The following is a 113093-nucleotide window of genomic DNA, read 5'->3' on the forward strand; positions in this document are numbered from 1 at the left end:
AGGTGACCGATGACAGCCCCGACGACACCACAAAACCCGACGCGGCGCCGGAAGCGACCGGTGACACCACGGACAGCGGGGCGGAGCCCGAGGCCGAGGAAAAGAATCTGGAGGCCGAAGTCGCGCGCCTGACCGACAAGTGGAAGCGCGCGCTCGCAGACGCGGAAAACGCGCGCAAGGCTGCGAGAGCTTCTCATGCCGAAGGGCGCGAGAACGGCATCGCGGTAGCGGTGGCGGCCATCGCGCCTGCCCTTGACGCGCTGTCGCTCGGGATTGAAGCCGCGCGGAACAGCCCGGATGCAGAAGACCCAAGAATCGTTTCGCATCTGGAAGGTCTGTGCAGTATTCGGTCCGCCTTCGAGACCGGCCTCAAGGCCCTCGGCGTCAGAACAATCGCGCCCGAGAATACGCCCTTCGATCCGGCCCTGCACGAGGCGTTACAGATGCAGGAAACCGACCAGACCAAACCCGGTCAGGTCATGGTTCTGCATCGTCCCGGCTTTGCCATCGGTCAGCGCCTGATCCGGCCCGCCCAAGTGACCGTGAGTGCGGCGCCTAGCAAAGCGGAGGAGGAATAAGCAATGCTGCGCCTTGGCCTCTATCTTGCTGCGAACCTCGCCATCCTTGCCGTTCTGTCGGTTTCGTTCCGGCTGCTCGGCATCGACAGCCTGCTGCAAGCCAACGGCGTCGATCTCGATCTGACGGCGCTGCTGGTTTTCTCCGCGGCGATCGGTTTTGTCGGGTCGCTGACCTCGCTTTTCCTGTCAAAGACGATGGCGAAGGCCGCGATGGGCGTTCGGGTCATCACCGCGCCGCGCACGCCAAGCGAACGCTGGCTGGTCGATACGGTCCATGCCCAAGCCGACCGCGCGGGGATCGGACGGCCCGAGGTCGGCATCTTCGATCATCCCTCACCCAACGCTTTCGCAACCGGGTGGAACCGCGACGAAGCCCTGATCGCCGTCAGCACCGGCCTTCTGCAGCATATGGCGCGCGGCGAGGTTGAGGCCGTCCTGGCGCATGAGGTCAGCCATGCGGCCAATGGGGACATGGTCACGCTTGCGCTGATCCAGGGCGTCGTGAACACCTTCGTCATCTTCCTGTCCCGCCTCGTGGGGCTGCTCTTTGACCGTCTGGTACTGCGGATCGAACGCGGTTTCGGCCCCGGTTTCTGGTTCGTGTCCCTGATCGCTGAACTGGTCCTTGGCGTGCTGGCGATGGCCATTGTCATGTGGTTCTCGCGCTGGCGGGAATACCGGGCCGATGCGGGCGGAGCCAGGCTGGCCGGGCGAGGCAACATGATCGCCGCGCTGGAACGGTTGAAACAGGCCCGCAACGCGCCGCCCCTGCCCGAAGAAATGCGCGCCTTCGCGATCACCGCCGGGCGGGTGCAGGCCCTGTTTGCCAGCCATCCCCCGCTTGAGAGCAGGATTGCCAAGCTCAAGGCAGGCAACACCCAGCCACGCGTGTCGCAAAGGAAGGTCGGCTTCATTTCGTAAAGCAGCGCACTGACCGCCCTGCCGATCAGACGCGCGCCGCCGGGAGACGATACTGCCGTTTGTTTTCTGCCCCTCACCTTTCTAAAGTGAAGGCCGGAAGAGGAACAAAATGCGCAGGCCGCTGGCGATACTTATTTTTCTGGGCTTCACGGCGCTGCTCTCGGGCGGGGCGTGGTGGCTGGGCTATCGCACCAGTCTGGCGCAGGTCGCAGAGCGCGGCGCGGCGGATCTGCGGCTGGCGGCGGATCGGTTGGAGGGGCAACTGGCGCGTTACCGGCTGATCGCCGTGCGGCTGGCGGATCACCCCGATGTGGTCGCCCTGTCCCGCACTGGCGACGCGGCGGGCATCGAGGCGCTGTTTCTCAGCGTGGCCGATCAAAGCGGCGCGTTCGAGGTGGCCTATTTCGCCGCGGACGGCCAAGTCATCGCAACATCCAGCGACGGCCCGCCCATGGCCTATTCCGGCGACGAGACAGCCTTTGCCCGCGCCATGACCGGCGCGCTCGGCATGGATCACGGGCGCGCAGCGGATCAAAGAACACGCACCTTCACCTTCATGGCGCCGGTCTTTGCGGACAAGCACCCGCAGGGCGCGATCGCGGTGCGCGTGGACATGGAGGCGGTCGAGGAAAGCGATTGGCGCGGTGCGCCGCAGGTCGTCTTCTTTACCGATGCTCAGAACCAGATTTTCGTCACCAACCGCTCCGAGCTGCTGTTTCGCAGCGTCAACACCGGCAACCCGGCCGATTTCGCGCCGGAACGGATACGGCAGATCGGCGGAATCGCCATCTGGACCAGCGCCGCAGGCCCCTACGTGCCGCGTCGCGCGGTCTACCGCGAACAGCCCCTGCCGGTGATCGCGCTGACCGGGCGCGCGCTGATCAGCACCGCCCCGGCAGAGCGCATCGCGGGGCTTCAGGCCGCATTGGTCGCGGCACTCTGTCTGGCCTTCGGGGCGGTGCTGTTTCTGCTGCTGGAACGCCGCCGCGCGCTGGCGCTGGCCAATGCCGGGCTGGAACAGCGGGTGATGCGCCGCACGGCCGCACTGGCCACGGCCAACACCGCACTGCGCCACGAGGTGAGCGACCGCAAGGAGGCCGAGCACGCACTGCGCCGCGCGCAGGCCGATCTGGTGCAGGCGGCCAAGCTCAGCGCGCTGGGGCAGATGTCGGCGGGCATCAGCCACGAGTTGAACCAGCCGCTGATGGCGATCCGGTCATTTTCCGAGAACGCCACGCTGTTTCTCGACAAAGGGCGCACCGACGACGCGCGCGCCAATCTGGGCCGGATCGCGGACCTGTCGCGGCGCATGGCGCGGATCATCAAGAACCTGCGCGCCTTCGCCCGGCAAGAGAACGAACCGATGACAGAGGTGGATATCGTCGCGGTGATCGCCTCGGTGCTGGAGATGACCGAAAGCCGGTTGCGCGCCGAAGACGTCACGCTGGAATGGACGCCGCCAGCGGACATTCCCCTTGTTCACGGCGGCGAAGTGCGCCTGCAACAGGTGGTCCTGAACCTCGTGACCAATGCGCTCGACGCCATGGCAGGCCGCGCGGACAAGCGGCTGGAAATCACGGTCATCCCCGGCGCAGATCATGTCGAGGTCACGCTGCGCGATACCGGCCCCGGCCTTGATGACCCCGGCAAGATCTTTGATCCCTTCTACACCACCAAACAGGTCGGCGCGTCAGAAGAAGGAATGGGGCTGGGCCTGTCGATCTCCTACGGGCTGGTCCAGAGCTTTGGCGGCGCGATCCACGGGCGCAACCACCCGGACGGCGGCGCAATCTTTACCGTCCGACTGACCGCCACACCGGCCGCAGAGGTGGCAGCATGAACGGGCAGGTTCTGGTGGTCGATGACGATCTCGCAGTGCGCGAGGCGCTGGGCCAGACCCTGATGCTGGCCGATATGCAGGTGCAACTGGCCGGCAGCTACATCGAGGCCAAGGATCATATCAAACCGGGTTTTGCCGGTGTGGTGGTCAGCGATATCCGTATGCCGGGCAAGGATGGCTTTGCCCTTCTGGACCATGCCCAGGCGACCGACCCCGATCTGCCGGTGATCCTGCTGACCGGCGAGGGCGATATCCCGATGGCGGTGCGCGGCATGTCGGCGGGCGCCTTCAGCTTTCTCGAAAAACCATGCGACCCGCAGGACCTGATCACCGTGGTGCAAAAGGCGCTGCGCACGCGCGGTCTGGTGCTTGAGAACCGCGCACTGAAGCGGGCGCTCGACTCGGGCGATGCCGCCGCACGCATGTTGATAGGCCGCTCGAAGCTGGCCGAAGAGCTGCGCGCACGGGTCCGGGCGGTGGCGCGTACCAATTCCGAGGCGCTGATCACCGGCCCGCCCGGCGCGGGCAATGCCAAGGTGGCAGAGGTCATCCACCTGCTCTCCGCCGGCTCAAAACACCCGTTCGAGAAACGCGCCGCCGCCGCGCTGAACCCCGAAGGGCTGCAATCCGCGGTGGCGCGAGCCGTCGGCGGCACGCTTTTTATCGACGAAGTCACGGCGCTGTCTGCCGAAACCCAGTTTGCCCTGCTCGACGCGCTGGACTGCGGGCCGGGCCTGCGGGTGATCGCGGGCAGCTACCGCAATCTGGACGCCGAGGCGCATGACGGCCGGTTCAACCCGGACCTCTATTATCGCCTGGGCGTGATGCATGTGCGCATCCCGGCACTGCGCGAGCGCCCCGATGATATCCCCCTGCTCTTTCGCCATTTCCTGTCGCTGGCCTGCGAGCAGGCCAACCTGCCGGAACCCGAGGTCACGCCCGATGTCATTTCGCGGCTGATGGCGCAGGACTGGCCGGGCAATGCCCGCGCATTGATGAACGCGGCGATGCATTATGCGCTTGGCTTCGGCGGCACCGAGGCCGCTGTCGAGATGGGGCTGGCCGATCAGATGGCGGCAATCGAACGGTCGCTGCTCTGCGCCGCGCTGGAACGCCACATGGGCAACGCGACCGAAGCGGCGCGCGCGCTCAGACTTCCGCGCAAGACATTTTACGACAAACTGACGCGCCACGGGATCCGGGCAGAGCAATTTCGCTGAAGACTGTGCGGAATCCCGCACACTCGCGCGCCGAATCCGTGTGGATTCCCGCCCACCGGGTACAGCCGCGATAATTTCCCTGCCTCGAAATCCTGCCAACCGCCTGAAAAGCGGGCAATTCTCGCGCTTTCCGCTCCGGAACAGCTTTTTCTTGCGATCAACTTACCGGCAGTGTTTGCTATTTCGCGAGGGCGCCGATGGGGCGCCCCCACGACATTTTGCTATACTCAGCCTGGGAGGAACCACTATGAGATTCGTATCAGCAGTTGCCGCCGCCGCACTGGCGCTTGGCGCGACCGCGGGAACCGCATCAGCGGCCTGCGACGAAGGCGAGGTTGTCATCAAGTTCAGCCACGTCACCAACACCGACAAACACCCCAAGGGCATCGCCGCCTCGTTGCTGGAGCAACGCGTCAATGACGAGATGAACGGCAAGGCCTGCATGGAAGTGTTCCCCAACTCGACACTCTATGACGACAACAAGGTGCTTGAGGCATTGCTGCAAGGCGACGTGCAACTGGCCGCACCCTCGCTTTCGAAATTCGAGGCATTCACCAAGAAATACCGCCTCTTCGATCTGCCCTTCATGTTCAAGAACATCGACGCCGTCGATGCGTTCCAGGCCTCCGAAGCAGGCCAGAACATGAAGAACGCCATGCAGCGCCGCGGCCTTCAGGGTCTGGCCTTCTGGCATAACGGCATGAAGCAGATGTCGGCCAACAAACCCCTGATCGCGCCCAGCGATGCCAGTGGCCTGCGCTTCCGCGTCCAAAGCTCGGACGTGCTTGTGGCACAGATGGAGGCAATCGGCGGCATCCCGCAGAAGATGGCCTTTGCCGAAGTCTATGGCGCGTTGCAGCAGGGCGTCGTGGATGGTCAGGAAAACACCTGGTCGAACATCTACGGCAAGAAATTCTTCGAGGTGCAGGACGGCATCACCGAGACCAACCACGGCGTGATCGACTACATGGTCGTGACCTCGGTCGAATGGCTGGACAGCCTGGATGCGGATACCCGTGACCAGTTCCTGACCATCCTCGCGGAAGTGACCGAAACACGGAACTCCGAATCCTTCGCGGTCAACCAGGCGGCACGCCAGTCGGTCATCGACGCGGGCGGGGTCGTGCGCGAGCTTGACGCGGACCAGCGCCAGAAATGGGTCGACGTGATGAAGCCCGTCTGGGAACAGTTCGCCGATGACGTCGGTCAGGAAAACATCGACGCGGCGCAGGAAATTAACGCCGGCATGTAAGACGTGACAAACAGGGGCCCGGCGACAGCGCCGGGCTCCATCGCCCTTTGCAGGGCACGTGGGGAGGGAAAAATATGCATCCGAAACCGGGGCACAGCTTTGGCGACAAGATCGAGGAAAACCTGATCGCGTTTCTGCTGGGCGCAATGACCTTACTGACATTTGCCAACGTCGTGGCCCGCAAGGGTCTAAATTCCAGCATCCTGTGGGGGCTGGAACTGACGGTTTTCCTGTTCGGCTGGCTGGTTCTGCTGGGCGCGTCCTACGCGGTCAAGAAAAGCGCGCATCTGGGCGTCGATGTCATCATCAACATGGTGTCGCCCCCCGCGCGCCGGGTGCTGGGCCTGATCTCGGTCGCGGTCTGCATCGCCTTTTCGTTCCTGCTGCTCAAGGGCGCTTGGGATTACTGGGCCAATTTCGCCAACCTGCCCGCCACCGAGGGCCGCTGGTTCCCTCTGGGGTTCGAGGACAAGTTCCTGGCCAAAGGCTGGTACGAGGTGAATGACGTGCCGCTCCCCGGTATCCTGAAATGGATGGAAGACGCCTTCAACGAGGGCGAAGCCTATAACAAGATGCCCCGCATGATCCCCTATGTGGTGCTGCCCCTGTCGATGGCTTTGCTGATGTTCCGCTTCTGTCAGGCCGCCGTGCGGCTGTGGACCGGCAAGATCGACCGGTTGGTGGCCAGCCACGAGGCCGAGGATGACATTGACGAGATGCGCGCCCGGCAAGAGGAGACAGGCCAATGACCGTACTGCTCCTGTTTGTAATGGTCATCGGCCTGATGCTGATCGGTGTGCCGATCGCAGTCTCGCTCGGCATGTCGTCCATCCTTTTCCTGCTGTGGTTCTCGGACACGACGATGGCATCGGTGGCGCAGACCCTGTTTCAGGCGTTCGAGGGGCATTTCACCCTGCTCGCCATCCCGTTCTTCATCCTCGCCAGCAGCTTCATGTCCACGGGCGGCGTGGCCCAGCGGATCATCCGCTTTTCCATCGCCTGCGTCGGGCATCTGCGCGGCGGCCTCGCCATCGCGGGTGTTTTCGCCTGCATGATGTTCGCCGCGCTTTCAGGCTCGTCACCCGCCACCGTGGTCGCCATCGGGTCGATCGTCATCGCCGCGATGACACAGGCGGGCTATTCCAAGGAATTCGCCGCCGGCGTCATCTGTAACGCTGGCACGCTGGGCATCCTGATCCCGCCATCCATCGTGATGGTGGTCTACGCCGCCGCGGTCGAGGTGTCGGTGGGCCGGATGTTCCTTGCCGGCGTCATTCCGGGCCTCCTGGCCGGTCTCATGCTGATGATCGCGATCTACGTCATGGCCCGGGTCAAGAACATGCCCGCAGGCGAATGGCGCGGCTGGGGCGAAATCGGGGCATCGTTCCGCGATGCTGCCTGGGGGCTGTTGCTGATCGTGATCATCATGGTCGGCATCTACGGCATTCCGGGCGTCACCGGCGCGTTCTTCACCCCGACCGAGGCCGCCGCCGTGGCATCGGTCTACGCCTTCATCGTGGCGTGTTTCATCTACCGCGACATGGGGCCGCTGGCCGCGCGTGGCGGGCAGCCGCGCAAGAACATCCTGCAAGCCCCACATGCCATCGTCACGGCGTTTTTCCACCGCGATACGCGGCAAACGCTCTTTGACGCGGGCAAGCTGACGGTCACGCTGATGTTCGTGATCGCCAACGCGCTGATCCTCAAACACGTGCTGACCGAAGAGCAGATCCCGCAGATGGTGGCGGGCTCCATGCTCGCGGCGGGGTTCGGCCCGGTGATGTTCCTCATCGTGGTCAACGCGATCCTGCTGATCGGCGGTCAGTTCATGGAGCCTTCGGGCCTGCTGGTGATCGTCGCCCCACTGGTCTTCCCGATCGCGATCGAGCTGGGAATCGACCCAATCCATCTGGGCATCATCATGGTGGTGAACATGGAAATCGGGATGATCACCCCGCCCGTGGGCCTCAACCTCTTTGTCACGTCGGGCGTGGCAGGCATGCCGATGATGGCCGTGGTCCGGGCGGCGCTGCCGTTCCTGATGGTACTTTTCGTGTTCCTGATCATGGTCACCTATATCCCGTGGATATCGACCTTCCTGCCCAACATGTTGATGGGCCCCGAGATCATCACCAAGTAACCCCTGTTGCGGGCGCTCAGCGCGCCCGCACGTCCAGGTCTGCGGCGGTATCCACATCGCGCAGCGTGTCGACCAGCGCGATCCGCGCGCCGGGCAAGGTGGCGATACTGTCGCGCAGCGCATGTGCGCTCGACCAGCGGACATCCCCGTACAGGCCCGCAGGCACGGCGGCGCTGCGTTTCAGGCCGGTCAGCCAATAGCCGCCATCAGGTGCCGGGCCAAAGACCGCATCATGATCCCCCAGCGCAGCAAAGGCGCGACCGACATGCGCGCGGGTGACACCGGGAATATCGCCACCGATGATGCAGACCGGGCCGGGCGGCAGAGTGCGCATGATCCGCGCCATCCGGTCACCAAGATCGCCCTGACCCTGCGCCAGACGCGGCAAATGCGCGGGCCAGACACGGCTTTGCATCCCGGCGCGATCCGGCGACACGGCAAGGATGAGCTCCCAGCGCGGATCGGCCAACCGCCGCAGCAGGCGCGCGGTCTGGTGGCGAAACCACCACGCAGCGGACACCATGCCGATATCACGGCCCAGCCGGGTCTTGACCCGGCCCGGGCGTGGCTCTTTCAGCATGACAACGAGATACGCGCGTCTCACAAGCGGAGTGTCACGCAAAGTAGGCGCGCAGGATGCGGGTATAGATCGCCTTGAGCTGGCCAATCTGTTCCACGCTCACACGCTCGTCCACCTGGTGCATCGTCCGGCCTACCAAGCCGCATTCGACGACCGGGCAGTGATCCTTGACGAAACGCGCATCCGACGTGCCGCCCGAGGTCGACAGGACCGGACGCTGCCCGGTCTCGGCCTCAACCGCCTCCACGATCAGATCAGAAAACGCGCCCGGCGGAGTGACAAAGCTCTCGCCGGAGTTCCTGACCTGCATCTCGCCCGTCACGCCGAATTCGGCACAGACACCGTCCATCTCGGCTTGCAGCCATTGCGTGAGGGACGCGCCGCTATGGGCGTCGTTGTAGCGGATGTTCAGCGTCGCACGACAGCTCGCCGGGATCACGTTGGTGGCCGGGTTGCCGGTGTCGATGGTGACAACAGCCAGCGTCGAGGGATCGAAATGCGCGGTGCCCTCGTCCAACACATGCGACGACAGCCGATCCACCAGCCGCGCCATCGCCGGCAGCGGATTGCGTGCGCGGTGCGGATAGGCCGAATGGCCCTGCTCGCCGGTGATGCTGACATGCGCGTTCAGCGAGCCGCGCCGTCCGATCTTGATCATTTCGCCCATCGTATCCGGGCAGGTCGGCTCGCCCACCAGACAGACCGACATCGCCTCGCCCGCACCCTGCATCCAGTCCAGCAGCGCGATGGTGCCGTCCTGTGCATCGCCCTCCTCGTCGCCGGTGATCGCCAGGATCACGGCACCGTCGGGCGGCGTCTCGCGCACGAAATCAATTGCGGCGGCGGCAAAGGCGGCAACGCCCGATTTCATATCCGTCGCGCCACGCCCCCACAGATAGCCATCCCGGATCTCGGCCCCGAAGGGCGGCACGCTCCACGCCGCCTCGTCGCCCAGCGGCACCACGTCGGTATGCCCGTTAAAGCCAAATGTGCGCTCCGCCCCCTTGGCCCCCCAGCGGGCAAAAAGGTTGGGCACGCCGCCCCGGTCCACCCGCGTACAGGTGAACCCGGCAGGTTCCAGCAGCCCCTGCAAAAGGGTCAGCGCCCCGCCTTCTGCGGGGGTGACGGACGGGCAGCGCACCAGTGCTGCGGTCAGTTCGACGGGATCGGTGGGGGTGTTGTGCATCGGGTCTCTCGCAGGGCATTTCCGGCTGCCCTCCGGGTAGCGCAAATCGCGGCCCGTAGCAAACCCGCCGCACTCACGATCCCGCGTGCGGGCCTGCATGTGGATAAGTCTTAACAGCACGCAGAAAAATTGCTAAAAGCATTCTCAATAATAAAGTGACCCGAGGCAGGGCAACAGCAGCGGGGCCGCAAAAGGCCCCTGATCGAGCGGATCGCATCAGCGACCCACTAGGACAAGGCGGGAATTTTCCCGCCCGACTGCGTGTTTGCGCTGTCTCCGGCAACAGGGCTGGGGCAGGACATGGTTGCAGGCAAGGAATTACCAATCGACAGAAACGCCAGCGCGATAGAAATGGCGCAAGAGATGTTCGGGAGCGACACCCAGATCATCAGCGCGTCCTATACCGGGGACCGCGACAGTTCCGGCATCTATTCCGACGGCGATGCAATCTCCGGCGCAGTGACGCCCGGCGACACCGGCGTAATGTTCTCGACCGGCGACCTGCGCGGGTTTACCAACAACAACCGGTGGCAGTCGAACGAAAGCTCCAGCACAACGACCTCCTCCAGCGGCGAGAACGACAACGCGATGTTCAATGCTGCCGCCGGGGCGCGGACCTATGACGCGTCCTATATCGACGTGGATTTCGTCCCCGATGGCGACATGCTGTCGATGCAGTTCGTCTTTGCGTCAGAAGAATATCCCGAATACGCCATCGGCTCTTTCCAGGATTTCGTCGGCGTCTGGATCAACGGCACCCAGATCCATCTGAGCGTCGGCGACGGCGATGTTGACCCCAACAACCTGAACGCCGGGGTGAACCAGAACCTCTTTATCGACAACACCAGCGATCAGCACAACACCGAGATGGACGGCTTTACCGTCAACCTGACGCTGAAGATCCCGGTCATTGACGGCGTCGTCAACTCCATCCGGATCGGCATCGCCGATGTCACCGACAGCAATTACGATTCCACCCTGCTGATCGCGGGCGGCAGCATTCAGGGCAGCGTGGTCGTCAATGATGACGACTACCGCCTCGACCCGGACGGCTCGCGCACCGTTGACGTTCTGGACAATGACACGGCGCCCTCAGGCGGCAGCCTGACGATCACCCATATCAACGGTCAGGAAGTGTCACCGGGCGACACGGTTGTGCTCAACACCGGGCAATCGGTCACGCTGAACGCCGACGGCACGCTCACCATGAACGGTGACGGCGACACCGAAGAGTTCAACTTCACCTACACGGCCGAGTCGGACACCGGCATCAGCGATACCGGCTTCGTGCTGGTGGATTCAGTGCCCTGTTTCGTCGCCGGAACGATGATCGAAACCCCCGATGGCCCTGTCGCGGTTGAAACCCTGAAACCTGGCGATCTGGTGATGACCCGCGACGAAGGCGCCCAGCCTCTGCGCTGGATCGGCGAGCGCCGGGTGCCCGCAAAGGGCGAATTCGCGCCGATCTTCATCGCGCGCAACACTTTCGGCAAACATGGCGAACTCTTCCTGTCGCCACTGCACCGGGTGCTGATCCGCGATGCGCTGGCGGAACTCCTCTTTGGCGAGGCCGAGGTGCTGGTGGCGGCCCGGGATCTGGTCAATGACCGGTCGGTGCGCCAGATCGAGGGCGGTCTGGTGGATTACGTCCATATCCTCTTTGACCGGCATCAGGTGGTCTATTCCGAAGGGCTGGAAACCGAGAGCTTTCTGCCCGGCCCGCAAACCACCAGCAGTTTCGAAGCCGAGATCGTCGATGAAATCTGCACCCTTTTCCCCGAGATCGACCGCGAGACCGGCGCAGGCTACAGCCCGGCGGCGCGCCGCACGCTCAAACGCTACGAGGCTCAACTGCTGCTCGGCAGCGCGCAGCTGGTGGCCTGACCATGGGTTGGATCGGCATTTCCGACCATATGGGCGGGTGGTTCAACCGTGCCGGGCTCCCGGAGGCCGACAATCTGGACCCTTCGATCCCCCTTGATGCCATCGCGCCGCGTGGCACGTTGCTGATCGAAACCCACCTGTCACCCGAGGGACGCCCACAAACCCTGCTGCGCTTCGACCGCCCGCAACCCTGGTCGGGCGGGCTGTCGCTGCAGGTCATGCCCAGCGGCGGCATCGTTCTGGTCGAGGCGATGGGCAACGATGTCCGTCATGCCGCGCTGCCCCACGACCTCGACAGGCGCAGCGACGAAGTGCGCGTCCGCTACAGCTGGGACGCACCGCGCCGCTGGGGCCGCCTGTCGCTGGAGCATCTGGCCGCAGGGCGCATCCGCAGCCGCAGCCTGCAACCGCCTCATCCCATGCCGCTCGAAGATCTGCGGATGATCACCCGCTACCCCGCGCGGCGCGAAATGGATCCCGATGTCAGCTTTCTGGCGGTCTCCGATGAGGTCGAACCGATCGGCCCGATGCCGGGCCTGACCGCCGATGTCCCGATCGCAACGCCGCATGGCCCGGTCGCCGCCGCGCGGTTGCGGCGCGGCGACACGGTGCTGACCAGTACCGGCGACATCGTCCCCGTACTGCAAACCGTGTCCCAGACCGTGCCCGCCCGCGGCAGCCTGCGCCCGGTACGGCTGCGCGCGCCGTTCTTCGGGCTGGCGCATGACATCGTGCTGGCGCCGCATCAGCGGCTGGTGATCGATGGCAGCGAGGTCGAGTACATGTTCGGCGCCGAGGCCGTGCTGGTCCCCGCCCGACATCTGGTCAACGGCGTGTCGGCCTTCTATTCCGACGGCCCCGATCTGGTGACATATCACCACATCCTGCTGCCCGAACATGCGGCGGTCATCGCCGCCGGCTGCCCGGTCGAGAGCCTCTATATCGGCCGCTTGCGCCGCGATCCCGTCGCGCTGGCCGAAAGTGTCCTGCACGCGGCCCCGCGCCACCGCCTGCCCGAACATGCCAGCCCGGTCTGGCCGGTCCTGCGCCCGTTCGAGGCAGTCACCCTCGCCAAGCACCGCGCCGCCTGATGCGCGCCGCGTGCCCCCGGCCACGGCTCAATGCAATTGATGCCCGTCCCCGTCGCCCCGCGAGTCGTCGTCGAAAAACGGCGTCATCTGCGCCACGATGACCGCGTTCTCATCCAGCGCCCGCTGCATCAGCACGCGCTCTTCTTCGGGGATGTCATGGCCTTCGGCCTCGCGCTCGGCCAGGCTGCCATAGCCGCTCACGTCCAGCGGCGCGGTATCGGCCTGCTTGAGGATCGCAACGGTCTCGCGCACCGCCTCGGCCTCGTCCACGCCCGAGGCATAGACCACCAATGCCGCACCGGTGGCCTTCTCCGGCAGGCCGTCGCCCGCCTTGCGCCCGATCTCGACCAGCAGGGTATAGACCTGCTGGCGATTCAGCTTCTTCGGCTTTTTCGCGTCAGTCACGCAGCAACTCATTGATCGAGGTCTTCGAGCGCGTGCGCGCGTCCACCCGCTTCACGATCACCGCGCAGTAAAGGTGAACACCACCCTTGCTCGGCATCGAACCCGCCACGACGACCGAGCCACTGGGCACTTCGCCATACATGATCTCGCCGGTTTCGCGGTCCACGATCTTGGTCGACTGGCCGATGAAGACACCCATGCCCAGCACGCTGCCCTCACGCACGATACAACCCTCGACCACTTCCGAACGCGCCCCGATGAAACAATTGTCCTCGATGATCGTCGGCCCCGCCTGCATCGGCTCCAGCACTCCGCCGATCCCGACACCGCCCGACAGGTGCACGTTCTTGCCGATCTGCGCACAGCTGCCCACCGTCGCCCATGTGTCGACCATGGTGCCCTCGTCCACATAGGCGCCCAGGTTGACGAATGACGGCATCAGCACCACGCCGGGCGCGATATACGCACTCTTGCGCACCACGCAGCTGGGCACGGCGCGGAACCCCGCACCGGTCCATTCCGCCTCGCCCCAGCCCTTGAACTTGCTGTCGACCTTGTCCCACCAGCCGCCGCCCTGCGGGCCACCCGGCTGCGCCTCCATGTCCTTCAGCCGGAAGCCCAGCAGAACCGCCTTCTTGGCCCACTGGTTCACATGCCACTGGCCGTCCTCGCGCGGCTCCGCCACGCGCAACTGACCACTGTCAAGCGCCGCCAGCGTCGCCTCGATGGCTTCACGGGTCTCGCCACCGGTGGCGGGCGTGATCTGGTCGCGCGCCTCCCAGGCGGCATCAATGGCGGTTTCAAGCTGGGTATTGGACATGGGCGTTGGCTCCGATCTGAACTGTTTCGCGAATCCATAACGAATAGCGCGGCCAAGGTCATCCACCCTTTGCGACCCAGCGCCACCGGGCGGCAACCACCGGTAACCGGCGCGCACGCCCCGGTCCCTTCATTTTGCCAAAAATACTCATATCCCGCTGCCGCCGCGGGCGATCCCGCCTATGTCAGCGGGTCCGGTGCGATATTGCCACCGCAGATCAGCACCGCCACCCGCTCGCCGGGGGACGGCACATAGGCACCCGAGGTCAGCGCCGCCAGCGCCGTCGCACCCGCAGGCTCGACCAATTGCCGAATCTCGCGCCAGAGCAGCGCCTGTGCGCCCGTGATGGCGGCATCCGTCACCGTCACCGAGGTGATCCCCCGCGCCAGGCCGAAACAGATGTCGCCGATCCGCCGCGCGCCCAGCGCATTGGCCGCAACGCCAGCGACCTCCACATCAACCGGCTGCCCCGCCGCCAGCGCCGCATGAAGCGCGCAGGACCGCTCGGGCTCGACCGCAACGACCTTGCGCCGCTCTCCCAGCCAGGCCAGCGCGCCGGCGATCAAGCCGCCACCTCCCACGGCGATCAGCACTGTATCGACCTCCAGCCCCTGCGCCTCCCACTCGGCCATGCAGGTGCCCTGCCCGGCCACCGTCAAAGGGGCGTCATAGGCATGGATCTGCGCCGCACCGGTCTCGGCCTCATAGGCACGCGCCGCCTCCAGCGCATTGGCATAGGCTCCGGGCAGCACCACCAGGTCCGCGCCCTGCCGTTCGATCAGCGCGATCTTGGCGGGCCCGGCCATCTCGGGCACGTAGATCCGCGCCTCATGCCCCAGCGTGCGGGCCGCATAGGCCACTGCCGCCCCATGATTACCCCCCGACGCCGCCACCAGACCAGCCGCCGGGACCGGCGCGCCGAGCAACGTGTTGAACGCGCCGCGCGCCTTGAAACTGCCGGTATGCTGCAGATGTTCCAGCTTGAGCGCGACGGGCAACCCGTCCAGCACGACATCCATCACAGGCGTGCGCCGCAAATAAGGTGCAATGCGCGCCGCCGCCGCGCTGATCTCGCCGCTCCAGTCCATGCCATGCTCCTGCTGGTAATGGGATACGTTCCGCTCTACGCTCAAGATCACAGATGCCAGTCAAGGATCAAGTACCCCATGAAAGACGACCGCCAGAGCCAGTTTCGCGATGCCCATTCCGACCGCAGCACGGCAGAGCAGGTCCCCGACACCCCGCAGACCCGCGCCCCGGCCTACCGGCTTGCCTTCAACGACACCGATTTCATGTGTCGCGAGGAACTGCGCCCGGTACGTCTGCAACTGGAACTTCTGAAACCCGAGATGATCCTGAACGAGCGCGGCATCGAAAGCACCGTCGTGCTGTTCGGCGGCGCGCGCATCCCCGAGCCCGAGAAAAAGGGCGAGGCCCGGACCGAAACACTGGCCGACCTGTCGAAATACTATACCGAGGCGCGCGAGTTTGCCCGGCTGATGACAGAGAAATCACTGGCCAGCTACGGGCGCCACTTCGTCGTGGCCACCGGCGGCGGACCGGGGGTGATGGAGGCGGGAAACCGCGGTGCGGACGATGCGGGCGGTTCGTCCATCGGCCTCAACATCGTGTTGCCGCACGAACAGGCCCCGAATGAATACGTCACGCCGGGGCTTTGCTTCAATTTTCATTACTTCGCGATCCGCAAGATGCATTTTCTCATGCGGGCGCGGGCGATCTGCGTCTTTCCGGGCGGCTTTGGCACGCTCGACGAGACGTTCGAGGCATTGACCCTGATCCAGACGGACCGGATGAAACGTATGCCCTTCCTGCTCTTTGGCGAGGAATTCTGGCGCTCGATCATCAACTGGGAGGCTCTGGCAGATGCCGGCACGATCTCGGCCGAGGATCTCGAGCTGTTCCAGTTCGTCGAAACGGCAGAGCAGGCTGCGGCGATCATCGACGCGTGGCACGACGACTGCTAAGGGCGCGTCAGCGTAGTCCATTCGGAAAACGCAGCGGAAAATGCTTCATTTTCCGCGCCCGGTCGTGCTGTCGCGTTCAGCTGACCAGATGTGCGGGCAGGCTGCAGATGGATGCACCACGCAGCAGCGACGTCAGAACGCGCCCTTCTTTGGTGTCGCGGACGGCATAACCATACCCGCGCAGCCGGTGCTGCCATTCGCGGTCCGAAACCGCCAGGCGGCGCTCGCGCACCACCATTTCCAGAAGGTCAGTGCTGTCGTTTTTCATAAACTCGTTCATCGTTTCATTCCCTGTTACAATCGTACTATCCAACCTGAATAATGCCCCCAGATGGCAACAATCGTCGCGGAATGAGGCGGGCTAGAGGTTATTCACGGGCGGCGTGCCACATTGTAGGGACAACGCAGACAGCGGTACTGCACAGGGCAGCACCGTTCAGGGCGGGCTAAACTGGATGTTTTCCGGGCAATCCCCGGCCCACAAGCGGGCAAGTGCCGGGCCTTTGAAAGTCGGGCCCTGCGGCGCGGTGGCGCGCCCAATATGGGTTGCGGTTTCGCTGGTTCAGGACAAACGCAAAGCGCTTAGGTGGTGGTCGCGGCGGCGGGCCGTGCGCCCGGCCATCTCCACGGCGCGCCGCTCCCGGTCAGGGAACGGCATGCCGTGTCAGCAACTGCTACGGATCAGAGCACCGCGTCTTCGGGCAGGCGACACACTTCAACACCATGCGGAAGCGTGGTGACATATGTGCCCTTGTCAGTCTTCTGCACGGCGTAGCCGTGGTTCTTCAAGGCATCCTGCCAGGCGGTGAGGCTGGTGGCGCGGCGACGTTCGCCCATCACGAATGCCAGAACACCGGCCTGAACGTTTGGATCACTGTGTACATAAACCATGCCCGAACTCTCCTCTGCTGCATTGTTGCAAACCCGTTGGTCAATCTCGGGTTTCAACAACGCTCGCACGCAAAAGTGGCCGGACTGCGGTCAAATATCAGCGCTTTTCAGGTGATTTGAGCACGCAGCTCAGCCCAGCCCGGCCTGCGCGGCGATCTCGGCCCGCGACTTGCGGGCGCGTTCGGTGGCCGATTTCAGCTGGCCACAGGCGGCCATGATATCCTCGCCACGCGGGGTGCGGATCGGGCTGGCATAGCCAGCCTTGTAGATGATGTCGGCAAAGGCGCGGATACGGTTGTTCGAGCTGCGCTTGTAGGGCGCGCCGGGCCATTCGTTGAACGGGATGAGGTTGATCTTGGCCGGGATGCCCTCGATCAGCTTGACGAGGCGGCGCGCGTCGTCGTCGCTGTCATTGATGCCGTCCAGCATGACATATTCGAAGGTGATCCGCTCGGAATTGCTGACCTTGGGGTATTCGCGGAGCGCATCGAGCAACGCCTCAATGTTCCATTTCTTGTTGATCGGCACCAGACCATCGCGCACTTCGTCCGTGGTCGCGTGAAAGCTGACCGCCAGCATGCACCCGATCTCGGCGGCAGTGCGGTGAATCTCGGGCACGACGCCCGATGTGCTCAGCGTAATCCGGCGGCGCGACAGCTGGATGCCCTCGGGGTCCATCGCGATCTTCATCGCGTCGCGCACGTTCTCGAAATTATAAAGCGGCTCGCCCATGCCCATAAGCACGATATTGCTCAGCAGGCGGGTCTCATCCTTGGGGGCGCCGGGCACCGGCCACTCGTTCAGATCATCGCGCGCGACCATGACCTGACCGACGATTTCGCCCGCCGTCAGATTGCGCACCAGTTTCTGCGTGCCGGTATGGCAGAATGAACAGGTCAGGGTGCATCCCACCTGCGACGAGATGCACAGCGTGCCGCGATCCGTCTCGGGGATATAAACCACCTCGACCTCGTGACCGCCCGCGATCCGCACGAGATATTTGCGCGTGCCGTCGGTGCTGACCTGCTTGCTGACCACCTCGGGCACAGCGACCACGAAATGCTCTTCCAGTTCGGCCCGGTAGGCCTTGGCCAGGTTGGTCATCTCGGCAAAGTCGCGCACACCCCACTGGTAGATCCACTGCCAGATCTGTCCGGCCCGCATCTTGGCCTGCTTTTCGGGCGTGCCATGCGCGATCAACGTCTCGCGCAACGCATCGCGCGTAAGACCGACAAGGTTGATCTTGCCACCCTCGGGGATCTTGCGCGGGATGGTCAGGACATCCTGGGTAATCGGGGCTTTGTCGGTCATCTGGGTGGGGCCTTCCGGATCTCAAAGCGTTTCCTTACAGGATTCGCCCGGCAAAGTCGAAGGGGGTGCGTCACCTTGCAGCACAGGCCCCCGCCGCACAAACGACCAAGCCCCGACGCCATGTCAGGGCCTGCTGCGTTCGCCAGTCTGCGCTGCGATCACTTGCAGCGCTTTTCAGCCTCTTCCATTGCCGCGGTGTAACCCAGCAGCGAAAAGGTATCCTTGGTCTGCGTGCCACGCGAAGAGCGCGCGGTCAGCACCGCACTTGCGCCCCGCTTCATCGCGGCGATGATCTTGGCATCGTCGGCCGTGCTGGCCGGCCACGCCCATTCGCCCTCGGCATAGAGCTCGAACTCTTCGCCGCTGATATCAACCTCGACGGTCGATCCGGGCGCAAACGGGTAGCCACCGGTAAAGGCCACCTGCCCGGCAACCCCCGCCGCGGGGCGGAAAAATGTCATGAACAGGATTTCGCCGCGACGCACCGCCACAACACGCCCACCGCGCGTGTTGACCGTCTCTGTCGGAGCTGAAACCGCCCAGCATTCCTTAGGGTCAGAGTCGACAAAGACGCTCCACGCGGTTTTCGCGGCAACCTGATTGTTACTTTCTGCCTGTGCAAATGCACCGCTCGCCAGAATGGAAAATCCCAGGGCGAGCGCAGCACGCGTTACTTGTGATACCATATGTCCAGCCTCCAAGCTGTCCTTAAGCCTCAATTCGAACCGGTTGCGTCCCGTTGCATACGGGTTTCTACTGGCCCCGGTCGGTTGCTCTCGATAGTGCATCAATAGCCTGAAACAGACCAGAAACGAAAGAATGAATTGGCGGAAAATCGCACAGCCGCGATCGCCGGGGAGGATATGATGTCACAGCCTGTTGCAATGGTCGAAATCTGGCGTGGTCCGCTCGCCGAAAGTATTCACTGGGGTCAGGCGGTGATTTGCGGCGCCGATGGCGAGATCGTTCAGGCCTGGGGCGACCCGGATGCGCAGGTTCTGCCGCGCAGTTCGTGCAAGATGCTGCAGGCCCTGCCGCTGGTCGAAAGCGGGGCCGCGGCGGCGCTTGGTCTGGGGACAGAGCAACTGGCGCTGGCCTGTGCATCCCATAACGGCGCGGCGATCCATACCGAACGCGTGAACCGCTGGATCACCGGTCTGGGGTTCGACGACGATGATTTCCGCTGCGGCGCGCATCTGCCCTATGATCCGCAAACCCATGACGCGATGCTCTGCGCGGGGACGGCCCCCTGCCAGGTCCATAACAACTGCTCGGGCAAACATGCGGGGTTTCTGACGCTGGGCAAGCATCTCGGCGCAGGGCCGGAATATATCGACATCGACCACCCCGTTCAGCGCGCCTGCCTCGCCGCCTACGAGGAAGTCACCGGCGTGACCAGCCCCGGCTATGGCATCGACGGCTGCTCGGCCCCCAATCACATCACCACGCTGCACGGCATGGCCCGCGCGATGGCCTATTTCGCCACGGCCCGCGAAGGCAGCGATTCGCGCCAGAGTGCCGCGGTCCAGCTCTGGCAGGCGATGGTCAGCCACCCCGAACTGGTCGCGGGCGAAGGCCGCGCCTGTACCGAGTTGATGCGCGCCTGCACCGAGCCTGTTGCGCTGAAAACCGGGGCCGAGGCGTTCTTCGTCGCGATCCTGCCCCAGCGCGGCCTGGGCGTCGCGCTCAAGATCGCGGACGGCACGACCCGCGGCGCGGAATGCGCCATCGCCGCATTGCTGGTGCAACTGGGGGTGCTGGATCCAGAGCATCCCGCCGCGCGCAAATACATGAACGCACCGATCACCAACCGCCGCGGGATCGTCACCGGCGAGATCCGGCCCGCGGCAGCACTGCTTTAGACCCGCCCGAGCGTAAATCATGCTTGCCGGGAACTGCATTCTCGGCCATCTTTGCCGCGTTCTCAGGGCGGGGTGAAATTCCCCACCGGCGGTAAGGGGCCATTTCGTGCCTCAAGCCCGCGAGCGGCCTTGGCCCAAAGCCGGGGTGACAGCAGATCTGGTGTGATTCCAGAGCCGACGGTCATAGTCCGGATGAGAGAGAACGTCAGGTTCCAGCGGTGCGCGCGCACCGTCAGCCCTGTCGTCCTTCGCCTGCGGTGAACGTGTCGATATGCGAAAGGAGCCAAGATGACACACACCCGATACGCCTTTATCAAAGCCAACTGGCACACCGAAATCGTCAGCCGCGCGCTGGACGGATTTACCCAGGTGATCCCCCCGACCGGATCGATGTCTATGACGTGCCCGGCGCGTTCGAAATGCCGCTGCTGGCGCGCGATCTGGCGATGACCGGCCGCTACGGTGCCGTGGCCTGCGCCGCGCTGGTGGTAGATGGCGGGATCTACCGGCACGAGTTTGTCGCCCAAGCGGTGGTGGACGGGCTGATGCGGGCCGGTCTGGACAGCGGCGTGCCGGTGCTGTCGGTGTCGCTGACGCCGCACCAGTATCACGAAGGCCCGCATCACAGCGCGATCTTCGCCGCGCATTTCGTCGAAAAGGGCCGCGAGGCCGCCGAGGCCGCACTGATGATCGGCCGGGCCCGCGCGGCGCTGGCCGCCTAGCGGCGCTTTCGCCCTTACAGGCACCCCCGCAACCATGCGGGGGTGCCTTCAGTCGGTCACGAACTCGGTGCGCGCATAGCCCTGCAGATAGAGCAACGCCGTCAGGTCGCCGTGGTTAATCCGCACATCACATTCGGCGGCCACACTTGGCTTGGCATGCAGCGCCACGCCGGTTCCCGCGCGCCCCAACATGCCCAGATCATTGGCCCCGTCCCCCACCGCGATCACATCCGCCTCGGACAGGCCCAGCCGCGCGGCGATCTGCTCCAGCGCCTCGACCTTTGCCTGCCGTCCCAGAATGGGGCGCGCCACGTCTCCGGTCAGTTGGCCATTGTCAGCCAGCAATGTGTTGGCGCGATGCTCATCGAACCCCAACGCCCCCGCCACCCGAGCGGTAAAGGCCGTGAAGCCTCCCGACACCAGCGCCGCATGGCCGCCATTGGCCCGCATCGTCGCCACCAGCGCCCTGCCCCCCGGCATGAAGGTGATTCGCTCGGCCAGAACCTTGGCGATGATGCTCTCGGAAAGCCCTTTCAGCAGGCCGACACGCTCGATCAGCGCGCCCTCGAAATCAATCTCACCATTCATCGCGCGCGCGGTGATCGCCCGGACATGATCGCCGACGCCGGCCTCTTCGGCCAATTCGTCGATACATTCCTGCTCGATCATCGTGCTGTCCATATCGGCCAGCAGCATGGTCTTGCGCCGGCCCGCCTGCGGCTGCACCACCAGATCGACACGCAGCTTTTGCAGATCGTCCCACACCTGCCAGCGGTTTTCCGGCATCCGCGTCAGCGCGAATTCCGCCGCCTCGTCAGGACAAAGCCACTGTGCGTCACCCCCACCCCAGGCATTTCGCAGATTTTCGACAAGCGCGGGATCAAGCGTGCCCGGCGCGGCGATCAGTGTGGCGGTGAACATGGTGTTAATCCTTGGCTATCAAAGGGATAGATGGTTGGCGCTGCGCGCGGCGGCGCACCCTGCCCCTGCCGCTGGGGATGCCCCCGCAATGTCCGATCATGGTCTCCCGCGTCGCATTTATCGCCTCAAGCGGCGCTATAGCCGCATTTCTGCGCTTGCGAAAGGCCCGGACTGGCCGTATGTCCGGCGGTGGGACACCCTTCCCCAACGAAGGGCGCTTATCTGGAAGGATAGCATCAATGGCTATACAACAACCGGCATCGCGGCCGGCCAATCCGCGTTTTTCTTCTGGCCCCTGTGCCAAACCCCCCACATTCAATGTTGCCAAACTGGCCGACGCCCCCTTGGGTCGCAGCCACCGTGCCGCTGTCGGCAAGGCGCGCCTGAAATCGGCCATCGAAGGCACCCGCGAAGTGCTGGGCATCCCTGACGATTACCGTATCGGGATCGTGCCCGCCTCTGATACCGGCGCGGTCGAGATGGCGATGTGGAACCTACTGGGTGCGCGCAAGGTCGAGATGCTGGCTTGGGAAAGCTTTGGCGCGGGCTGGGTGACGGATGTCGTGAAACAGCTCAAGCTGGACGCAGAGATCAAGACCGCCGATTACGGCCAGATCGTTGATCTCAGCACCGTCGATACCGACAATGACGTCGTTTTCACATGGAACGGCACCACCTCGGGCGTGCGCGTCCCGAATGGCGACTGGATCAAATCCGACCGCGCGGGCCTGACCATCTGCGACGCCACTTCCGCCGCCTTCGCCCAGGACCTGCCCTGGGACAAGCTGGATGTGACCACCTTCAGCTGGCAGAAAGTGCTGGGCGGCGAGGCCGCGCATGGCATGATCGTGCTCAGCCCCCGCGCAGTGGAGCGGCTTGAAAGTTACACGCCCCCCTGGCCCCTGCCCAAGATCTTCCGCCTGACCAAAGGCGGCAAGCTGATCGAAGGAATCTTCGAGGGCGCGACGATCAACACACCGTCGATGCTGGCGGTCGAAGATTACCTGCTGGCGCTCGACTGGGCGCGCTCGGTGGGTGGCCTCTCGGGCCTGATCGCCCGCGCGGACGCCAACACGAAGGTGATCGCGGATTTCTGCGATGCGCGTGACTGGATCGGCAACCTTGCCGTCGATCCCGCCACACGCTCCAACACCTCGGTCTGTCTCAGCTTCACCGATCCGCGCATCGCGGACGGCGCCAGTTTTGCCAAGGCCGTCGCCAAACGGCTGGAGGCCGAAGGCGTGGCGCTCGATATCGGCGCCTACCGTGACGCACCTCCGGGCCTGCGCATCTGGTGCGGCGGCACGGTCGAGACCTCCGATCTGGCGGCACTGATGCCCTGGATCGACTGGGCATACCAATCCGAAATCGCGAACCTGCCGGGCTAGAGCCCTGCCTACGGCGCGCAGGCGTGCCGGGCTTCAGCCCGGCACGCCATGCACCGCCCCGTTACCGACGCGATACCGACGTAATACCGACATCAGAACTGGAGCCCCAAATGGCACCCAAAGTACTCGTCTCCGACAAGCTCTCCGAAACCGCCGTGCAGATCTTCCGCGACCGCGGCATCGACGTGGATTTCCAGCCCGACCTGGGCAAGGACAAGGAAAAACTGGCCGAAGTGATTGGCCAGTATGACGGCCTCGCCATCCGGTCCGCCACCAAGGTGACCGAGAAGATCCTCGCCGCCGCCGACAACCTCAAGGTCATCGCCCGCGCGGGTATCGGCACCGACAATATCGACAAGGTCGCCGCCTCGAAAAAGGGTGTGATCGTGATGAACACGCCCTTCGGCAACATGATCACCACCGCCGAACATGCCATCGCGATGATGTTCGCCGTGGCCCGCCAAATCCCCGAGGCCAGCGCATCAACCCATGCCGGCAAATGGGAAAAGTCCAAATTCATGGGGGTCGAGCTGACCAACAAGACATTGGGCGTTATCGGTGCCGGCAATATCGGCGGCATCGTTTGCGACCGAGCGCGCGGGCTCAAGATGAAGGTCATCGCCTATGATCCCTTCCTCGGTCAGGAAAAGGCCGACAAGATCGGCGTTGAAAAGGTCGAGCTGGAAGAGCTGCTGACCCGCGCCGATTTCATCACCCTTCACGTCCCCCTGACGGACCAGACCCGCAACATCCTCAGCCGTGAGGCATTGGAAAAAACCAAACCCGGCGTGCGCATCATCAACTGCGCCCGTGGCGGTCTGGTCGACGAAGAGGCGCTGGCCGATCTGCTGAAATCCGGCCATGTCGCTGGTGCGGGCTTTGACGTCTTCGCCGAGGAACCCGCAACCGAGAACCCGCTGTTCGGCCTGCCGAACGTAGTCTGCACCCCACATCTGGGCGCAGCCACCACCGAGGCACAGGAAAACGTGGCGCTGCAAGTGGCCGAACAGATGTCGGATTACCTGCTGACCGGTGCCGTGACCAACGCGCTGAACATGCCCTCGGTGACTGCCGAAGAGGCCAAGGTCATGGGCCCGTGGATCAAGCTTGCCGACCATCTGGGCGCCTTCATCGGCCAGATGACCACCGAGCCGATCAAGGCGATCAACATCCTCTATGATGGTGTCGCATCGGATATGAACCTGGCAGCCCTGACCAGCGCCGCCGTGGCGGGTATCATGAAATCGGTCAACCCCGAGGTAAACATGGTTTCCGCCCCCGTGGTGGCCAAGGAACGCGGCGTCAAGATCAGCACCACCAAGCAGGACAAGTCCGGCGCATTCGAGGGTTATATCAAGCTGACCGTGGTCACGGATCAACGTGAACGCTCCATCGGTGGCACGGTGTTCTCGGATGGCAAACCTCGCTTCATCCAGATCAAGGGTATCAATATCGACGCTGAAATCGGCGAATACATGCTCTACACTACCAACCGCGACGAGCCGGGCATTATCGGTGCCCTGGGCCAGACGCTGGGCGGCAACGGGGTGAACATCGCCAACTTTACCCTTGGTCGAATCGCTCCGGGTGGCGAGGCGATTGCCCTTCTCTATGTCGATGCGCCGGTACCACAGAATCTGATCGAAAAGCTGCACGAAACCGGCCTCTTCCAGCAGATCAAGCCGCTCCACTTCGACGTCGGCTGAACCTGACACGCGGCCCGGGGCACGTCCGGGGCCGCGTGCTTGTGCCTTGCCTGGCCTGTCCCCGCGTTCCATAGTCAGCCCCGGAAAGGGGCCTTTGATGAGTATGCAGGACCAGCTAAAGGCAGCGATTACGGCGCGGCGCGATGACCTTATCGCGCTGACGCAGGATCTGATCCGCATTCCCACGCTCAACCCGCCGGGCGCGCATTACCTGGAAATCTGCGAATATCTCGACCGCCGCCTTCTGGGCGCGGGCTTCGAGACAGAACTGATCCGCGCCACAGGTGCACCGGGCGACAGTGACCAATACCCGCGCTGGAACATCGTAGCACGGCGCGCAGGCACCGATGCGGGCGACTGCGTGCATTTCAACAGCCATATCGACGTGGTCGAGGTCGGCCATGGCTGGACGGTTGATCCCTTCGGCGGCGAAGTCATCGACGGCAAGATCTATGGGCGCGGCGCCTGCGACATGAAAGGCGGGCTGGCCGCCTCGATCATCGCCGCCGAGGCCTTTGTCGAAACCTGCCCCGACTACGCAGGCGCGATCGAGATCAGCGGAACAGCGGACGAGGAATCCGGCGGCTTTGGCGGCGTCGCCTACCTGGCCGAGCGCGGCTATTTCGATCCCGCCCGCGTACAGCATGTCATCATCCCCGAACCCCTGAACAAGGAGCGCATCTGCCTAGGCCATCGCGGCGTCTGGTGGGCCGAGCTGGAAACCAAGGGCGAGATCGCCCACGGCTCGATGCCCTTTCTCGGGGATTGCGCGGTGCGCCACATGGGGGCCGTGGTGGCCGAGATGGAGCGCAGCCTGTTTCCCGCGCTGGCCGCACGCCGCACCGATATGCCAGTGGTGCCCGACGGCGCGCGTCAGTCCACGCTCAACATCAACTCGATCCATGGCGGCGAGCCAGAACAGGCGTTGGACTATACCGGCCTGCCCAGCCCCTGCGTGCCCGACCGCTGCCGCATGGTGATCGACCGGCGATTCCTGATCGAAGAGGACATCACCGAGGTCGAGGCCGAATTCCGTGCCATGCTTGCCCGTGTCGGCGCCGCGCGCACCGGATTTGACTATGATCTGCGCGAACTGCACCGTGTCCTGCCCAGCATGACCGACAGGGATGCGCCCATCGTCACCACCGTCGCCCGCGCGATCGAGGCGACGCTGGGCCACCCGCCGGATTACGTGGTCAGCCCCGGCACCTATGACCAGAAACATATCGACCGGATCGGGCGGCTGAAGAACTGCATCGCCTATGGGCCGGGAATTCTCGACCTGGCGCATAAACCTGACGAATATGTCGGGATCGACGACATGGTGCAGGCTGCGCAGGTGATGGCTTTGAGCCTGGCAGAACTGCTGGTGCCCGTAGACCCTTGATTTGTGCCTATCCCCGGCCCGGCATTGCCGGGAAACGCCACGCGCGCAGGCGTGGCTGGAGTTTACGTGGCATAGGGTGAATTGAAGGCATGCCGGAAGTAGTCATAAATCAATTGCATCTGAGGTGAAAAACCGGCGTCCCTGCGCCAGGCCAGCCCGACATCCATCGTCGGCACCGGCGTTTCGGTCATGACCGTGGCGATGCGCTTACCCTCCAGCGACCATGGCCGATACACCATGTCCGACAGGATCGCGACCCCCTGCCCGTTGGCCACCATCGAGCGAACGGCCTCGACCGACGAGGTGCGCAGACTGACCTTCGGCTGGACCTTCTGCTGGCTCCAGTATTTCATCGCGGTGTTCGCCGCTTCGTCGACGGTCAGCATTATATAATGCTCTTCGGCGATGTCGTCGAAATCCACCTTGGTGCGATGTGCAAAGCGGTGACCGCTGGACACCCACAACCGCCGGGTGGAGCGCATCAGGGTTTCGCAATCCAGCTCGGGGTTACTGATGTTCGATGTAAGCAGAACCGCGATATCGAACCGGTCAGATAACAGCCCCTCTTCAATGCTGTCGCGGTTCTGCTCGAACAGGCGAATATCCAGATTGGGATGCAGGCGGCGTAGCCGATCCAGATGAAAGGGAAGGAAATACCCGATTACCGTATAGCTGGCAGCAATGCGAATCGTGCCCGAGCTGCCCGAGTTGCGATGCCGCAGGCTTTGGGCTTCTTCGACCTTCGACAGGATCGCATAGGCCGACGTCAGCAGATCGCGCCCGGCGTCGGTCAGTTCCATGCCGTGATGGGTGCGCAGGAACAACGTCGTGCCCAGCGAGGTTTCCAGCTCGCGAATCGCGGCGGTGACCGAGGATTGCGAGATCGACAGGGCCGTGGCAGCGCGGCTGACCTGCCCTGTCTCGGCGGTGGCGACAAAATATTTCAACTGTCGAAAATTCAACGCGCCCTCCCAAACCAACACAGAATTATCGGAATTTCCGATAATGTTGCATCAGAAATCTGAAATTTACAAACACTCTTCTTCATTGCAAGCTTCCTCGTGGCAACCTGAAGGGGGGATGTTTGATGCGTACGATTGTCGATCTCAATTGCGACATGGGCGAGGGTTTTGGCCATTGGACCTACGGCGACGCTCCCGATGAAGCACTCATGGCGATCATCAGTTCCGCCAATGTGGCCACCGGATTTCACGCGGGCGACCCCAATTCTATGAACCGGGTTGCCGCGCTGGCCAAGGCGCATGGCGTCGGGCTTGGTGCGCACCCTTCCTACAATGATTTGCAAGGGTTCGGGCGCCGCCGCATCGACGCCGCCACGGACGAGCTGGTCAACGATATCCTTTACCAGATCGGTGCCCTGCGGGAATTTGGCCGCCGTCACGACGTGACGTTGAGCCATGTCAAACCGCATGGCGCCCTCTATATGGAGGCGGCGCGCAACGAGGAACTGTCGCGCCATCTGGTCGAAACCTTGCAGCAGACGAGTCCCGACTTGATCCTGTTCTGCATGGGAGCGTCCAAGACCTATGAGGTGGCCAAGCGGCTTTCACAGCCGGTGGTGCGCGAATTCTATTCCGACCGAGAATATGGCGACGACGGGATTATCGTTTTCACCCGCAAGCCGACGGCGATGGATCCCGATACCATCGCGCAAAAATGCCTGCGCGCCTGCAAAGAAGGCAAGGTCGAAACCGCCAGCGGCAAGGTGATCGACGTCGCGTTTGAATCGATCTGCGTTCATTCCGATACGCCCGGTGCGGTCCAGATCCTCAGCGCCATTCGAAAGACACTGAACGAAAACGATATCTCCATTGCCCCCGCCAGGGACGTCTTGGCGCAGAGCAGTGATACCTGAGACCTTTTCAAGGAGACACGACTCATGGCTGACATCCAGTCCCCGGTTCCCGGCACATTCTATCACCGCCCCTCGCCCGAAGACGCCGCTTTCAAATCTGCAGGCGACAGTGTTGCCGTCGGCGACACCATCGGGTTGGTCGAGGTGATGAAATCCTTCATCGAAGTGCAAGCCGAAGAGGCAGGCACCTTCGCGGGTTACGAAATCGAGAACGAAGCACCCGTCTCGGCGGGTGACGTTCTGGCGAAGTTGAAGTGAAATGAGCATCCAGCGCCTTTTCATTGCCAACCGTGGCGAAATCGCCGTGCGCATCGTGCGGGCTGCGAAAACGCTGGGTATCCATACAATTCAGGCCCATTCCGAGGCCGATGCCGACATGCTGGCCGTGCGCATGGCCGATGAGGCCGTCTGCATAGGCCCGGCACAAGCCGCGAAATCCTACCTGGACATTGACGCGGTCGTTGGGGCGGCACGGGATGTGGGCGCCGACGCGGTGCATCCGGGCTACGGCTTTCTCGCCGAAAGCCCGGCCTTTGCCCGCGCCGTGACCGAGGCCGGGATGGTCTTTGTCGGCCCGTCCGCTGACACGATCCAGAGCATGGGCGACAAGGTATCGGCCCGCCAGGCCGCCGAGGCGGCGGGCGTTCCTGTCGTCCCCGGATCGGACGGGCGGGTGGATGACATGGACCTCGCCGCCAAGCTGGCGGATCAGATCGGCTATCCGGTGATGATCAAGGCCAGCGCCGGTGGCGGCGGGCGCGGCATCCGCATCGCCGAAACACCCGAAGAGCTGGCCAAGCTGGCGCCGCAGGCCCGCCAAGAGGCTCAGGCCGCTTTCGGCGACGGCGGTATCTATATCGAAAAGGTCATCCGCCAGCCGCGCCATATCGAAGTGCAGATCCTGGGCGACGGCACCCACGCCGTCCATTGCTTCGAGCGTGAATGCTCGCTTCAGCGCCGCCGCCAGAAAGTGTGGGAAGAAGCGCCCGCTTTCGATCTGCCCGAGGCCACGCGACAGGCCATGTGCCAAAGCGCCGTCGATCTGGCCGAAGCCGTGGGATACCGCGGTGCCGGGACGGTCGAATACCTCTATGACCGGCAGGCGGATGCGTATTACTTCATCGAGATGAACACGCGTATCCAGGTCGAACACCCGGTCACCGAGATGATCACCGGTCTTGATCTGGTTGCCCTGATGATCCGCATCGCGGGGGGAGAGCCCCTGCCGATCTCTCAGGACGACATCAAGCTGAATGGCCATGCCATAGAAGTGAGGCTCAACGCCGAAGACCCTCTGAATAAATTCATGCCGTTTCCCGGCAAGGTCGCCGCGCTGGATCTGCCGGAGTCGGACGGCATCCGCGTCGATCACTTTCTCTACGAAGGCTATCAGATACCACCTTTCTACGATTCACTCATCGGCAAGCTGATCGTCCACGCGGGCACCCGCGAACAGGCAATCGACAAGATGCAGGCCGCGCTTGATGACATCCGGATCGACGGCCTCAAGACCACCATCCCGCTGCACAAGGCACTGGCACGGTCCGATGACCTGCGCGCGGGCCGTATCCATACCCAATGGCTGGAGCCGTGGCTGGACGCGGGCAATCTCACCGACCAGACAGGAGGAGCATCGTGAAGACACGGTATTCATACGGCGGCGACGAGCATATCTTCGTCGAGATGGATGAGGAGATGTCGCTGGACGCGTTTTTCAAATCCCTCGCCATGAACAACGCGGCGCGCGAAGCGAACATCGAAGGCGTGCGCGAGATCTGCCCCGCCAACGCGTCCTTCCAGGTGCGTTACGACCCCGAGGTGATCGCGCCCGACGCGATGATGGCCAAGCTGAAAGAGCTGGAGAAGAAAGCCGAGAACGCCGAAAAACGGCTGGAAACGCGCATCATCGAAGTGCCCGTGTTTTATCAGGATCCGTGGACACATGACTGTGTCATGCGCTTTCGCGAGCGGCATCAGGATCCTTCGGGCACCGATCTGGACTATGCCGCACGCATCAACGGCTATGACAGTGTCGAGAGCTTCATCGAGGCACATCACTCGGCGCCGTGGTTCGTGTCGATGGTCGGCTTTGTCTCTGGTCTTCCCTTCCTGTACCAACTCGTCGAACGCGACAAGCAGATCGAGGTGCCGAAATACCTCAAGCCGCGCACCGACACCCCCAAGCAGACGGTCGGGTATGGCGGGTGCTTTTCCTGCATCTATTCCGTGCGCGGTGCGGGCGGTTACCAGATGTTCGGGATCACGCCGCTGACCATCTTCGATGCCGACCAGAAGGTGAGTTATCTCAAGGACTTCATGGTTTTCTTCAAGCCCGGCGACATCGTCAAATGGAAGCCCATAGACCGCGCCGAGTATGACCGCATCCTGAAGGCAGTCGAGGATGGCACATACCAGCCGCGCATCGCCAAGGTCACTTTTGATCTAGAGGAATTCAACGGCGACATGGAAGGCACCAACGCCAAGCTGATGGAGGCTCTCAATGACGTTTGAAGTTGTCAAACCCGGCCTTTTGACCACCATTCAGGATCTGGGGCGCCCGGGCTATTTTCACCTTGGCATTCCCGAAGGCGGCGCGATGGACCGCGCAGCGATGCGCATCGCCAACATGCTGGTCGGCAACCCCGAGGATGCCGCAGGGCTCGAGGCCGTGTTCATCGGCCCCGAACTGACGTTCAACGACGATACGCTGGTCGCCGTATGCGGCGCCGAAATGCCGATCCTTGTCGATGGAGAGGCGCGTGACGGTTGGTCGTCCTTCATGGTCAAGGCAGGCCAGACGTTGAAATTCGGTTTCCTCAAAACCGGCGCACGCATCTACATCGCTTTCGCGGGCGGCATCGACACGCCCCCGGCCCTGGGCAGCCGTGCAACCTACCCCATCGGCGCGTTGGGCGGCTTTGAAGGCCGCGCATTGGCGGCGGGGGATGTCGTGCCGGTCGGCGCGGCAACGTCCAATGCCAAGGAACGCACGCTGGACAAGAGCCTGCTGGCCGAGTTGCCCAAACCGGCCGAACTGCGCGTTCTTCCCGGCCTCTACTGGCACCGCCTGACCGAAGCCTCGCAAGATCAGTTTTTCGCGGACGAATGGAAGGTAGCGCCCGAGGCTGACCGCATGGGATACCGTTTCCGCGGCGGCAACCCGATGGAATTCGTCGAGCGCGAGCAGCCCTTCGGTGCCGGCTCGGACCCGTCGAACATCGTCGATGGTTGCTATTCCTACGGTTCGATCCAGGTACCCGGTGGAACCGAACCCATCGTGCTGCACCGCGACGCGGTCTCGGGCGGGGGCTATTTCACCATCGGCGCGATCATCTCGGCGGATATGGACCTGATCGGTCAGCTGCAACCCAACACACCCGTCCGTTTCGTACGGGTAGACATGGATAAGGCCCTCACGGCCCGCCAAGAGCGCAAGGATCGACTGCAGAAAATCCGCAAATCCCTGTCCTGACAGGGGTTTGCACTCAACCCAAAACGCGGGCTGGCCCGCAGGCCAGCTTGCGAGGGCAAACAAGGAACCGGAAATGCAGACCGCACCTACCAGCAAGCGACCTGCGACATCTTTGGGATCTCCGAAGGCCGTGGGGCTCGGGCCTGCCGGCATTGAGCGGACGAATGACCTGAACCAGTTAAAAGGGGCGAACCAACCTATGGTGGCAAAGCCCAAAGTCCACAGCGACGGCAGGCAGCATTTGTACGCTATTCCATTCCAAATTGGCCGCTCACGACCAATAACGCGGCCAAAACCGACAGGATAGTAGAGGAAACGCGTCGGCATGAGCTGAGTCGATATGAGGTGCGTTCCTTGGTGGCTGTCCCCAAAAATACGCAACAACGATAAAATGAACTAGGAGGTTCACAATGAAGAAACTGTTTTCCAGAGTGTCCGTTTCGGCGCTGGCCATTGCGTCAATGGCAACGATGGCATCCGCCGAAGGCCCCCTGTGGCCCTTCGACGTGGTCAATGCGGCCGATGGCAAAGCCGAGATCACCCCGTACACGGGATTGGAAAAGGCCGAAAAGCCTTGGCATATCTGCGTCCTGTTCCCGCATATGAAAGACAGCTACTGGGTCGGCGTCAACTACGGCATCGTTGATCAGGCGCGCAAGCTCGGGGTCAAGGCGACGATCCTCGAAGCTGGTGGATACACCGAAGCGGCCAAGCAGGTGTCGCAGTACAATGACTGCATGGCACTGGGCGTGGATGCGATCGTGATCGCCGCGATTTCCGAGGCTGGCCTTGCCAAGAGCATGTCCGAAGGCAAGGAAAAAGGCATCGTTCAGGTTGGCGTGATCAACCCGATGAGCGATGTGGCAGACGCGCGGATCTTTGCAAACTATGATGACGCAGCCGAAGCCGGGGCGAAATTCCTCGTCGATATGGCGGGCGACAAACCGATGCGCATGGTCCATTTCCCTGGCCCCCAAGGCTCCGGTTGGGCCGAAGCTTCGACCGAAGGCGTCAAGCGTGCGATTGAAGGCAGCAGCATCGAACTGCTCGAGGCCAAGTATGGCGACACCGGCAAGAGCATCCAGTTGCGTCTGGTCGAGGATGCGTTGCAGGCCTATGGCGATGTGAACATCGTTTACGGTACTGCCGTGACCGCCGAAGTCGCCGCGCAAGCGCTGGAAGAAGCCGGAAACGATGATGCCATCGTCGCGGCCTACTATTCCAACGAAGGCATGGTTGACCTGGTTCGTTCCGGCGTGGTGACAGCAACCGTGACCGAATCCCCGGTCATGGAAGCCCGCATCGCGATGGACATGGCCGTGCGTATCCTTGAGGGCAAAGAGCACCTGACCAACCTGCGCCCATCCATGACCGTGGTGACCAAGGACAACATCGGCGATATCGACCTGACACGCGCCTTCGCGCCTGCGGATTTCGATCCGGTGTATTCGGTCGAGTAAGAACTGATGAACGCAACATCAACTGGTCCGGGCGAAGTCATTTCGCCCGGCACCCCCTTGGTCGAGATCTCGCATCTGGACAAATCCTATGGCGCCTTCAAGGCGCTGGAGGACATGCAGTTCGAATTGCGGGCCGGCGAGGTCCATGTGCTGTTTGGCGAAAACGGCGCTGGCAAGTCGACGCTGATCCAGATCATCTGCGGTGTGCAAAACTATGACAGCGGCGAATATCGCCTCTTTGGCGAGACGCTGACCGGGCTCACCCCCGCGGTGGCCCATGAAAAAGGCGTGAGCATCGTCTTTCAGGAGTTCAGCCTGATCCCCGAGATGACCGTCGAGGAGAACCTGTTTCTCGGACACGAAATCACCGGCGGCTGGCGGCTGGCGAAATCCGCAATGCGGGCCAAAGTGCAATCGGTTCTGAACCGGCTTGGATTCAAGCTGGATCCCGCTGCACGTGTCAGCACCCTGCGCCGTGCGCATCAGCAAATGGTCGAAATCGCCAAGGCATTGCTTTGGGACTGCCGGGTTCTCATTCTTGATGAGCCGACCGCATCCCTGACAGATCAGGAAGCGGCACAGCTTTTCGATATCATTGAGCAGTTGCGCGACGAGGGGCTGGGCATCATCTATGTCTCGCACCGTATGCCCGAAATCACACGCCTCGCGGACCGGATCACCGTGCTGCGCGACGGCAAGTACATCACGACAGTGAACCAAGCCGACACTTCCGAAAAGGAGCTCGTCCAGCTGATGACGGGCCGGTCCTTTGACAGCTTTTTCCCGCAGATCGCACGCAATCCGGGCGAGACCGTTCTGACCTTCGAAGACGTGACTTTGCAAAGCGGCCATGCCAAGAACCTGAGTTTTTCGGTGCGCCGTGGAGAGGTGCTGGGCTTTGCCGGGCTGGCTGGCTGCGGCAAGTCGGAAGTGCTGCGCGCGGCCTTCGGCTTGGAAAAGATCGCGACGGGTCGGATCACCGCGAATGGCGTCGCGCTGGAAAAACACAACCCCCGCAAGGCTCTGAGCAGCCGGATATGCTATTTCCCGTCAGATCGCTCGACCGAAGGGCTGGCGATGCATCAGAGCCTGACTTTCAACAGCACCATCGCGGCGCTGGACGATCCGGTTTTTTCGCGCCGCAAGACTCTTTTGAACCGACGCGCAGAGCGCGGGTTCACCGAAAAGATGATCGACAAGCTGAAGATTCGCACACCCGGTTTGACGGCCAAGGCCGACCAGCTGTCGGGCGGCAACAAGCAAAAGCTGATGATTGCGCGCGGCCTGTCGCGTGAATTCGACGTGTTCTTGTTCGACGAACCAACCGTCGGCGTCGATATTCAGGCCAAGCTGGAAATCTATGACGTCATCAAGACCCTGACCGAAGAGGGCAAGGCCGTGGTGATTGCGTCGTCCGAACTGGCCGAAGTGATGCACATGTCGCACCGTGTCATCGTCATGCGCGAGGGGCGCATCGTCGGCGAACTGGATGGCGAGGCCGTCACCGAAAGCGCAGTGTTGTCGCATTTCTTTGATCACGACAACAAAAGCCAGGCAGAGGAACAACACGCATCATGACGGCAATAGCTGCAAGTCAACAAAGCCGCCTCGGCAGGGTCATGAAGGCCATCGGCATTCTGCCGGTCGTCCTGATCATCACATGCATTCTGCTGGCGCTGTACGAGCCACGCTTCCTGCGGACATCGAACCTGATCAACGTCCTGCGCAATGCGTCGTTTCTGGCGATCATTTCCGCCGGTCAGATGCTGGTCATCATCGTTGGTGGTTTTGACATTTCCGTGGGTGCCATCGTGGCACTGACCAGTGTCAGTACCGCGCTTTCCATGGTGGGGCTTTCCACAATCGGCATCGAAAGCGCGCCGCTGATCGTTTTGCTGGGCTGTCTGGCAGGATTGGTCCCCGCACTTGTCGTGGGAATCGTGAACGGTTTCTTCGTCAGCGTAATGAAAATCTCGCCCTTCATGGTAACTATCGGCACCATGACCATGGCGGCCGGGATCGCAGGTTATGTGACCGGAGGCACGCCGATCTATGACATGCCCGAGCTTTTCACCCGCGAAATCGGGCGCGGCCGGTTCCTTGAACTGCCCTATATCGTCTACGCCGCGGCAATCGTGCTGCTGGCCTTGTGGTACATGCAGACCCAGACCCGTCTGGGACGGTATTTCTATGCCGTGGGCGGCAACGAGAAAGCCTCAAGGCTTTCGGGTCTGAATACGCGCAAATACATCTGGCTGGCCTACATTCTCAGCGCCCTGCTGGCCGGAATCGTCGGCATCTTCCTGACCGCACGCGTGGGCTCGGGCGAAGCGACGCTTGGCAGCACTCTCATGCTCGAGAGCATTTCGGTCGCCGTCATCGGCGGCGTGGCCCTGAAGGGCGGTGTCGGTCGTATCCAGATGGTCGCGCTCAGCGCAATTTTCCTGTCGGTCCTCAGCAACGGGATGAGCCTCGCACGGATCGATAGCAAATATCACATCATCATCATCGGCCTGGTCATCATCATCGCCGTCGCCGCCGAAAGCTATCGCGAAAACCGCAGGAGCAGGCATGTCTGAGAAAACCCAAGCATACGGCATCGATCTTCGCGCAGTGGCGCCGCACCTGCTGTTGCCGCTGGCGATCCTCGGCGTGGTCGCGGTCTTTGCGATGCTGCAACCGGCGATGTTGTCGGCCGATAACGCCGTCAACATCATGAAACAGTCATCTCTGTTCTTTTTCGTGGCCTGTGCGCAGCTGGTCGTGATCATCACGCGCGGGTTCGACCTGTCGGTCGGCGCCACGGTTTCGCTGGTGTCTGTCGCGTCGTCCATGGCGATGACCGCGTTGCTCCCGTCGATCGGAGCAGGCGCCAGCATCTTCGTAGGGGTGGTGCTGGGGCTGTTGATCGGCGCGGCGATCGGTGCGGTGAACGGTGCGCTGGTGGCTTATGGGCGGATCAACCCGTTTGTCGTCACCCTGGCGACGATGAGTGTCTTTACCGGGGTCGCAACAACGATTTCAGGCGGATTTCCGATTTTCAATCTGCCGGACGCCTTCACCTTTGCATTCAACCAGATGACGATTCTGCTGCTACCCATTCCACTGGTCATCGCGGGACTGGTCGCCTTTGCGCTGCATTTTTCTCTGACGCGCACCGTGCATGGCCGGGTGCTATATGTCCTCGGGGACAGCAACGAAGTGGCCCATGTCGGCGGACGGCGCGTCAAGGAACATCTGTTTCTGGCCTATGTCACCAGCGGCGTCCTGGCGTCGGTTGCGGGGCTGTTGATGACCGCGCAAACCGGATCGGGAGAACCGAACCTCGGCACCTCGCTGGTCCTGAGCAGTATTGCCGCGGCAGTGATCGGGGGGGCGTCGCTGCGCGGCGGAACGGGCGGTATCTCTGCGCCGGTCTATGGCTCTTTGCTGATCGTGTGCCTGTCCATCGGCATGAATCTGCAACAGATCAACGGATCGCTACAACCGGTGGTCATTGGGGCCATCCTCGTGTTCGGGGCCGCGCTGGATGCCTACCGCACGAAATCACGATAGGGCCCATCCGACGCGTGGCGCATGACAGTCTGCGACAAACGCCTTGGATGTGGTATTCTTCGAGTCATGGGGGGTTGCCTGTTTCACAACGCGACGAGGCAAGATTGGCGGAAAAGAGCGTACATCAGAGCCAAATGATTGTGCGTATTTCACCAAGTAATCAAGGCGGCGCCAACGGAAAGTAAAGCTTATTGACAGGTGGAGATTCGTCCAGGGTTTTTACCTCGACAGGAGAGAACATGTTTTTTTCGACCAAGCAATGCGACGGAGCGAACAAGAACCAGCTATGGGCCCGGGCTCTGTCCGAGACCTACTTTCCGCTTTCGACAGAATTCGCCAATGAGGCCGAGTTTGACGGCACGTTGCAATCCTGGTCGCTCGGCATCCTCGGGCTGTCACAGATGGAGGTCGACGGCACGCTCTACCGCCGCAAGAAAAGCCACTTTGCAAACGAGAAAGACAGCAGCCTTCTGATCACCATACCGCGATCGGAAGATGTCCACTTCACGCAGTCATCGCGGGATGCGCAATGCAGTCCCGGAGGCTTCTTGGTGGAGCGTGGCGATATCCCGTATGACTTCTGGCACAGCAAGCGCAACAAGCTTTGGGTGCTCAAGGTGCCGACAGCCAGCGTGAGGTCAAGGTTGGGTGCGACCGATCGGTTTGGCGCGCTGACATTTGATGCGACTCAAGGCGTCGGCATGTTTTTTGTCGGCGCGGTGCGCAACGCGATCGAGAATATCGAGACGATCAACGATGCTGCGCGCGAAATGGCGGGGCATTGAAGATGACGAACGACACGACGACCGTGGCAAATATCGCCTACAAATGGGGGTTCTATGATCAGGCGCAATTCTGCAAGCACTACCGCGCGCGCTTTGGCTGCACTCCGACCGAAACCAGAAAAAAGAGCCGACTAGTAGCCGAAGAACAGAGCTAACTCCGGCCAGAGGCCCAAGAAAACCTGAACCAGTGAAAAGTCTCTTTCGAGAGGCACGGTAACGCTGTGCTTATGGCATGGCCACAGATGCAAGGAAGCAACATGACAAAATCCAGGGTAGCTGTCGATGTGGGTGGAACGTTCACCGATGTGTGCATCATGGACGAGGACACCGGCGAAATCCGTATCGAAAAGACACCGTCAACACCGGATGATCCGATGCGCGCGATCATGAACGGGGTCGCGGACGCAAAGGTGGACCTGGCGGATGTGACGATGTTCTCGCACGGGACCACCGTGGCGACCAACGCGCTGATCACCCGCAAATTGCCGCGCACGGCGATGGTCTGCACCGAAGGGTTCCGCGATGTCGTGGAAATTCGCCGCTCGAACAAGGAAGATCTCTGGGACACCTACAAGGATGTTGCCAAGCCCTATATCCCCCGGCGGGACCGGCTGACCGTCAAGGAACGCGTCGATGCGGCGGGCAAGATCCTTCAGGAACTGGACGAGGACGAGGCCCGCAAGGTGGCCGAAATCCTGAAGAAGCGCGACGTCAAAGCCATCGCCGTCTGCTTCATCAACTCTTACGTTAACGGCCAGAACGAACGGCGCATGAAAGAGATCCTCACCGAGGTGATGCCGGATGTGCATGTGTCGATCTCGTCCCAGATCATGCCCGAGATTTTCGAGCACGAGCGGTTCTCGACAACGATGGTAAACGCGGCGGTGTCGCCCGTGGTGGTCGATTATGTCTCGCGGCTGAGCGACAAGCTGAAAGATGGCGGTTACGCGCGCGATCTGCTGCTGCTGCATACCGGTGGCGGCGTGATGACCCCCGCCAGCGTCAAGGATTTCGCAGCCCGTCTGGCAGGATCCGGCATTGCCGCAGGCGCCATTGCCAGCCGTTTCATTGGCAACCTGTGCGGGTTCGAGAACTCCATCGGCTTCGACATGGGCGGAACCAGCACCGACGTGTCACTCGCCCACCATGGCGAGCCCATCATGACCAAGGACTGGTATATCGAATATGGCTACCCGATCCGCTTCCCCAGCATCGAGGTTCTGACCATTGGCGCTGGCGGTGGATCGCTCGCCTGGAAGGACGAGGGCGGTTCGCTTCGCAACGGTCCGCAATCGGCGGGCGCCTATCCGGGGCCTGCCTGCTATTCCAACGGGAACGAGGTTGCCACCAACAGCGACGCCAACCTGGTTCTGGGGCGTCTTGGCACCAGCCTTGCGGGCGGCGAGATCACGCTTGATCCCAAACTGGCGGAAAAGGCGGTACGCGAAACCGTGGCCGAACCCTTTGGCATGGAACTGCACGAGGCCGCAGAGGCGATCATCGACGTGGCCAACGCGAACATGGCCAATGCCGTGCGCCTTCTTTCCATCACCCGCGGCCATGATCCACGCGATTTCGCACTGGTCGCCTTTGGCGGCGCTGGTGCGTTGCACGGCGCGGAAGTGGCAAAAGAACTGTCGATCCCCGTCGTGATCGTACCGCCAAACCCCGGCGTCACCTCGGCGATGGGCTGCTTGCTGGTCGATATTCAGCATGATTTCTCTGACAGCTTCATGGCTGATGCCGCTACGACAAACCCCGAGGATCTGGAGGCCGCGTTCCATAAGATCGAGGCCGAAGCCGTCGATCGTCTGCGTCACGAGGGCGTCACCCCTGAAAACACGGTGCTGCAGCGCACGGTCGAGATGATGTACCAGGGTCAATGGCGCTCGCTTGCAGTTCCGGCCCCCTCCAAGGTCACCAGCACTCAGGATCTGATCGCCGGTTTCCACGAACAGCACGAGCGTGAATATAACTTCAGCCGCGAGGACGCGCCGGTGAGCATCTTCCGCGTCGGCGTCAAGGCCACCGGTGTGGTTCCCAAGGCGGAACTGCCCAAGCACGAAGTCGTGGAAAACACGCCGACACCTGCAGGCCAGCGCGATGTCTGGTTCGATGGCAAATGCTGCAAGACCGACGTTTACGAGCGGGTGGATTTCAAGGCAGGCGCGCAATTCAGCGGCCCCGCCATCGTCGAACAGGTCGATTCAACGGTTGTCGTTCCGCCAAACACGACAGCAAAGGTCGATCAATACATGAACATTCTTATCCGGTGGAGGACTGAGGCATGAACAGCGTGACACAAAAAGAACTAGACCCGGTGACATTCGAGGTTCTCAAGAACTCTTTCATCACGTCCGTCGATCAGATGGCCGAACAGATGCTGCGCACCTGCTACTCCTTCGTGATCTACAACCGTGACTTTTCCAACGGATTGCATGACGCTGAAGGCAACTGCGTGGCGCAGGGTAATGCGGATATCGCTGTCCACGTCGGCACGCTGCACTATACCTGCAAGGACGTGATCCGCGTCTTCAAGGACGACATGTATCCCGGCGATGTCTATGCGATCAACGATCCCTACGCGGGCGGCACACATTTCAGCGACGTGCGCCTGATCCGCCCGATCTTTGACGAGGAAACGCTTATCGGTTTCTCGCAGTCAAACGGGCACTGGTCCGATCTGGGCGGTTCGGTCCCCGGCTCGTTCAACGTGACGGCCCATGAAATGTTCGGCGAAGCGGTGCGCATCACGCCGATCCGGCTGTTCCACAAGGGCAAGTTCTGCTCCGATGTGGCCAACATGATTGCCGCCAACACGCGCGATCCGGCCTCCATCATCGGCGACATCCATTCTCAGGCTCAGGCCACACAGGTCGCCGAACGTGAATTGCAGCGCCTTGTCGAAAAATACGGCCGCGATCAGGTCACGCAGGGCATGGACGCGGTGCAGGACTATGTCGAACGCTCTGTTCGTCAGCGGATTGCGGACCTGCCCGACGGCACATGGGAGGCGGTGGACTATATCGACCGTGATCCCGGCGCTGGCGAGGGCATGATCCCGATCCACATCAAGATGACGATCAAGGGTGATCAAATCACCTATGATTTCGAGGGTAGCCACCCCACGATCTCGTCGATCTACAACTCTGCCCATGGCGCGACATTCTCGGCCGTGGTTGCGGGCATGAAGACGTTCTTCCCCGACCTGCCGATGAACAGCGGCTTTTACCGTATGGTTGAGATCAAGACCCCAAAGAACAGTGTCGTGAGCGCGGAATGGCCCATCGCCGTCACCGGCTTCCTGATGCCGTTCGAGAAGATCATGAACGCGATCTTCGAGATGTGGTCCAAGATCATGCCGGAACGCGCCATCGCCTGCGCCTTCAACCTGGAATACCTGCTGGCGGGCGGCAACGACCTGCGCAAACCCGAGAAGCCGATCTACATGTTCTACGAATGGCTTCCCGGCGGCTGGGGCGGACGCAACGGCAAGGACGGCAGCGACGTGACAACCGCGTGTTTCGGCACCGGCCTGATGTCGCAGCCCTCGGAAGGCAACGAACGGGTCAACCCGACCCGTGCCGATGTTTTCCAGATCAAACAGGACAGCCCTGGCCCGGGCAAATGGCGCGGCGGCGCGGGTGTGATCAAGGCTTCGACGCTGCTTGAGGCGGAAAATACCGTGATGTCCTATATCTGCGACCGCGAAAGGGCCGTGGTCTGGGGCGTCGAAGGCGGCTTGCCGTCCATGCCGCATGGCTTGATGGTTCAACACGCCGATACGGGCGAAGAAACTTGGCTCGGTTCGGTGTTTTCCAACTACAAGATCAAGAGCGGTGACAAGTTCACCCGCCCGACTGCCGGCGGCGGTGGCTATGGCGACCCGATGGAGCGAGACCCCGAGCGGGTGCTGGAAGACGTGATCGATGAATATGTGTCGGTCGAGCGTGCCGAAAAGGACTACGGTGTCGTGATCAAGGTGATCGACAAGGACATGCTGGACTACGAGATCGACCACGACGCTACCGAAAAGGCGCGCGCCTATATCCGTGCGAACCGGGTCGAATGGGCGCGGATGGACCCTGAAAAGGTCTCGGAAATGTACAAGGCCGGCGAGATCGACGAAATGGACGCCGTGCGCAAATACGCCGTGATCATGGACTGGGGCACCGGAGAGTTGATGCCCAAATCGACCGAACAGTTCCGCGAAAGCTTTGAGAAGCGCTCTGTCGCACATTGGAGCTGATCCCGCTTTGAAACGAAATCTTCCCCGCCAATCTGGCGGGGAAGCACGCGCTGCCCCCCAACCGGATTGGACTGCGACCGTGGATTCAGCAAATACCGACGCCCTTTTCCTGCGTCCGACCGACATCAAGGCGGCGCTAGTTGCAATGGACGGTGGCGCGGTTCCGGTTGCAGGTGGCACCTGGGTCATGCGCGCGTCGCTGCGCGGTGACAGCAATGATCAAGCTTTTGTATCCCTGTCGCAGATCGATGCATTGCATGAGGTCGCCGAGGGCGAAGATTTTCTGCGCATCGGTGCGCTTGTCACACACGACCACCTCGCCGATTTTGCGCGCAACCTGCCTGAATTGGGTGCGCTGACGCAGGCGGCGGGAATGTCCGCCAATCCGGCAATTCGCAGAACAGCCACCATCGGCGGCAACATTTGCGCGCGCGGGTTTACCGCCGCTGATCTGGTGCCTGCCCTTCTGGCACTGAATGCGACCGTCGAGGTTCATTCCAGCTCTCGCCAGGATACGACGCCCATTGCGGAGTACCTGCAGGCTCGCACGCAACGGCGGGCCGCCGGCCTCCTTACCACCATCTCTGTGCCCCGCAAGCGGGGCCATTCGGCCCATGCCCGGGCGCTATTGCGTAAGGCGGGTGAATACCCGATCGCGAATATCAGCGCTTTCATCGACATGGACGCGAACAATACCATCAAGACAGTGCGCATCGCTGTGGGCGCCGTCGAAGCCATGCCGAAACGCTGGCACAGCTTGGAAAAAGCGCTGCTGGGGCAACCATTCAGCGCAGACGCCGCAGACATGGCACGCGACCTGCTTGACGATTTCACGCCGCGTGACAGCGTCGATGCGCCGGACTGGTATCGCCTGCGTGTCCTGCCCGGTCTGGTCCGGCAGGCATTTGCGTCGATCACCGATCAATCGCGGGAAGATGCATAGATGGCTGTTACGTTCACACTCAACGGCCAGCAGCGCCGTTACTCAGGTGATCCCAGAACATCGCTCATGGATGCCTTGCGCTGTGATTTTCGCCTGACCGGCACCAAGGATGTCTGCGGCGAAGGTTTCTGCGGCGCTTGCCTCGTCCATATCGACGGCGTGCCCAAAGTGTCGTGCCTGTTGCCCATTGGCGCAGTGGAAGGGGCCGATGTAACGACCATCGAAGGGGTCGGCGATCTTGGTACGCTCAACCCCGTGCAGCAGGCATTCGAGGATTTCGATGTCGTGCAATGCGGCATGTGCTTTCCGGGAATGGTGATGACCCTGTCGCATTTCCTGCAAGACAACCCGAGACCCAGCCGGGACGAGGTGAAATCCGCGCTGGTGGGCAATATCTGCCGTTGCACTGGCTACGAGCGAATTATCGATGCCGTCATGTCGCTGCACAATAGCGCGGAGGGGCGGAAATGAACGACCTGAAAGAAACCGTCGTCATGAACCTGCCGCGGCGCGACGCGCGGGACAAGCTGCAGGGGCGGACGAAATACACGGTGGATGTGGGCGGGCTGGAGATGCTTCACGCCGCTTTGCGCCGCGCGGATGTAGCCAGCGCGAAGATCAGGCATATCGATGTCCGCGCCGCATTGGCCATGCCCGGCGTACATGCCATTGCCACCGCTGCCGATGCACCCGGTCTGCATGGGCTGGGCATCGCGGATCACCCGATCTTTGCGGGCGAAACCGTACGCTACCACGGCGAGCCGATTGCGGCAGTTGCCGCCGACACGCTGACACAGGCGCGCGCCGCTGCTGCGGCGATCGTAGTTGAATACGACGACCTGCCAGCCGTGCTGACGATGGCGGACGCGCTGGCACCAGACGCGGCCTTGGTCCATCCCGACTGGCGCAACTATGAAATCCTGTTCGAGGGAGGCGCGCGCGGCGGCAATGTGGCCTGGCAGGCCACCGTCGAGCGTGGCGACACCGATGCGGCGTTTGCGCGCGAGGATGTGACGATCGTGGAAAACGTCTATCAAGTGGGCCGCCAGAACCATGTCCCCTTCGAGCCGCGCGCCGTCACCGCCGCCTTTGAGGATGGCCGCTACCATATCCACACGTCGACACAGGCCCCCTGGACCGTCAAACACGTCACGGCGCGCGTGCTGGGAGTCCCGGATTCAGCGGTGCATGTGACAGTGCCCGCCGTCGGCGGCGGCTTTGGTCTCAAGTTCGACTGCTCGCTGGAACCTTACGCCGCGATCCTTGCGCGCAAGACCGGGCGCACCGTGTCGCAGGTCAACTCTCGCAAAGAAGAGATGATGACCTGCCTATGCCGCGAAAACGCAGACATCCGCATCCGATCTGCTGTCACGAAAGACGGCGACATCGTCGGGCGAGAGGCGACCGTGCTGATGGATTGCGGTGCTTACGGCGGCGAACAGGTGTTCCTGACCACGATGACCGCACACACGCTGGGCGGAAATTACAAGCTGGGGTCGGTGCGGCTCTGCACCAAAGCCGTTTATACCAACACGCCCCCCAACGGGGCCTTCCGCGCCTGTAATGGGGTCTACAATACCTTTGCGCTAGAGCGTCATACGGATGAAATCTGCGCGGCGATCGGCATGGACCCGGTGGCGTTTCGCCGCCGGAACGTGGTGGGTGACGGCGATATCGGCGCGACCGGGCAGGTGTTTCGGGGCAACGTCCTTGAGCCGATGCTGGACCAGTTGACGGCGAAATACCCGGTCGAGCGACGCTCGGGCACCTTGCCCGACGGGCGGCTCTATGGGCGTGCCACCACGGTCGGGACATGGTTCATCTTCGTCGGGCCGTCTGCGGCGACGGTCAACCTGAACGCCGATGGCAGCGCCACGCTCGTCACCGCTGGCGTCGAGATCGGGTCAGGCACCATGATGCAATCCCTGCCGCAGATCGTCGCGGCCAATCTGGGGATTCACCCTGACAAGGTCATAGTCAAGACGGCCGACACCGATGCTGCTGGGCGCGATCTGGGGGTTGGGGGCGGGCGCACCACCGTCTCGATCGGGGCCGCGAGCGAGGCGGCCTGTGCGCAGGTGCGTGACAAATTGCTCGGCGTGGTGGCGGAACTGCTTCAAACCAGCGCGGACAAGCTGGTTCTGTCGGGCGGGCGGGTCGAGATTCAGGGGCGGCCCGGTTCGGGTACGACGATTGAAAAGATCGTGCAGCAGGCGGAAACATCAATCGGCCCTCTGTCGGGTAGCGGCGCGTTCACCGCCCCCGGCGAGCGATCGATGCCGGGCTGCGCCGCAGGGCATTTCATCGACGCCATAGATATCCCGGTGTTTGCCGTGCATGATTGCGAGGTCGCGGTCGACCCGGTGACAGGGCATGTCGAGATCCTGTCCTACCGGCTCGTTCAGGATGTCGGGCTGGCCCTCAACCCGCGTGCAATCCACGGTCAGATACAAGGCGGCGTGGTGCAGGGCATCGGTTATGCGCTGACCGAGGAGATCACCATCAATTCCGATGGCGCCTTTGACCAGACCGGGTTCGAAACCTACAGGATGCCGCTCGCAGGTGATGTGCTGCCAATCGAATTCGATCTTTACGAAGGGGCGCCATCCATTGGCCCGCTGGGCACAAAGGGCGCCGGAGAGGTGCCGATCCTGAATGTTGCTGCCGCGATTGGCTGTGCCGTATCGAATGCCACGGGCAAGTCAGTAAATGCGCTGCCCATGACGCCGCCGCGCGTTGCGGCATTGATCGATGGCAAAGCCCCCGCCCCGGAGATGGGCCATATTGATACAGTATGGGTGAAGAATTTGGTTCGTTCGTAGACCGGCCGTTGTAAGGGCCGGTCTACCATTGGCGCAAAGCTTTCAGGCCAGAAGATGCGAAGCTCAGATCTCTACCGCGATATTGTCAATCAACCGCACCCCCGCCAGCCACGCCGCCGCAAAGAGCCGCGCGGGGCGGGTCGGCGCCTCGAGCAAGGACAGATCGTCGGCGGCGCGCATTTCGAGATAGTCGACCTTGGTGAAATCCGCGATTTCCAGCCGCCTTGTAGCCGCCGCCTGCAGCGCCGCGAAATCGCCGCCCGTTGTCACGCCTTCAGCGATCTTTTCCATCTCTTCAAAGAGGATCGGTGCCTTGACCCGTGCGCGATCCGACAGCAGAAGATTGCGCGATGACATTGCCAGCCCGTCGATCTCGCGGATCGTGGGACAGCCATGCACCGTGATCGGGATATCCAGATCGCGGGCCATGCGGCGCACCACCTGTAGCTGCTGAAAATCCTTTTCGCCAAAGAACGCATCGCTGGCGGCGCTTTGGATGAAAAGCTTGGCCACCACAGTGGCGACACCTTCGAAATGGCCAGGGCGATGCACGCCGTCCATCACATCGGTCAGTCCCGAGACAGACACCGTGGTGGAAAAACCGCCCGGGTACATCTGATCGCCATCCGGCACATAAACCGCATCGACAGCGAACCGTTCCAGCTTGCGTGCATCCTCGTGTTCGGTACGCGGGTAGTTGGCCAGATCCTCGGGATTGTTGAACTGTTTGGGATTCACGAAAATCGTCACGATGACACGGTCGCAAACCTTTTCCGCCGCAGCCACCAAAGACAGATGGCCGTCATGCAGCGCGCCCATCGTCGGCACCACGCCTATCCGCTCGCCTGCGCGCACCCAGTCTCGGGTCATCCCGCGCAGCTCCTCCAGGCTACGCACGATGGGGGCGGTCATGATGCGGGTCCTTTGACGGGTGCTGTATCGGCGAAAATGTGCTCTTCGGCCGGAAAGCTGCGTGCGCGCACATCGGCGGCATAGGCCGCGATGGCGGCCTCGCCGTCCTCGCCCAGCGTGGCATAGCGTTTGACGAATTTCGGTTTGAACGCGGTAAAAAGCCCCAGCATGTCATCAACCACGAGGATCTGACCGTCGCACCCTGCCGAGGCACCGATGCCGATGGTGGGGATGGCGATTTCGGCGGTAATCCGGTCTGCCAGATTGGCGGGCACCTTTTCCAGCACCACCGAGAACGCCCCGGCATCCGCCACAGCCCGCGCCCCTGCCAGCAGCGCCTCGGCCTCATCGGCGCGGCCCTGTACCTTGTACCCGCCCAGCGTGTTGATCGACTGCGGCGTGAGGCCGATATGCGCCATGACCGGCACGCCGCGCGCCACCAGGAACGCGATGGTATCCGCCATATGCGCCCCGCCTTCCAGCTTGACCGCCGCAGCACCGGTTTCGGCCATCAGCCGGGCGGCATTGCGAAACGCCTGCTCGGGGCTTTCCTCGTAGCTGCCGAACGGCATGTCGATCACCAGCATCGCCTTTTGCAGGCCGCGCGCGACCGCCTTGCCGTGCAGGACCATCATCTCCATCGTCACGCCCAGAGTCGAAGGCAGTCCGTGCAGCACCATGCCGACACTGTCGCCGACCAGCACGAAATCGCAATGTTCATCCATCATACGCGCCATCGGCGTCGTATACGCGGTCAGACTGACCAACGGCGTGCCACCCTTGGCGGCCAGGATATCGGTCGGCATCAGGGCGGTCTTGCGGGCGGTGGCGCTCATCAGTCTGCTCCGGTTTCGCTGCGTTGCGGCGTTGCGTAGCAAGAAACGCCGAAGATTTCCATACTTGTGTTTGCCGGGCGTCCCTGTCGCACGCGATCAAATGCGCGGCATGACGGCGGCACATCCCCAGCGCATGCCTTGTCATTGCCCGTCAAAGCAGGTCTGATGGGACCGTTCAAATCAACCCTCCGGCGGGAAATTTCCATCATGCGTCTGCTTTGCTGTCTTCTGACAGCCTGCCTGTTTCTGGCACATCCACTGGCGGCACAGGACGCGCCGCGTCCGGAGGTCAGCAAGGCCGATATCATACGACTGATGGAGCGCATCTTTACCGAAGATACAATGCGCGACGATCTGGTGCGGCTGGGGTTCAAGGGCCGCAACCTGGATCTGGCGACCGCACAGATGCGACGCATCATGACAGACCCGACGGTGGCGGGATACATTGCCGATCAGGTTCTGGCATTCAACAAGGACGGCACACTGCCCGTTGCGGATGGCGCGCGCGGCACGCTCTGGGGTGTGATCGACCGCGGTGTTGGCCATCTGCCGCTGCGCGACTTGCGCTACTACTATTTGGTGGAACAGACCGTGCTGAATGCCATGCCTGTTCGCGATTGCGGGCTGGTGGTCCGAGAGCGCCTGTCGCCCAACCGCCTGTCGGACGCGACCGCCCGCGTAGCGGCCCGGCTGAACACCCCGGCGCTGGAGCAATATTATCGCATCCAGCTCGAAGCCGCGCGACTTGGCGCAACACGCCCGCCCGTCACGATGAGTGCGGCGAAGATCGAGCAGGTCGAGACCAAGATATTCAACGCCCTTCTGGCGCGGCTCGAAGGCACAGACAACGGCGCCGGCATGATCCGGACCTTTGCCCGGCTCGACAAGGCCGACAATCGCAGCGCCTGCGCGGCGGGCCGGCTCTTTATCGACACGGTGATGAGCCTGAAAGGGCGCGAGTTGCATGATGCGCTGATCCTGCTCAGCCTGCCCTGAGAGCGGGCCACACGGTTGCAGCCACCGACCGCTTGCCGCAAAAACCGTGATACCCGGCAAAGGACAGCCCATGACAGCGCTCAGACTACCGAACCGGCAGGCCCGCCACCTTTGGCTCTGGACCAACGGTCTGGCAGAGACGCCGACGGGGCCACCCGACGTAATGGGAATGATCCGCCGCCTCGGTTTCGTGCAGATCGACACGATACGCAACGTGACGCGCGCGCATCACCACATTCTGTGGACCCGCAACCAGAACTACCGCGAAGGCATGCTCTGGCCGCTGCTGGGCCGCGACCGGCTGCTGTTCGAACATTTCACCCATGACGCATCGCTCATTCCGATGGAGACTTTGCCGATCTGGCAGCGCCAGTTTCGCCGTCTCGGCGCGAAGGTGGCGGCGCATGACTGGTATCAATCGGGCCTCGCGCGCGACCAGATCGCCCAGATCCGCGCGCGGATCGAGGCCGAAGGCGCCCTGTCGACTCACGCTTTCGATACCAAGGCCGCCAGCCGCGAGATGTGGTCCCGTCCGCCGCACAAGAAGGCGCTTGATCAGATGTGGTACGCGGGCGATCTGGCCACATGCTACCGCGAAAATTTCGTCAAGTTCTACAATCTGGGCGAGAGGGTCTTTCCCGCGCATCTGCGCGAAGGGCCGCCCGACCGTGACCAGATCGACGCGCTTTGCGACAGCGCGCTCGACCGGCTGAGCGTGGCCAGTTGCGGCGAGGTCCAGCGGTTCTGGGGTGCGATGGACGCAAATGAGGCGCGCGGCTGGCTGACCCGGCGCGCGCTGGTCTCGGTCGAGATCGAAGGCGCGGACGGCAGCTGGACCGCGAGCCACGCGCCGCCCGATATCGAGGCGCGGTTGGAGGCCCTGCCCACCCCCACGGCCCGGCTGCGCATCCTCAACCCGTTCGATCCGGCGATCCGTGACCGGGTGCGGCTGAACCGCCTGTTCGGCTTTGAGTATGTGAACGAGATGTTCGTCCCGCAGGCCAAACGGCGATGGGGCTATTACGTCTATCCGCTGCTGGAAGGGGATCGTTTCGTCGGACGGATCGAACTCAAGGCAGACCGCGCGGCGGGCTGGCTGCGTGTCACCGGCTTCTGGCCAGAGCCGGGTGTCAAATGGCCCGCCAGCCGGCTGGACCGGCTGGATGCCGAACTGACCCGTTTTGCCCGGCTGGCGGGTATTTCCGATATTCGCTGGGCTGTGCCGCACCCGGCGTAGCAGGTGGCGCTTGGCTCGGGTCGGCATATCCGGGGCCACCATAGCAGACCGCAAACAGCAATCATGCGGTTCAAAAATCCGGCGGTCTCTGCCATATCAGCGCATGAAAGCCATTGCACATCCCAGGAAGGAACCTGCCCTTGGACGCCGAGCCCAACGATATTCTCCCGGTCTTTCCGAAAGCGCTCGGGGTTGAACTGACCGAATGTTCGCCCGATCTGGTTGTCGGCACGCTGACCGCCCGGCCCGAGCACGCCAACCGCAACGGCGTGATGCATGGTGGCGCGATCCTCGGGTTCGCCGACACGCTGGGCGGCGTTGCCAGCTCGCTGAACCTGTCCGGCGACGACAAGACCACGACACTGGAGAGCAAGACCAACTTTCTGCGGCCCGTCGCCATCGGCACGAAACTGACCGGGCGGTGTGAGGCGATACACAACGGACGCAAGACCCAAGTCTGGCAGATCACGCTGATACGCGAGGATGGCAAGGCAGCGGCAGTCACGACGCAGACCCAGATGACCCTGACATGGCAGCCCCCCGCCTGACCGGTGCCCGCCCGAAATCGGTGGCAGACGTGCAGGCTGCGATATGCGGCGCATAGGATGGGCAAAGTGCACGCGAACCTGCCGGAGCGCGGTGCGCCGCCTGTGGCCAACGCCGCGCCGAGCGGGTAATCTGCGGCGTCCGTGACGGCAGCGCAGGAGAGCCAAGTGGCCGCGACCCCCACCGATACGTCCACCCGCGCTACTGCAGATGCGTCTGCGCAGGCCCTGTTTCGCTGGCATCCCGCGACCCGCACCTTCGAGGGCGGATCGCCTGCCGCGCCCGGCGGCCCGCTAGAGCAGCTACATAAGGCCATTCTGGGCGGTCGTGGATTTGCCGTGACACCGGATGGGATCGGAATCGAACACGCCTGCCTGCCCCCCGGCATCCTGCACTGCCAGACCGGCGGCACCACCGGCACGCCAAAGCTGATCGAGCGCAGCCATGCCTCGTGGATTGCCAGCTTTGCACAGAATGCCCGCGCCTTCGGGATCGGCCCCGAAACGGGCGTTGCGTGCTTTGGTGGCCTGAGCCATTCGCTGGCGCTCTACGCGGCGGTCGAAGCGTTGCATCTGGGCGCGAATATTCATCTGCTGCACGGGTTGCGCCCGCGCGCTCAGATCACCGAGCTGAGGCAGCATGGCATGGCCGTGCTCTATGCGACGCCAGCGCAACTGGCGCTGCTGACCACCGTGCAGGCTGCTTTGCCTAGCGTGCGGCATGTCCTTTGCGGCGGCGGGCAACTTGGCCCCGATTTACGCGGCAAGGTCCGCGCCCTTTGTCCGAATGCGCAGATCGCAGTTTTCTACGGCGCGTCCGAGACCAGTTTCGTGACCCTCTCGGACAGCAGCACGCCGGCCGGGTCTGTCGGGCGCGCCTACGGGGCGGCGCAGATCGAAATCCGCAGCGCAGACGGCACCCCGACCAATGGCACCGGCGAGGTCTGGGTTTCCAGCCCCTATCTCTTTGACCGCTATGCCAGCGGCCACAGCCCCGAGACCCGGCGCGACGGCGCATTTCTGACAGTGGGCGAGATGGGATGGCTGGACGCAGGCGGCCATCTCTATCTAGCCGGACGGCGGGACCGGATGGTGCGTATTGCCGAGCAGAGCGTACATCCCGAGACACTGGAGGCTCTGCTGCTGACCGATCCCGATGTGGCGCTGGCCTGCGTGTTGCCCCGCGCAGATGCCGCACGCGGGCGGGTTCTGGTGGCGGTGATCGCGAGCGCGGATGATCCGGCTCTGGCGGCGCGACTGGACCACGCCTGCCGCGCCGCGTTCGGCCCGTTGGTCGCACCTCGTCGGTATCATTTCCTGCCCGATTTCCCGCTGCGCGCCGCAGGCAAGCCCGACCTTTCGCGGATCGCTGCGTGGCTGGACGCCAGGGAATGACCAGCGCAGTATGGATCATCTCTGCCCGGCGCAGTGCCGTGGTGCCGCGTGGCGGAGCCTTTGCGGCTCTGGGGCTGGATGAACTGGCCTGCCCGGTGATCCACAGCGCTCTTGCCGATGCCCGTATCGAGGCCGCGCAGGTGGATGAGCTGATCCTTGGCAATGCCCTTGGTGCCGGGGGCAATCCGGCACGCCTGATCGCGCTCGCCGCTGGTCTGCAACAGCAGGTCGCGGGCCTCAGCATCGACCGGCAATGTGCCGGGGGGCTGGATGCGGTCCTGCTGGCTGACAGGCTCATCCGTGCAGGCGCGGCAGATGTTGTGCTGGCCGGCGGGGTCGAGAGCTATTCGCGCCGCCCCCTGCGGCTGCGCACCTATCCCGACGGGCGCGCGCCGGAACCCTATGACCAGCCAGCCTTTGCCCCCACAGCGGCGCAAGACCCGGATATGGCACAGGCGGCAGACGCACTGGCGCGGTCCCGTGGGATCAGTCGCGCCGCGCAGGACGCCTTTGCCATCCATAGCCACGCGATGGCGCTGGCCGCCCAAGACCGGCTACGCCAAGAGATCACCCCGATTGCAGGCACCACCACAGACAGCTTCACCCGCCGCCTTAGCGATCGGATTTGCGCCCGCGCGACCCCGATCAGCGGCAACATTACCGCCGCGAATGCCGCCGTAGCCGCCGATGCCGCAGCAATCTGCGTCGTCGTTTCGGACCGGATCGCAGCGAAGGTAACAGGGCCAAAAGCGCGCATCGTCACCGGCACGACGCTGGGGGCAAACCCGGCCCAACCTGGGCTTGCCCCTGTCGCCGCCATCCGCGCCAGTCTGGCCGCCGCCCGCCTCGCTCCCGGCGATCTGAGCGTAATCGAGATGATGGAAGCCTATGCCGTGCAGGCGATGGCCTGCATCGCGGACGCGGGGCTCGACCCTGCGCGCACCAACCTCGGCGGTGGCGCATTGGCGCGCGGCCACCCCATCGGCGCATCCGGTGCGATCAACGCCGTGCGGCTCTTTCACGAGTTGCAGATTTCAGGCGGCAGCGGTCTGGCGGCGATTGCCGCCGCTGGGGGCCTCGGCTCGGCCCTGATCCTGGACCTCTAGCTACGCGACAGTACCGCAGCGGGGCGCGCGCGTGCCAGTGCCGATGTAAGCATCCCTGCAACCGCCGCTTTCAGCATGTCGCCCGGAATGAAAACGGCAACCAGCAGCGCCGCCTCGGGCAGAGACTTGCCCAGTACCAGCGCCAGGCCCGCAATGCCGACCCCGTAAAGCACGACGATTCCGCCAACAGCCGCAGCGATCCCGGCCACCAATGTCAGCGGTGCAGCGCGCCAACGCTCGGTGATGAGCCCGGTCACGAACGCCGCCAGCGGAAAACCCACCAGAAATCCGACCGTGGGCGACGTGAACACGCCCAGGCCCCCGCGCCCACCGGCCAGCAATGGCAGGCCAATCGCCACCAGCAGCAAAAACAGCAACACCGCCAGCGTCCCGCGTCGTGCGCCCAGAACGGTGCCGCACAGCATCACGCCCAGGCTCTGCGCCGTAATCGGCACGCCGAAGCCCAGCGTGACCTTGGGGATCAGCCCCAGCGCCGCGATGAGCGCGGCAAAAAGGGCGATAAGGGCGACGTTGCGTTCCATGGAATATCCTTCTGGCCGGGTGCGCGATCAGATCCCGCCGCGCGCTTTCAGGGCTTCGGCCACATGATCGGCGTCGTCAAGTGCCAAGAGCGCGAACGGCAGGATAATCCGCCACCCCGGCCGCCGCCGCGACCGCGCGCGCCACGATTGGGCCAGCTGCCCCCCCTTGGCCGCCAGCGCCGGGGTAAACCGGATCACCAGCGCGATGCTCAATTCCAGCGCGGCGGTGCTGAGCCCGAGTCGACGCAATGGGGTTGCCAGCCATCGGATGACCGCGATCATGTCGCTCAGCCGCGTGGTCATCGTCACCAGATTGGCCAGTCCCACCGCAGTCAGCAGGCGCAGAGCGATCACAGCACCCTGCTCCGGCGTCTGGGTGATCAGGTGCCACAGGAAGATGATTGCCAGAAATGGCCAGAGGACGCGCAAGCGGCGCAGCCCGGCCCGCAGGAACACAGCACCCGGCGCGGCATAAAGCGCCAGCAGCGCTGCGAAGACCGCCAAATGAAATATCAGACTTTGCGCCGCAAACAGCACCATCGTCGCCACGCACAGCGCCGCCAGCTTGGCCCCTGCGGGCCAATGATGCGCACGCGTCTCAACCGGCGAGGTCAGAGATATCATCGGCCCCTCCCAGTGACGTCATCTCTGCTGTAAAGGCGCGCAGCACCTCACCCGCCGCCCCGTCCTGCACGATGCGTCCGTCCGACAGCCAGATCACCCGGTCATAGCTCGACAGGGTCGAGGGATCGTGGCTGACATGCACAAGCGTGGCCTCGACCCCCTCCAGATAGCGTGCCAGTTGCATCCGCGTCGGGATGTCCAACCCCGACAGTGGCTCGTCAAGGATGATCACCCCGGGCTGCATCGCCAGCACGGCCATCAGGCAAACCAGCTGCTTCTGCCCCTGTGACAGCGTGTGAACCGCAATCTTGGCCCAATGCGATTTGTTGAACCGCTCCAGCATGGCGACGACCCCGGCGGCCGCGGTCTGCTTGTCTTGCCCAAGCTGGCCAAGGCCAAAGGCGATCTCTTCTTCGACGGTGGGAAAGATGATCTGATGGTCGGGGTTCTGGAAGAGGATGCCGACCTGCCGGATCGCCGCCTTGCGGTCGCGGGTCACATCCACGCCCCCGATGCGCACCCGGCCGCGGTCCGGTGCCACCAGCCCCGCCATGACCCGCGCCAGCGTCGTCTTGCCCGACCCGTTGCGCCCGACGATGCCGATACGCCGCTCGCAGGCGCTCAGGTCTATCCCCTGCAGCAGCGCGCGACCGTCCACCGCCAGCGCCACGTCCGATAGCTCCAGCAGAGGGGGCGCATCAAGGCTCATCTGGTGGCTCTCCTCTTGCGGCGCGTCGTTGCGGGACGCGGTTACATACACCCACGCCATGGGGTGAAACAAGGGCGCGGATATTCTTGCAGTCATATCTCAATCGCCTAATGTGCCCGCCTAGGAGCGTGCCCGACGGCCGCGTAACAAGACGAGGCCGCCATGGATCGCGCCGAGATCGTACACGAAAATTTCCTGCGCCTCTGTCCGCAGGGCGATTTGCCGGAAGGCGCGCCGCCAAACGACGCTCTGACAGCCGCAGAAGCGGTGTCTCTTTTCCGTGCGCAATGTCTCAGCCGCGCGCTGGACCGGACCAGCCGGGCAATGCAAAAGGCGGGTCAGGGGTTCTACACCATCGGGTCATCGGGCCACGAGGGCATGGCCGCCGTCGCCCATGCGCTGCGCCCGGATGATATCGCGTTCCTGCATTACCGTGATGCTGCGTTTCAGATCGCCCGCGCGGATCAGGTGCCGGGGCAGACCATCACTTGGGATATGCTGCTCAGCTTTGCCTGCTCCTCCGAAGATCCCATTTCGGGCGGGCGGCACAAGGTGCTGGGCTCAAAGGCGCTGATGATCCCACCGCAGACCTCGACCATCGCCAGCCACCTGCCAAAGGCCGTCGGCGCGGCCTACGGGATCGGACTGGCCCGCAGACATCCGCCCGAACACCGTCAATTGCCGCTGGACGGCATCGCGATGGCCAGCTTCGGCGACGCATCTGCCAACCATTCGACCGCACAGGGTGCGATCAACGCGGCGGGCTGGGCCAGCGTCCAGTCGGTACCGCTGCCGCTGCTGTTCGTGTGCGAGGATAACGGGATCGGCATTTCGACCCAAACGCCGAAAGGTTGGATCGCCGCGTCGATGCAGTACCGGCCCGGCATTCGCTATTTCCATGGCGACGGCCTGGACCTCTACGATACCGCGCGCGCCGCCGCCGAGGCCGCCGCCTATGTCCGGCGACACCGCAAGCCGGCGTTCCTGCATCTGACCATGGTGCGCCTCTATGGCCACGCAGGCGCGGACCTGCCCACTACATACCTGCCCAAGGCCCATGTCGAGGCGGAAGAGGCGAACGATCCGCTGTTGCATTCGGTGCGCCTGCTGGACAGCGCCGGCGCACTGAGCCGCAAAGAGGCGCTGGCGATCTACGAGGAAACACAGGCGCGCGTCGCGCGTGTCGCAGAAGAAGCTGTGCAGCGTCCACGGCTGAAAACCGCAGCCGACGTGATGGCCAGTATCGTGCCCCCAAAACGCAGTTGCGCGCTCACCAACGGCCCCTCGGAAGAAGCCCGCGCCGCCGCCTTTGGCAGTGATCTGAAGCAAATGGACCAGCCCCAACCGATGAGCCGCCTGATCAACTGGGCGCTCACCGACCTGATGCTGGAACACTCCGAGATCGTCGTCATGGGCGAGGATGTCGGGCGCAAGGGCGGTGTCTACGGCGTCACCCAGCGGCTGCACCAGAGGTTCGGTGCCGACCGCGTGATTGACACACTGCTGGATGAACAAAGCATCCTAGGGCTGGCCATAGGGCTGGCGCATAACGGTTTTGTTCCGATGCCTGAAATCCAGTTCCTCGCCTATCTGCACAATGCCGAGGACCAGTTGCGCGGCGAGGCGGCAACGCTCCCCTTCTTCAGCAAGGGGCAGTTCACCAATCCGATGGTCCTGCGGATTGCCGGGCTGGGCTATCAGAAAGGGTTTGGCGGGCATTTCCACAACGACAACAGCCTTGCCGTGCTGCGCGACATTCCCGGCCTGATCATCGCCTGCCCGTCATCAGGCGCCGATGCCGCCTGCATGTTGCGCGAATGCGTGCGGCTGGCGCGCGAAGAACAGCGCGTGGTGGTCTTTGTCGAGCCGATCGCCCTCTATCCGATGCGCGACCTGCATGAGGCGGGCGACGGGACGTGGATGGATACCTACCCCGCCCCCGACCGCGTGATCGGGCTGGATACGGTCGGCATACACGGCGACGGGACCGATCTGGCCATCGTCACATATGGCAATGGGCATTACCTGTCACGGCAGGGGCAGGCGCGACTGGCCGCCGAAGGCGTGAAGGCCCGCGTGATCGACATGCGCTGGATCGCGCCGGTGCCCGAGGCCGCGCTGCTTGAGGCGACGCGCGGCTGCGAGGCGGTGCTGATCGTCGATGAATGCCGCCGGACCGGCGGACAGGCCGAAGGGCTGATGGCGCTTTTCGCCGAAAAGACCTGCCAGCCTGTTGCACGCTTGGCCGCCGAGGACAGCTTTATCGCCACCGGCCCGGCCTATGCGGCGACGATGCCTTCTGCCGACGGGATCGTGGACGCGGCCAAGGCGCTGCTGGAGGAATGGTCATGACCCGGCGCGCGGTTCTGATCTGCCCCGGTCGCGGGACGTATAACAAGGCTGAGTTGGGCTATCTCGCGCGCCATCATGCTGCGCAAGGTGACGCACTGGCCGCGCTCGATGCGCTGCGCGCCGCTGACGGGCAGGAAACGCTGACCGCGCTCGACGGCGCAGCGCGGTTCGATCCCAAGCTGCACCTGCGCGGCGACATCGCGGCACCGTTGATCTATGCATGCTCTGCGCTCGATGCGCGCAGTCTGGCCGCCGACATTGATGTGGTCGCGATCACCGGCAATTCGATGGGCTGGTACACTGCACTCGCGGCTGGCGGCGCGCTCAGTCTGGAAAACGGGCTGCGCGTGGCGGGAACCATGGGCAAACTGATGCAGGATGCGATGATCGGCGGGCAGTTGATCTACCCTTGCACCCGCGACGATTGGGCACCTGATCCGGCGCGCCGCGCTGCCTTGATGGAATTGATTCAGGAAATCGACGCGCAGGACGGGCCTGTGCTGCGGCTGTCGATCGACCTTGGCGGGATGCTGGTACTGGCGGGCAATGACGCCGGATTGGCCGCATTCGAGCAGGCCGTGCCGCGCGTACAAGACCGCTTTCCCCTGCGCCTGCCGGGGCACGCAGCGTTTCACACCGATTTGCAAGAACCCGTGGCAGCCGCTGGTCGCGCAGCGCTTGGCGACGATCTGTTTCAGCCACCTGCCGTCCCGCTGATCGACGGGCGCGGTGCGATCTGGTGGCCGGGGACCAGCGATGCGCGCGCCTTGCGCGCCTACACGCTGGGTCATCAGGTGACGCAGAGCTATGATTTTGCCCGCAGCATTGCGGTTGCCGCGCGTGAATTCGCGCCCGACCTCTTTATCATTGCGGGGCCGGGCACCACGCTGGGCGGTGCCGTGGCGCAATCGCTGATCGCCTGTCGCTGGCAGGGCATGGCGGACAAGGCCGGTTTTCAGGCATGGCAAGAGGCCGGGCCGTTCATGGTGTCGATGGGCCGCGAGGATCAGCGCGTATTGGCGACCGAACCGCAGGGTTGAGGGCTGCGCCCGCCGGAGATGGGCGGGCGCAGCAGCTTAACCTCGCATCTTGTGATGCAACAGGATCGGCACGACCAGATCCTCTTCATCCGCCAGATGCCGCGCGAGGAATTGCTCGATCTCGGCAGTTGTGTCGTGCAACGCCTTTGTTTCTTCACGCGCCTGCCCCTCATCAAGCTGGATCAGCTTGACCACACGGTTCGCGCTGTCCGTGAAACGGTCCAGCACTTCGTCCATGGCCGCATGATCGCTTTCGAGCATTTCCAGCCCACCCGCAAAGCGCGGATCGGCTCCCTCAAGCTCGGGAAAGAAGCTACGGTCCTCCCAAGTATGATGGCCATGCAGGTTGCGCACCAAGAGGTTACCATAGTGCGACAGCCGCGCGGCAAAATCGTCGGGCGAGCGGGCCTTGGTCAGGTATAGCTCGGTCTCGGACCGGTTCAGTTCACCCAACTGGCGAAACATCACATGGGCGCTCATCCAGTTCTGGATGGAACGGGCGAAATGCGGGTTCTCCGGCCACGCCTCGCGTGGATAGTCCCGCAGCAGGAAGCGCATGTCCTCGGGCAGCGCGTTCCGCCGGATATCAAGGGTCTGTGTCATGGCCAGCAAGTGATGTTACACTGTAACAGTTTCAACTTGACCGAACCGCACAGATGCGGCGCGCATATGCACAGGTCAGAGCAGCGCCACCTTGGAGGGCAGTTCGGCGCTGCTCCGGCACCTTCGGCTTGATCGCGGAGCTACCGCCCCCCGGTCACACCTGCCCCGGCAGCCACAGCACGATCATCGGGAAACTGACCAGCAGCGCGATGGTGATCCCGTCGGCGATGAAGAACGGCGTCACCCCCTTGAACACATCCTGCACGCTCAGATCTGGCCGCACGCCAGCGACCACGAAACAGTTCAGCCCGATGGGTGGCGTGATCAGACAGAATTCAGCCATCTTGACCACCAGTATCCCGAACCAGATCGCGCACATCGGGCCCGACATGCCAAAGGCACTGTCCGCAGCACTGACAAACTCGCCACCGTTCAGCGCCATGACCGCCGGGTAAACCACCGGCAGCGTCAGCAGCAGCATGCCGATGGCGTCCATGAACATGCCCAGCACCGCATAGGCCAGCAGGATGCAGACCAGGATCAGCATCGGCGACATTTCCAGCGACGTGATCCAGTCGGAAAACGCGCCGGGCAGATCGGCAAAGCCCAGAAAGCGCACATAGACCAGCACACCCCAGATGATGGTAAAGATCATCACGCTCAGCTTGGCCGTCTCCAGCAACGCATCTTTCAGTTCGGCCCAGCGCATGCCGCGATAGAGCGCCATGAGAAACACCACGAAGGCCCCGATGGCCCCGCCTTCGGTCGGCGTGCCCCAGGCATCGCCGCCGAACGGGTTGTAGACGAAGAAGATGATCGTCACGACCACCAGCACGATGGGCAGAGCGGGAGGCAATGACGCGAATCTCTGTCGCCAGGTGAACCCGCGCACCGGCGGGCCGAATCCCTTGATCGTCAACGCCATGACGATGATCAACAACGCATAGACCAACGCAGAAAAGACGCCGGGGATGAATCCTGCCAGCAGCAGCTTGCCCACGTCCTGCTCTACGATAATGGCGTAGATCACCAATATCGCCGAGGGCGGGATCAGCGACGCCAGCGTGCCACCCGCCGCCACGACACCTGCGGCAAAGCGTTTATCATAGCCGATGGCCAACATCTCGGGGATGGCGATGCGGGCAAAGACCGCCGCCGTGGCGACCGATGCGCCCGACACCGCCGCGAAGCCTGCCGTGGCGAACACCGTCGCCACCGCCAAACCGCCCGGCACCCAGGCGATCCAGCGTTTCGCCGCCTCGAACAGAGCCTTGGTCAGCCCCGCGTAATAGGCCAGGTAACCGATCAGGATGAAGGTCGGGATCAGGCTGAGCGCCTGACTGGACACTTTCGAATGCGGCACCTGGCCCGCGGTCTTAACCGCGACCGTCAGCGCCCACATGAAATCGTCTGCAGCATAATCCTTCTTGGCCCAGAATATCCAGATCAGGCCAATCATTCCGGCCAATGCAGCGGCAAAAGCCACCCGCATGCCGAGGACCACGAAAACCAGCATCACGCCGGTGACGGCCAATCCGATGTCAATCGGCTCCATCGCGCATTCCCCTCAATTCATTCAGGCAACTGTCGGTTTCAGCGGGCGTCAGGACCGTAGACCGATGATTGGCGATGGCACGCGTCATGCCGGGCACTCTAATCGTCCCGGCCCGAAACATGCTCGGCCTCCATCAGCGCTTGGGTCGCCGCGTCCATGACCAAAGGCACAGCCACCGGCGTTGCGGCCCTTTGCACAAAGGCGCGCGCATAGCCCCAAAGTTGAAGCACAAGCCGCAGACACAGGACAGAAAAGGCGACCGGTGCCAGCAGTTTCGCCGGCCAGAGCGGCAGCGCGATATCCATCGAACTGTCCCGGCTCCAGAGCGGTGAGCCGAAATCGAAACTGCGACTGAAATGTGCCCAACTGCCCCAGACCATCAGGATCATCAGAACAAGGATCGCAAACGTGGTCACGAATTCCGCCGCCCACAGGAAGCGGCCCTTGAGCGCGCCGACAACGATATCCATGCGGATATGCCCGCCATCGCGCTGCGTGTAAGAGACGCCCATGAAGGCGATCAGCGGCATGGCCTGCTCGATCCAGTCGACATAGCCGGGCAACGGTTGTTGAAAGAAATTGCGCCCGCCGACAGAAATCACGGCGAGGATCATCAGCGAGAACACCGCCAGACCGCTCAGAAGCGCCAGCATCCTCTCCAATTTGTATAATTGCCGATCTATCCGGCTGATCGCACTGTCATCGGACAGAACCGAGGCGGATCCCGCCATGCCATGTCCCCCTGATTTTGTTAATGCTGAAGTCGGCGACTGCCCGCCCCAGAGCTGATCCGGGACGTCACGCCAAGACTGAAACGCCCCGGGACAGACCCGGGGCGCAACGGAATTACATCCCCTTCAACTCTGCGAGTTTGGCAGTAGCGAAATCATAGAGTTCCTGCCCCGGCAGACCGCGGGCATTCATCTCTTCGATCCAGCTGGCAGCCGCAGGGCCGGCCACTGCCTCCTTGAACGCGGCAAGTGCCTCGTCAGAGAAGGTAACGCGCTCAATCCCACGTTCGTCCAGCGCCGGGTCCCATTTGGCCATCGTGTTGTTGGTGTAATTGTCGATGTAGTAATCCAGCGCCTCGTCGATCGACCCAAGCAGCGCCTCACGATGTGCATCGCTCAGGTCATTCAGTGCGTCGGTATTGGCCACCACCGGGCAGTTGACCGTGCCGGGGTTCAGGTTTGTGGTCCACCATTTGCCATTCTCGATAGTACCGAACGACATATGCGCATGGGGTGCAAAGGCCACTGCCTTGACCACGCCACTGTCCATCGCCTGACGCACTTCGGTCGCCGACATTGACGTGGGCACCGCACCGACCGCTTCCATCGCCTTGCCGATACCGCCTGTAGCGCGAACGCTCAGCCCTTCGAACCCGGCGAGGCTATCGGGCGCGTCACCCAGACCGACCAGATTGTACTGCGGCATCGGTGACGGCATCAGCAGGGTCGCATTCCAGCGGGCCAGATCGTCCTTGACCGCGTCCTGGGCATAGAGCGCCATCGACAACTCGCGTTCCTGTTCCAGCGTCTCGACCCCAAGGAAGGGCAGCTCCAGCACCGTGATCGACGGGTTCTTGTCGCGGTGATAGCCCGCGCAGAACTGTGCCATCTCGAATGCCCCGATAGAGATGCCGTCCAAGTTTTCCTTGTTCTTGCTCAGACCACCATAACTGATGTTCATCGTGAACTCGCCACCGGTCTTCTCACTGACCAACTCAGCCAGCTTTTCAACATGCTCGGTAAAGGCCCGGCGCTTGCCCCAGACCGAGACATTCCATTCCGTCGCCATTGCCTGCGTCGCAAAGCCCATGCTGATCGCGGCGATCGCGCCGTATTTCAGATAGTGTTTCATGCATCATCTCCCTGATTGATGTCGTTTTGTTGTTATGGCGTGTACGATAACAACACAGAGGAGATTTCCAACACTGTAATTGGCGCCGATGCATCCGGCAGAGGGCAAGCATCACCCGGAACACGGATGTCACGGCGCTGTGCCCCGTGGTCTGTCAGAAAAATTGCATGATGCCGGAAGCTTGGGCAGTTTTGTCCATTGTGCCCAAAAATTGCGCAGCGGGGCCGTTCCGGCCGCCTGGGCACAGGTTTACGCCACGTCGTGCATTCAGAACTGCGCGTGGTGCGTACAATCGCCCGCCGATACGGGCTATAGCCCATGTCGCTTATGACCCTTGGGCCTCACTCTGCGCAACGGATCAGGTTGCTGCCGCAGATTTCCAACGTCCAAACGCAAAACGGGCGGCAACGGGAAATCCCGAAGCCGCCCGCCTGTTCGTCAAAGCTTATGCGAGCTGAACGTTCGCAGCGCTTTCGCGGCCGTCACGGCCGGATTCGATGTCGAACGTGACTTTCTGGTCATCTGCCAGAGTCGTCAGGCCAGCGCGCTCAACGGCGCTGATGTGGACGAAAACGTCCTTGCTGCCGCCATCGGGTGCGATGAAACCAAAACCTTTAGTTGTGTTGAACCATTTTACGGTGCCAGTGGCCATATCCGTAGTCTCCTAATATGTGCTGCCCGCATCTTGCGGCAACTTGGCGTAGTCGGTCTGGATCGAAGTGACTGAGCGCCGGATTAAGGAGACAGTTGGTCGAAAAAGAAAAACGTTTGCAGGACCCTTATGAACAGGTTTCGGTCACATTGCAACGATTCCTTTTGCAGGTGCAGAAAAATTGCTGCAGGCGGTGGGCGCCGAACCCTTGGGCCCGGCCCCGCTATGGCATTTTCTCAGCGGCCCTTCCAGACAGGATCGCGCTTTTCCGCGAACGCCTTGGCGCCCTCCAGTTGATCCTCCGAGGAATAGAGAACATCGACCGATGCATACTGGCGCCGCGCGATCTTGTTCATCGTGCTCTGGAAATCGCGGCCTTCCGCGTCGCGCACGATCTCCTTGATCGCGGCGTAGACCAGCGGCGGACCGCTGGCCAGATGATCAGCCAATGCGCGCGCCTCTTCCATCAGCTTGTCCGCGGCATGTATCTGGTTGATCATCCCCCAGCGCGCCGCCTCTGCTGCGTCGATCCAGCGCCCAGTCAGCAGCATCTCCATGGCGATGTGATAGGGGATACGCTTGGGCAGTTTCACCGATGCAGCATCCGCCACGGTGCCCGAGCGAATTTCGGGCAGCGCGAACTGCGCATGTTCCGCCGCCAGGATGATATCGGCCCCAAGCGCCAGTTCCAGCCCGCCGCCGCAGCAGATGCCGTTCACGGCGGCAACGATCGGCTTGTTGAGGTCGCGCAATTCCTGAATGCCGCCAAAACCACCGACGCCATAGTCACCATCCACAGCGTCACCATCTGCCGCCGCCTTCAAATCCCAACCGGGGCAAAAGAACTTCTCGCCCGCGCCGGTGATGATCGCGACGCGCAGGCCGTCATCGTCGCGGAAATCGCGAAACACTTCGCCCATGATGCGGCTGGTCGCCAGATCAATCGCGTTGGCCTTGGGTCTGTCCAACGTCACTTCCAGAACGTGACCACGCCGTTCGGTCCTAATGGGGTTGTCTGTCATGTTGTCTCTCCTGTCCTGATGAGCGCATCCGCAGCCACCGCGCCGTCCGGCGTGCAGATCAGCGGATTGACCTCGACCTCTTCCAGCGCGCTGCCCTGCGCCAGCGTATAAGCCTGCACCGCCATGATCGCAGCGATGATCGCCGCCCGGTCCGCTGCAGGCTTGCCACGATACCCACGCAGCAACGGCGCGATGCGCAAGCCGTCCAATGCTGCGCCGATCTCGGCTTCGGTCGCTGGCACCAGCAATGATGCGGCGTCCTGCAAAATCTCGGTCAGGATGCCACCCGCTGCAACGGTCAGAACATAGCCATGCGCCGGGTCGCACACCACCCCGATCAGCAACTCTGCCACACCGCCGGTGATCATCTCTTCGACCAGATAGGATTGCGCCTTCATCACGCTGGCCGCTGCGATCACCTCTGCCGGTGTTTGCAGCCCGACGGCCACCGCCCCCGCTTCGGTCTTGTGGGCGATGCCCTCGCCCTTCAGCACCAATGGCAGACCGATCTCGTGCGCAGCGCGGCTCAGCTCGGGTTCGCTGCCCGCCCGAGCGTTGCGCGGCACGCGCAGCCCGTACTCTGCCAAGGCCGCCTTGCTGTCGGCCTCTGTAAGAACCCGAGCGGTGCCTGCGCTTCCCGGCAACAAAAGCGGTGCGGGATCGCCTGATACCATTGCCGCGCCACGTGCCGCCTCGAACGCACTGAGTACCTCGTCGATACCGACCATCGGAATGAGCCCCGCCGCCGCGATCTCGGCCGCCTTGGCCTCGGGCATGTTCTCGGGCAGGCTGGCGACGATGGCCACCGGCACCCCCGTCGCCTCATGCGCCGCCTTGCCTGCCGCGATCGTGCAGGCCCAGGCAGAGTCGCTGCACCTGTCAGTGCGCGGATAATCGACGATGAGACAGCCCAGCGCCAAGTCACCGCGCAACGCGGCGGTGAACGTCGCCGCCATGGCCGGTACGTCGTTCCAGATAAACGTGTGATAATCGAGCGGATTGGCCAGCGCGACCATCGGGCCCAGCGCCGCGCGCAGATCGGTGCGCTGCCGGTCGTTCAGCGGCGGAAAGCTGACACCGCGCCCGACCGCCGCATCGGCCACCAAGCTGGCCTCGCCACCCGAGCACGAGATGGAAATCATCCGGTCCGACCAGGGCAGCCCGGCAAAATGCATCAGCTTCAGCGTCTCCAAAAGAACCGGCAGGCTGTGAACCTGCGCAATCCCCAATCGTCGCAGGAGCGCTGTCGCCCCTGCATCGCTGCCCGCGAGCGACGCCGTGTGCGACACGGTTGCCGCGCGCGCCTGCTCGGACTTGCCTGCCTTGAGCGCCACGATGGGTTTGCCCAGCACCCGGGCCTTGCTCGCCAGCGCCTCGAAGGCGCGCAGGTCGCCAACGCCCTCGATATGCAGGCCCAGCGCGGTCACGCGCGAATCCTCCAGCAGCGCCTGACCAAGCTCTGCCAGACCGGTCTGCGCCTGATTGCCCGCCGTCGCAACATACGCCAGCGGCAAACCACGCGCCTGCATGCTGACATTGATCGCGATGTTCGAACTTTGAGTGATCAGGGCCACGCCGCGATCCACCCGCACCCCGCCATGCTGATCGGGCCAAAGCAGTGCCCCGTCGAGATAGTTGATCAACCCATAGCAATTGGGCCCGATGATCGGCATCGTACCTGCCGCTTGCAGCAGTCGGCCCTGCAACGCATCGCCGTCGCCGGTTTCGGCCTGCGCCTCGCGAAAGCCGCTGGCAAAACACACAGCTCCGCCGGCGCCCATTTCGCTGAGGGCTCGAACAATATCTATCGTCGCGGTCCGGTTCACCCCGATAAACGTGGCATCGGGCACGCCGGGCAGATCGGCCACCGACGCAAAAGTCGCTACACCGCCAACTTCACCGCGCTTCGGATGCACCGGCCAGATCGCGCCGTCAAAGCCCATGCGCTGGCATTGCTCAATCACCGACGCACACCACACGCCACCACCCACAACAGCGATGGATCTGGGCCGGATCAGGCGGGTAAGGTCGCGGGTCATGCTGGCACACCCGCCAAGAATGAGTCTTGATCCATAGCTTGCCTCACGCCCCCAACGGGCGCAGCAACTCGCGGCTGATGATGTGGCGCTGAATTTCGGAAGTGCCATCCCAGATCCGCTCGACCCGCGCATCGCGCCAGAACCGCTCGATCGGGAAATCATCCATCAGCCCCATGCCGCCATAGATCTGCAACGTCGCATCAGTGACTCGCGCCAGCATTTCGCTGGCGTAGAGCTTGGCGCTCGCAATCTCGCGGTTGGCAGGTAGCCCCTGGTCCAGCCTCCAAGCCGAGGCGAGCGTGAGATAATCAGCCGCGTCGATCTCGGTGATCATATCGGCAAGCTGAAAACCAACCCCCTGAAACTTGCCAATCGGCTGGCCGAATTGTTGCCGCTCGGCGGCATAGGCCAGGCCCATCTCGAAGCAGCGGCGCGCGCGGCCCACCGACATGGTGGCGACAGTGATGCGCGTGGCATAAAGCCACTCGTTCATCACGGCAAAGCCGCCATCGACCTCGCCCAGCACCTGTGCATCAGGCAGGCGGCAATCGTCGAATTCGAGGATCATGTTCTTGTAGCCGCGGTGGCTGACGGATTTGTAACCGTCGCGGATCGTGAACCCCGGCGTGCCCCGATCCACCAGGAACGTCGTGATGCGTTTCTTTGGCCCCTTGGGAGTGTCATCCTCTCCGGTGGCGACAAAGACGATGACGAAATCCGCGTGATCGGCACCCGAGATGAAATGCTTGGTGCCATTGAGCACCCAGTCGCCGCCGTCGCGCCGGGCCGAACATTTCATGCCGCGCACGTCCGAGCCCGCGCCCGGTTCGGTCATTGCCAGCGCATCCATCCGCTCGCCGCGCACGGCGGGCAGCAGATACCGCTCGCGCTGTTCGCCCTCACAGGCCATCAGGATGTTCTGCGGGCGGCCAAAGAAGTGGTTGAGCGCCATCGAGCCGCGTCCCAACTCGCGCTCGACCAGCGCGAATTCGAGGTGGCTGAGGCCCGCACCGCCCACCTCTTCGGGAAAGTTGCAGGCGTAAAAGCCAAGTTCCTGGGTCTTGGCCTTGATCTTCTCGGCCACCTCTGGCGGCACTTCACCGGTGCGCTCGACTTCGGCCTCATGCGGATAAATCTCGTTCTCGACAAAGCTGCGCACGGTCGAGACGATCATTTCCTGTTCGTCGGTCAGTCCGAAATTCATGACATTTCTCCTTCATGCGCGGCCGCGAGAGCCGCAACCTTTGCGGCCACCTCGGGGCCCGGAACACAGGTGCGACGGGTCTCAAGGCTGACATGCAGCATCAACTGATCACAGGTCGCCAACACTTCTCCATCCGCGGAACGGACCATCTCGTGAAAGCAGCGCAGCTTCTTGGCCGCGCCTTCGGTCACGCGCGTGCGGACCTGCACCCGCTCGCCCGCGTGGGTTTCGACCAGGTATTTGATCGTTGTCTCGACGGTGAAATAGCTTAGGCCTGCCGCGACATAGTCATCATCCGCGCCGACCATTGCCATGACCGTCTCGGCCGCGTCCGAAAATATCTGCCCGTAGCGCCCCTCGTTCATGTGGCCGTTCATGTCGGTCCAGTCGATCGGCACCACGCGGTCCTGCGTGACCAGCGCCGATGCTGCCGCCTCGGGCATGGGGCGCAATCTGCGCTCGTGCGCACGCGCCACGGCACCCGCCCCCCAGTCAGCCTGCTTGAGCGAACGGATGATGCCGATCAGGTTGTTGTCGCGGATGCGCTCCAGATCGCGCGGGCCCAGGGTACCGGCCTGCGCGTCGCACTGATCGCCTACCTTGTTCACGAAATCATCCGTCAACTCCGGCACATCCATCAGCTTGGTCCAGGGCCATTTCAGGCAAGGCCCGAACATTGCCAGCATGGCGCGCATGCCTCCCTCGCCACCCGCCAGATGAAAGGTCTGCATCGTGCCCATCTGCGCCCAGCGCAGACCGGGACCATAAGCGATGGCCGCATCGATCTCATCCGCCGTGGCCACGTCATCATGCAAAAGCCACAGCGCCTCGCGCCACAACGCCTCTTGCAAGCGGTCGCTGAGAAACCCCTCGATCTCGACACGGCAATGCAGCGGGTACATGCCGAGACCCGCATATATCTCCTTGGCGCGCTCGATCATCGCCGGATCAGTCTGCTTGCCCGCGACCAGTTCGACCAGCGGCAGAAGGTAGACCGGGTTGAACGGATGCGCGACGATCAGCCGTCCGGGATGGGCCATCTGCGACTGCAGATCGGTCGGCATGATGCCCGAGGTGGACGAGGCAATGATGCCATCGGTGTTCACCGCCTCGATCTGGGCATAGACCTTGTGCTTGATCTCGGTGCGCTCCGGCACTGCCTCGACGATCAGCGCGGCCCCCGTCGCGGCCGCTTCGAGCGTGTCACAGAAGGTGATCGCCCCTTCGGGCGGCATGGCGGTATCGAGCAACATCGGCAGGGCGCGGCGGGCATTGTCCATGACTGCGCCGATCTTGCGCTCGGCCTCGGGATCGGGATCAAAAATCCGAACGTCCCAGCCGTTCAGCGCGAACCGCGCGGCCCAGCCGCCGCCGATGATGCCGCCGCCGATGATGGATGCTGTCTTGGTCATGTCAGTTTACCTTGGTTGATCTCAATGTTCGTAAAGAGCAGCGTAGAGCGCAAAAACGTGTCAGTTCACGACGGCACCAGACTGTCCGTATGGCCATCCACCGCGATGATCTGGCCCGACACCTTGCTGGCGGCGGGCGACGCGAGAAACAGCACCATGTCGGCCAGGTCATCGACATTGACCCAAGTGCGCATGGAGACACCGGTGACATAGCTGGCGCGCACCTCGTCTTCGCTACGCCCGCCGGCCTTGGCCTCCATCGCCACGACCCGGTCCATGCGGTCGCCCTCGACCGCGCCGGGGCAGATCGCGTTGACGCGCACGCCTGCGGGGCCAAGCTCTGACGCCAGTGTCTTGGTCAGGCCATTGAGCGCCCATTTCGCCGAGGCATAGGGCGAGCGCAGCGGATAGCCGAACAGACCGGCGGTGGATGACGTGATGATGATCGAACCGGCGCCTTGGGCGCGCATCAGCCGCGCGGCCCAGCGGCACGTCAGGAATGCACCGTGCAGGTTGACCGCGATGCACGATTGCCACGCAGCGTAATCCAGATCCTCGATCCGGCCCGCAGGCCCGCCGGTGCCGGCATTGGCACAAACCACATCGACCCCGCCCCAAGCGGCCTCGACCCGATCAAGGAAGGCCGCCATCTGCGCCTCGTCTGTTACATTCGCCACTTCGGCGATCACATCCGGCAGCGTATCCGCCATGCGCGCCACGGCAGCAGCATCCGCGTCGCAGATCGCCACGCGGTCGCCTTGGGCTGCAAAGCGTCTGGCAAGGCCGAGCCCGATGCCCGATGCGCCTGCCGTGATAAGGACGCGCTGTGTCATCCCCGTGGCATCCGCTTGGTCAGCCCCAGCTTCTTGCGCACCTCTTCGGGGCCAATCACCCGCGCGCCGAGGCGTTCGATGATCTCCACGGCACGCGTCACCAGTTGATGGTTCTCGGCCAGCACGCCGCGATCCAGCATCAGGTTATCCTCCAGCCCCACACGCACATTACCGCCCGCCAGCACGCTTGCCGCGACATAGGCCATCTGATCGCGACCCAGCGAGAAGGCGGACCAGTTCCAAGTGTCGGGAATGTTGTTAACCATCGCCATGAAGGTGTTCAGATCATTCGGCGCGCCCCACGGCACCCCCATGCAGAGCTGCACCAGCGCGTCAGGCTCCAGCACGCCATCGGCGACCAGTTGCTTGGCATACCAAAGATGCCCGGTATCGAATGCCTCGATCTCGGGCTTGACGCCCAGTTCGGTCATCATCCGGCCCATCGCGGTCAGCATGCCGGGCGTGTTGGTCATCACGTAATCGGCCTCGGCGAAATTCATCGTGCCACAGTCGAGCGTGCAGATCTCGGGCAGGCACTCTGCCACATGGGCCACACGCTCGGTCGCACCGGCCATGTCTGTCGCGCCAGCGTTGAGCGGTAGCGGATGCTCGGGATCGCCGAACACCATGTCACCACCCATCCCGGCGGTGAGGTTCAGCACGACGTCCGTGTCGGACGCGCGAATCAGGTCGGTGACTTCGCGGAACATCCCCAGATCGCGACTAGGTGCGCCCGTTTCGGGATCGCGCACGTGGCAGTGCACGACCGCAGCACCAGCCTTGGCTGCCGCGATGGCGCTGTCGGCAATCTGTTGCGGGCTGCGCGGCACATGCGGGCTACGGTCCTGCGTACCGCCCGATCCGGTCACGGCACAGGTGATGAAAACCTCGCGGTTCATGGTCAGGGGCATCAGGCAATCCTCCGGTGTTTTTCTGCCCCGAGGCTAGCGCGCTGGACCCCGCCCGCAATGTGCCTTAATGGGCAATAATGATGCAGGAATGGACAAAAACACCAACGACACCCGTCACCATCGCCTTTCTGGTATTCGACCGATTCTCCAACCTGTGTCTGAGCAATTGCATCGAGCCACTGCGCGCCGCCAATGACGTGGCACACGCAAGGCTGTTCGATTGGCGGATCCTCACGTTGGATGGTGCTGCGGCGCAATCCTCCAGCGGCATCCAGGTTTTACCGCATGGCGCGCTTGGCCCGGCGATGAGCGGGATGGAGCGGTGTGATTATCTCTTTGTGCATGCAAGCTATGACCACCTGCGCCATGACGATGCCAATGCCCGCCGGGCGTTACGGCGCGCCGCAAGCCGCGTCGGTGCCATGATCGGGCTGGATGCAGGTCCGTGGCTGATGGCATCAGCCGGGCTGCTGAACGGGCGGCGGGCGACGCTTCACTGGGACATGCTGGATAGCTTTGCCGAGCAGTTTCTGGAAGTCGAGGTGGAGCGCGCCCGCGCCGTGCGGGACGGGCCGATGATCACCTGTGCCGGGGCAATGTCGGCCTTTGATCTGACGTTGGATCTGATCGCGCAGCATGCCGGGATGGCCACGCGGCTGGATGTCGAGGACCAGTTCATGCATGGCAACGAACGCAGCCCACCGCAGGACGCCGCAGCACGCGGACGCGGCGGCGATCCACTGGTACGTCGCGCCGTCGGCCTGATGCGCGATCATGTGGAACGCCCGCTGAGTTTGATTGCACTGGCGCGCCTGTTGACCTGCCAGCCCCGAACGCTCGACCGGCGGTTCCGGCGTGTGCTAGGGGCTCCGCCCGGCATGGTCTATCGCCATTTACGCCTGTCGGAGGCGCGCAAGCTGCTGGATGGGACACAGTTGAGCGTGGCCGAAATCGCAGTGCGCTGTGGCTACGAATCGCCTGCGGCGATGGCTCGCGCCATGCGCCGCCGCTATGGCCGCGCGCCCACGGCGCTGCGACGGCGAGCCCGGATGGGGTGATTGTGTCAAATGAGCTGCCGCGACAGAAGACCAAGACCACAAATCAGGCGCGCAAGAGGCAGGCCGACAACCCGCCTCAGGTGGCTTCTTCCTCGAGATGCATCTTCATATCGATCAGCACTTTTTGCAGCTGTGTGGTTTCACGCAGCAACCGCTTGGCCTCGTTCACGGTGATCACGCCGTCCTGAATAGACTGCTGATACTCCCCCATCAGCATGGCAAACCGCTGGCTCAGAGCGATCACATCGCTGTTCACACCGCCCTTATCCTTGGCGTTGCGGCGGTTATCATCATAGCTGAGGCTGATTCCTTGCAACTCGGCCAGAGCGGCAGTGACATGCGGATAGGATGCCGCCTCTTCCAGGGCCGCGACGGCGTCGACCGGCATGAAACGATCGGCATGTTCGTCGTGATCCGAGTAATAGCGGCCCAGCGTGGCCTTGGATTTACCGGTCAGTTTGCACGCGGGCTCAATCCCCACATCCTTGACCAATGCTTCGGTATGCTTTTTCAGGTAGCTGCCCATCGCCGTCATATGAAAGACCCCCAAGAAACCAAGGCCCCGGCTGGCGGGAACCGTCAAAGTCGTCTCCCATTAAACAATTATCGCGCGACTGTCAGTTCTAAATCTCTCCCTGCGTCTGGCCGATGACCCGATCCTGCAGCGCCGGACACCCACCTGATTGAAAAGATCGCAGGCTTCTGCAACACCGGCAAAATGGCAAAACTCTACTTTCACTATTCCACGATGAACGCGGGCAAATCGACGCTTCTGTTGCAGGCCGCGCATAACTACCGCGAACGCGGCATGAAAACCTGCCTGATGACTGCACAGCTCGACAACCGCGCGGGCACGGGACAGATTGCCTCGCGGATCGGGATCGGCCAACCCGCCGAGACCTTTGCACCGGACGAGTATCTGTTCGCGAAGCTGGAGCGCATCACTGCCGAAGACAAGATCGCCTGCATCTTTGTCGACGAAGCACAGTTTCTGAGCCGCGAACAGGTCTGGCAACTGGCCCGCGTCGTCGATGACCTGGGCGTTCCGGTCATGTGCTATGGGTTGCGAGTGGATTTCCAAGCCGCGCTGTTCCCGGGCTCGGCTGCCTTGCTGGCACTGGCGGACGAAATGCGCGAGGTGCGTACCATTTGCCACTGCGGCAAGAAGGCGACAATGGTCATCCGACAAGACGCGACGGGCCGCGTGCTGACCGATGGCGATCAGGTCCAGATCGGCGGCAATGAAACCTATGTCAGCCTCTGCCGCCGCCACTGGCGCGCTGCCATGGCCGGGGAGTGAGGAAATTCGCGAATTTTCTCTGGCTGATTTCCTTCGCGCAGAAAATCCACCTTACCCGGCGCGTTCCACCAGAACCGACCCCACCGAATAGCCCGCCCCGAAGGAGCAGATCAGCCCCAGATCGCCTGGTTCCAGATCTGCGGAGTATTTCGAGAACGCAATAATCGATCCTGCCGACGACGTATTCGCGTAATCCTGCAGGATGTTTGGCTGTTCATGGGGTTCCGGCACCCGGCCCAGCACCTTGCGCCCGATGAAATCGTTCATCGACTTGTTCGCCTGGTGCAGCCACAACCGCCGAAGGCTGTCCGCGCTCACGCCTGCGTCTTCCAGGTGCGACAGGATATGTTTTGACACCAGCGGCAGCACCTCCTTGAAGACCTTTCGCCCCTCTTGCATGAACTGCATGTCGCGCCGGTCCTGCATCTGGTCATGGGCCCGCCGCAGAAAGCCGTTATTGTTGCGGATGTTGTTGGAAAACTGCGTCGCGCAGCGAGTGCTGTGGATAAGGAAATGCGCGCCATTGGCTGCGTCCGAAGGCTCCAGCACGGCCGCCGTGCACACATCACCAAAGATAAAATGGCAATCCCGGTCGCGCCATTCCAAGTGGCCCGAACAGATCTCGGGGTTGACGACCAGCGCACAACGGACCGATCCGGCCCGGATCATGTCTGCCGCCGCCTGCATCCCGAAGGTCGCCGAAGAACAGGCCACGTTCATGTCAAAAGCGAAACCGCCCGCGCCCAGAAGCTGTTGAATCTCTACCGCGATGGCGGGATAGGGCCGCTCATGATTGGACGCCGCGCAGATCACCAGATCGACTTCCTCGGCCTTGCGCCCCGCCTGTGCCAACGCGTCACGGCAGGCCGCCAGCGCCATTTCTGCCATGATCGAGGGTTCATCATCGCTGCGCACGCGCAGATGCGGATGCATGACGGCAGGATCCAGCACGCCGCTCTTGTCCATCACGTAGCGTTGCTCGATCCCCGAGGCGGCAAAAATGAACTCTGAACTGGAAGGGTCCTTGGCCGCCATTTCTCCGGCGGCGATCGCTGCGGCATTCTCGGTATTGTAGAGATCGGCATAGGCATTGAAGGCCTGCACAAGCTCGTCGTTTGTGATGGATTCACGGGGCGTAAAAACGCCCGTGCCGGTGATCGCGCAGGATGTCATGACAGGTGCTCCGAAAAGGGTTGGCGCCGATCATAGAGCGGTTTGCGCCAAATCTGAATTGCCAATCCGGTCTGCATTCGCCGCCAAACGCGCATCTCGCGAAAGCCCGCGCTCCCGGACTTTTCGCGAAGCGCTTTAGTTCACGACATTGGGCGGAACAACGCCTTCAAAGAAGGCACGCAGATTTTCCACCGCGACCATGCCCATCGCCTCGCGTACTTCCTGCGCGGCGGTCCCAAGATGCGGCAACAACACCACGTCTTCGCGCGTCAGCAGTGCATCGGGCACTCGCGGCTCGTTCTCGTAGACATCCAGCCCCGCGCCTGCGATCCGCCCCCGCTCCAGCGCCGAGATCAGCGCGCTTTCCTTCACCACATCGCCGCGCGAGATATTGATGAGATAGGCGTGTTTGCCCATCGCATGAAACATCTCGGCGCCGATCAGGTGGCGCGTCTCGGCAGCGCCCGGCACGGCGACCACCACGAAATCGGCGGCCTTGGCCAACGCTTTCATGTCCTCTTTCCGCTCGGCTTCGAAGTCGAGCGTCTTTTCGGATCGATTCACATAGATCACGTCCATGCCAAACCCGAAATGGCAGCGCCGGGCAATCGCCTGGCCGATCCGGCCCATGCCAATGATACCGACAGTCTTGCCGCTCATGTGCTGGCCCAGCATCTGCGTCGGATGCCAGCCCTCCCACTTGCCTGACCGCACCAGCCGCTCACCTTCGCCCGCGCGCCGCGCCGTCATCAGCATCAGGGTCAGCGCTATATCGGCAGTGGCATCGGTGACAGCGCCCGGCGTGTTGGTCACGGTGACCCCGCAGGCACGCGCCGCCTCCACATCAATGTGGTTATAGCCCACTCCGAAATTGCTCAAAATCTTGCAGCGGTGGCCACCTTCCTCAAAGATCCCGGCATCGAACCGGTCGCCCAGCGTTGCCAGAACGCCGTCATAGAGCGCGAGGGCCGCGCGCATCTCAGCCGGTTTCATCGGCTTGGTGCTCTGGCGCACCTCGACCTCGAACGCCGCTTCTGCCGCCGCGATCACCCGGGCGGGCAAGGGACGGGTAAGAAAGACTCGGGTCAATGCATCCGCCCTCCCTCTGGAACCTCACTGTCGGGACGCAACAGCACGATTTCGCCCTCCGGGTCAGGCAGGCCCAGCACCAGCACCTCGGACATGAACGGGCCGATCTGGCGGGGCGGAAAGTTTACCACGCCCATGACCTGACGACCCACCAGCCCTTCGGGCGTGTAATGCGCCGTCACCTGTGCCGAGGTCTTGCGTGTCCCGATCTCGGGGCCAAAGTCGATCCACATCTTGATCGCCGGTTTGCGCGCCTCGGGAAACGGTTCGGCCCGGATCACCCGGCCAACGCGGATGTCCACCTTCAGAAAGTCGTCAAAGGAAATTTCATCCGCCATTGCGCAGCTCCCTCGACCGGTCCGCTGCCGCGGCCACGGTCTTGTTGATCAGCGGTGGCAAGCCTGTGGCCTCATCCATCAGCACCTCCAGCCCGGCCTGCGTGGTGCCATTGGGGCTGGTCACGTTGACGCGCAGCTGCGCGGGGTTCTCGTCCGCCGCTTCGGCCAGCGCACCTGCGCCCGCCACCGTCGCCTTGGCCAGTTGCATCGCCAACGAAGGCGACAGCCCTTGTGCCTCGCCTGCCTTCGCAAGACAGTCGATCATATGGAACACATAGGCCGGCCCGGACCCAGAAACACCCGTCACCGCATCCATCTGCCCTTCATCGTCCAGCCGCACCACCTGCCCCACGGCGCGCAGCAATGTCTCGGCCAGATCCATCTGCGCCGCCCCCGCATGCGCGTTGCCAACAATGGCCGTGATGCCCCGTCCGACAGCAGCTGGGGTGTTGGGCATGGCGCGGATGATCGCGCTCTCGGCGCCCAATGCCGCCTCGAATGCCGAAATCGGCGTGCCCGCAGCGACCGACAAAAAGAGTGTCTCGCCGCTGCCATTCGCCGCGATCGCAGGCAAGGCTTCGCCCATCATCTGCGGCTTGACCGCAATCAGCACGATGCCCGGTGCATCAGGCAGGTCAGCATTGATATGCACACCCGTACCCTGCAGCCATTCACTTGGGTTCGGGTCAATCACCCAGACCGACTCTGGCGGCAGCCCGTCCGAAAGCCAACCTTGCAACATGGCCGATCCCATCTTGCCACATCCCAGCAGTACGAGACCGCGCGTCGCCACGAAATCCATGTCCATACCTCGCCCTTTCCCAACATCTTCAGCCTGTGACACACTGTTACGCCGCGCGATTTCGCTGGGCAACGCCCGAACGTAACGACGGCAAAGAAATGCTCGCCGCCTGTCGGTTCAAGACCGAAACTTGCATCTTCTGGCCAAAAAATATGCCCCGGAGGGAGCGTTGAAAATTGTATCAATTTTCAACGTTGGGGGCTGACCCCCAACTGCTGGTGCAGCGTGCCGAAGGCACTCATGAAAGAACGCTCGGTTCAGGCGCGCCCGTAGGTCTCCGCGATGGCGACCTGCATCGCATCGCGTGGGCTGCGGTCGCCCCAGACGACCAGTTGGAAGGCCGGGTAATACCGCTCGGCGCTTGTCACGGCGGCGGTGATCAGCGTGTCGATCTGCTCGGGGCTCGCCTCTTGCCCGCCGGTCATCACCAGACCATAGCGATACACCATCAGCTTTTGCTCCAGCCAATAGGTAAACGCCCCGGCCCAGCAGCGGTCATTGACCTCGTTGAGCGTATGATAGAGCGCGGGCAATTTTTCTTCCGGTGGCTCCATCTCGAAGGTGCAGATCAGCCGCAAGGTCTCGTCATAAGCCGACCAGGCCAAGGTGATCGCATAGGTCCGCCACTGGCCCACGACAGCCATGGCGATCTGATCGTCCCCGATCCGGTCGAAATCCCAGTCGTTGTGTTCGGCCAGATGCTCGACGATATCGATGGGATGAAGGTCTTCCTGCAGGTATTGCTCTGACAATGCCACGGTGCCACCTCGTTTTTGCTTAGCGCTGGGGATGGGTAGCGCCCCCAAGCACTATGGGCCTGCTCTATGGGCGGGGGGTAATCCCCTCACCCTTACCAGATATGGTGGGGCACCCGATTCATCCTGTAAAGCAATTTGTTGTGGATAACCGCAATAAGTTGTGGACGCTTATCTCTTTCGATCAAGATAAGCCGTCATCACGTTCCTTGATGCGGTCCCGCACGGCGTTGGCCAGCGCCTGGTCGAACACCCCGGACTGCTCCAGCCTGTGCAACCGCTCCATCAGATCGTCGACGATACGGGTGTAGGTGATGATTGCCGCGTCGCGGCGCAGCTGTTCTGGCGCGTCCCTGATGATGCCCCGCAAAGCGCGGGCCTTTGCCAGACCGCTTTTGATCCGGCGCAGGTCTGTGGCGAGATCATCCTGCACGCAACCCGTCCAGTCCGGCGGACATCTCCGGATTGCCGCACCTTTGCTCTGCTTGCTCCAACACCATTTTGCAACCCACGCACGTTACGCGACTGGAGTGCACGCCTCTGGATTGTAAGTTACTGATAAAAGCGTACTTTTCTGAGCGTGGGGGTGTCAGCGATTCAAGTCAAATCAAACTTTTCGAAAAAGCCATGTATCCCGCCAAGGCAGAGGTCCGGCTCTCCCGCTGATCCTATGACCGATCTTTCGCGATGAACCGCCCTCAATCGGCGGACTTGCTTTCCAGCGCGTCGAGCCGCACCTTCAGGGCCTCGTTTTCTTCGCGGGCCTTCTGCGCCATGGCGCGCACGGCGTCGAATTCCTCTCGGGTGACGAAATCACGATCCGCCAGCCAGCGGTCCACCAACGAGGACATTGCGGTTTCGGCTTCCTGCTTGGCGCCCTGCGCCACGCCCATCGCGTTGGTCATCAGTTGCGAGATATCGTCGAGCACTTTGTTGCGGGTCTGCATCGTCATTCTCTCCGGCATATTGTCTGAACCCTATATGGGGTGATCGGGCGCGCGCCACAAGGTTGACTTCCCCGGCGCACAATGGGCAAGACGGCACCAAATGCTGACCATGATCCCATTCCCCGATCTCTCGCCAGAGATTTTCTCGATCTCCGTTTTCGGGATCGAATTCGCGCTGCGCTGGTACGCGCTGGCCTATATCGCCGGTCTGATCCTCGGGTGGCGAATCGTCGTCCACACCACCCGCCGGCCGCAGCTCTGGCCCGGCGATGCGCCGGCGCTGAACGAGAAACAGGTCGATGACCTGCTGTTCTGGGTCATTCTCGGGGTGATCCTGGGGGGGCGGATCGGGTTCGTCCTGTTTTATCAGCCGCTCTACTACCTGCAAAACCCGGCCGAGATCCTGATGATCTGGCATGGGGGCATGTCCTTCCACGGCGGGCTTCTGGGGGTGGTCGCGGTCAATTTCCTCTTTGCCGCCCGGCACGGTATTCACCCGCTGTCGCTATCCGACGTGATGGCGATGGTCGCACCCATCGGCATTCTGTTCGGTCGGCTGGCGAATTTCGTGAATGCCGAATTATGGGGCCGGCCCACCGACTTGCCTTGGGGCGTGGCCTTTCCCGGGGCCGCGGCACAGGATTGCCCGGACATCTTGACGCTCTGCGCGCGCCATCCCTCGCAGCTTTACGAGGCGCTGCTGGAGGGTCTGTTTCTGGGAGCGATCCTGCTGTGGCTGGTCTACCGGCGCGGCGCGTTGAGAACGCCCGGTTTCGTCACCGGCGTCTTTTTCATCGGCTACGGGCTGGGCCGGTTCATCGTCGAATTCGCCCGTCAGGCGGATGCGCAGTTCATCTCGGCCGACAACCCGATGGGCCATGTCCTGCGGTTTGGCAGCGCGGGGCTAAGCATGGGGCAATTGCTGTCCCTGCCGATGATTGCCGTCGGCATCGGCCTGATCGTAGTGGCCCGGCGCCGCAGATGACGCCCACCACGACTCCGCTCTACCGGCATCTGCTGGCGCGGATCACGCAATCCGGTCCGATGCCTCTGTCGGACTACATGCAGATCTGCCTGATGCATCCCGAACACGGCTATTACACCACGCGCGACCCATTGGGCGCCGCGGGCGATTTCACGACCGCCCCCGAAATCAGCCAGATGTTCGGAGAACTTCTTGGGCTGGCTATGGCGCAGGCCTGGCTGGATCAGGGGGCACCCGCCCCGTTCGCGCTGGTTGAACTAGGACCGGGGCGCGGCACGCTGATGGCCGACATGCTGCGGGCGACGGCAAAGGTGCCCGGTTTTTCGGACGCGGCACAGATTCATCTGGTCGAAGGCTCCCCTACCCTGCGCGCCGTCCAACGCCGCACCCTGCAAGGCACCGATGTCCAATGGCACGACCGGCTGGAGGATGTGCCGGACCTGCCCATTTTCCTCGTTGCGAATGAATTTTTCGACGCGCTGCCGATTCGACAGATACAGCGCGACGGGCCGGGCTGGCGCGAACGCTGCGTTGGGCAGCAAGACGGCATGTTGGTCTTTGGGCTCGGTGCGCGCCTGCCGATCCCCGCGCTGGACCACCGGCTGATGGATACAACGAACGGCGATATCATCGAGCTTTGCCCGCCCGGTGTCAGCATCGCCAGTGAAATTGGCCAGCGCATCGCGACGCAGGGAGGCGCGGCGCTGATTGTGGATTATGGCGACTGGCACACCCTGGGTGATACATTTCAAGCGCTGAGCAATCACGCCCATGCCGATCCGCTTGCGGCCCCCGGCACCGCCGACCTGACGGCGCATGTGGATTTCGAGGCGCTGGCGCAGGCCAGCGCGCCCGCAGCACACAGCCGCCTCACACCTCAAGGCGTCTTTCTGGAGCGCCTCGGGATCACCCAGCGTGCGCAGACTTTGGCCACCGGGATGACCGGCGCGGCATTGGACACGCATGTTGCCGCACATCGGCGCTTGACCCACCCGGCAGAAATGGGGACGCTCTTCAAGGTGATGGCCCTTTATCCCGAAGGCGCCGTCCCGCCACCGGGATGCACACCATGACACTGGAGATCCTCACCGCCGACCGGCTCGTGCCGCTGCGCCATGGCTTCTTCACCCGCAAGGGCGGCGCGTCTTCGGGCATATTTCACGGCCTCAATTGCGGCCCCGGCTCTTCTGACCAATCCGAGATCGTCGCCATCAACCGTGCCCGCGTCGCTGCGGCGATGCAGGTGCCTGTCGATCACTTGATCACGGTGCATCAGGTCCATTCCGCCGAGGTGGCAACCGTGGACGGCCCCCTGACCGAGCGGCCCCGCGCCGATGCGATGGTGACTCGCACACCGGGGCTGGCGCTTGGTATCCTGACGGCGGATTGTCAGCCCGTACTCTTTGCCGATCACTCCGCCGGGGTTATCGGCGCGGCACATGCGGGATGGCGCGGCGCACTGGACGGCGTGCTGGAGGCAACACTGGACGCGATGGAGGACCTCGGGGCGCAGCGTAGCGACATCACTGCCGTGATCGGCCCCACGATCAGCCAGGCCGCCTACGAGGTCGGCCCCGATTTCCTTGATGAGTTTCTGGCCGAAGATCCCGAAGCCTCGCGGTTCTTTGCCAACGGTGAAGGGGACCGGATGCAATTCGATCTGCCCGGCTTTGGCCTGTATCGGCTGCGCAACGCGGGTGTGGGCCATGCGGAATGGACCCGCCACTGCACTTACGCGGATGCCGACCGGTTCTATTCCTTCCGGCGCACAACACATCACGGCGAGGCCGATTATGGCCGCCTGATCGCGACAATCCGCCTCTGAATTCTCACCACCGCGTGGCTCTTGATCCGCGAGCCAGTTCAGAACCGGACCGATGCCCCATCAACAGTTGCCGGAATTTGGCAAAAACGCGGCCAAGCCAACCCGCCTTTGCCGCATTTCCACCCAAGCGTGCATGACGCGATTCTGAAACCACGTAAAGTACATGCATAATACTGTTTACTTTCAGTCTTCTACGTAAATTTGTATTATAAAAATTAAGTTTCCCCTGCGCATTTACCGAAATTGCCCGAGCGGTCAAACCTTGGCCTCAAAGCCCTGCCATATTGTTCATCAACGCCAAGTAAAGTGCAGACCCGCGAGGCGGGCAAAGTCGAGGAGATGAAGCAGATGAAACCGAAACAGAGCCGTTGGATGAAATCCGTTCTGGCCGCCAGCCTGACCGAGCTTCCTGATATGCCGTTCCGCCGCGGGCACCGCGCGAATATCGCCGCCCGCCTGACCGGATACGCAGCATGCCGGCTGCGCCGCGCCTGAGCGCCGTGCTAGCCGCATAAGGATTGTACGAGTGAGAAGTGTTGTGGATCAGATGGGGCCGTCCATTCCGACGGACGGTCTCATCTGTTTATTCAGATCACGCCAAGGCGTCCCTGTATCGAGGCCCGCAGGTCGAAATTTGGCAAACCCGTTCACGCCGCAAGGAAAACGATCACTGCGCCCAGAGGATTGACGTCGCTCATGCTTCCACTGTTTCCGGAGATCTGACGATCACCAACAAAACCACATATTCCGTCTGCAGCTGTTTGCAGATGACATCCGTCCAGCTGTCGTTGTCGGTGGGGGCCGACGCGGTTGTGACAACCTGGAAAGGGTAACACAGCATGGTCTACACCCCCTCGGCAGCGAGTCTGGCAAACGCGTCGCGCGTCGGCTCGGGACTTGCCGACAATGCCGCCACGATGCCCGGGCTGGACAGCCCGCGCGCGCAACCGACAATCAGCTATGACGTGCAGTATCTGTGCGGCAATGGCCAGATCGGCGAGGCGCGGCATTCGGCACCGGCCACGCCGCCTTTCATCGATGCCTTTTCCGCCTTTGCGCGCGGCACCCTGATCACGACCACGCACGGCCCTGTTGCGGTCGAGGATCTCATGCCGGGGATGAGGCTCCAGACGGGCGAACGCGGCCCTTCGCCCCTGCTCTGGATCGGTACGATAACATTGCGCCCCGACGCCTGCGCCTTTGGCGGGACCGGGCCACGCCTTATCCGCGTGATGGCTGATGCCTTGGGCATCAGCCGCCCGATGACCGATTTCATGGCCGGCCCCGGCGCGCGCGTGCTGAGGCGAGATCCCAACATTCAGGATCAGACCCTGCGCCCGGTGCGCGACATGCTCGACGGCACCCAAGTGATCGAACTGCGCCCGCCCAGCGCGGTTCAGTTGTTTCACCTGCTGTTGCCGCGCCATGCGACGATCATGGCCGCGGGACTTTCGGTTGAAACCTTCCACCCCGGACCGGGCTTTGACCATTCCATGACCCAGGATGAACTGGCGCTGTTCCTCGGGTTCTTCCCGCATATCCGCAAACCGGTGGAATTCGGCAGCCTTGCGCATCCACGCGCGCCGTTGCGGCCGCAAGACGGATGGAATACCGCGTAAAACGTTTCGTGTTGAAATGTGCTTGCAAGGCAGGATGCGGGGCCGAAGCCCGGCCTACGCCTCCTTGGTCAGCCGATCTTCCAGAACGTCGAACGGCACGCCCGGCTTGTCCTTGGCGACCCGGATGACCAGCGAGGTCTTGACGCTGGCCACATTCTCGACAGCGGTCAGTTCTTCGGTCAGGAACCGTTGAAAACTGCTTAGATCAGGGGCCACGCATTTGAGGATGAAGTCCACTTCGCCGTTCAGCATGTGACATTCACGTACCAGCGGCCAGGCCCGGCAACGCGCCTCGAACGCGCTCAGATCGGCCTCGGCCTGGCTGAGCAGTCCGACCGAAGCGAAAACACGCACCTCGAAGCCCAGCTCACGCGCATCCACATCCGCGTGATATCCGCGGATATAGCCGCTTTCTTCCAGCGTACGCACCCTGCGCAGGCAGGGCGGCGCAGAAATGCCGACGCGCCGGGCCAGTTCCACGTTGGTCATACGGCCATCGGCCTGCAATTCGGCCAGAATCTTGCGATCAATCGAGTCAAGGCGGGTTGTCGCCATCTCTTACCTGTCCTTGGAATGCGCGTTAATGATTTTCCGGTTCTTATATCAGAGCGCGACTCTGCGCAACAATGCTTCGCCCTGACGCAATATCGTTGCGCGATCCGTCCCGACATTCGCATTATGCAGCACAGCATTGCAGGGGTTTCACCCAGCGCCCGCCGCGTCTATATCAGGCCGATACCGACGCGCAATGACTGACCCGAAAGGCACGCCCCATGGCCGAAACTCGCAAGACCAAGGTACTTATCATCGGCTCCGGCCCGGCAGGATACACCGCCGGCGTCTACGCCAGCCGTGCGATGTTGAATCCGATCCTGGTGCAGGGGATCGAACCGGGCGGCCAGCTGACCACCACCACCGAAGTCGAGAACTGGCCTGGCGATACCGAAGTGCAGGGTCCTGATCTGATGGTGCGGATGGAGGCCCACGCCAAGGCCATGGGCTGCGAAATCATCGGCGACATCATCAGCTCGATTGACTTCGACTCGCGCCCCTTTGTTTGCCAGTCCGACAGCGGCACGGTCTACGAGGCCGACGCGATCATTCTGGCGACCGGTGCGCGCGCCAAATGGCTGGGCCTGCCCAGCGAAGAGAAATTCAAAGGCTTCGGCGTCAGCGCCTGCGCCACCTGTGACGGGTTCTTCTATCGCGGGCAGGAGATCGTCGTCGTAGGTGGCGGCAACACGGCGGTCGAAGAGGCCCTGTTCCTGACCAATTTCGCCTCCAAGGTCACGCTAATCCACCGCCGCGATGAATTGCGCGCCGAGCGCATCCTGATTGACCGGCTGGAGAAGAACCCCAAGATCCACCCGCTGTGGTTCCACGAACTGGACGAGGTCTATGGCTCCGAGAACCCGCTGGGCGTCGAAGGGGTCAAGGTCAAGCATACGAAAACCGGCGAGATCACCGACATCCCCTGCAAGGGCGTCTTTATCGCCATCGGCCATGCGCCCGCGAACGAATTGGTCAAGGATGTGCTGGAAACGCACATGGGCGGCTATGTCGTCACCAAGCCCGATAGCACCGAAACCACTGTGCCCGGCATCTTCGCCGCGGGGGATCTGACCGACTGGAAATACCGTCAGGCGGTCACTTCGGCCGGTATGGGCTGCATGGCAGCGCTCGAGGCCGAGCGCTGGCTGGCCGAACAAGCCGATGCGCCGCGCGACTAAACCAAAACACCCCCGGGGCATGGGACCGGAACGCCGGTTCCGGGCCTCAGTGAAGTCCGCATAGCGCCGCCTAACCAAGTCACGACGTGATCGGGGATTTCCAGATCCCGTTTTGAAAACGGGGAACGCGGCACTGTTCCCTCAGGCGCTGTCCAGCACCGCACGCGCCGCGCGGCCCATGTAGTCGGCCCAACCGTCGGCCTGTCCCTGCACCGCGATCAGGCCAGGGCGCAATGCCTCGTACTGGGTCTCCGATACGTCCAGAACGGCGCGCCGGATATCTTCTTGGGATTCGCATATGATCATACCGCTGGTGTCGATGAAATCGGCGATATTCGGGCAACCCCAGTAAATCGGCACGGTCTGGCACAGCACCGCGTCCAGCAACTTCTCGGTAAAGTAATTCCGCTCGCGCACATTCTCGATCACGATGGAATAGCGGTAGGGGGCCAGACCTTCGGCCTTGGCACCGAAGGGGACATAACCACCGCCCATCGTATCCACGTCCAGCCCCTCCGCACTGGCCCAGGCAGCGACGCTGTGACGCAATGCGTGCCCCTCTTGCGAGCGTTTGGCCGAGGCTATGAGCGAGGTCATGCGCGTCTTGGTCAGGTCCAGCGTGCGCCATTCCGGCACCCATGTGCTGCCATGAGCAAAAAAGATGCCATTGGGGATCGCCGCCAGCAGTCCCTCGTTGCAGGTCAGAACCCGAAAAAAGCGCCGATAGCTCCAGCGCAGCCTGCGCAGATGATGGCCGTGGATCGCAGGCGGTTCCATCACCATGATCGAGATCCGCGCACGGATACCCCAGAACGGGCGGAAATGCAGCGTGGTCCGGGGAAAGACGATGAGATGATCATCAGTGCCAAGATCGCGCAGACATTTGCCCGAGATTTCTTGAGGCGTGCCCAAGGGCCAGATCAACCGCTCCAGCGGGATCGCGCCAGGCTGTGCACCCAGCTTCATATTGCTGGGCAGAATGGCGATTTTCGGGGTGGCCTGAGGCACATGCGTCTCGCTGTCGGGTTTGCGTCAACCTTAGAACAGCAGGCGGGGAAGGTGAATCGAAATCGCCACACCCGCCACACGCACCGCCTTGTTCAAGCAGCAAGACTCTATGGTCAGGCCACACGCATCCCGATTAGTGCACTGCCACCGGCGTCAGATCGTTCTGCCGGGCCAGCACAAAGGCCAGCTTGCGGTCACGCACCAGCGCCAGTCGCTCACCCTCGGCGCTGTGAACGGCATAAAGCCGGTCCAGCCCATGAACCTGTGCCTGCAGAGCCTGCGGCAGTTCGGTCACATCGACCGAACGCACATATGCGATGCGGTTTTGTTCGCCTGCGCCAAAATCATACTTGGTATCCATACTCTTCCTCTCCTATGCGCGGTTCTTGTTGATCTTGATGGTCTGTACGGCCATCTCGGGTTGGGCCCGGGTCAGATCGACATGCAGCAGCCCGTTTTCCATGATCGCCGCGCCCACCTCGACGCCGTCAGCCAGCACGAAAGATCGCTGAAACTGGCGGCCCGCGATGCCGCGATGCAGGAATACCCGTTCGCCCATGTCGTCGGCTTGGCGGCCACGTATGACCAATTGCCTGTCCTCGACCGTCACGGCCAGATCATCTTCGGAAAACCCGGCCACGGCCAAGGTAATGCGATAGGAGTTTTCGCTGGTCTGTTCGATATTGAACGGCGGATAGCCTTCGTTGCCGGATTTGGCGCTGCGTTCCAGCAACCTTTCCAGCTGTTCAAAGCCCAGCATGTAGGGGTGTGCCCCTAAAGTCAGTTTTGTCATCGACATGTCCTTGAATCTAAGCGACCGGTCCATATGCAAGTGGCCCCATTCTGGCGACCACCGCATGAAAGGAATATGGGCACTCACTCCGGGCGCCGCAAGGGCTTTGCGAAACGTGCAACAGCGCCTATCCTGTCTTTCCATGCAACCTTGAGGGAATCGGGGCTTATGAACGCTTTTGGCGACCTGTCGATGAAATCGGACGACGTGCTCCACGTCGAGCTGATCGAATTCCGCCGTCAGCACCGTGATCTGGATCTGGCAATCTCGGCGCTCGAAGAGCGCGGTCCGCTCGATCGGCTTACAATCAAACGGCTCAAGCAACAGAAATTGCGTCTCAAGGACCGGATTGCCTATATCGAGGACCGTCTGACGCCGGATATCATTGCCTAGCCGTCGCGGGTGAGTATAGTGCGCCCTCCAACATCGGGGGACACGACATGCCGGACGTGACAGTAGGGATCATCATGGGCAGTCAGTCGGACTGGCCCACGATGAAGCAGGCCGCGGAAATTCTGGACGAACTGGACATCGCCTACGAGACCCGGATCGTATCAGCCCACCGTACCCCGGACCGGCTTTGGGATTACGGCCTCAACGCCGCCGAACGCGGCCTGAAGGCGATCATCGCCGGCGCGGGTGGGGCCGCGCACCTGCCGGGCATGATGGCATCCAAAACCCGCGTGCCCGTGATCGGCGTGCCGATCCAGACCAAGGCCCTGTCGGGTATAGACAGCCTTTACTCCATCGTGCAGATGCCGCGCGGTTATCCGGTCGCAACCATGGCGATCGGTGCTGCGGGAGCTGCCAATGCCGGGCTGATGGCCGCCGCGATTCTGGCCAACAATGACGCCGCACTGGCCGAACGACTGGACGCCTGGCGCGCCGCGCTCTCGGCCTCGATCCCGCAGGAGCCTCGTGATGACTAACCCCCTGCCACAAGGCGCAACCATTGGTATCCTCGGCGGCGGGCAGCTGGGGCGTATGCTCAGCGTTGCAGCCGCGCGTCTGGGCTTCAAAACCTGCATCTTCGAACCCGGCGCCGACTGCCCCGCCAGCCACGTGGCCAACGCCCATATTCAAGCGGCATACGAGGACGAGGGCGCGCTGCGCAAATTTGCCGCCAGCGTCGATGTCATCACCTTCGAGTTCGAGAATATCCCCACCTCTGCGCTTGATATTCTTGAGGCGCTCAAGCCCGTGCGCCCGAACCGCAAGGCCCTGCGTGTCAGCCAGGATCGGCTGGTGGAAAAGGCATTTCTGAACGATCTGGGGCTGCAAACCGCCCCATTTGCCGCCGTGGATGATGGCGTGGACCTGACCCAAGCCATGTCCGAAATCGGCCTGCCCGCGATTCTGAAAACCCGCCGTTTTGGCTATGACGGCAAGGGACAGGCCCGTATCAGCAGCCCCAACGAGGCCGAAGCGGCGCTGGCCGAGATGAACGGCGCGCCGTCGCTCTACGAGGGGTTCGTGGACTTCAGCCGCGAAGTTTCGGTGATCGCCGCGCGAGGTCTGGCTGGCGACGTGGCCTGCTACGATCCCGGCGAGAATGTGCATGAGGGCGGCATCCTGCGCACCACGACCATACCGGCACGCCTTACCACCGCCCAGCGCACCGACGCCGTGCTGCTGGCAGCGAAGATCCTGAACAAGCTGGATTATGTCGGGGTGATGGGGGTGGAGCTGTTCGTGACGGACGCCGGCCTCGTGGTGAACGAGATCGCGCCGCGCGTGCATAATTCGGGCCATTGGACGCAAAACGGCTGCGCGGTGGATCAGTTCGAACAACATATTCGCGCGGTCGCGGGCTGGCCGCTGGGCGGCGGCGTGCGGCATTCGAACGTGGTGATGGAAAACCTCATCGGTGACGACATGGACCGCGTGCCGGATCTGGCAAAAGACGGAACTGCCGCGCTGCACCTCTACGGCAAGGCCGAGGTCAAACCGGGCCGAAAGATGGGCCATGTAAACAAGATCACCGGCCCGGCCTGAACGCCCGCCGCAGCCGGGTCGTGCCGCGAAACCACCCCGGCACGACTCTCTGTGCCAGAGGTTTCCAAGCGCTAGGGAAACGCCTGATTGTCAGGTCCGTGTGCGCTTCACTTTCTTCTTGGCTTTCGCCGCCTTGCGTTTGGCCTGCCCCAGCTTGCGTCTGGGCGATTTGCCCCGTGCGCCGGACGCGCCGCGCGTCGCCGCCTTGCCCTCGATCGTGATCAGGTCAAGCGAGATACCGCCCGTTACAGGCGCCGCCTCGGCCAGTCGTACCGTGACCCGTTGGCCCAGCCCGATCACGCGGCCCGTATCTGATCCGGTCAGCGTCGCAGTGCCCGGATCGAACTGGAAATACTCGCGCCCCAGATTGCGGATGGGGATCAGCCCGTCCGCCCCGGTTTCGTCCAGCCGGACGAACACGCCGAACTTGGCAATGCCGCTGATTCGCCCCGAGAACTCCTCGCCCACGCGCTCGCTGAGGAAGGCCGCGAGGTAGCGGTCATTGGTATCGCGCTCGGCCATCATGCTGCGGCGCTCGGTTTCCGAGATATGCTGTGCCGTCGCCTCCAGCTGGTCCTCGTCGCCGGGCTGCAAACCGTCATCGCCCCAGCCATGCGCCGAGATCAGCGCGCGATGCACGATCAGGTCAGCGTAGCGCCGGATCGGCGAGGTGAAATGCGCATAGGCGCGCAGCGCCAGTCCGAAATGGCCAAAATTGCTGGGCGCGTAATAAGCCTGCGTCATGGCGCGCAGGGTGCTCATGTTGATCTGCTCGGCATGGTCCGTGCCCGCAGCGCCGCGCAACAGCGAATTGATATGATGCGTCTTCAGCACCTGCCCCTTGGCCAGCGTCAACCCGGCCGCCTCGGCCACCTCGCGCAGCGTATCCAGCTTTTCCTCGGGCGGCTCTTCGTGGACCCGGAAGAGCAGCGGGGATTTCTTCGCGTTCAGCACCTCGGCGGCGGCGACATTCGCCAACACCATGAATTCCTCGATCAGCTTGTGCGCGTCCAGCCGGTCGGTGAAATTCACGCTGAGCACTACGCCCTCTTCGCTCAGCTCTACCTTGCGTTCGGGCAGGTCCAGCTCCAGCGGTTGACGATGCTTTCGCGCGATCTTGAGCGTTTCGTACGCGGCATACAGCGGACGGATCACGTCCTCCATCAGCGGGCCGCATTTGTCGTTCGGCGCGCCGTCCATCGCCGCCTGCACCTCTTGGTAGTTCAGCGATGCGGCAGAGCGCATGAGGCCACGCACGAATTTCTGCCCAATCTTCTCGCCCTGGGCGTTGACCACCATGCGCACCGCGATGCAGGCGCGCGGCACGCCTTCGTGCAAGGAACATAGATCACCCGACAGCCGATCGGGCAGCATCGGCACCACGCGATCCGGGAAATAGCTGGAATTGCCGCGCTTGCGCGCCTCGGCATCCAGCGCCGAGCCGGGCGTGACGTAATGGGCCACATCGGCGATGGCCACCCAGATCACATGACCGCCCTCGTTTTTCGGGTCTTCATCGGCATGGGCGTAGCAGGCATCGTCGTGATCGCGCGCATCCCATGGGTCGATGGTGATCAGCGGCATGTCCCGCAGATCGGTGCGCCCTTTGAGGCCCGCAGGCTTCATCGCGTCCGCCTCGGCGATCACCTCATCGGGGAAATCATCCGGAATACCGTGCTGGTGAATCGCGATCAGTGACACGGCGCGGGGCGCGCTGGGATCGCCCAGCCGCGCCAGAATCCGCGCGCGCGGCAAGCCCATGCGGTCCTTGGGGCCGGATTGTTCGGCCTCCACCAACTCACCATCCTTGGCGCCCGCCGTTGCATTCTCGGGCACCAGCCATTCCTTGCCGTTGCCCTTGTCGATGGGCAGAATGCGCCCGCCTTCGCTGCCTTTCCGGAACACGCCCAGCACCTTGTGCGGATTGGTGCCGATACGGCGGATCAGCCGGGCCTCGTATTGGTGGGCCTCGCCGGTCACTTCCTGCAGCCGCGCAAGGATACGCTCACCTGTGGCCAGCGCCGGGTCGCCCGCCCGCGGCACCAGCAAAACGGCAGGCTCGGTGCCGCTGCCCTGCCATTCCAGCGGGCGTGCCATCAGGTCACCATCCGGCGTCGGCTCTGTCACTTGCAGCACGCTGACGGGCGGCAGGCGATCCGGATCGCGGTAGGTCTTCTTGCGCTTTTCCAGATGCCCCTCGGCCTCAAGCTCCTTGAGCACGCGTTTCAGGTCGATCCGCGCGGCACCCTTGATCCCGAAGGCCTTGGCGATATCGCGTTTCGAGGTGAGGGTCGGGTTGTCGGAAATCCATTGCAGGATTTCGTCCTTGTTGGGCTGCTGGCTCATAATGCTGATCTATCATGGCAAACGGCGGGCGTCATCCGGGATTACGACACAGTGCCGGCGGCCCTTGCGAGACTCGGGGAAGCTCTATATCTGATCTTGCATGAGACGGATTTTTGACATGGACGATCGCGCGCGCCTGCCCTGGCGGTTTTTTGGCGCATCTGTGAGTGTTCTAGCCCGCCTATGAGGCGCGCTACCCCCTGTCACGCCTGAATACCATCTGAACAATACGGGAGAGGACCCATGTCCCCCAAAACGCTCTATGACAAAATCTGGGATGCCCATCTGGTGCATGAGGCCGAGGATGGCACTTGCCTGCTGTATATCGACCGGCATCTGGTGCATGAAGTGACCAGCCCGCAAGCCTTTGAAGGGCTGCGCATGGCCGGTCGCAAGGTGCGCGCCCCGGACAAAACGATTGCCGTGCCGGACCACAACGTGCCCACGACACTGGACCGCGCCAACGCCGCCACCATGACCGAAGACAGCCGCATCCAGGTCGAGGCGCTGGACCGGAACGCCAAGGAAACAGGCATCCACTACTATCCGGTCAGTGACGTCCGCCAGGGGATCGTGCATATCGTCGGCCCCGAACAGGGCTGGACCCTGCCCGGCATGACCGTGGTCTGCGGTGACAGCCATACCGCGACACATGGCGCATTCGGCGCACTGGCGCATGGCATCGGCACGTCGGAGGTCGAGCATGTGCTGGCCACCCAGACGCTGATCCAGCAGAAATCGAAGAACATGAAAGTCGAGATCACCGGCAAGCTTTCGCCCGGTGTGACCGCCAAGGACATCACGCTGACCGTGATCGGCGAGACCGGCACCGCCGGCGGCACCGGCTACGTGATCGAATATTGCGGCGAGGCGATCCGCGATCTCAGCATGGAAGGCCGCATGACCGTCTGCAACATGGCGATCGAAGGCGGCGCGCGCGCCGGGCTGATCGCGCCGGACGAAAAGACCTTTGAATACTGCAAAGGCCGCCCGCACGCACCAAAAGGCGCGGCATGGGAGGCGGCGCTGGCCTGGTGGAAGACGCTCTATTCCGACGACGACGCGCATTGGGACAAAGTCATCACGATTCGTGGTGAAGACATTGCGCCGGTCGTCACCTGGGGCACATCCCCCGAGGACGTGCTGCCGATCACTGCCTCCGTCCCCGCCGCCAGCGACTTTACCGGCGGCAAGGTCGGCGCGGCGCAGCGCAGCCTCGACTACATGGGTCTGACCCCCGGCACACCGCTGAGCGAAGTCGAGATCGACACGGTGTTCATCGGCTCGTGCACCAATGGCCGGATCGAGGATCTGCGCGCTGCGGCCGCGATCCTGAAAGGCAAGAAGATCAAGGAAGGGTTGCGCGCCATGATCGTGCCAGGCTCTGGTCTGGTACGCGCCCAAGCCGAGGAAGAAGGGCTGGCCGATATCTTCATCGAGGCCGGGTTCGAATGGCGGCTTGCGGGCTGCTCCATGTGTCTGGCGATGAACCCCGATCAACTCTCGCCCGGCGAGCGCTGCGCCGCCACGTCGAACCGTAATTTCGAGGGCCGCCAGGGCCGCGGTGGACGTACGCACCTGATGTCCCCCGCGATGGCGGCCGCCGCAGCCGTGACCGGCAGGCTCACGGACGTGCGCGAGATGATGTGAGGTCGACCGCCGGGCCACGGGCCCGGCGCACCCAGATTTGGCAGGACGGGCTCCAGCCCGCTACCGCACCAGGAGACACGACATGGAAAAATTCGAAAAACTCAGCGGCGTCGCCGCACCAATGCCGATGATCAATATCGATACCGACATGATCATCCCCAAGCAGTTCCTAAAGACGATCAAGCGTTCCGGACTGGGCGTGAACCTCTTTGACGAGATGCGCTATGACGATAACGGTGAGGAAATCCCCGATTTCGTTCTCAACCAGCCTGCGTATCGCGACGCGCAGATCCTGGTGGCCGGAGACAATTTCGGCTGCGGTTCGTCACGCGAACATGCGCCTTGGGCGATCAAGGATTTCGGCATTCGCTGCGTGATCGCACCCAGCTTTGCCGACATCTTTCACAACAACTGTTTCAAGAACGGCATCCTGCCCATCGCCCTGCCGCAGGAACAGGTCGATCTCTTGATGGACGAGGCGCAAAAAGGCGCGAATGCGCGGATCGAGATTGATCTGGAATCCCAGACCATCACCACGTCTGACGGTGAGACGATCTCTTTTGACGTTGACCCGTTCAAGAAGCACTGCCTGCTGGAAGGGCTGGATGATATCGGCCTTACCTATGAAAAGAGTGCGGCGATCGACAGCTTCGAAACCCGCTCGGCGGCCGAGCGCCCCTGGGTCTGATCGAAACAGCCCCGTTGCCCGGCCCTGGCGCCGGCCATCAGGGCTCTGCGTCCGCAATTCGGCGTATTGCGGACGCTTCAGTTTCGCGTTTCACCTGAGACCTCGCGACATCGTATCAAGACCCGTGTTGGCCCCGCAGGGCATGAACGGGTTTTTGTGATACATGAGAAAAGACCACCAACATCTTGTGTTTGTGCTTTTTTCTGATTTCCTCTCACCCCTTGATTGATGTATTCTCGCACCAGTTGTGAGATCAATACCGCGCCTTCCCTAGGGTAAGCTCAGCAAATTCTTGAGACAGTGCCAAAAACACGGCAAGAATAAGACATAAATGAGGCATACCGCGCGAATGTGCGGGATCAAGTTGGGACAACGTTGCGGCATCGTATCGCAACAGGCCAAGTTGAAGGGATCAAGCGGTGATTACACAGCTTACGGGCGCCATTTTGCGCGCATTTTTGGTGGCATTGCTCATGGCAATACCGTCCTTGGTCTTGCCTTCGGTCGCCTCTGACACCGCGCAGATCGTGATCATCCTGGGGTTTCTCGCCGGGATCATGGTCTTTGTCGAATATCACGGGCATTGCGCCAGCATCGTCGAATTCCGCTTTGCTCCCCCCTACAATCGGCTGAAATACGGCTTTATCGCACTGACCGTCCTGCTGATGTCGATCATCACGCGCGGCCTGACGGATCCCGGCAGCTGGAGCGTCCTGTTGACCGGGATCGGTCGCGGCATCGGCCAAATGCTCGATTTTCCTTACTCGCCCGTACGGCTGGTGATGGTGCTTTTGCCCCACAACACCGATGTCCAGACCGTTGACCTGCTGCGCACCTTTGCCGGGCTCAGCTACGCATTGTCCTTCGTGATGGTATTCACCTTCATCGGCCTGGTGCATCTCAGGGGTTGGCCGGTGCGGCGTCAGGCGTTCAACGTGCTGCTCAATCTGCCTCTGTTCGACCCGACCGCCGGCGGCGATGTGGTCAGTCGCCTCAATCGGGACGCCAGCATTCATATTTCGTTAGGCTTTTTGCTGCCATTCTTGATGCCAGCAGCGGTCCTTGTGATCTCGAAACTGATCGACAGCTTCGAGACCCTCGGACCACAGGCCCTGATATGGACGATATGCGCATGGTCCTTCATTCCCGCCAGCATGATCATGCGCGGCGTCGCGACAAACCGGATTGCCGATCTGATCACGGCCAAGCGTCGCCGGGCCTATGCCCGCGCCGCGTCCGAAGCCGACGAGTCCATGCAAACCGTCTGATTGCGGCGCTTCTGGTCTGGCTCTGCGCCGTCGTATCCGCTCCGGCCGAAACCCTGCGCATCGCCACCCTCAATACCGAATTGGAGCGCGACGGGCCGGGTTTGCTGTTGCGCGATATCGAGCGCGGGCAGGATGCGCAGATCGACGCGCTGATCCAAGTCATCATCCAGGTCGACCCCGATATCCTCGTCCTGCAAGGGGTTGACTACGATCTGGAACTACGCGCGCTCAGTGCCTTGCGGGACCGGGTGTCAGCCGCCGGGTCGCATTACCCCCATGTCTTTGCCCGACGCCCGAACACCGGCTGGCAAACCGGCCATGATCAGGACGGCGATGGTCGTCTGGGTGAGCCCGAGGATGCGCATGGCTTTGGCCATTTCGCGGGAATGGGCGGCATGGCGATCCTGTCGCGCTTTGCGCTGGACGAAACGCGGGTGCAGGACTTCAGCACGCTGCTCTGGCGTGACCTGCCGGGCGCGACATTGCCGCAACGGGACGGGCAGCCCTTTCCCTCGGCCGCGGCACAGGCGGCGCTACGGCTGGCGTCGGTGGCTCATTGGGGCGTGCCCGTCCAGCACCCCGACGGGCCGCTGTACCTGATGGCCTTCCACGCCACCGCGCCGGTCTTTGACGGGCCAGAGGATCGCAACGGGCTGCGTAACCGCGATCAATTGCGCTTCTGGCCGCTCTACCTGGATGGGGCTTTCGGGCCTGCGCCGGAGCGGCGGTTTGTCCTTGTCGGGTCCGCCAATCAGGACCCGCAGGACGGTGAAGGGCTCAAGGAAGGCATCCGCGAACTGCTGAGCGATCCGCGCCTGACCGACCCGCACCCGATGCGCGCGGGGCCTGCGCCGGATGCGGCGGGTCATCGCACCGATCCACGTCTGGATACCGTCGCATGGCCCACCCCGGATCCGGGGCATCTGAGGGTCAGCTACATCCTGCCGTCAAAGGATTGGCAGGTCGTGGCGTCCGGCGTGCACTGGCCGCCCGATGACACGCCCGCAGGCGCCACCGCCGCAGCGGCCAGCCGACACCGCATGGTCTGGGTCGATCTGCGCGCGCCGGAGGACTGACGACTCAGGCCCATTTGGCCATGGGCGGCAGCGACATAAGCACCGCGTTGGCGTCATGCCCGGTGGCAAGACCGAACTTGGTGCCCCGGTCATAGACCAGATTGTATTCCGCATAGAGCCCGCGATGCAGCAGCTGCGTTTCCTTGTCGGCGTCGGTCCATTCCTGCACGCGCCGTGCCTCTATCAGCGGGACGAATGCCGGCAGGAAAGCCCGGCCGATATCCTGCGTCAGTGCAAAATCAGCCTGCCAGTCACCACTGTTGCGGTCATCCAGGAAGATACCGCCGACGCCGCGCGCCCGGCCCCGGTGCGGGATGTAGAAATACTCGTCCGCCCAGGCCTTCAGCTCTGGATAGAGGTCGGTCCCGTGCGGATCGAGATGCGCCTGCTGGGTCCGGTGGAAATGGGCAGTGTCCTCGGCATATTCGATACACGGATTCAGGTCCGAACCACCACCGAACCACCACGCATGCGGCGTCCAGAACATCCGCGTATTCATGTGCACAGCAGGGCAATGCGGGTTCTGCATATGCGCCACAAGGCTGATCCCACTGGCCCAGAAGCTGGGATCGCGCTCCATGCCGGGGACACCGCGCGCGGCCATCGCCCGCTGCGCCGCTTCGCCCAACTGGCCGTAAACCTCCGAGACGTTCACGCCAACCTTCTCGAACACGCGGCCTCCGCGCATCACGCTCATCAGCCCGCCACCTGCGTCACCACCATCCCCGGCGGCACGGCGTGTCTCGGTCATCTCGAACCGGCCTGCGGCACGATCCGACAGCGGCCCGGTGGTGTGGCTGTCTTCCAGCGCCTCGAACGCGGTCACGATCTCGTCGCGCAATTGCCGGAACCATGCGGCGGCGCGTTGCTTTTCCTTGGTGAAATCCATGATGTTCCCCCGTTCAATCAATGCAAAGGCGCCCATCCGGGCGGATGAGCAGCCCCTAGTGCGCCGAGACCGCCACCGGGTCGAGCAGCGACCGCCCGCCATCCACGGTCAGGATCTGACCGGTCATGAACGCGGCACTGTCGCTGGCCAGGTACTGCGCCGCTTCGGCCAGTTCCCACGGCGACGCGACACGGCCCAGCGGCGTATGCGCCTCGATATCGGCGCGAAAGCTGCGATTGTCCTTCAACTTTTCTTTCAACGAGGCGCTCATCACCGATCCGAACGCCAGCGCATTCACCCGAATGCGGTGCGGCGCCAGCGTGACCGCCAGCGAGCGGGTCATCTGATCCACCGCCGCGGTCGAGACTGAATAGGCCAGAAGGTCAGGCCGCGTGCGCCGCGCGGCGATCGACGACAGGTTCACGATTGATCCCGCCGGGCCCTCTTCTTGCCCCTCGGATTGCTTGATCATCCGTTTCGCCACCAGTTGGCTCAGGCGCAGAGATGTCATCAGGTTCTGCGTGAGCAATTCCTCGACACCATCATCATCGGGGTTGAGCGGGTCCGATACCACCACCTGCCGTGACGCGTTGACCAGGATATCGACGCTGTCGAAAGCATCCAGCGTCGCCGAGAGTAGGTTGGCCAGCGTCAGCTTTTCGCGCAGGTCGCCTGCGAAATACCGCATCGCGTCGCCGTCCTTGTCGTCGCCCAGTTCGGCGATCAGCCGTTCCTCGTCCATATCGGCGAACATCACGTTCGCCCCCTTGTCGGCAAAGTGCCGCCCGATGGCGAGGCCGATGCCGTTGGCGCCGCCGGTGACGATCGCGGTCTTTCCGGAAATCGAGAATGACATGATGCAGGTCCTCGTGACGTGATTTTGCGTGGGCAAGGTTAAGGTGTTTGGTGAAAAACCTGAACAGCGGCTGCTCGCAAGACGCGGCAAGCCATCCGGGCGTCAAGCATGCCTGGCATCAACCCTGGCACCTCTGGCCCGACAATAGGCACACTGGCCAACTCAGCGCCGCTGACGCGCGGGGCGCCGCGCATGTAACAGCTTGAACTTGTTATCGCCCGCGATCTCGTTGGTTTCCGCAAACAACTCGGCGAGGTGGCGCTCGTAAGGCAGATGCCGGTTGGCGACCATCCACAGTTGCCCCTGCGGTTTCAGCAGGCGGGCGGCGGCGGCGATGAACGCCGTGCCCAGCTTCGGATCGGCGCTGCGCCCGGTATGAAAGGGGGGATTCATGATCACTGCGTCGGGGCGGGCATCGGGCTCCCAGTGCAGCGCGTCGGCCCAGTGCAACTGCGCGCGCGCATCGGTCACGTTCTGCCGCGCACATTCCAGCGCCGCATGGCTGGCCTCGACCAGATCAATGCGCGCGATGTTGTCTCGTTCCAGCGCGCGGGCCGAGAGGTAGCCCCAGCCCGCCCCAAGATCGACCACATGCGCTCCGATTTGCTGCGGCAGATGATCGGCCAGATAGCGGGATGCAGGATCGATCCCGTCGGCGGAAAAGACCCCCGGCGCCGTGACGAAACCCGCCTCGATCGCAGCAGGTCCGGCGGGCATCCAGCCGGCAAGGTCCACCGCCGAATCGAACCAGAAAAGCTTGCCATGTGCCTTGTTGATCGGGCCGGAAACAGCGGTGCGTTTACGCATCTCCTTCAACGCCGATTCGATTCCATCCGTCTTGGTCCCGTCCACCAAGACCGGCCCGTCGGTGACCGAGGCCGCCAGCGCGATCAGCGCGCGCGCCTCAGCCTTGGCTCGCGGGATCTCGATCAGAGCAGCCCCGTAGCGCCCCTCTGGTGCGACACCACAGTCGAAACCGCGCGCCTCGAAATCTTCGAAATCCGGGCGATTTCCGGTGATCACGTGACACTGATCCGCCTGCAACGGCGACAGGTCCATGCCGGCACGTGGGGCAAAAACCGCGACGCGCGCAGTATCGGGCAGGCAAAGCCCGCTTTCCAGCGCCAGGGGCAAACGGGGATGCATTGTAATGCCTACTCTTTTTCCATCGTGCATTGCAGAGGATGCTGATGCTGGCGGGCAAAATCCATCACCTGCGCCACCTTGGTCTCGGCGATCTCGTGGCTGAAGACACCGACGACCGCGACACCCTTCTTGTGCACGGTCAGCATGATGTCAAAGGCCTGCGCGTGGCTCATGCCGAAAAACCGCTCCAGCACCGCAACGACGAATTCCATCGGCGTATAGTCGTCATTGAGCAGCAGCACCTTGTAAAGTGGTGGTCGCTTGGTCCGCTCACGCGTCGCGACCACGACAGAGACATCATTGTCATCGTCGTTTTCGGGGCCGGCCAATATGTCTGCGTGCGTGTACATCATGTCTCAACGAAGGGCATTCGTGCGGAGTCTATATAGCCTCTCTGGCGTGGGTGAAAAGGGGGCGTGCCATGCAGGGCCAACCGATTGAAGCATATCTGTCGATTATCGCTTTTGATGCGGATGACACCCATTGGCAGAATGAACAGTTTTTTCGTCTGATCAAAGATCATTTTGCCGCGTAAAACGCCTTATTCCAAGCCCCAATCCTCGGCCTGCATCTCGCGCAACCGGCTCGCGGTGCGCTCGAACTCGAACGTGCCCTCGCCTTCGACGTAGAGATATTCAGGTTCAGCCGCCGCCGAGCAGATCAGCCGCACCTTTGCCTCGTAAAGCGCGTCGATCAGCGTCACGAACCGCTTGGCCTCGTTGAAATTCGACCGGCCCAGTTGCGGGATGTTTTCCAGCACCAGCACCCGCGCGGCCTCGGCCAGTGCCAGATAGTCGGCCGGTCCCAGCGGCTTGCCGCACAAATCGTAGAAAGACGCGCGCGCCACGCCGTTGTGAAAGGCCGGGATCTCGACCTGGCGTTTCTGCACGATCAGCGTATGGGGCTTTGCCTGTCCGCCGGTCAGATCCTGCCAAATCGCCGCGATCTCGGCACGGGTCTCGGCGTTGACGGGGGTGAAATAGGTCTGACTGCCCGCGATCCGGTCCTGCCGGTAGTCAGTGGGAGATTGCAGGTGATACACCACCATCCGCTGCTTGATCAGCTCGATGAAAGGCAGAAAGAGTTGGCGATTGAGCCCGTTCTTGTAGAGGTCATCGGGCACCCTGTTCGATGTCGCGACGACCACCACACCGGCGGCAAACAGCGCCTCAAAGAGGCGACCCACCACCATCGCATCGGTGATGTCGGTGATCTGCATCTCGTCGAACGCCAGCAGGCGCACATCCTTGATGATCTTTTCCGCAACAGGTGCCAGCGCATCCTCGCGCCCCGCCTGACGTGCGGCGTGCATCCCGGCGTGCACCTCTTGCATGAAGGCGTGAAAATGTACCCGCCGACAGGCCGAACCGACAGTTTCGGCAAAAAGGTCCATCAGCATGGATTTGCCGCGCCCCACACCGCCCCAGATATAGAGGCCCTTGGGCGGCTCCGGAGCCTTCTGAAACCAGCCCTTGCGCACCGGTGCGGCGAGGGCAGCGCGAATGCGCTCGAACTCGGGCATGATCGCTTCTTGCGCCGGGTCATGGCGCACCCTGCCTTCGGCAACCAGGCGATTGTAAATGTCTGGCATCGTTTCCATCCGGACAGGGATACCTTGCTGCCGAGCCATAGAAAAGCAGGAACCCGTGCGCTGCCTGCGCGCGCCCTGCGGAATTGCTGTTCACGTCAGAATGGTTTGCAATGGCGTCCTGTAGCCTCTAACGAAATTCATTGCTGGCCCTGTGACGAAACCGCGCGCATTCTGTCCACCCCCGCCCATCGCAAGCACCCCCGTTGGATTCGCCGTGAAACGGTGCCATATCCCGGCAAACAGGCGGCAAACTTGCCCGCGATCCCGGTAGCCGCCGAAGCGATTGCATTTCGCCCCTTCCACCGCCATATATCGCAAGCACCCGTGATGGAGCCGCATATGACCAATTATCTCGACTTCGAAAAACCCCTTGCCGAAATCGAAGGCAAGGCCGAAGAGCTGCGCGCGATGGCCCGCGCCGGCGAAGGGGTCGATGTCGAGGAAGAGGCCGGCGCGCTGGACAAGAAAGCCGCCGCGATGCTGCGCGATCTCTACAAGGATCTGACGCCGTGGCGCAAATGCCAGGTCGCACGCCACCCCGAACGGCCCCATTGCAAGGACTACATCAAGGGTCTTTTCACCGAATACACGCCGCTGGCCGGGGATCGCAACTTTGCCGACGACCACGCGGTGATGGGGGGGCTGGCCCGTCTGAACGATACGCCGGTCATGGTCATCGGCCACGAAAAGGGCAACGATACCAAATCCCGGATCGAACGTAATTTCGGCATGGCGCGCCCCGAAGGGTATCGCAAGGCGATCCGCCTGATGGAAATGGCCGACAAGTTCGGCCTGCCAGTGATCACCTTGGTCGATACGCCGGGCGCCTATCCTGGCAAAGGCGCCGAAGAGCGCGGCCAGTCCGAGGCGATTGCCCGCTCGACCGAGATGTGCCTGCAAATCGGCGTGCCATTGGTCAGCGTGATCATCGGCGAGGGCGGATCGGGCGGTGCCGTGGCCTTTGCCACCGCCAACCGCGTCGCGATGCTGGAGCATTCGGTCTACTCTGTAATCTCTCCCGAGGGATGCGCGTCGATCCTGTGGAAAGATCCCGAGAAGATGCGCGAAGCCGCCGAGGCGCTGCGCCTGACAGCCAAGGACCTGATGCGTCTGGGTGTTGCCGATCGGATCATCGAAGAGCCGATGGGTGGTGCACATCGCGACCCAAAGACGGCGATCGACGCTGTCGGCAAATCGATTCTGTCGATGCTGGACGATTTGTCAGATCAGACCCCGGAAAAGCTGATCAAAGATCGGCGGCAGAAATATCTCGATATGGGGGCCATCGGCCTGTCCGTCTGACAGCCCAAGCCCCTGCTGCTGGTCAGCCGGTCAGCATCCGCAACCCCTGCGTTACATCCGAGCGCACCACGAGCCGCAGGCCCGGCTCATCCCCAGCCTTGAGCGCCGCGATGATCAGCCGGTGAAAATGCGGCGGCTCCTTTTGCTGCAACCGGCCGTAAAGCACGCGCATCGTCGGCCCCAACTGCAACCAGACCGTTTCGGCCATGGCCAGCATCGCAGGTGCCTGCGCGCGCAGATAGAGTGTGCGATGAAACTCCAGATTGCGACGGATAAAGCCGACGGCATCCTGTCGCGCGATATCCTCGGCGATCTGTGCATTGATCGACGTCAGCCGATCGATCAGCGCGATATGTGCGCGGGGCAAAGCGCGGCTGGCCAGTTCCACCTCTATCAGCGAACGCAGCGCGGCCAGTTCCTCGATCCGGTCATTGCTCAGCTCCGGAGTGGACACCCGCCCCGACAAGCTGAGTGTCAGCGCGCCCTCGGCCACGAGGCGGCGCAGCGCCTCGCGTGCGGGCGTCATCGACACGCCGAATTCGCGCCCGATGCCGCGCAGGGTCAGCGCCTGCCCCGGCGCGATCTCGCCATGCATGATGCGGCTGCGCAGCCCGCGATAAACACGGTCATGGGCGGCGGGGCTTGGATCGGGGCGCGGGTTGAGCAGCATGACCTAGCTAGTGATCACAAATCAACGCGGGGTCAACGCTCAAAACCGGTAACGATGCAGCGTCCCCCCGTTGACACGCAACCATTTGCGCGGTGCCGCGTATCCGGGCAGCAGCTGATCAACCAGCGCCCAGAAGGCCGGTGAGTGGTTCATCTCCTGCAGATGCGCCACCTCATGCGCGGCGACATAGTCCAGCACTTCGGGCGGCGCGAGAATCAGCCGCCATGAATACATCAGCCCCGCATCCGCGGTGCAAGACCCCCAGCGCGAGCGCGTATCGCGCAGCGTGATCCGCCCGTAGCTGCGCCCCAGCGCCGCGGCGTGGCGGTCCGATGCGGCCACCAGCCGTTCGCGCGCCAATGTCCGCAGCCAAGCCTGCACCCGCGCGGCCGCACTGTCCGGCGCGCCCGGCACCAGCAGACGGCCCTCTTCGGCCACCACACGCCGGCCCGTGCCCGGCGCAATCGTCATTTCCTGACCTTCGACCGGCAGAACGGCGCCAATCGACACCTGCACTTCCGGCTCTTGCCGCATCAGTTGTTGCGCCAGCCAATCCTGCTTGGACCGGGCAAAATCCAGCCCCTCACGCTCCGGCAGACCGCGCGGCATGGTCAGCGTCACCCGCCCGTCCAGGCCCGACACCCGCAGCGAAATACGCCGCGCCCGCGCCGAGCGCCGCAGCGTGACCGCGATCGGGGGGTTGCCGGGAAGAACGTGGTGGCCCATATGCTCTCCATGAAGCGATCAGCGGTGCTCAGGCCGCAAAGCCTTTGACACCTCCGCCCTGTTATGGCAGGGGACGCTGATTGCCCGCAAGGTTTGAAATGTGAGAGGGATCACCCATGCCCAAAGAAGAATGGGGCGTCAAACGCGTCTGCCCGACCACTGGCCAGCGCTTTTACGACCTGAACAAAGATCCGATCATCAGCCCGTACACGGGTGAGGTCGTCGAAATGAACAACGGCAAGTCCCGTTCGATCAAAGCGGACGCTGAAGATGCCGAAACGAAGAAGCTGAAAGACGCCGACGATGTCGTGCTGGATGACGACGATGATGTCGATGTCGATCTTGGCGACGACGTGCTGGAAGATGACGACGACACCGATGATGTCTCGCTCGACGACATCGCCGACGTCGCCACGAATGACGACGACAGCTGACGACACTCGGGGGCGGGATTTTTCGCTTGATCCCGCCCGGCGACTTGCCTAAAGCGTTCCGGGATGTTGTTGGACCACGGCAACATCCCGGAACGCTCTGGAACAGAAAATGTCGCGGGCGTTTTGAAGTCAGGTTGCGCGTCAACTTGATCTTGAATCGCCGTGACAGGCGAAAAACGGGGCCTTAGCTCAGCTGGGAGAGCGCTTGCATGGCATGCAAGAGGTCAGGGGTTCGATCCCCCTAGGCTCCACCAAATCCCACCCCAATTTCTGCGACGACCTGACAGGGCGCGACGCGTTCGCCCGCGATACGTGATCCGGCCCGGGATGGCAGCGATTTGCCCGCGATCCGCCTTCAGCGATCGCGAATCACACATTAACACCTGCCTGATTTCAGATGTTGTCCGGCCTGAAGCCCAGCGCCTTTTCCTGCTTGCGCGCGCGCCGAACCGTTTCGGCCCGGCGGCGAAGGCCACGACGTTCTGCCCGCCCTTGCGCAAGGTTCCGCAGCAACTCGGCCAGCGGCGAAGGCAGGCGGCCCGGCCAACGCGCTGTGATCCAGCCCAACAGACGGACCATACCGGGGGCCATGTCCGAAAACAGCGCATCCTCCAGCGACACATAGGCAGCGGCGGACCCGCGCTGACCCTGCCGCCCGGTGCGACCGATCAGCTGGCGGTCGATCCGCGACGAGCCGTGGAATTCGGTCACGATGACATGCAGCCCACCCTCGGCCTCGACCTCTTTGGCGACGGGGATATCGGTGCCGCGCCCGGCCATGTTGGTGGCCACGGTGATGCGCCCCGGCTGCCCCGCTTGCGCCACGATCTCGGCTTCGTCCGCGTCCTGACGCGCATTCAGAACCACCGGCGTCTGTCCCGCCGCGCGCAGCCGTTCGGCGATCTCTTCCGACGCGGCAACCGACCGGGTACCGATCAGCACGGGCCGCCCCTGCGCCGCCATGCGCGCCGCGTCTCGTGCCACCGCCTGCCACCGCCTGTCCGCGCGACCATAGAGCCTTGTGCGCGCCATCCGGCGGCGGCTCTGGCGATGGGTCGGCAGGCGCAGCACGGCGCGGCCATGGCTCAGGCGCAATTCGCGTGCCACTTCGGACGCGGTGCCGGTCATACCGGCAAACCACAGGTAGCGCGCGAAAAACGTCTGATAGGTGATCTGCGCCAGCGTTTCGCGCATGCCAGAACGTTCCACCCGCTCCTTGGCCTCGATCATCTGGTGCAGCCCGCTCTGCCATTGTCGGTCTGCCATCACCCGACCGGTGAATTCATCGACGATGGCAAGGCCCTCATCGGTCAGGATGTAATGCTCGTCCCGCTTGTAGAGGTGCAGCGCCGACAGCGCCTGCACCATCGCTTCGCGCCGGGCGGTTTCTGCCACCAGCGCGGGCGTGGGCGGCACCAACCCCGCCAGCACGTCGTCGGCGGGCGGCAGCAGGCGCACGCGGCGCGCCTTGCGGTCCAGGTGGTAATGCGTGCCCTCCTCCAGCGTGTCGGCCAGCGCCAGCATCACATCATCCGCAGCGCGTTCCGCATCTCCGCCGGGGCGTTCGGCAGTGATGATCAGTGGCGTCTGCGCCTCGTCGATCAGGATGCTGTCAACCTCGTCGATCACCGCGAATCCCAGCCCCCGCGTCAGAATCCTCGCCGCGTCGCGCCCTCCGTCGCGGCCCAGCATGCGCCGCGACAGGGTGGCCAGAGCCGTGCGGTCATTCCCCATCGCCAGCCGGTCGCGCAGATAGTCGAAGGCTATGTCGGAATTGGTGGAAAATACCACATCGGAATCGTAGATCGCCGGCCGCAGGTGATGCTCGGTTTCCTCGGTGATGACGCCAAAGCTCAGCCCCAGCGCTTCCAGCACCGGGGCCAGCGTTTCGGCATCGCGCGTAGCCAGATAGGGGTTGACCGTGATCACATGCACCGGCGTGCCGGTGAGGGCCACCAGAACGGCGGGGATCAGGGTGGTGATCGTCTTGCCCTCGCCTGTGGCCATCTCGACGATACGGCCCCGCGTCAGCGCCAGCCCGCCGGTGATCTGCACCGGATGATGCCGCATCTGCCGTTTGCGCCATGTCATCTCGCGCACCCCCGCGGCGGCGATGCGCATCGGACGCCCTTTCAGGCCTTGGGCCAACAGCAGCGGGGCCTGCGCGCGTATCTCTGCCACCAATTCTGCGTCATCGAGCGCGGCCAGTTCTTCGCCAATGCGCATCACGTCGCGCGTCTCCAGCCAGCTGCGCAAACCCGGCCCGGTGGTGGCCCGGCGCAGATACGACAGCACTGTCAGCACCACCTCGTCCGAGCGCTTGGGCGGGATCGGCCGCCGCTCCGGCTCTGCGGTATCGGCGCGCTCGGGCGTCACCCATGGGCGCGCGGCGTCAGACATCGAACGCCCGCAGGAACAGCGCACGCACCTCGCGCGCGACGCGCACCGCCAGCGACTTAGGCGCAAATGCCAGCCGCACATGGGCGCGCATGCCATAAGCCGGGCGCGGCGCACCATCGGGCAGCCCCAGGTCCAGCTGAAAGATCTGCCTGGCGCTGCGCAGTGGCCCGTCGCCGCCCGGAACTGTCGCGAAGGTTCCGCCACCATCCAGCGCCAGCACCGGCGAAGGCAGCACATCACCGCCCGCGGGCACCTGCCGCAAAATGCTGGCGGACAGGATCACATCCGGGCTATCGGCAAAGCGCAACTCGATCCCGCGTATTTCGCGGCTCATCAGCGTCGCCAGATCCTGCGGAATCGCCACGCGAATGACCGGTTCGGCGTCCGGCAATACATGCCCGATCACCGCGCCCCGGGCAAAGAACCGACCTTCCAGCCCGGTGGTCATCGGTAGGTTCAGCTGCCCGGGCAATGCTGCTGTCACCTGCAATTGCGCCAACCGGGCATTGGCGTCGTCGCGGGCGATGCGCGCCTCGCGGACCCGGTCGCGGAATTTCGCGGCGCTGGCGCGATCCTTGGCGCGGGCGGCGGCATATTGCGCCTCGGCCTTGGCCAAGCGTGCGCCGCGCACCCGCGCCTCGGCTTCCAGATCGGGGGCCGCCACGGTGAAGAGCGGCGCGCCCAGCGCCACGCGGTCCCCGTGCGCTGCCTGCTGGGCGGTGATGCGGCCCGCTTGCGGCGCGCGCAGAATCGCCTCATCAGGCAGCCATACGACGCCCTGTACTACCGCGTAATGCGGCAATGGCAGCGCAAAGAGCAACCCGCCAAGGACCACCACCGCCGCCCCCGCCCCCAGCACCGCGCGTTGTCCGACGCTCTGGATACGCGGATCGGTCAGCCCCTTGTGCGCGGTCTTCAGCACCGGCCAGACCAGCATCAGCGACACCGACCACAGCGCCAGCAACACACCCACAAGCCGGTAGGTGGTGGCGATAAAGAGCGCGATGGTGATCGAGATGAAGATCCGGTAGGCGAACGCGGCAGGCGGGTAGAGCGCGAACCAAAGCCTCTCCCAGCCGCCGATCTGCATACGGGTGCGCGCCCGCTCTCCGGTGCCAAGAAGATAAACGCGCACGACCTCACCCCACCATTCATTGCCGCGCTTGGCCATGTTGGGGATCTCGATGATATCGCACAGGACATGGTAGCCGTCGAACTTGAGCAGCGGATTGCCATTGACCGCCAGCGTCGACAGGCCGGAAATCACCATGGTGTTGAACAGCACCGTGCGCACCATCCCCGGCTCTGCCTGCGTCCAGAGGAACAAGGCAATGCTCGCGATGACCAGTTCGACAACGACACCGGCGCCAGCCACCGCCGCGCGGTCCCATTTGGACGGGAAGGAAAGCGAGGCCGACGCCTCGACATAGGGGATCGGATAGAAGGCGATGAACATCAGCCCCATTTCGTGCACTTCGCCGCCCCGACCGCGCACGGTGACACCGTGGCCGATCTCGTGCACCGCCTTGACGACGGGATAGATCAGCGCAATCAGCGCCAGGTTTTCAAGGTCCAGAAACCCTTCCAGCCCGCGCGCCGTCAGCGCCTGCCAGTGCAGCGGTAGCACCACCAGCGCAGCGACGATGATCACCAGCGCGCTCAGCCACCAAAGTGCGCGGGGTACCGCGCCCATCGCGGATGAAAGCGCTTTCAGAAACTTGTCCGGGTCGATCAGCGGCAGGGTGATCGACGCCGGGTTCAGCAGCAGTTTCTTCCATTTTTGGATACGATCCTTGTCGCGCCGCTCCAGCAGATCATCCAGCAGCGGCGTCTCGGCGTTGTCCAGCAGGTCCGACTGGTGCAACTGGCTCAGCAGGCGGACGATTTCGTCCTGCGTCGGCGCGTCTTCGGCCAGCCGCGTGGTCAGTTCTTCCCAGATATCCTCGACTGACCGCACGCCATCCAGCCGCCCGGCGACCTCTTGGGCGGCCGGGGTCAGGCGGTGCACCTTGGTCCCGGTGCTGTCGGTCAGCACATACCACGGCTGACCCAGATAGATGTGCCGGATGACCCGCACATCACGGCGCAGGCGCGGGCGCGCGGCGCTGATCCGGTACCAGTCATTAGAGCGGTGCGTGTCCGACATCAGGGCACCCAGCGCCACAGCAGCAGTTTCGCACGCACCAGCGAGCCACGCAGCCAGGCATGCGCGAGGCTGGTGGAACCCGCTTCGATCTTGGCCACGCCCTGCAATCCGGGACGCAGCCCGGCGGGCGGATCGGTGACAAGCGCCTCGATCCGAAACCGGTTTTCACCCTCACCGGGGTCCGACACGGCGGCGATGGATTGCACCGAAAAGGGCACCGGGTCATCCGGCAGGCCCGCCAGCACGGCACGCCCCACCTGCCCCGACTGCACCAGCCCGAGGTCATACTCGCTGACATCGATACGCAGCCGCCAGCCGTCCTGCCGCGCCACCTCGAACAGGGTATCGCCCCGGCTGACCGGCGCGCCGATCCGCTGGCTCAGATCGCCCGACACGATCAACCCGGCTATGGGCGCGGTGATGCTCAGCCGCGCCAGCCGCGCGGCCGTCAGGTCGGCGGCGGCCAGTGCCTCGCTCAGGTCGGCGTTGGCGACGGCGGCGGCAGCGCGATCCCCCTCGGCCAGCGCCTCTCGCAGGGCTTGGCGCGCTTCGCCTATGCGCGCGGTCGCAGCGGCGGCCTCAAGCTCCAGATCGCTGGAGTCGAGCCGCGCCAGCAGATCGCCCGCCCGCACCTGCTGGCCCGCTCGCGCCGGGGCCTCGGCCAGAAACCCGTCAACCGGGGCCACGGCGGCCTGCTGCTCGGCCCCCTCGACAGTGGCATCGGCACGCACCCGCAGATCGGTCTGGATCAACATTGGCAGCCCCAGCGCCAGCACCACGCCAATCGCCCCCAGCGCCAGCGCCGGGCGGCGCCCCAATACCGCGCTCAGGCCCCGGCCCGCCCAATCGCGCAACCGCCCGGACACCAAACGGCGTTCGTCGTACTTGGCCTTCAGCAGCGGGGCCAGCGCCGCGGCGACCAAGCGCAGCTCATCCTGCGTGCCCTCGGCCAGCGCCACCGCCTCGTCGCCCTCGCGCCGCCGCTCCAGCAGCAACACGCCGACCGCCTGCCCACGCACCAGCAGCGGCGCCGAGATCAGCGCACCGGCCCCCAGATCGCGCGCCAGCGCCCGGTGGGCGACGTCAATCATCTGCCGTGCGCCCTCGCGTGTGGGCCAGACGACGCAGCCCGCCTGCGCCACTGCCTCGTCCATCGCCGCCTCATAGGCCGCGACCGCTTCGGTCCGCTTGTCAAAGGCGGCGACCCGGCTCAGCGCCTCCAGCCGCACGCGGCCACGCCGCAACATGCCGATGGCCGCGATGTCGAACCCGGTCAGATCCGGGATCGCGTTGACCAGCGCCAGTGCCGCGCCGTCGAACCGCGCGTGTGCATCGCAGGCAGCCAGCAGGTCGGTCAGCAATTGTGCGCTGCTGGCCTGTTTGCGCCCCAGTGTCGCTTGCCCCTGCATCAGCCGCGCCTCGATCCAGCCGCAGGACCAGTGCAACTCTCGCATCAGCGCACGCATTGCCGCACCGTCAGGGTGCTTTGTCAGCGACAGCACCAAAATCCCCTGCACGATACCACCACTATCGATGGGATATCCCAGCAAGGTATGATCTTCGCGGCGTTGCAACAGCGGCTCCGGCTTGCGCAACAGCGCCTCGGCCAGCGTCACATAGGCGTCGGTCTGATCCTCGGCCACCTGCCAGAGCGCCGCCACGCCCAGCCGCCCGCCATCGCCGCGCAGAAAGAGCACGCCGCCCTCGGCCCCGGCGATCCGGTCGGCGGCAATCGCCAGCCAGCCGGCAAGATATGCCGCACCATCAGATGGATCGAGAAAGGCGCGCCACGGGTCGGCGGGCGCGGCGACGACAGGCGTCTGGATGCCGTCATCGGGTTGCGCCCGATCCTGGGTTTTGCCCTGGTCCTGCAAAGCGGGGTCAGTCCTTCAAGGAACCGTAACGTCCCTCGTATTCGTCGATCAACTCGTTGAGAACCTCGCGCAGTTTGCTCGCTGCATGTGGGCTCATGATAACCCGGTGCGCAATCTCGATCTCCAGATCGCCATCGGTCCGGTCCCAGCTCTGGTTGAGGCCAAAGTTGATGACCACCTCCTCGCGGGTCGAGGTGGCGTTGCAGACGTTGCAATAAGAGCTTTTCATCCGGCTGGTATCCAGCTTGACCCGCCGTTCCGTTGCCACGGGTTCGGGGGGTGGTGTCGGCTCCGGCTTGACGGCTTTGGCTTTGGTCGCCTTGGCCGGTTTCGTGCTGGTGTTTTTCTGGTTGTTTGACTGGCCGTTCTTCTGGGTCATTTTGCGCCCTGATCCGATTCGTTCATATCCGAGAGCAGGATAGCATGGCGCGCGCTGCCGTGACCGTTCTTCGTGCGCGCACTGCCCGGACGGGTGGGTACGGCGGCGCTGAGCAGCGCCAGCGCGGTGAAGGACGACAGCCTGTCTTCCGATGGTGCCACATCCAGCGCCGCGTCCTCTTGTGGTGTGGCGGGTGCTGCCTCGACCGAGTCCATCTCGTCAAAGCACATGCGGAACTGCGCAGGCAGATCGCCGGGCTCGGTGATGGCGGCCTCCGTGGCCGCGGCAGGTGTTTGGTCCTTCTGAGGCAGCGGCGCCAGGCGATAGGTATCTCCCGGTTCGGCCCCTTCGGGCAATGCGCCGACGATGCAAACCTCGCCATCCGCGGCGCGCGTCACCTCGCCATGGTCCTGCTGTCCCACAGGGGTGATCCCGTTCAGCCGCCAGATCTGATCGGCGTCACTCAGATCAGCAGGCAGGCCGTCAAAGCACAGCCCGGCGCGGGCGGCACGTGCCGCGGCTCCGGGGTCATCCGCCATGTGCTCGGGCACCAGGCAAAGCGGCTGAGGCGTGGTGTAGCGCAGATAGAGCAGCTGATTGCCACCACCGTCGCCCGTCGCCTCCTGCGCGGCGTCGATCAGGCTCAGCGCATTGCCCGTCGCCAAAGCACTGAAGCTGCGGACCGCAGTATCGCCAAAGGTGCCGCTGCGTCCTGTGCGCGCGCTCAAGGTCTGCAAAGTATCGTCATCCCCGGTCGCCCCACCCTCGGACGGCAGCGGACGCAGCAGGTTGGGGTCGATGAAGGCCCAGGCGCTCAGGCCTTCCAACGAATCCTCGGGCAATGCGGCGAACCGCGCCAAATCGGCGGCGGAAACGGTGCCGTCACCGTCTGCGTCACCGCGCTGCGCCACCAGCGTCAGGGCGCGGGTTTCGGACGCGGCGGGCGCCGGGGCGGCACGGCCAAAGGCACCTTCACCGAAAGCCCGGGCAAAGAGCGCCGGGGCTGCCGGGTCGGCGGTGGCAACGCCGTTGATCTCGGCCACGCGCATACGCAGCGGCGCGCCGGATGTGCCATAGTTCGCACCCGCGTTCATTCGGCCCATCAGCCGCGCAATCTCAACCGTGCCAGCTTCAGGGGCGGTGTCGAACGCGATCCGGAAAGTCGCCTGCCCCGGTGTGCCGCCGGCATCGACCCGCGACACCATCGCGCCGGCCAGTTTCGAGACAAGACCGCTGATCTGCATCAGGTCCGCGTCCCAGCTGACCTGTACCACCATCGACCGCAGCCCGCCCGATTGCGTCATCGTCACAGCCAGCCCCGAACCGCGCACCCCGAGCGCCTGCCCGGCGGTCTGCACCGCGCCCTGAAGTGCCAGCGTAACCGGCGCTTCGGAGATGGTAATGACGCGTTCCTCGTAGCCCAGCGGCCCGGCCTCCAGCACGTCCCAGCGGCTGCGCCAGCCCAGATCGTCGGCGGTCAACCGCAGGCGATACTCGCCCGGTGGCAACGCCCCTTCGGTCGCGAGGAAAGTAAAGCCGCGTTCATCCGCATCCGGCACCAGAGAGCCACGCACCGGATTGCCCTCGGCATCCAGCAGCATCACATCCACCGGCTCGCCGGGGCGCGTGTCCAGACGGTAGGGGTTGGGCAAGCCGGTATCCACCGCCTCGTTGAAGCGCACGTTCACGCCCCACGCGCCCGATGTTACCTGCGTCACGCGCAGGCCGGGGGTGACCACCTCGATCACTTGCGTGGTGCGGCCCTCGGCACCTTCTTCGTCGGTTGCTGTCAGCGTGACTGCAAACCGGCCCAGCCGCATGTAAGTATGGCTGCTGCCGGTGGCCCCCGCAGGCAGCACCTCGGTCGTGCCATCGCCCCAGTCGATGGTCACCGGACCAATCGCATCGCCGCCCGGATCGGTGGCGGCAAAACTGACGCGCGCGGCGGTCTCGACCACGCTCGTGTCAGGTGCGGTCAGTGTCAGGACCGGGGCCGCGTTCTCAACATCCACCGTCAGGGTCTGCCGGGCCTGACCGCCATGCCCGTCATCGGCAAGGATGCGGAAAATGCGCGTCGTGGGCCCATCCGGCGCCGTCCAGCTCAGCCCGCCATCGGCCGTTATCGCCGCGCCCGCCGGGCCGTCTTCCAACGTGTAGGTCAGGAGATCGCCATCAATGTCGGCGGCGGCGATCTGCAACAAGAGCTGATCGCCTTCCTTGACCGTGGCGCGCGCCGTCCCGGCCAATACGGGCGCATCGTTCTGCGGCCGCACGACAAGGCTCAGGATAGCCGGAAACGGTCGGAACACCCCATCGCTGGCGGTAAAGCTCAAAATATCAGTGCCGTTGAAATCGGGCGAAGGCGTGTAGCGCCACACACCCGGCTCCACCGCAACCAGCGTACCGTTCGCAGGGCCTTGGGTGATCTCGATCGTCAGCGGATCGCCCTCGGCATCGGTCACCAGCGGGCGCAGGTCGATCAGGGCCGATGCATCCTCGTCCAGCGTGACGCTGCTGCCGCCAGTCAGAACGGGCGCGGTGTTGTTCAGCGCGCTCGGCACATCAAAGGTCAGCTCCTCGATCAGAACCCGCGCCTCGATGCCACCGAATCCCAACAGATCGAAGGACAGGGCAAAGGCCGCAGGCCCGCCGATCTGTGCCAGATCGACCGTAACTTCACGGACCGCGAACCCGTCGAAATCGACGCCGCGATCGACCACGCTCAGCCCATTGGCGAGGCGCAGTTGCCCGCTGCCCTGCAGGTTCAGCGCCGCATCGGTGTTGCTCAGCCCGCTCAGCACCGTCAGCGGCGTGCCGGAGTTGCGCAAGAGAGCCACCTCGAACGCGTCGGGCGCGGCGTATTCTGCAACGCCCAGTCTGGAGCGGATGGTAAAGGTAAGTTCGCTCGCGCCCGCAGGCACCTGCAAGGCGCGGTAGGTCGATGTGCGGCTGATCGCCGTCTCGACCAGATCAAGCGCGCCCGCAGGGGTCTGCGTGACGTTGCCCAACACGTTCCAGCCCGTATCCCGCAGCGGCAAGGAGCCGACAGGTGGCGCCAGCAGATAATCGCGGTTGCCGGTTTCATCTTCGGCCAGCACCCCTGCGGCACTCGCGGTCCGCAGCATGTCCAGTACCGCAGACACATCCGCCTCCGCACCTGCCTCGGGGTTGTCAGAGGCCAGTCGTATAGCCCCCTCATGAGCGCTCGTCAGGGTGAAATCATTGCGCAGGCCCATGATGCCCGCACCCTCCAGCGGCGCGCCATTGGTGAAGTCATAGAGGTCTGGCAGGCCCAGCGTGTGCGCGATCTCGTGCGCATAGGTCCAGGCGATGGTTTCGGCAAAGGCTTTGATCGGATCAAAACCGTCTTCGCGCGACGGCTTTTTCAGCGCATCAAACAGCGCCTTGGTGTCGATCACCACGCGGTCCGAGTTCCGGTCCGCATTGAAGAGCGCATCAAGGCGGAACCGCTGCTGCGCGGGCGTCAGGATATCATCCACATCGGAGCGCAACAGCGTGGCCAACTCGTCATCGGGGCCGGGATTGACCGGCGTAAAGTCAAAGCTGGCAAAGCCAAGCCGCGTCGCGTCGGTGATCTCGGCCACCTCGTCGACGATATCCTGCAACGGCTCTTCGGTCTCTTCCTTGGCGGCATCTACCTTCTCGCGGGTTTTCTCGGCCTCGGCCTTGGCGGCGGCAATCTTGTCGGTAAATTCGCTGCGCAGCGCCTCGGCCTCGGCCGCATCGCCCGCTTTCAACTCGGTGATGCGCTGGGCCAGCGCCAGAATATCATCCAGCGCCCCGCCCATCAGCGCACCTTGTGCGCCGATCTCGCCCAGCGCGCCGGTAATCGCGCCATCCAGCGCCCCCAGCGCGCCATCGGCGCCGACGCCTGCCGCCTCGGCAGCATCCTTGGCGCTGTTCAGCCGCGCTTCGGTCAAACCCAGTTCGGCCTCGGTACGGCCCCAGGCGGTATCGGCGTCCACCACCTTGCGGCCCAGATCCTTAAGCGTCTCGGGGTCGGTCTCGGCCCGGGCCAGAAGATCCAGTATGCCGTTGCCGTCGCTTTCGATCCCGTTGAGCATCTCGCCCATCTTGGCCAGCGTTTCGCTGTTCAAGCTGAATGCGCCAGATATCTTTTCGCCCAGTTTCGCCATCGGGCTGGCAGCGCCATCGCCCAGCGCGTCCTTGAACAGCCCGGCCAGCATTCCGCTCAGCCCGGAATTGGCAGTTTCCGCCTCGACGAACCACGCCTGCCCGGTTGCGGCGTCTGCCTTGGTCTCGGACAGTTTCTCAAAGAACGAGGATGGCAGGCGATCACCGCCCAGAAAGCCCGACAAATCGCCGAGCATGCCGCTCATCTTACCCATCATGCCCGTCATCGTTTCGCGCATTTCGGTGATCGGCACCGACAGCGGGTTCATCGGATTGCGCTCGCCGGATTCAGCCTCCCCAAGCAGCCCGGTCAAACTGTCCAGCAGCCGCCCAGTACCGCCCAACAGACCACCGGCTCCCTTTGATGACGGAGAGTTTTCTGCATTGAGCGCCTCCGCGATAAGATTCGCGAAATTCGCGGAAAAGATACCGCCACCACC

Annotated in this window: 106 protein-coding genes, 1 tRNA gene, 1 pseudogene and 1 riboswitch (2 of these 109 running past the window's edge); of the genes and pseudogenes, 56 read left to right on the plus strand and 52 right to left on the minus strand. The window is 63.2% G+C overall.

Annotation, left to right across the window (positions count from 1 at the left end; genetic code table 11):
• The 7 genes from O3306_RS00570 to O3306_RS00600 all read left to right on the plus strand — a co-directional run.
• Nucleotides 1-578 carry the 3' portion of a nucleotide exchange factor GrpE gene (locus O3306_RS00570; protein ID WP_272001863.1) on the plus strand. The gene continues 139 nt to the left of window position 1, outside the view, so 578 of the gene's 717 nt are visible here — the last part of the coding sequence; its start codon lies beyond the left edge, outside the window; the stop codon is at nucleotides 576-578.
• A 3-nt stretch (nucleotides 579-581) separates the two neighbouring features.
• On the plus strand, nucleotides 582-1499 hold the full coding sequence (htpX, locus tag O3306_RS00575) for a protease HtpX (RefSeq protein WP_272001866.1): 918 nt from the start codon (nucleotides 582-584) through the stop codon (nucleotides 1497-1499).
• Nucleotides 1500-1608: 109 nt separating this feature from the next.
• A complete protein-coding gene (locus O3306_RS00580; protein ID WP_272001869.1) occupies nucleotides 1609-3339 on the plus strand; it encodes a sensor histidine kinase in 1731 nt (576 codons plus the stop codon).
• Entirely contained in the window at nucleotides 3336-4559 is a 1224-nt protein-coding gene (locus O3306_RS00585) for a sigma-54-dependent transcriptional regulator (RefSeq protein WP_272001871.1), read from the plus strand. The genes O3306_RS00580 and O3306_RS00585 overlap by 4 nt, the downstream gene beginning before the upstream one ends.
• A 247-nt stretch (nucleotides 4560-4806) precedes the next feature.
• Nucleotides 4807-5811: a DctP family TRAP transporter solute-binding subunit gene (locus tag O3306_RS00590; RefSeq protein WP_272001873.1), complete on the plus strand. Its 1005-nt coding sequence runs from the start codon at nucleotides 4807-4809 to the stop codon at nucleotides 5809-5811.
• Between the two features lie 74 nt (nucleotides 5812-5885).
• Complete coding sequence (locus O3306_RS00595; protein WP_272001875.1) at nucleotides 5886-6560, plus strand: TRAP transporter small permease; 675 nt, start codon at nucleotides 5886-5888, stop codon at nucleotides 6558-6560.
• Complete coding sequence (locus O3306_RS00600; RefSeq protein ID WP_272001877.1) at nucleotides 6557-7951, plus strand: TRAP transporter large permease; 1395 nt, start codon at nucleotides 6557-6559, stop codon at nucleotides 7949-7951. Before O3306_RS00595 ends, O3306_RS00600 begins: the two co-directional genes overlap by 4 nt.
• A gap of 16 nt (nucleotides 7952-7967) precedes the next feature.
• Here the strand turns inward: O3306_RS00600 and O3306_RS00605 are convergent, their stop codons facing one another.
• On the minus strand, nucleotides 7968-8531 hold the full coding sequence (locus tag O3306_RS00605) for a TIGR04282 family arsenosugar biosynthesis glycosyltransferase (RefSeq protein ID WP_272002802.1): 564 nt from the start codon (nucleotides 8529-8531) through the stop codon (nucleotides 7968-7970).
• Nucleotides 8532-8565: 34 nt separating this feature from the next.
• On the minus strand, nucleotides 8566-9717 hold the full coding sequence (gene dapE / locus O3306_RS00610) for a succinyl-diaminopimelate desuccinylase (protein ID WP_272001878.1): 1152 nt from the start codon (nucleotides 9715-9717) through the stop codon (nucleotides 8566-8568).
• A gap of 300 nt (nucleotides 9718-10017) precedes the next feature.
• On the opposite strand from dapE, the gene O3306_RS00615 reads away from it, so the two are divergent.
• Both O3306_RS00615 and O3306_RS00620 read left to right on the plus strand, forming a co-directional pair.
• Nucleotides 10018-11601 (plus strand): Hint domain-containing protein, encoded by a 1584-nt coding sequence (locus tag O3306_RS00615; RefSeq protein WP_272002804.1) that lies wholly within the window; start codon nucleotides 10018-10020, stop codon nucleotides 11599-11601.
• 2 nt (nucleotides 11602-11603) lie between these two features.
• The gene (locus O3306_RS00620) at nucleotides 11604-12692 is read left to right on the plus strand and encodes a Hint domain-containing protein (RefSeq protein WP_272001881.1); all 1089 of its coding nucleotides are present in this window, start codon (nucleotides 11604-11606) and stop codon (nucleotides 12690-12692) included.
• Nucleotides 12693-12719: 27 nt separating this feature from the next.
• Here the strand turns inward: O3306_RS00620 and O3306_RS00625 are convergent, their stop codons facing one another.
• The 3 genes from O3306_RS00625 to O3306_RS00635 form a co-directional block, all read right to left on the minus strand.
• On the minus strand, nucleotides 12720-13097 hold the full coding sequence (locus O3306_RS00625) for a hypothetical protein (protein ID WP_442969959.1): 378 nt from the start codon (nucleotides 13095-13097) through the stop codon (nucleotides 12720-12722).
• On the minus strand, nucleotides 13090-13917 hold the full coding sequence (gene dapD / locus O3306_RS00630; protein ID WP_272001885.1) for a 2,3,4,5-tetrahydropyridine-2,6-dicarboxylate N-succinyltransferase: 828 nt from the start codon (nucleotides 13915-13917) through the stop codon (nucleotides 13090-13092). The genes O3306_RS00625 and dapD overlap by 8 nt, the downstream gene beginning before the upstream one ends.
• 179 nt (nucleotides 13918-14096) lie before the next feature.
• Nucleotides 14097-15005, minus strand: coding sequence for a threonine/serine dehydratase (locus O3306_RS00635; protein ID WP_272001887.1), 909 nt, complete (start codon nucleotides 15003-15005; stop codon nucleotides 14097-14099).
• 78 nt (nucleotides 15006-15083) lie between these two features.
• Here O3306_RS00635 and O3306_RS00640 point away from each other — a divergent pair, with 78 nt between their 5' ends.
• Nucleotides 15084-15902: an LOG family protein gene (locus tag O3306_RS00640; protein WP_272001890.1), complete on the plus strand. Its 819-nt coding sequence runs from the start codon at nucleotides 15084-15086 to the stop codon at nucleotides 15900-15902.
• Between the two features lie 76 nt (nucleotides 15903-15978).
• On the opposite strand, the gene O3306_RS00645 is transcribed toward O3306_RS00640, so the two are convergent.
• From O3306_RS00645 to O3306_RS00660, 4 genes are all read right to left on the minus strand, one after another.
• Nucleotides 15979-16182, minus strand: a complete 204-nt coding sequence (locus tag O3306_RS00645) for a hypothetical protein (protein WP_272001892.1) — start codon at nucleotides 16180-16182, stop codon at nucleotides 15979-15981.
• 401 nt (nucleotides 16183-16583) lie between these two features.
• The gene (locus O3306_RS00650; protein WP_272001893.1) at nucleotides 16584-16793 is read right to left on the minus strand and encodes a hypothetical protein; all 210 of its coding nucleotides are present in this window, start codon (nucleotides 16791-16793) and stop codon (nucleotides 16584-16586) included.
• Between the two features lie 129 nt (nucleotides 16794-16922).
• Nucleotides 16923-18104 (minus strand): 23S rRNA (adenine(2503)-C(2))-methyltransferase RlmN, encoded by a 1182-nt coding sequence (gene rlmN / locus O3306_RS00655; protein WP_272001896.1) that lies wholly within the window; start codon nucleotides 18102-18104, stop codon nucleotides 16923-16925.
• 158 nt (nucleotides 18105-18262) lie between these two features.
• Nucleotides 18263-18790, minus strand: coding sequence for an invasion associated locus B family protein (locus tag O3306_RS00660; protein WP_272001899.1), 528 nt, complete (start codon nucleotides 18788-18790; stop codon nucleotides 18263-18265).
• 180 nt (nucleotides 18791-18970) lie between these two features.
• Here O3306_RS00660 and O3306_RS00665 point away from each other — a divergent pair, with 180 nt between their 5' ends.
• A complete protein-coding gene (locus O3306_RS00665) occupies nucleotides 18971-19966 on the plus strand; it encodes an asparaginase (RefSeq protein WP_272001901.1) in 996 nt (331 codons plus the stop codon).
• 54 nt (nucleotides 19967-20020) lie between these two features.
• A riboswitch (FMN riboswitch) is annotated at nucleotides 20021-20174 on the plus strand.
• 80 nt (nucleotides 20175-20254) lie between these two features.
• Nucleotides 20255-20688 (plus strand): annotated as a pseudogene (locus O3306_RS00670) (6,7-dimethyl-8-ribityllumazine synthase).
• A gap of 48 nt (nucleotides 20689-20736) precedes the next feature.
• Here O3306_RS00670 and serB read toward each other — a convergent pair.
• A complete protein-coding gene (gene serB, locus O3306_RS00675; RefSeq protein WP_272001902.1) occupies nucleotides 20737-21609 on the minus strand; it encodes a phosphoserine phosphatase SerB in 873 nt (290 codons plus the stop codon).
• A 239-nt stretch (nucleotides 21610-21848) separates the two neighbouring features.
• Here serB and O3306_RS00680 point away from each other — a divergent pair, with 239 nt between their 5' ends.
• The 3 genes from O3306_RS00680 to O3306_RS00690 all read left to right on the plus strand — a co-directional run bounded on the left by O3306_RS00680 (nucleotide 21849) and on the right by O3306_RS00690 (nucleotide 26090).
• Entirely contained in the window at nucleotides 21849-22997 is a 1149-nt protein-coding gene (locus O3306_RS00680; RefSeq protein ID WP_272001905.1) for a phosphoserine transaminase, read from the plus strand.
• 110 nt (nucleotides 22998-23107) lie between these two features.
• Nucleotides 23108-24703 carry a phosphoglycerate dehydrogenase gene (gene serA, locus O3306_RS00685; RefSeq protein WP_272001907.1) on the plus strand — a complete coding sequence of 532 codons (1596 nt, stop codon included), beginning with the start codon at nucleotides 23108-23110 and terminating at the stop codon, nucleotides 24701-24703.
• 97 nt (nucleotides 24704-24800) lie between these two features.
• A complete protein-coding gene (locus O3306_RS00690; protein ID WP_272001910.1) occupies nucleotides 24801-26090 on the plus strand; it encodes an acetylornithine deacetylase/succinyl-diaminopimelate desuccinylase family protein in 1290 nt (429 codons plus the stop codon).
• Between the two features lie 62 nt (nucleotides 26091-26152).
• Here O3306_RS00690 and O3306_RS00695 read toward each other — a convergent pair whose 3' ends face one another.
• Complete coding sequence (locus tag O3306_RS00695; RefSeq protein WP_272001913.1) at nucleotides 26153-27037, minus strand: LysR family transcriptional regulator; 885 nt, start codon at nucleotides 27035-27037, stop codon at nucleotides 26153-26155.
• Nucleotides 27038-27177: 140 nt separating this feature from the next.
• Between O3306_RS00695 and O3306_RS00700 the strand changes: the two genes are divergently transcribed.
• The 16 genes from O3306_RS00700 (at nucleotide 27178) to O3306_RS00775 (ending at nucleotide 45252) form a co-directional block, all read left to right on the plus strand.
• Nucleotides 27178-27966 carry a 5-oxoprolinase subunit PxpA gene (locus O3306_RS00700; protein WP_272001916.1) on the plus strand — a complete coding sequence of 263 codons (789 nt, stop codon included), beginning with the start codon at nucleotides 27178-27180 and terminating at the stop codon, nucleotides 27964-27966.
• Between the two features lie 24 nt (nucleotides 27967-27990).
• Nucleotides 27991-28224, plus strand: coding sequence for an acetyl-CoA carboxylase (locus O3306_RS00705; protein ID WP_272001919.1), 234 nt, complete (start codon nucleotides 27991-27993; stop codon nucleotides 28222-28224).
• A 1-nt stretch (nucleotide 28225) separates the two neighbouring features.
• Nucleotides 28226-29605, plus strand: a complete 1380-nt coding sequence (locus O3306_RS00710) for an acetyl-CoA carboxylase biotin carboxylase subunit (RefSeq protein WP_272001922.1) — start codon at nucleotides 28226-28228, stop codon at nucleotides 29603-29605.
• Nucleotides 29602-30477, plus strand: coding sequence for a 5-oxoprolinase subunit B family protein (locus O3306_RS00715; RefSeq protein WP_272001925.1), 876 nt, complete (start codon nucleotides 29602-29604; stop codon nucleotides 30475-30477). Before O3306_RS00710 ends, O3306_RS00715 begins: the two co-directional genes overlap by 4 nt.
• Nucleotides 30467-31438, plus strand: a complete 972-nt coding sequence (locus O3306_RS00720) for a biotin-dependent carboxyltransferase family protein (protein WP_272001926.1) — start codon at nucleotides 30467-30469, stop codon at nucleotides 31436-31438. The genes O3306_RS00715 and O3306_RS00720 overlap by 11 nt, the downstream gene beginning before the upstream one ends.
• 410 nt (nucleotides 31439-31848) lie before the next feature.
• On the plus strand, nucleotides 31849-32898 hold the full coding sequence (torT, locus tag O3306_RS00725) for a TMAO reductase system periplasmic protein TorT (protein ID WP_272001930.1): 1050 nt from the start codon (nucleotides 31849-31851) through the stop codon (nucleotides 32896-32898).
• Between the two features lie 6 nt (nucleotides 32899-32904).
• A complete protein-coding gene (locus tag O3306_RS00730) occupies nucleotides 32905-34476 on the plus strand; it encodes a sugar ABC transporter ATP-binding protein (RefSeq protein WP_272001931.1) in 1572 nt (523 codons plus the stop codon).
• 41 nt (nucleotides 34477-34517) lie between these two features.
• A complete protein-coding gene (locus O3306_RS00735) occupies nucleotides 34518-35477 on the plus strand; it encodes an ABC transporter permease (RefSeq protein WP_272001933.1) in 960 nt (319 codons plus the stop codon).
• The gene (locus tag O3306_RS00740; RefSeq protein ID WP_272001935.1) at nucleotides 35470-36453 is read left to right on the plus strand and encodes an ABC transporter permease; all 984 of its coding nucleotides are present in this window, start codon (nucleotides 35470-35472) and stop codon (nucleotides 36451-36453) included. Before O3306_RS00735 ends, O3306_RS00740 begins: the two co-directional genes overlap by 8 nt.
• A gap of 239 nt (nucleotides 36454-36692) precedes the next feature.
• A complete protein-coding gene (locus tag O3306_RS00745) occupies nucleotides 36693-37238 on the plus strand; it encodes a cupin domain-containing protein (protein ID WP_272001937.1) in 546 nt (181 codons plus the stop codon).
• Nucleotides 37239-37240: 2 nt separating this feature from the next.
• Nucleotides 37241-37393 carry a helix-turn-helix domain-containing protein gene (locus O3306_RS00750; protein WP_272001938.1) on the plus strand — a complete coding sequence of 51 codons (153 nt, stop codon included), beginning with the start codon at nucleotides 37241-37243 and terminating at the stop codon, nucleotides 37391-37393.
• A gap of 102 nt (nucleotides 37394-37495) precedes the next feature.
• A complete protein-coding gene (locus O3306_RS00755; RefSeq protein WP_272001940.1) occupies nucleotides 37496-39529 on the plus strand; it encodes a hydantoinase/oxoprolinase family protein in 2034 nt (677 codons plus the stop codon).
• Nucleotides 39526-41487, plus strand: coding sequence for a hydantoinase B/oxoprolinase family protein (locus tag O3306_RS00760; RefSeq protein WP_272001941.1), 1962 nt, complete (start codon nucleotides 39526-39528; stop codon nucleotides 41485-41487). Before O3306_RS00755 ends, O3306_RS00760 begins: the two co-directional genes overlap by 4 nt.
• Before the next feature lie 79 nt (nucleotides 41488-41566).
• Entirely contained in the window at nucleotides 41567-42430 is an 864-nt protein-coding gene (locus O3306_RS00765) for an FAD binding domain-containing protein (RefSeq protein WP_272001942.1), read from the plus strand.
• On the plus strand, nucleotides 42431-42901 hold the full coding sequence (locus O3306_RS00770; RefSeq protein ID WP_272001944.1) for a (2Fe-2S)-binding protein: 471 nt from the start codon (nucleotides 42431-42433) through the stop codon (nucleotides 42899-42901).
• A complete protein-coding gene (locus O3306_RS00775; RefSeq protein ID WP_272001946.1) occupies nucleotides 42898-45252 on the plus strand; it encodes a xanthine dehydrogenase family protein molybdopterin-binding subunit in 2355 nt (784 codons plus the stop codon). The genes O3306_RS00770 and O3306_RS00775 overlap by 4 nt, the downstream gene beginning before the upstream one ends.
• Before the next feature lie 63 nt (nucleotides 45253-45315).
• On the opposite strand, the gene panC is transcribed toward O3306_RS00775, so the two are convergent.
• Both panC and panB read right to left on the minus strand, forming a co-directional pair.
• Nucleotides 45316-46164: a pantoate--beta-alanine ligase gene (gene panC, locus O3306_RS00780; protein ID WP_272001947.1), complete on the minus strand. Its 849-nt coding sequence runs from the start codon at nucleotides 46162-46164 to the stop codon at nucleotides 45316-45318.
• Entirely contained in the window at nucleotides 46161-47000 is an 840-nt protein-coding gene (gene panB / locus O3306_RS00785) for a 3-methyl-2-oxobutanoate hydroxymethyltransferase (protein WP_272001950.1), read from the minus strand. The genes panC and panB overlap by 4 nt, the downstream gene beginning before the upstream one ends.
• Before the next feature lie 207 nt (nucleotides 47001-47207).
• Between panB and O3306_RS00790 the strand changes: the two genes are divergently transcribed.
• The 5 genes from O3306_RS00790 to O3306_RS00810 all read left to right on the plus strand — a co-directional run bounded on the left by O3306_RS00790 (nucleotide 47208) and on the right by O3306_RS00810 (nucleotide 52279).
• Nucleotides 47208-47996: a hypothetical protein gene (locus tag O3306_RS00790; protein WP_272001953.1), complete on the plus strand. Its 789-nt coding sequence runs from the start codon at nucleotides 47208-47210 to the stop codon at nucleotides 47994-47996.
• Nucleotides 47997-48066: 70 nt separating this feature from the next.
• Nucleotides 48067-49233, plus strand: a complete 1167-nt coding sequence (locus O3306_RS00795) for a winged helix-turn-helix domain-containing protein (RefSeq protein WP_272001956.1) — start codon at nucleotides 48067-48069, stop codon at nucleotides 49231-49233.
• 140 nt (nucleotides 49234-49373) lie between these two features.
• Nucleotides 49374-49781, plus strand: coding sequence for a PaaI family thioesterase (locus tag O3306_RS00800; RefSeq protein ID WP_272001959.1), 408 nt, complete (start codon nucleotides 49374-49376; stop codon nucleotides 49779-49781).
• Between the two features lie 165 nt (nucleotides 49782-49946).
• Nucleotides 49947-51173 (plus strand): AMP-binding protein, encoded by a 1227-nt coding sequence (locus tag O3306_RS00805; RefSeq protein ID WP_272001962.1) that lies wholly within the window; start codon nucleotides 49947-49949, stop codon nucleotides 51171-51173.
• Nucleotides 51170-52279 carry a thiolase family protein gene (locus O3306_RS00810; protein ID WP_272001965.1) on the plus strand — a complete coding sequence of 370 codons (1110 nt, stop codon included), beginning with the start codon at nucleotides 51170-51172 and terminating at the stop codon, nucleotides 52277-52279. Before O3306_RS00805 ends, O3306_RS00810 begins: the two co-directional genes overlap by 4 nt.
• Here the strand turns inward: O3306_RS00810 and O3306_RS00815 are convergent.
• From O3306_RS00815 to O3306_RS00825, 3 genes are read right to left on the minus strand one after another with little or no spacing between them, the layout of a single operon-like run.
• On the minus strand, nucleotides 52276-52821 hold the full coding sequence (locus tag O3306_RS00815) for a biotin transporter BioY (protein WP_272001967.1): 546 nt from the start codon (nucleotides 52819-52821) through the stop codon (nucleotides 52276-52278). The two genes, O3306_RS00810 and O3306_RS00815, sit on opposite strands and share 4 nt — an antisense overlap.
• Nucleotides 52822-52848: 27 nt before the next feature.
• Nucleotides 52849-53445 (minus strand): energy-coupling factor transporter transmembrane component T, encoded by a 597-nt coding sequence (locus O3306_RS00820; protein ID WP_272001969.1) that lies wholly within the window; start codon nucleotides 53443-53445, stop codon nucleotides 52849-52851.
• Complete coding sequence (locus O3306_RS00825) at nucleotides 53420-54154, minus strand: energy-coupling factor ABC transporter ATP-binding protein (protein ID WP_272002807.1); 735 nt, start codon at nucleotides 54152-54154, stop codon at nucleotides 53420-53422. Before O3306_RS00825 ends, O3306_RS00820 begins: the two co-directional genes overlap by 26 nt.
• A 162-nt stretch (nucleotides 54155-54316) precedes the next feature.
• Between O3306_RS00825 and O3306_RS00830 the strand changes: the two genes are divergently transcribed.
• Together O3306_RS00830 and O3306_RS00835 are read left to right on the plus strand one after the other, a co-directional pair.
• Complete coding sequence (locus O3306_RS00830) at nucleotides 54317-56506, plus strand: thiamine pyrophosphate-dependent enzyme (protein WP_272001971.1); 2190 nt, start codon at nucleotides 54317-54319, stop codon at nucleotides 56504-56506.
• On the plus strand, nucleotides 56503-57546 hold the full coding sequence (locus tag O3306_RS00835; protein WP_272001973.1) for an ACP S-malonyltransferase: 1044 nt from the start codon (nucleotides 56503-56505) through the stop codon (nucleotides 57544-57546). The genes O3306_RS00830 and O3306_RS00835 overlap by 4 nt, the downstream gene beginning before the upstream one ends.
• Before the next feature lie 36 nt (nucleotides 57547-57582).
• On the opposite strand, the gene O3306_RS00840 is transcribed toward O3306_RS00835, so the two are convergent.
• The 11 genes from O3306_RS00840 to O3306_RS00890 form a co-directional block, all read right to left on the minus strand.
• Nucleotides 57583-58149, minus strand: coding sequence for a hemerythrin domain-containing protein (locus tag O3306_RS00840; protein WP_272001975.1), 567 nt, complete (start codon nucleotides 58147-58149; stop codon nucleotides 57583-57585).
• A gap of 154 nt (nucleotides 58150-58303) precedes the next feature.
• Nucleotides 58304-59704, minus strand: coding sequence for a TRAP transporter large permease (locus O3306_RS00845; RefSeq protein WP_272001977.1), 1401 nt, complete (start codon nucleotides 59702-59704; stop codon nucleotides 58304-58306).
• 98 nt (nucleotides 59705-59802) lie between these two features.
• Nucleotides 59803-60435: a TRAP transporter small permease subunit gene (locus O3306_RS00850; RefSeq protein ID WP_272001978.1), complete on the minus strand. Its 633-nt coding sequence runs from the start codon at nucleotides 60433-60435 to the stop codon at nucleotides 59803-59805.
• 115 nt (nucleotides 60436-60550) lie between these two features.
• Nucleotides 60551-61567 carry a C4-dicarboxylate TRAP transporter substrate-binding protein gene (locus O3306_RS00855; RefSeq protein ID WP_272001980.1) on the minus strand — a complete coding sequence of 339 codons (1017 nt, stop codon included), beginning with the start codon at nucleotides 61565-61567 and terminating at the stop codon, nucleotides 60551-60553.
• A gap of 445 nt (nucleotides 61568-62012) precedes the next feature.
• Nucleotides 62013-62219 carry a cold-shock protein gene (locus O3306_RS00860; protein WP_272001982.1) on the minus strand — a complete coding sequence of 69 codons (207 nt, stop codon included), beginning with the start codon at nucleotides 62217-62219 and terminating at the stop codon, nucleotides 62013-62015.
• Nucleotides 62220-62455: 236 nt separating this feature from the next.
• The gene (locus tag O3306_RS00865) at nucleotides 62456-63241 is read right to left on the minus strand and encodes a carnitinyl-CoA dehydratase (protein ID WP_272001983.1); all 786 of its coding nucleotides are present in this window, start codon (nucleotides 63239-63241) and stop codon (nucleotides 62456-62458) included.
• Nucleotides 63238-65280, minus strand: coding sequence for an acetate--CoA ligase family protein (locus O3306_RS00870; protein ID WP_272001985.1), 2043 nt, complete (start codon nucleotides 65278-65280; stop codon nucleotides 63238-63240). Before O3306_RS00870 ends, O3306_RS00865 begins: the two co-directional genes overlap by 4 nt.
• Before the next feature lie 43 nt (nucleotides 65281-65323).
• Nucleotides 65324-66484: an acyl-CoA dehydrogenase family protein gene (locus O3306_RS00875; RefSeq protein WP_272001987.1), complete on the minus strand. Its 1161-nt coding sequence runs from the start codon at nucleotides 66482-66484 to the stop codon at nucleotides 65324-65326.
• Nucleotides 66481-67896, minus strand: a complete 1416-nt coding sequence (locus tag O3306_RS00880) for a carnitine 3-dehydrogenase (protein ID WP_272001990.1) — start codon at nucleotides 67894-67896, stop codon at nucleotides 66481-66483. Before O3306_RS00880 ends, O3306_RS00875 begins: the two co-directional genes overlap by 4 nt.
• A gap of 65 nt (nucleotides 67897-67961) precedes the next feature.
• Nucleotides 67962-68729 (minus strand): SDR family oxidoreductase, encoded by a 768-nt coding sequence (locus O3306_RS00885; protein ID WP_272001992.1) that lies wholly within the window; start codon nucleotides 68727-68729, stop codon nucleotides 67962-67964.
• Entirely contained in the window at nucleotides 68726-69640 is a 915-nt protein-coding gene (locus O3306_RS00890; RefSeq protein ID WP_272001996.1) for a 3-keto-5-aminohexanoate cleavage protein, read from the minus strand. Before O3306_RS00890 ends, O3306_RS00885 begins: the two co-directional genes overlap by 4 nt.
• Nucleotides 69641-69720: 80 nt before the next feature.
• Between O3306_RS00890 and O3306_RS00895 the strand changes: the two genes are divergently transcribed.
• A complete protein-coding gene (locus tag O3306_RS00895) occupies nucleotides 69721-70698 on the plus strand; it encodes a GlxA family transcriptional regulator (protein WP_272001998.1) in 978 nt (325 codons plus the stop codon).
• 76 nt (nucleotides 70699-70774) lie between these two features.
• On the opposite strand, the gene O3306_RS00900 is transcribed toward O3306_RS00895, so the two are convergent.
• Entirely contained in the window at nucleotides 70775-71233 is a 459-nt protein-coding gene (locus tag O3306_RS00900) for a hypothetical protein (protein WP_272002809.1), read from the minus strand.
• Between the two features lie 183 nt (nucleotides 71234-71416).
• On the opposite strand from O3306_RS00900, the gene O3306_RS00905 reads away from it, so the two are divergent.
• The gene (locus O3306_RS00905) at nucleotides 71417-71998 is read left to right on the plus strand and encodes a thymidine kinase (RefSeq protein ID WP_272002000.1); all 582 of its coding nucleotides are present in this window, start codon (nucleotides 71417-71419) and stop codon (nucleotides 71996-71998) included.
• 51 nt (nucleotides 71999-72049) lie between these two features.
• Here the strand turns inward: O3306_RS00905 and O3306_RS00910 are convergent, their stop codons facing one another.
• The 7 genes from O3306_RS00910 to O3306_RS00940 all read right to left on the minus strand — a co-directional run bounded on the left by O3306_RS00910 (nucleotide 72050) and on the right by O3306_RS00940 (nucleotide 77102).
• Nucleotides 72050-73171, minus strand: coding sequence for a beta-ketoacyl-ACP synthase III (locus O3306_RS00910; RefSeq protein ID WP_272002003.1), 1122 nt, complete (start codon nucleotides 73169-73171; stop codon nucleotides 72050-72052).
• A 135-nt stretch (nucleotides 73172-73306) separates the two neighbouring features.
• On the minus strand, nucleotides 73307-74260 hold the full coding sequence (locus O3306_RS00915; RefSeq protein ID WP_272002005.1) for a 2-hydroxyacid dehydrogenase: 954 nt from the start codon (nucleotides 74258-74260) through the stop codon (nucleotides 73307-73309).
• Nucleotides 74257-74598 (minus strand): tRNA-binding protein, encoded by a 342-nt coding sequence (locus tag O3306_RS00920; RefSeq protein WP_272002007.1) that lies wholly within the window; start codon nucleotides 74596-74598, stop codon nucleotides 74257-74259. Before O3306_RS00920 ends, O3306_RS00915 begins: the two co-directional genes overlap by 4 nt.
• The gene (gene proC / locus O3306_RS00925; RefSeq protein WP_272002010.1) at nucleotides 74588-75406 is read right to left on the minus strand and encodes a pyrroline-5-carboxylate reductase; all 819 of its coding nucleotides are present in this window, start codon (nucleotides 75404-75406) and stop codon (nucleotides 74588-74590) included. Before proC ends, O3306_RS00920 begins: the two co-directional genes overlap by 11 nt.
• A 251-nt stretch (nucleotides 75407-75657) precedes the next feature.
• Nucleotides 75658-76158, minus strand: coding sequence for a YbjN domain-containing protein (locus O3306_RS00930; protein ID WP_272002013.1), 501 nt, complete (start codon nucleotides 76156-76158; stop codon nucleotides 75658-75660).
• Nucleotides 76159-76339: 181 nt separating this feature from the next.
• The gene (locus tag O3306_RS00935) at nucleotides 76340-76588 is read right to left on the minus strand and encodes a hypothetical protein (protein ID WP_272002016.1); all 249 of its coding nucleotides are present in this window, start codon (nucleotides 76586-76588) and stop codon (nucleotides 76340-76342) included.
• A 265-nt stretch (nucleotides 76589-76853) separates the two neighbouring features.
• Nucleotides 76854-77102: an accessory factor UbiK family protein gene (locus tag O3306_RS00940; RefSeq protein ID WP_272002812.1), complete on the minus strand. Its 249-nt coding sequence runs from the start codon at nucleotides 77100-77102 to the stop codon at nucleotides 76854-76856.
• A gap of 100 nt (nucleotides 77103-77202) precedes the next feature.
• On the opposite strand from O3306_RS00940, the gene lgt reads away from it, so the two are divergent.
• The 5 genes from lgt to O3306_RS00965 all read left to right on the plus strand — a co-directional run bounded on the left by lgt (nucleotide 77203) and on the right by O3306_RS00965 (nucleotide 81531).
• A complete protein-coding gene (lgt, locus tag O3306_RS00945) occupies nucleotides 77203-78087 on the plus strand; it encodes a prolipoprotein diacylglyceryl transferase (protein ID WP_272002019.1) in 885 nt (294 codons plus the stop codon).
• On the plus strand, nucleotides 78084-79160 hold the full coding sequence (locus tag O3306_RS00950; protein ID WP_272002021.1) for a class I SAM-dependent methyltransferase: 1077 nt from the start codon (nucleotides 78084-78086) through the stop codon (nucleotides 79158-79160). The genes lgt and O3306_RS00950 overlap by 4 nt, the downstream gene beginning before the upstream one ends.
• Complete coding sequence (pgeF, locus tag O3306_RS00955; RefSeq protein ID WP_272002023.1) at nucleotides 79157-79912, plus strand: peptidoglycan editing factor PgeF; 756 nt, start codon at nucleotides 79157-79159, stop codon at nucleotides 79910-79912. Before O3306_RS00950 ends, pgeF begins: the two co-directional genes overlap by 4 nt.
• Before the next feature lie 348 nt (nucleotides 79913-80260).
• Nucleotides 80261-80407, plus strand: a complete 147-nt coding sequence (locus O3306_RS00960) for a hypothetical protein (RefSeq protein WP_272002026.1) — start codon at nucleotides 80261-80263, stop codon at nucleotides 80405-80407.
• A gap of 344 nt (nucleotides 80408-80751) precedes the next feature.
• Nucleotides 80752-81531: a Hint domain-containing protein gene (locus O3306_RS00965; RefSeq protein ID WP_272002028.1), complete on the plus strand. Its 780-nt coding sequence runs from the start codon at nucleotides 80752-80754 to the stop codon at nucleotides 81529-81531.
• A gap of 54 nt (nucleotides 81532-81585) precedes the next feature.
• Here the strand turns inward: O3306_RS00965 and O3306_RS00970 are convergent, their stop codons facing one another.
• Nucleotides 81586-82086 carry an Lrp/AsnC family transcriptional regulator gene (locus tag O3306_RS00970; protein WP_272002029.1) on the minus strand — a complete coding sequence of 167 codons (501 nt, stop codon included), beginning with the start codon at nucleotides 82084-82086 and terminating at the stop codon, nucleotides 81586-81588.
• A gap of 218 nt (nucleotides 82087-82304) precedes the next feature.
• Between O3306_RS00970 and trxB the strand changes: the two genes are divergently transcribed.
• Nucleotides 82305-83261, plus strand: coding sequence for a thioredoxin-disulfide reductase (gene trxB, locus O3306_RS00975; RefSeq protein WP_272002031.1), 957 nt, complete (start codon nucleotides 82305-82307; stop codon nucleotides 83259-83261).
• Between the two features lie 141 nt (nucleotides 83262-83402).
• Here trxB and O3306_RS00980 read toward each other — a convergent pair whose 3' ends face one another.
• From O3306_RS00980 to O3306_RS00990, 3 genes are all read right to left on the minus strand, one after another.
• A complete protein-coding gene (locus tag O3306_RS00980) occupies nucleotides 83403-84227 on the minus strand; it encodes a glycosyltransferase family 10 domain-containing protein (protein ID WP_272002033.1) in 825 nt (274 codons plus the stop codon).
• Nucleotides 84228-84402: 175 nt separating this feature from the next.
• On the minus strand, nucleotides 84403-84630 hold the full coding sequence (locus tag O3306_RS00985) for a DUF1150 family protein (protein ID WP_272002036.1): 228 nt from the start codon (nucleotides 84628-84630) through the stop codon (nucleotides 84403-84405).
• Nucleotides 84631-84642: 12 nt separating this feature from the next.
• Nucleotides 84643-85062, minus strand: a complete 420-nt coding sequence (locus O3306_RS00990) for an Hsp20 family protein (RefSeq protein ID WP_272002038.1) — start codon at nucleotides 85060-85062, stop codon at nucleotides 84643-84645.
• Nucleotides 85063-85230: 168 nt separating this feature from the next.
• On the opposite strand from O3306_RS00990, the gene O3306_RS00995 reads away from it, so the two are divergent.
• Genes O3306_RS00995 through O3306_RS01005 form a run of 3 tightly spaced genes read left to right on the plus strand, consistent with a single transcriptional unit; the run spans nucleotide 85231 to nucleotide 87057 of the window.
• Entirely contained in the window at nucleotides 85231-85455 is a 225-nt protein-coding gene (locus O3306_RS00995) for a YdcH family protein (protein ID WP_272002041.1), read from the plus strand.
• 47 nt (nucleotides 85456-85502) lie between these two features.
• Nucleotides 85503-85991, plus strand: a complete 489-nt coding sequence (gene purE, locus O3306_RS01000; RefSeq protein WP_272002043.1) for a 5-(carboxyamino)imidazole ribonucleotide mutase — start codon at nucleotides 85503-85505, stop codon at nucleotides 85989-85991.
• Nucleotides 85984-87057 carry a 5-(carboxyamino)imidazole ribonucleotide synthase gene (locus tag O3306_RS01005; RefSeq protein ID WP_272002045.1) on the plus strand — a complete coding sequence of 358 codons (1074 nt, stop codon included), beginning with the start codon at nucleotides 85984-85986 and terminating at the stop codon, nucleotides 87055-87057. The genes purE and O3306_RS01005 overlap by 8 nt, the downstream gene beginning before the upstream one ends.
• Before the next feature lie 90 nt (nucleotides 87058-87147).
• Here O3306_RS01005 and rnr read toward each other — a convergent pair whose 3' ends face one another.
• Nucleotides 87148-89403, minus strand: a complete 2256-nt coding sequence (gene rnr, locus O3306_RS01010; protein WP_272002047.1) for a ribonuclease R — start codon at nucleotides 89401-89403, stop codon at nucleotides 87148-87150.
• A 243-nt stretch (nucleotides 89404-89646) separates the two neighbouring features.
• On the opposite strand from rnr, the gene leuC reads away from it, so the two are divergent.
• The 4 genes from leuC (at nucleotide 89647) to O3306_RS01030 (ending at nucleotide 94085) form a co-directional block, all read left to right on the plus strand.
• Nucleotides 89647-91053, plus strand: a complete 1407-nt coding sequence (gene leuC / locus O3306_RS01015; RefSeq protein ID WP_272002049.1) for a 3-isopropylmalate dehydratase large subunit — start codon at nucleotides 89647-89649, stop codon at nucleotides 91051-91053.
• Nucleotides 91054-91135: 82 nt separating this feature from the next.
• Nucleotides 91136-91741, plus strand: a complete 606-nt coding sequence (gene leuD / locus O3306_RS01020) for a 3-isopropylmalate dehydratase small subunit (protein WP_272002052.1) — start codon at nucleotides 91136-91138, stop codon at nucleotides 91739-91741.
• Nucleotides 91742-92214: 473 nt separating this feature from the next.
• Nucleotides 92215-93009, plus strand: coding sequence for a hypothetical protein (locus O3306_RS01025; protein ID WP_272002054.1), 795 nt, complete (start codon nucleotides 92215-92217; stop codon nucleotides 93007-93009).
• Nucleotides 93010-93116: 107 nt separating this feature from the next.
• A complete protein-coding gene (locus O3306_RS01030) occupies nucleotides 93117-94085 on the plus strand; it encodes an endonuclease/exonuclease/phosphatase family protein (protein ID WP_272002815.1) in 969 nt (322 codons plus the stop codon).
• 4 nt (nucleotides 94086-94089) lie between these two features.
• Here O3306_RS01030 and hemF read toward each other — a convergent pair whose 3' ends face one another.
• The 5 genes from hemF to zapE form a co-directional block, all read right to left on the minus strand.
• Nucleotides 94090-94974, minus strand: a complete 885-nt coding sequence (gene hemF, locus O3306_RS01035) for an oxygen-dependent coproporphyrinogen oxidase (protein ID WP_272002056.1) — start codon at nucleotides 94972-94974, stop codon at nucleotides 94090-94092.
• A 55-nt stretch (nucleotides 94975-95029) separates the two neighbouring features.
• Nucleotides 95030-95830: an SDR family NAD(P)-dependent oxidoreductase gene (locus tag O3306_RS01040; protein ID WP_272002059.1), complete on the minus strand. Its 801-nt coding sequence runs from the start codon at nucleotides 95828-95830 to the stop codon at nucleotides 95030-95032.
• A gap of 162 nt (nucleotides 95831-95992) precedes the next feature.
• Nucleotides 95993-96976 (minus strand): class I SAM-dependent methyltransferase, encoded by a 984-nt coding sequence (locus O3306_RS01045; protein ID WP_272002062.1) that lies wholly within the window; start codon nucleotides 96974-96976, stop codon nucleotides 95993-95995.
• Between the two features lie 8 nt (nucleotides 96977-96984).
• Nucleotides 96985-97326 (minus strand): ATP-dependent Clp protease adapter ClpS, encoded by a 342-nt coding sequence (gene clpS / locus O3306_RS01050; protein ID WP_272002065.1) that lies wholly within the window; start codon nucleotides 97324-97326, stop codon nucleotides 96985-96987.
• A gap of 191 nt (nucleotides 97327-97517) precedes the next feature.
• Nucleotides 97518-98576: a cell division protein ZapE gene (gene zapE, locus O3306_RS01055; RefSeq protein ID WP_272002066.1), complete on the minus strand. Its 1059-nt coding sequence runs from the start codon at nucleotides 98574-98576 to the stop codon at nucleotides 97518-97520.
• Nucleotides 98577-98906: 330 nt separating this feature from the next.
• Here zapE and O3306_RS01060 point away from each other — a divergent pair, with 330 nt between their 5' ends.
• Entirely contained in the window at nucleotides 98907-99869 is a 963-nt protein-coding gene (locus O3306_RS01060; RefSeq protein WP_272002069.1) for an acetyl-CoA carboxylase carboxyltransferase subunit alpha, read from the plus strand.
• A 22-nt stretch (nucleotides 99870-99891) separates the two neighbouring features.
• Here the strand turns inward: O3306_RS01060 and O3306_RS01065 are convergent, their stop codons facing one another.
• Together O3306_RS01065 and O3306_RS01070 are read right to left on the minus strand one after the other, a co-directional pair.
• Nucleotides 99892-100539, minus strand: coding sequence for a GntR family transcriptional regulator (locus O3306_RS01065; RefSeq protein WP_272002072.1), 648 nt, complete (start codon nucleotides 100537-100539; stop codon nucleotides 99892-99894).
• 39 nt (nucleotides 100540-100578) lie between these two features.
• Nucleotides 100579-101265 (minus strand): M48 family metallopeptidase, encoded by a 687-nt coding sequence (locus O3306_RS01070; RefSeq protein WP_272002075.1) that lies wholly within the window; start codon nucleotides 101263-101265, stop codon nucleotides 100579-100581.
• Between the two features lie 116 nt (nucleotides 101266-101381).
• Here O3306_RS01070 and O3306_RS01075 point away from each other — a divergent pair, with 116 nt between their 5' ends.
• Both O3306_RS01075 and O3306_RS01080 read left to right on the plus strand, forming a co-directional pair.
• Complete coding sequence (locus tag O3306_RS01075) at nucleotides 101382-101699, plus strand: TIGR02300 family protein (RefSeq protein ID WP_272002077.1); 318 nt, start codon at nucleotides 101382-101384, stop codon at nucleotides 101697-101699.
• Nucleotides 101700-101877: 178 nt separating this feature from the next.
• Nucleotides 101878-101953 (plus strand) — tRNA-Ala (locus O3306_RS01080).
• A gap of 139 nt (nucleotides 101954-102092) precedes the next feature.
• Here O3306_RS01080 and O3306_RS01085 read toward each other — a convergent pair.
• The 5 genes in view from O3306_RS01085 to O3306_RS01105 are tightly spaced (at most 7 nt apart) and all read right to left on the minus strand, a layout consistent with a single transcriptional unit that may run on beyond the window.
• The gene (locus O3306_RS01085) at nucleotides 102093-104099 is read right to left on the minus strand and encodes a preprotein translocase subunit SecA (RefSeq protein ID WP_272002080.1); all 2007 of its coding nucleotides are present in this window, start codon (nucleotides 104097-104099) and stop codon (nucleotides 102093-102095) included.
• Nucleotides 104092-106245: a PqqD family peptide modification chaperone gene (locus O3306_RS01090; RefSeq protein ID WP_272002083.1), complete on the minus strand. Its 2154-nt coding sequence runs from the start codon at nucleotides 106243-106245 to the stop codon at nucleotides 104092-104094. The genes O3306_RS01085 and O3306_RS01090 overlap by 8 nt, the downstream gene beginning before the upstream one ends.
• On the minus strand, nucleotides 106245-108119 hold the full coding sequence (locus O3306_RS01095; protein ID WP_272002086.1) for an HlyD family efflux transporter periplasmic adaptor subunit: 1875 nt from the start codon (nucleotides 108117-108119) through the stop codon (nucleotides 106245-106247). The genes O3306_RS01090 and O3306_RS01095 overlap by 1 nt, the downstream gene beginning before the upstream one ends.
• A 7-nt stretch (nucleotides 108120-108126) precedes the next feature.
• Nucleotides 108127-108498 carry a DUF3467 domain-containing protein gene (locus O3306_RS01100; RefSeq protein ID WP_272002088.1) on the minus strand — a complete coding sequence of 124 codons (372 nt, stop codon included), beginning with the start codon at nucleotides 108496-108498 and terminating at the stop codon, nucleotides 108127-108129.
• Nucleotides 108495-113093, minus strand: partial view of a CARDB domain-containing protein gene (locus tag O3306_RS01105; protein ID WP_272002090.1) — the final stretch only. 30147 nt of this gene lie beyond the right edge of the window; the window shows 4599 of its 34746 coding nt (coding positions 30148-34746); its start codon lies beyond the right edge, outside the window; its stop codon occupies nucleotides 108495-108497. Before O3306_RS01105 ends, O3306_RS01100 begins: the two co-directional genes overlap by 4 nt.

The sequence above is a fragment of the Roseovarius sp. ZX-A-9 genome (genome assembly GCF_028369135.1).
GTDB lineage: Bacteria > Pseudomonadota > Alphaproteobacteria > Rhodobacterales > Rhodobacteraceae > Roseovarius.

What these genes read in the sequence shown, in the direction of transcription:
- htpX (WP_272001866.1), top strand. Translation starts at nt 582, where the DNA reads ATGCTGCGCCTTGGCCTCTATCTTGCTGCGAACCTCGCCATCCTTGCC.
- O3306_RS00580 (WP_272001869.1), top strand. Translation starts at nt 1,609, where the DNA reads ATGCGCAGGCCGCTGGCGATACTTATTTTTCTGGGCTTCACGGCGCTG.
- O3306_RS00585 (WP_272001871.1), top strand. Translation starts at nt 3,336, where the DNA reads ATGAACGGGCAGGTTCTGGTGGTCGATGACGATCTCGCAGTGCGCGAG.
- O3306_RS00590 (WP_272001873.1), top strand. Translation starts at nt 4,807, where the DNA reads ATGAGATTCGTATCAGCAGTTGCCGCCGCCGCACTGGCGCTTGGCGCG.
- O3306_RS00595 (WP_272001875.1), top strand. Translation starts at nt 5,886, where the DNA reads ATGCATCCGAAACCGGGGCACAGCTTTGGCGACAAGATCGAGGAAAAC.
- O3306_RS00600 (WP_272001877.1), top strand. Translation starts at nt 6,557, where the DNA reads ATGACCGTACTGCTCCTGTTTGTAATGGTCATCGGCCTGATGCTGATC.
- O3306_RS00605 (WP_272002802.1), bottom strand. Translation starts at nt 8,531, where the DNA reads ATGCTGAAAGAGCCACGCCCGGGCCGGGTCAAGACCCGGCTGGGCCGT.
- dapE (WP_272001878.1), bottom strand. Translation starts at nt 9,717, where the DNA reads ATGCACAACACCCCCACCGATCCCGTCGAACTGACCGCAGCACTGGTG.
- O3306_RS00615 (WP_272002804.1), top strand. Translation starts at nt 10,018, where the DNA reads ATGGTTGCAGGCAAGGAATTACCAATCGACAGAAACGCCAGCGCGATA.
- O3306_RS00620 (WP_272001881.1), top strand. Translation starts at nt 11,604, where the DNA reads ATGGGTTGGATCGGCATTTCCGACCATATGGGCGGGTGGTTCAACCGT.
- dapD (WP_272001885.1), bottom strand. Translation starts at nt 13,917, where the DNA reads ATGTCCAATACCCAGCTTGAAACCGCCATTGATGCCGCCTGGGAGGCG.
- O3306_RS00635 (WP_272001887.1), bottom strand. Translation starts at nt 15,005, where the DNA reads ATGGACTGGAGCGGCGAGATCAGCGCGGCGGCGGCGCGCATTGCACCT.
- O3306_RS00640 (WP_272001890.1), top strand. Translation starts at nt 15,084, where the DNA reads ATGAAAGACGACCGCCAGAGCCAGTTTCGCGATGCCCATTCCGACCGC.
- O3306_RS00645 (WP_272001892.1), bottom strand. Translation starts at nt 16,182, where the DNA reads ATGAACGAGTTTATGAAAAACGACAGCACTGACCTTCTGGAAATGGTG.
- O3306_RS00650 (WP_272001893.1), bottom strand. Translation starts at nt 16,793, where the DNA reads ATGGTTTATGTACACAGTGATCCAAACGTTCAGGCCGGTGTTCTGGCA.
- rlmN (WP_272001896.1), bottom strand. Translation starts at nt 18,104, where the DNA reads ATGACCGACAAAGCCCCGATTACCCAGGATGTCCTGACCATCCCGCGC.
- O3306_RS00660 (WP_272001899.1), bottom strand. Translation starts at nt 18,790, where the DNA reads ATGGTATCACAAGTAACGCGTGCTGCGCTCGCCCTGGGATTTTCCATT.
- O3306_RS00665 (WP_272001901.1), top strand. Translation starts at nt 18,971, where the DNA reads ATGTCACAGCCTGTTGCAATGGTCGAAATCTGGCGTGGTCCGCTCGCC.
- serB (WP_272001902.1), bottom strand. Translation starts at nt 21,609, where the DNA reads ATGTTCACCGCCACACTGATCGCCGCGCCGGGCACGCTTGATCCCGCG.
- O3306_RS00680 (WP_272001905.1), top strand. Translation starts at nt 21,849, where the DNA reads ATGGCTATACAACAACCGGCATCGCGGCCGGCCAATCCGCGTTTTTCT.
- serA (WP_272001907.1), top strand. Translation starts at nt 23,108, where the DNA reads ATGGCACCCAAAGTACTCGTCTCCGACAAGCTCTCCGAAACCGCCGTG.
- O3306_RS00690 (WP_272001910.1), top strand. Translation starts at nt 24,801, where the DNA reads ATGAGTATGCAGGACCAGCTAAAGGCAGCGATTACGGCGCGGCGCGAT.
- O3306_RS00700 (WP_272001916.1), top strand. Translation starts at nt 27,178, where the DNA reads ATGCGTACGATTGTCGATCTCAATTGCGACATGGGCGAGGGTTTTGGC.
- O3306_RS00705 (WP_272001919.1), top strand. Translation starts at nt 27,991, where the DNA reads ATGGCTGACATCCAGTCCCCGGTTCCCGGCACATTCTATCACCGCCCC.
- O3306_RS00710 (WP_272001922.1), top strand. Translation starts at nt 28,226, where the DNA reads ATGAGCATCCAGCGCCTTTTCATTGCCAACCGTGGCGAAATCGCCGTG.
- O3306_RS00720 (WP_272001926.1), top strand. Translation starts at nt 30,467, where the DNA reads ATGACGTTTGAAGTTGTCAAACCCGGCCTTTTGACCACCATTCAGGAT.
- torT (WP_272001930.1), top strand. Translation starts at nt 31,849, where the DNA reads ATGAAGAAACTGTTTTCCAGAGTGTCCGTTTCGGCGCTGGCCATTGCG.
- O3306_RS00730 (WP_272001931.1), top strand. Translation starts at nt 32,905, where the DNA reads ATGAACGCAACATCAACTGGTCCGGGCGAAGTCATTTCGCCCGGCACC.
- O3306_RS00735 (WP_272001933.1), top strand. Translation starts at nt 34,518, where the DNA reads ATGAAGGCCATCGGCATTCTGCCGGTCGTCCTGATCATCACATGCATT.
- O3306_RS00740 (WP_272001935.1), top strand. Translation starts at nt 35,470, where the DNA reads ATGTCTGAGAAAACCCAAGCATACGGCATCGATCTTCGCGCAGTGGCG.
- O3306_RS00745 (WP_272001937.1), top strand. Translation starts at nt 36,693, where the DNA reads ATGTTTTTTTCGACCAAGCAATGCGACGGAGCGAACAAGAACCAGCTA.
- O3306_RS00750 (WP_272001938.1), top strand. Translation starts at nt 37,241, where the DNA reads ATGACGAACGACACGACGACCGTGGCAAATATCGCCTACAAATGGGGG.
- O3306_RS00755 (WP_272001940.1), top strand. Translation starts at nt 37,496, where the DNA reads ATGACAAAATCCAGGGTAGCTGTCGATGTGGGTGGAACGTTCACCGAT.
- O3306_RS00760 (WP_272001941.1), top strand. Translation starts at nt 39,526, where the DNA reads ATGAACAGCGTGACACAAAAAGAACTAGACCCGGTGACATTCGAGGTT.
- O3306_RS00770 (WP_272001944.1), top strand. Translation starts at nt 42,431, where the DNA reads ATGGCTGTTACGTTCACACTCAACGGCCAGCAGCGCCGTTACTCAGGT.
- O3306_RS00775 (WP_272001946.1), top strand. Translation starts at nt 42,898, where the DNA reads ATGAACGACCTGAAAGAAACCGTCGTCATGAACCTGCCGCGGCGCGAC.
- panC (WP_272001947.1), bottom strand. Translation starts at nt 46,164, where the DNA reads ATGACCGCCCCCATCGTGCGTAGCCTGGAGGAGCTGCGCGGGATGACC.
- panB (WP_272001950.1), bottom strand. Translation starts at nt 47,000, where the DNA reads ATGAGCGCCACCGCCCGCAAGACCGCCCTGATGCCGACCGATATCCTG.
- O3306_RS00790 (WP_272001953.1), top strand. Translation starts at nt 47,208, where the DNA reads ATGCGTCTGCTTTGCTGTCTTCTGACAGCCTGCCTGTTTCTGGCACAT.
- O3306_RS00795 (WP_272001956.1), top strand. Translation starts at nt 48,067, where the DNA reads ATGACAGCGCTCAGACTACCGAACCGGCAGGCCCGCCACCTTTGGCTC.
- O3306_RS00810 (WP_272001965.1), top strand. Translation starts at nt 51,170, where the DNA reads ATGACCAGCGCAGTATGGATCATCTCTGCCCGGCGCAGTGCCGTGGTG.
- O3306_RS00815 (WP_272001967.1), bottom strand. Translation starts at nt 52,821, where the DNA reads ATGGAACGCAACGTCGCCCTTATCGCCCTTTTTGCCGCGCTCATCGCG.
- O3306_RS00820 (WP_272001969.1), bottom strand. Translation starts at nt 53,445, where the DNA reads ATGATATCTCTGACCTCGCCGGTTGAGACGCGTGCGCATCATTGGCCC.
- O3306_RS00825 (WP_272002807.1), bottom strand. Translation starts at nt 54,154, where the DNA reads ATGAGCCTTGATGCGCCCCCTCTGCTGGAGCTATCGGACGTGGCGCTG.
- O3306_RS00830 (WP_272001971.1), top strand. Translation starts at nt 54,317, where the DNA reads ATGGATCGCGCCGAGATCGTACACGAAAATTTCCTGCGCCTCTGTCCG.
- O3306_RS00835 (WP_272001973.1), top strand. Translation starts at nt 56,503, where the DNA reads ATGACCCGGCGCGCGGTTCTGATCTGCCCCGGTCGCGGGACGTATAAC.
- O3306_RS00840 (WP_272001975.1), bottom strand. Translation starts at nt 58,149, where the DNA reads ATGACACAGACCCTTGATATCCGGCGGAACGCGCTGCCCGAGGACATG.
- O3306_RS00845 (WP_272001977.1), bottom strand. Translation starts at nt 59,704, where the DNA reads ATGGAGCCGATTGACATCGGATTGGCCGTCACCGGCGTGATGCTGGTT.
- O3306_RS00850 (WP_272001978.1), bottom strand. Translation starts at nt 60,435, where the DNA reads ATGGCGGGATCCGCCTCGGTTCTGTCCGATGACAGTGCGATCAGCCGG.
- O3306_RS00855 (WP_272001980.1), bottom strand. Translation starts at nt 61,567, where the DNA reads ATGAAACACTATCTGAAATACGGCGCGATCGCCGCGATCAGCATGGGC.
- O3306_RS00860 (WP_272001982.1), bottom strand. Translation starts at nt 62,219, where the DNA reads ATGGCCACTGGCACCGTAAAATGGTTCAACACAACTAAAGGTTTTGGT.
- O3306_RS00865 (WP_272001983.1), bottom strand. Translation starts at nt 63,241, where the DNA reads ATGACAGACAACCCCATTAGGACCGAACGGCGTGGTCACGTTCTGGAA.
- O3306_RS00870 (WP_272001985.1), bottom strand. Translation starts at nt 65,280, where the DNA reads ATGACCCGCGACCTTACCCGCCTGATCCGGCCCAGATCCATCGCTGTT.
- O3306_RS00875 (WP_272001987.1), bottom strand. Translation starts at nt 66,484, where the DNA reads ATGAATTTCGGACTGACCGACGAACAGGAAATGATCGTCTCGACCGTG.
- O3306_RS00880 (WP_272001990.1), bottom strand. Translation starts at nt 67,896, where the DNA reads ATGACCAAGACAGCATCCATCATCGGCGGCGGCATCATCGGCGGCGGC.
- O3306_RS00885 (WP_272001992.1), bottom strand. Translation starts at nt 68,729, where the DNA reads ATGACACAGCGCGTCCTTATCACGGCAGGCGCATCGGGCATCGGGCTC.
- O3306_RS00890 (WP_272001996.1), bottom strand. Translation starts at nt 69,640, where the DNA reads ATGCCCCTGACCATGAACCGCGAGGTTTTCATCACCTGTGCCGTGACC.
- O3306_RS00895 (WP_272001998.1), top strand. Translation starts at nt 69,721, where the DNA reads ATGCAGGAATGGACAAAAACACCAACGACACCCGTCACCATCGCCTTT.
- O3306_RS00900 (WP_272002809.1), bottom strand. Translation starts at nt 71,233, where the DNA reads ATGACGGCGATGGGCAGCTACCTGAAAAAGCATACCGAAGCATTGGTC.
- O3306_RS00905 (WP_272002000.1), top strand. Translation starts at nt 71,417, where the DNA reads ATGGCAAAACTCTACTTTCACTATTCCACGATGAACGCGGGCAAATCG.
- O3306_RS00910 (WP_272002003.1), bottom strand. Translation starts at nt 73,171, where the DNA reads ATGACATCCTGCGCGATCACCGGCACGGGCGTTTTTACGCCCCGTGAA.
- O3306_RS00920 (WP_272002007.1), bottom strand. Translation starts at nt 74,598, where the DNA reads ATGGCGGATGAAATTTCCTTTGACGACTTTCTGAAGGTGGACATCCGC.
- proC (WP_272002010.1), bottom strand. Translation starts at nt 75,406, where the DNA reads ATGGACATGGATTTCGTGGCGACGCGCGGTCTCGTACTGCTGGGATGT.
- O3306_RS00940 (WP_272002812.1), bottom strand. Translation starts at nt 77,102, where the DNA reads ATGCAGACCCGCAACAAAGTGCTCGACGATATCTCGCAACTGATGACC.
- lgt (WP_272002019.1), top strand. Translation starts at nt 77,203, where the DNA reads ATGCTGACCATGATCCCATTCCCCGATCTCTCGCCAGAGATTTTCTCG.
- O3306_RS00950 (WP_272002021.1), top strand. Translation starts at nt 78,084, where the DNA reads ATGACGCCCACCACGACTCCGCTCTACCGGCATCTGCTGGCGCGGATC.
- pgeF (WP_272002023.1), top strand. Translation starts at nt 79,157, where the DNA reads ATGACACTGGAGATCCTCACCGCCGACCGGCTCGTGCCGCTGCGCCAT.
- O3306_RS00960 (WP_272002026.1), top strand. Translation starts at nt 80,261, where the DNA reads ATGAAACCGAAACAGAGCCGTTGGATGAAATCCGTTCTGGCCGCCAGC.
- O3306_RS00965 (WP_272002028.1), top strand. Translation starts at nt 80,752, where the DNA reads ATGGTCTACACCCCCTCGGCAGCGAGTCTGGCAAACGCGTCGCGCGTC.
- O3306_RS00970 (WP_272002029.1), bottom strand. Translation starts at nt 82,086, where the DNA reads ATGGCGACAACCCGCCTTGACTCGATTGATCGCAAGATTCTGGCCGAA.
- trxB (WP_272002031.1), top strand. Translation starts at nt 82,305, where the DNA reads ATGGCCGAAACTCGCAAGACCAAGGTACTTATCATCGGCTCCGGCCCG.
- O3306_RS00980 (WP_272002033.1), bottom strand. Translation starts at nt 84,227, where the DNA reads ATGAAGCTGGGTGCACAGCCTGGCGCGATCCCGCTGGAGCGGTTGATC.
- O3306_RS00985 (WP_272002036.1), bottom strand. Translation starts at nt 84,630, where the DNA reads ATGGATACCAAGTATGATTTTGGCGCAGGCGAACAAAACCGCATCGCA.
- O3306_RS00990 (WP_272002038.1), bottom strand. Translation starts at nt 85,062, where the DNA reads ATGACAAAACTGACTTTAGGGGCACACCCCTACATGCTGGGCTTTGAA.
- O3306_RS00995 (WP_272002041.1), top strand. Translation starts at nt 85,231, where the DNA reads ATGAACGCTTTTGGCGACCTGTCGATGAAATCGGACGACGTGCTCCAC.
- purE (WP_272002043.1), top strand. Translation starts at nt 85,503, where the DNA reads ATGCCGGACGTGACAGTAGGGATCATCATGGGCAGTCAGTCGGACTGG.
- O3306_RS01005 (WP_272002045.1), top strand. Translation starts at nt 85,984, where the DNA reads ATGACTAACCCCCTGCCACAAGGCGCAACCATTGGTATCCTCGGCGGC.
- rnr (WP_272002047.1), bottom strand. Translation starts at nt 89,403, where the DNA reads ATGAGCCAGCAGCCCAACAAGGACGAAATCCTGCAATGGATTTCCGAC.
- leuC (WP_272002049.1), top strand. Translation starts at nt 89,647, where the DNA reads ATGTCCCCCAAAACGCTCTATGACAAAATCTGGGATGCCCATCTGGTG.
- leuD (WP_272002052.1), top strand. Translation starts at nt 91,136, where the DNA reads ATGGAAAAATTCGAAAAACTCAGCGGCGTCGCCGCACCAATGCCGATG.
- O3306_RS01025 (WP_272002054.1), top strand. Translation starts at nt 92,215, where the DNA reads ATGGCAATACCGTCCTTGGTCTTGCCTTCGGTCGCCTCTGACACCGCG.
- hemF (WP_272002056.1), bottom strand. Translation starts at nt 94,974, where the DNA reads ATGGATTTCACCAAGGAAAAGCAACGCGCCGCCGCATGGTTCCGGCAA.
- O3306_RS01040 (WP_272002059.1), bottom strand. Translation starts at nt 95,830, where the DNA reads ATGTCATTCTCGATTTCCGGAAAGACCGCGATCGTCACCGGCGGCGCC.
- O3306_RS01045 (WP_272002062.1), bottom strand. Translation starts at nt 96,976, where the DNA reads ATGCATCCCCGTTTGCCCCTGGCGCTGGAAAGCGGGCTTTGCCTGCCC.
- clpS (WP_272002065.1), bottom strand. Translation starts at nt 97,326, where the DNA reads ATGTACACGCACGCAGACATATTGGCCGGCCCCGAAAACGACGATGAC.
- zapE (WP_272002066.1), bottom strand. Translation starts at nt 98,576, where the DNA reads ATGGAAACGATGCCAGACATTTACAATCGCCTGGTTGCCGAAGGCAGG.
- O3306_RS01060 (WP_272002069.1), top strand. Translation starts at nt 98,907, where the DNA reads ATGACCAATTATCTCGACTTCGAAAAACCCCTTGCCGAAATCGAAGGC.
- O3306_RS01065 (WP_272002072.1), bottom strand. Translation starts at nt 100,539, where the DNA reads ATGCTGCTCAACCCGCGCCCCGATCCAAGCCCCGCCGCCCATGACCGT.
- O3306_RS01070 (WP_272002075.1), bottom strand. Translation starts at nt 101,265, where the DNA reads ATGGGCCACCACGTTCTTCCCGGCAACCCCCCGATCGCGGTCACGCTG.
- O3306_RS01075 (WP_272002077.1), top strand. Translation starts at nt 101,382, where the DNA reads ATGCCCAAAGAAGAATGGGGCGTCAAACGCGTCTGCCCGACCACTGGC.
- O3306_RS01085 (WP_272002080.1), bottom strand. Translation starts at nt 104,099, where the DNA reads ATGTCTGACGCCGCGCGCCCATGGGTGACGCCCGAGCGCGCCGATACC.
- O3306_RS01090 (WP_272002083.1), bottom strand. Translation starts at nt 106,245, where the DNA reads ATGTCGGACACGCACCGCTCTAATGACTGGTACCGGATCAGCGCCGCG.
- O3306_RS01100 (WP_272002088.1), bottom strand. Translation starts at nt 108,498, where the DNA reads ATGACCCAGAAGAACGGCCAGTCAAACAACCAGAAAAACACCAGCACG.